A 115343-nucleotide genomic window follows, 5' to 3' on the forward strand; every position below is an offset into this window, starting at 1 on the left:
TTAAAAAAAATTGCCACAGAGGGAAGTTCATTAACAGGATGGAGCGTAAAGAAAATACCCTGCGGGTATTTTTAGCGAACAGGCCAGCTGGCGTGGAGGAAAGCCGGTAATTATGTGTATAAGAATGGCGCCCTAGAGTTTTTTAATCACCCAGAGGGTATTGTAGAGAAAGAAGCCGATGGATATAAGTATGTATACCAGTTTAAAGATCACCTTCAAAACTTAAGACTCTCGTATTCAGATAGAAACAAAGATAGGGTTATCACACAAGATGAAATCATACAGGAAAAAAACTATTATCCCTTCGGCATGACTCACTCTGGATATAATAGTACACTACGAGGAAGAAATCACAATTATGGGTTTAATGGAAAAGAAGAACAATCAGAACTAGGGTTAGAATGGCACGACTTTGGCGCTAGAAACTATGATGGAGCTATAGGACGTTGGATGTCACCAGATCCATTAAGCGAGGAGTTTTCAAGTTGGTCGCCATATAACTCAATGATGAATAATCCAATTAATCTTATAGATCCAGACGGTCGTGCTGCTTTTTCACCGATTTATGATACAGGAGGTAATTTCTTAGGTACAGATGATCAAGGGTTGCAAGGAAAAGCAATAGTTATGGAAGCAGAGAATTTTGAACAAGGGATGTCTCATGAAGATGCATTATCAAATAATTTAGGCACAGAAGGTTTAAAAGACGGAGCTGCTGGTGAAAAATTAATTAAAAATTATAATGGCTTAAAAGACCGACCTGATTATGATGGGAAAATAACATTATCAGAAGCAAACGACTGGTATAGAAATGGAGGAGGAAAACCTTTATTTGTAGATTTATCTAAAGTCGATTTGGGTTTTATTTCTTCAGAACAATTTAAAAGTGTAGGTTCTACTAAACCAATACAAACACTTTTTGATTCTGAAGATGGAGCTATTTACGGAAATGTTACTTTTACTTACGAAGGTGAAAATAAAGTTAGTGCAGCTCCTGACGTTTATGATTTTGGAAGGCATAATAGACGAAGTACAGCTAGTTCCCCTCTAACACGTATTAAAGAAAACGCTAAGAGAGGAATAAGGAATGCAGCAACCGTCGGGGGTAGAATAGTTGCAGATAGAAGTCCTTTTAATTTACACAATAAAGAGTTTAAAATAAATTTTTATGGTAAAGGAAATATATCAAATTAAAAAAGCTTTAGGATTACTATTTTTATGTATTCTTTTAACTTCTTGTCAACCTCCTAAAGAACAGGATTTACTAGATGAAGCAAGATTTAATTTTGAAAATACTACTTTTGATAGAGGTATTGATAAAGTACCTTTTAAAGGGCCAATTATTAAAGATAGGATTGAGAATTTTAAAGCAGATCCAGGGTACAAAGTATATGGGTGGTATTATGTTCATAGAAAAGATACTATATGGGTTTATGCCGAAGTAGATACTCTTTTAAAGAAAGAAACATCTATGCATTTTTCAAGAAATATTACTAAATATATTGAAGAACTAGACAGAAGAATGCAATAAAAATTAGAAATTCCCCTAGCTGCGCAAAGTCTCCTGACTTCGCGTGATGCTTAAAGCAGTATGACTAAACATAAAAAATCCACAGCATTAATGTTGTGGATTTTTTTATACAATATACTTACGAAGAAATTAGGTTCGTAAGATTATCTTTTAGTTTTTTCTTAGAGATAAGGGAATCAATTAGATTATAGATAGATACTTTTTCTACCCCGCTCCCGCTAGTGGCGTCAAAGATTGGTGGGTAAGAATACAAAAATTAGAAAAACCAGTTACATTATTGTAACTGGTTTTTTATTAGGATTACAATATTCTAGTTTCATTTTTTGAAACTGTAATATTATATTTTAGCAAGATGAACAGGAATTATAAATTTTATAATACATCTGGATTATATTTTGTTAGCTTCGCTATCGTGTATTGTAAATATAGTTACGCAAAAAATTATCAGGAGACTATGTAGACAGTATAGAGATTGATGTTTTTTGCGTTATCTAAACTGTAGTGCCACTAGCGAGACGCTAGCGGGAGCGGGGTAATAGAATTGCCTTACATCAACCATTAAATTGATGTGAGAAAAAAAGGCAACCTCTAATATTGTATAGATACCCACTTACACAAGTGGGGGTGGGTACTTATATAAGTGGTTTCTCCTCCCCCCTGCTCTAACGCTTCACTGCCTAAAATTGGAAATAAATAAAGGGCTGGAAATCGGCCGCATAGGTTTGATAACAGACAATTGCTACCGCTATCACAACTACAGCTTTAACAAGCATATTGCTTTTAATAAATACAGTTTCTATCCAACTTTTGGTACGATACGGTAACCAGTGAGTGATATATCCTAAAAGCATAACAATAAATACAATACGATACTCCCAGAGTACAGCCAGGGCATTCTGCCAATCCATATTGGTGACCACTTGCTGATAAAAACGATCAATGTGATCCATACTGTTTCCTCTAAAATAGATACGTGTAAAGGTGATAAATACAAAAGTCAGTGCAATTCTCCATAACAAGGCATACCAGGCCTTAGATTCTTCATACGGGCTTATCTTACGCCAATATTTGTATACTACAATTCCGATACCATTAAGTCCTCCCCAGATTGCAAATTTCCATGAGGCACCATGCCATAATCCACCGACTAACATGGTAATCATGATATTAACATTTCTATTAAAATGCCAGGCCAACCTAGGTGAGAAAAGTGTAATAATAAGTATAGCACCAATTCCCGAAGCAGCCAACAGTGCTATCGCATAATCAGAAACAGCAAAAACTCCTAAAAATGTAAAAATCAATATAAATGTGTAGGAAAAGATTGTTCCATTACGATTACCCCCAATAGGAATATATAAATAATCTTTAAGCCAGCTCGATAATGAAATATGCCAACGTCTCCAGAAATCACCGCAGTGAATGGCTTTATATGGCGAATTAAAATTAACCGGTAGTTTATAGCCCATAAGCAATGCTAATCCAATAGCAATATCGGTATACCCAGAAAAATCACCATAGATTTGTAAAGAATACCCAAACATAGCCATGATATTAGTGAAACCAGAAAACATCTCGGGAACATCAAATACCCGATCCATAAAATTGGCTGCAATATAATCGGCAAATAACATTTTTTTAATCAACCCTTTAAGGATCATAAAAGTTGCCTGGCCAAATTCTTGTTTGGTAATAGTAATCTCTTTTCTAATCTGAGGTACAAAATCAGCAGCTCTTACTATTGGCCCCGCAACTAACTGCGGGAAAAAACTAACAAAAAACCCAAAATCAATAATAGATTTTAAAGGTTTGATTTGTTTTCTATAAATATCTACACTGTAGCTAATCGTTTGAAATGTGTAAAAAGAAATTCCCACAGGAAGGATAATTTTATCTACTGTAAAGTAATCTACCGTACTCCATGTATTAGCCCATTGCGCCAAGTAATTAATAACCTCATAATCGGTTTGGAAAAGGAAATTATACGAATCTGTAAAGAAATAGGCATATTTAAAATAACAAAGTGTTCCCAGATTAATAATCACACTTATAGCAACCAATGTTTTCTGAAGTAAAACCGACCTACTATTATAAATAGCTTTACCCAAAAAGAAATCATTGACTGTACTAAATAGTAAAATCCCTATAAAAAGACCACTGGTTTTATAATAAAAAAGTAGACTTATGGCAAATAGATAAGCACTTCGTAGATTTTTTTTACTATATACTATAGCGTAAATAAAATATACTGCTGCAAAGAAAACCCAGAAGTTCGCTTGTGTAAAGATCAACGGAAAATCTTCTGAGAAAGAAAATATGTCAATAAGTCTATTCATTAATTACCTGATTCAAAATAGAGTCTGGCTCTAATTGCAATTCGTTTTCCCATGAATGCGCTAATGCTTGTAACAAAAGATCTGCTTTTATACGATATCCCATAACTGTAAAATGAATACGATCTCTAGGCATTAGTTTATTTGCATACCAATCTTTTGAGGAATTAAAACCTCCCATAATTTCATAAAAATCCCAAACCGCCATTTTTTGTTCTTTTGCCACTTCATAGATTATCTTTTGAGCAATTCTGGTTCTCGGATTTGGGAATTTCTTTTTGTAATACGAATCATTAGGCACAGTAAGTAATACTGCACAATTAGGATTTGCTTTTTGAACTAATTTTATTAAATCTGTGTAATATGCTTTATATGCGTCTGGATTAAAATCGGGGTGATATGCATCATTCGTACCAATCGATACTATAAATAAATCTGGTTTATAGAGCAATAACTGGTCATCAAAAAAGCGACATCTTTTATAATACGAAAAACTACCGCCATTTACTCCTATAGAAGTATATTGAATCCCTTTATTATCATTCATTAATTCGATACCCATCATCAAAAATTCGGCATTTTCTTCATCTTTAATTTTGCGAATACAAAACTCAATTTCTTCAACACTTTTATGTAATGTATATTCTATAAAATGTGCTTCTTTATTTTCTTTAACCACAGAAACTAGTGAATCTTGTTTAAAAGATATCTCATAGTCGGTACTCCAATTATCATAAAAGATTCTGATTTTATTAAAATCGTACATCTTTTCATGATAATTATTGCCATTCGCTATTATTTTCACATTTGATACGCTGTCCTTAAAAACTGCTGTTACTCCCGATAATCCCCAGGCCACACTGTCTTTTCGAACCGAACATCGGTATCCCGTCCACTCACCATCATACTTTACTCTATAGTTACCGGGGTTATTGGTTTTGGCAATACTAAATGGATAAATAAATCCTCGTTGTCCTTTTGCAGTAGGGCTCATCATCTGAAGGTAAGATCGTAAACGATTCGAATAAATATCTGCTTGAATATGAGATCCTCCGATATGAAAAACATGTAAATCTTCTTTTCCTCCTTTTGCAATTGTGTCTAATTTGCGAAAAAGTGTCTTAAATGCCGGTGAATTTTCTGCCATTTTTATGGTATTGGCTTTCCAATTCACAAAAGGGTATTTATTTTGTATGGTATCTATAACATAGGTTTGTGCCATCAAGGGCAATGTTAAAAGCCATACATAAAAGAATAATTTGTTACGTCTCATCATGGTTATCAGGTTCTTTGAGGTCAAGGTATAGGGCTATAAAAAATAGTTCTGAAATTATTTTGGTTCCTTTCCAGGTAAAATGCATATAATCTTTGGCGGTTAATTTTTCGTCTACCCATAACTTCATCGCTCCTTTTCCGCCCATAGCATCATACATACTCCAATACGCTACATTATTTTCCAGGCAAGTTTTCATTAATTCAGCATTAAGATACGGTAATAACGGGTAGGTTTCCATTTTACCGTTTACCGGAAGACACATATCTGTAGGCCCTATAAATACAATACTGGTATTTTTTGCCCGCCTTCTAATCCAATTTACCTGTCTGGTAATTCGTTTAGTATACTTGGTTATATCTGTAGAATCTTTGAGATATGGCATCGTATTACCTCCATATTGCATAATAACAATTTTTGGTTTTAATTGCCTCATCATCTGGCTGTAGATAGCTGCACTCGAATTTGCAAAAACCGTTCCCGAAGCTCCCCGCATCGCCACGTTATCAATTTGCACCCTAGATCCTCCATCCAATGTTAATCCATAAAAATCTGCACTAACTTTACCTTCCAGTTCAATTTTGAGATCTGTAGGTGTAGTTGCTGTTCTTATTTTATATTGATGATATTTACCATCTGCAATCAGATTATCTTGCTGAACCAAAACCCCATCATTATACACCGATACTTTGATCGGAAAGTTACAATTACCATAATGCAGTCCAATATTGGTAAAGTACCTGAATTTTGCATACGTTTTCCTAGACTTTCCTATTTTCACAGAGGCTTTGATAATTGGTAAAGAATCAACCATAGTGCTATCTGGAAGTTCTTTTTGATATGCTGTAAAACGAGAAGCGGAAAGATAGGCTCCATATTTTCGATGTGAAAACTTTTTTTGAGTAGGGTCAAAAAACGCAAAACGTTCCCAATTTTCACTTGGTTCTACAATAGCGCTTATTTGTCGATACACAGGTAGTACAGGAAGAAACCCAGGGCCACTACCTCCATACATACCCTGAAGTCTATTACGAAGATATCCTGTAATACGATCGCCTTCGATTTGAGAATCGCCATAATGTATAATTCTACATGCTCTAGAAGATAATTTTTCTCTCAGCTCACTTGCAAAATCAGGATTACCCTCAGGATACTTGATCCTAACAATACGAGTCGTATCTATTTCTGAGAAGTCAGGGAGTTTTTTTATTTCCTCGGTTAAAGCAATATCTTTTTTACTTTCATCGGTTTCAATATCCAGAGGAGTTACAATCTGAGTGACTTCTAGAATATCTTGTCTTGTAAGCGATGAATCTTTTTCTAATCCCAAAAATGTAGTATGCGTGGGATATTTAACCGAAATCCCTTCATACGAGAATCCATCATCTTGTGTTTGAGCTTTTTGAACCCCTCCTTTTTGACTCAAAAACATGAGTCCAAATAATACTCCCAATACGAATAGGATAAATAATGATATTTGAATAGGCCTGACTCTCAATGTTTCCCGGGGATATTTCTACTTTTTAGTAAAAATAGAAAGATTTTAGAAACTACCAAGGTGATAGATATATAAAGATGAATCTAATTGTATACATTTATGACAATAAAACGTTAAGAAAACTAAATATCTTATAACTTTTTATAATTACCTCAGCATGAAGAGCAGGCATCTTGTTTACATTATACTATTTTTTTCAGGTCAACTCATCTTTGCTCAATATGAAATTTCTGGTCAGTTATCAAATTATGATAAGCTTTGGCATGATAAAATTTATATGGCATACATAGAGCCAGGTGAAGACTACAATATTGCATCTTCTCGTCAAATTATTAATTCTACAACACTTGATATGGATGGGAATTTTATTTTTAAAGGAAATAATTTACCGCCAGGAAATAGCGTGGTAAGAATTTATCTGGTAGAAAATGAAAAAATTGATGTAATGTTATCTTACAAACCAAAAAATCATATTTTACTTATCCTTAACGACAAATCAAAAATACATATAGAATCTTCAGATTTTAGTACTAACCCTCTTGATTATATAATCACAGGGGATTTTGAAAAACAAAATAATAAAATTAAAGAGTTAGAATTATCGCTCTACAATTTAAACAATCAAGATTCTAGTCCTTATCTAAAATCAGAAAAAGGACAAAAGTTAATTGCAAAAAAGAGAAAAAATATTATTAAAGAGTTTTGTAAATCAAACACGTATCCACTTGTAATCATATTTGCAGTTCAAAAATTAAATATTGAAAAAGAGTATTCAAATGATTCTGATTTTTACAAAGAGCTTCTTTTCAAATTAAAGAAAAGTAACGAAGAAACATTTGCATATGTTGAAGCATTTAGTAAAAAAATAGATGTAATTGGATATAAGGTTAATAAGAATGAATCTAAAGTTGATAAGTACAATTTTTCCCTACTTAAGGATATTGCGATTATTCTTCTTTGCTTGTTTGTAATAATCCTAATTGTCTACATTTTTAGTCTGAAAAAGAAAATTACCTCAATATCATCTACTCATATTCAATCAGAAAAATATGAGTTCACAGATTATAATCAATTAATTAAATCACTTACCAGACGTGAAAAAGAAATCTTAGAGCTTATAATACAAGAGTATCAAAATAAAGAAATTGCCATCCAACTTCATTTAGAGGTTTCTACTATTAAATCTCACCTATCAAAGATTTACACCAAGCTTAATGTTAAAAACAGAAATGAACTTAAAATATTATTAGCTTCTTAATTATCAAAGGTTACTAGTACTTTTTTCATACTGGTATTAGTTCTTTTTTAGTCTTATTTAAATGTTTGAGCTATAGGTGAAACTATACTTTTGTTTCGACTTCAAAAAATAAGATTAATGAAAAAAATCACAATCCTTTTTAGCTTCATTATCACACTAAGCTTAAGCTGTACTAATGATAGCACTAAAACTTTGCCTCAAGATACTAGCAAAACCTCTACGAGAAAGGCTATCGAAATATCATTAAAAGACATTTATAACAAGCCTGATCTTGAAATACCTACAATTGCATCTCTTAAAGGAGAGGTTGTAATTTTAGACTTTTGGGCTACCTGGTGTAGTCCATGCATTGCAGAGTTTCCTAAGAACAATGTATTATACAATAAATACAAAGGCAAAGGAGTAAACATTATTGCCATTACAAATGATCCAAAAGAAAAGTTAGAGAATTTTCTAAAAAATATTGATCTTGATTTCTGGATCGGCCGAATAGAAGGCAAACAAACCCTTAAGGATTATGAGATTCAATCTTTCCCAAGTATTGTAATTATCAATAAAAAAGGTGAAATCGTTTACAGAGGTAATCGTCTTACTGAAAAATTAATAGAAGAGGTTTTAACAACTGATACAATCACTCTTAAAAAACTAGCCGAACCAGAAATGAAGAACGATTCTAAAGTGTCGGGAATACCATTTTCTGGTGGATATTATCCAGGTGAAGATCCTGTTTATATTGATTTAATGAAAAACATAAGCTCAAACAAACCTGAAGAATCCCGAAAATTAGTTGACAAAGCAAATATTAGAAGTTTTGTAATACGCAAATCACCATATCAAAAAAGTAACATTGCTGGATATGGCTCGCAGAATAATTCTGTTGGAATTACAATTATAGGTAATGAGTTAATTAATATTTTCAAAATAATTAATAAAATTCCTTCAGAAATACGAATAAAAAATAATTCCAAGGACACTTTTGCTTATGACATCATATATTCTAAAAACGAGAAAGGAAATGATTTAAAAAAAGCATTTAAAGAAATACACGAAGAGCTATTGAGTTATTTAGACATCAAATTTAAAAATGTTAAAAACGAACATTTAGTAAACAAATTATCCGTTACTCTTCCAAATAAATATATCATCGCAAGAAATGAATTAGAGGAAGGAACTTCAACACTTTATACTCCAATTAAAAGACTCATACCGCTTTTCGAAAATACATCTAAAGAATTTTTCACTTCTGATACTACCTTAAAAGATAAATTAGTGTACACGTACGGCATGAAATTAAACGAAATCAAAAAAGCTACCGATCCTATTCAAGAAATTAAACTACTTCTTCAAGAAAAAGGAATTATGATAACAAAAGTAAAAGAGCCTATTGAGACTTTTGAGATTATCGACTCGCAATAATTCATTTTTTCTTCAAAAGAAAATTTAAGAGAGCTTTCAAAAAGCAACTCGTAACACACTAGCCCCATTAGACTTTATAACCTCACAGGTTTTGAAAACCTGTGAGGTTATATATTTTTATAGTACAATCTAGAGTGTGTCTAAAGAGAAGAAGCTAATTTCTTTACATCATTTACTACTCCCTGATATTTACTTCGATTGGGTTTTGACATATGTTGAGATTCTGTCAAAATTTCGGATAGAATTTCTTTAGCTTCTTCATTTTTTCCTTTTTCTACCAAAAACTGAGCAAGTATATATCGTTCCTGATAATTAGAATATCGTTGATCAATCTGTCTCAAATTATCTTCTGCTTTTTCAGACTGTCCTATTTCTTCTAATGCCAAACCATATAAAAACTGACTTCTAGATCCTTTAAAATCAGGTTTAGCATTTATCTTCTCGGCACAAAAGATAACTTTATCATAGTTTTTGGTTTGATAATACCCTTCTATTAACTTCTTGACAACACCGGCATCCTCATCATAATTGGTACTAAGTGCCACTTCATATTCGTTTATAGCATTAGGATAATCTTTTATTTCTAATAAAGCATCTGCCAAATTCACCCGATTCTGAAATGTTTCAGCAAAATCTAGTTGTTTTTGTAAATCATCAATCTTCTTCGTAGGATTAATCACGTTCACAATCTCATCCTGAACCACATCCAGATCTTTTTTACTAAATACCTGAGTCAAAAGATAGATAACACTCCCTAACACCGGCAAAAATATAATTACAAAAAACCAATAGTAATTGTTTTTATTCTTGATAGCATGGTAAATACAAAAGCCTTGTAAGGCAATAATTAAAAAATATGGCATGATGTAAAAATAGACAAAACTATTTAAGCATGATCACCAAATCATCTGCATTTACCATCGTACCAGATTTAAGAATAATTTTCTTAATCACTGCATCCTCATTGGCTGTAATGGTAGTTTCCATTTTCATGGCTTCGATGATAAATAGTGGATCATTCTTTTTTACTTCCTGACCGGTTTTGACCAATACAGAGGATAATGATCCTTGTAAAGGGGCTCCTATCTGTTTAGCATCGGCCTTATCCACTTTTGCATGTATTACTTTATCTACTTTAATAGAATTATCTTGTATCTCTACATTTCTGGTTTGGCCATTTACTTTAAAGAATACAGTGACTTTACCATCATCATGAGGCTCTCCTACCGATATCAATTCTATTAACAGTATTTTTCCTTTATCAAGTTTTATAATGATCTCCTCTCCAGGTACCATTCCATAAAAAAAGTTTTTGGTTGGTATCGTCATCACATTACCATATTTTAAGTGATGATTATAGGCTCCTGTAAAAACTTTTGGATATAATTTATAAGAAAGAAAATCTGTAATATCCAGTTCTCTTCCCATACCTTTTTTGAATATCTTGACAAACTCTGTAAATTCGGTTTCAAAATCAACAGGTTCCAGATGTGCATTCGGCCTGTTTGTAAATGGTTTTTGATCCTTTAGTATTAATTTCTGAAGGTCTTTAGGGAATTCACCAACGGGCTGCCCTAATTCTCCTTTAAACAAACTAACCACCGATTGCGGATATGAAATGGTATCTCCACGCTCTTTTACATCTTCTATAGTTAGGTTATTACTCACCAGGTATTGTGCCATATCCCCCACTACTTTAGAGCTTGGTGTTACCTTTACAATATCTCCAAAAAGTTCATTTACCTCTCCATACATTTTAGTAATTTCATGAAAACGATCTGCTAACCCTAACCCTTGTGCTTGTGGTTTTAAGTTAGAGTATTGTCCTCCGGGGATTTCGTGTTGGTACACCTCTCCTGTTCCTGCTTTTAATCCAGACTCGAAAACATAATAGTATTCGCGTACAGCCTCCCAGTAATTAGAATACTCGTTTAGTTTAGAGATATCCATTACATTCTCACGCTCATGAAACCTCATCATTTCTGCTATTGCATTAAAATTGGGTTGTGCTGTTAATCCAGATAGCCCACCTAAAGCAACATCTACAACATCTACACCCGCTTCAATTGCTTTAAGATAAGTTGCCGATTGTACTGAAGAAGTATCATGTGTATGCAGGTGTATAGGAATATTAATTTCGGATTTTAATGCCGAAACCAATTCATAAGCAGCATATGGTTTTAGTAATCCTGCCATATCTTTGATTCCCAGAATATGTGCTCCTGCATTTTCGATATCTTTGGCCAGTTGAATATAATAATCGAGAGTATATTTAGTTCGATTAGGATCTAAAATATCTCCTGTATAGCATAAAGAACCTTCGGCAAGACCTTGTGTTCTTGTACGTACATGTTCGATACATGGGGCTATAGATTTCATCCAGTTTAGGGAATCAAAAATTCTAAATACATCTACCCCATTCTCCCAGGATTGTTCTACAAATTTTCCTATCAAGTTATCAGGATATGCTGTATACCCTACACCATTAGATCCACGAATTAACATTTGAAGCAGTAGATTGGGCATTGCTTCTCGTAGCGAGCGAAGTCTTTCCCATGGATTTTCTTTAAGGAAACGAAGGCAGACATCAAAAGTAGCTCCACCCCAAACTTCCATACTAAAGATTTCTGGATGGTTTTTAGCAAACCCTTCTGCAACTTTAAGCATATCATAGGTACGCATTCTGGTTGCTAATAGACTTTGATGCGCATCACGCATTGTAGTATCAGTAAAATGAACTTTCTTTTCATTCTTCAGCCATGTTGCGAACTTCTCTGGCCCTAATTCGGTAAGTAAATTTTTGGTTCCTTTTGCGTATCCCAGGGTTTCGTCAAATTTTGGAACTGTAGGTACTACAAAAGTTTTTGTATCGTCAATCTTTTTAACATCAGGATTACCATTTACAATAATATCTCCTAAGAAATTGGCCAATTTGGTTGCTCGATTACGAGGTTCTTTAATCGCAAATAACGATTTGGTATTCTGAATAAAATTAACGGTTACCTCTCCTTTTCTGAAGGTTTCGTGTCTTAAGATATTAGCCAAGAATGGCATATTAGTTTTTACACCACGTATTCTAAACTCAGACAGTGCTCTTAACATTTTTCTACATGCGCCATCAAGAGTTCTACTATTTGCCGAAACTTTAACCAACATCGAATCAAAGAACGGTGAAATAGTTACTCCCTGGTATACACTTCCTGCATCTAACCGAATCCCAAATCCCGATGCACTACGATAGGTTGTAATAGTTCCATAATCAGGTTTAAAATCATTCTCGGGATCTTCTGTTGTAATCCTACATTGTAGTGCAAATCCTGTTGTTTTTATACTCTCCTGGCTTTCTATTTTAATCTGCTTATCAGATAATTTATATCCTCCTGCAATAAATACCTGAGCTTTTATTAGATCTATTCCTGTTACAATCTCTGTCACCGTATGTTCTACCTGCACGCGTGGATTCACTTCAATAAAATAGATACTTTGGTCTTCATCAACCAAAAATTCTACAGTACCAATATTATTATAATCCACTGCTTTACAAATAGCAAGTGCATAATTGTATAAATCCTGTTTTATATCTTCGGATACTCCAAAAGAAGGAGCATACTCGATTACTTTTTGATACCGTCGTTGTACCGAACAATCACGTTCAAAAAGATGTACCATATTACCGTGATGATCTGCTACGATCTGTATTTCGATATGTTTTGGATTCTCCACAAACTTCTCCAGAAATACGGTATCATCTCCAAAAGCATTTAAGGCTTCTCTTCGTGATTCTGGGTATGCTTTTCCCAGTTCTTCATCATTTCGAATCACTCGCATCCCTCGGCCTCCACCTCCAGAAGCAGCTTTAAGCATTACCGGATATCCAATACGCTTAGCTTCTTTTAATGCTATTTTTACATCTGTAAGATCCTCTTTGTTACTCTCTATGATAGGAATATCATTCTCGATCGCTACCTTTTTAGCCGTGATCTTATCTCCCAGTGAACGTAAAACTGATACTTTAGGTCCAATGAATATGATATCATTTTCTAAACATTGTTGTGCAAACTCTGCATTCTCAGAAAGAAAACCATAGCCAGGATGAATAGCATCTACATTATTGTTTTTGGCAACTTTTATGATGGCCTCTATATTTAGATAAGGCTTCAATGGTTCATTATTTTCGCCAATCTGATATGCTTCATCTGCCTTGTATCTGTGTAAAGAATATCGATCTTCATAGGTATATACTCCTACTGTTTCTAATCCAATTTCTGTACAAGCTCTAAAAATACGGATTGCAATTTCCCCCCGATTAGCTACTAAAACTTTTTTGATTTGCATGATATAATTTATGAGTTAAAACCATTTTTAGCGAACATTCGCTACGAAGATATTGATAAGAAAAATGCTGTGCAACAGTAATGTTAAAATTGGTATAAATAAAATTAATCTGTGATATGTTTAACAATCTTCTGTCTCCAATTCAGCATCTTACAATAACATCTTATAACATAACCTTAACACAAATTAACTACACCTTTTATAAGATTCTGTAAGTTATAATCGTTTACTGATCATACGTCCCATAACATTTTTCAATTTATTAATTAAAGCTTTTAACAATGAAAAAAAGATTTTTTGCCTACACAGGCCTGTTATTCATAACCTGTAGCCTTTTACTAAGCTGTAGTAATGACGACGACGCAACACAGATACCAACTACTGCGGTTACGACTTCTAAACAATATAAAGACATCACATCTGCTAACAAAGAAATAAATTCTGTAGTAGAAAATGTTTTCAATGCCGAATCTAATATTGGTAATAAGTCTTTTTCTAAAGTAAAAACACCTGAGTGTGCAACGATCACTTCAGAAATAACAGATCAAACAAAAACTGTTACTATAGATTTTGGTGAAAATTGTGAGTTACCCAATGGAGAAGTAATTTCTGGTAGTATCCGTATGAGTTTTAGTCTTAAACTGGATACAGAAAGTAAAATTGAGATTAGTTATAGTCTTGACAAGATTGTTTATAAAGATATTACCGTGAGTGGAACTGCCACTACTATATTTTCTTTTCAAAGTGACACAGGAAATACTAAATTCACTACAAATTCTGATTTCACATTTGCATGGACAGACGGTGTTACTGCAACAAGTAAAACTAATTTTACAACAGAGTCTTTCTCAGGAAACACTAACCCAGATACACCGCCTAGCTTAATCTTTTATAGCTTAACAACCGGTAATAGTTTAACCGAATTTAGTAATGGTGATCGATTTGCTGTAGAGATTACAACTCCTCTACGTAATGAAAGTTCATGCCAATACACTGTGAGTGGTATTATAGCAACTACAGAAAATAGTGCCGTTATTACTTTGAACTATGGTGATGGAGAATGCGATAATATTGCAACTCAAACCGATGCAGATGGTAATGAAACTACCATAGAATTATAGTACGATATTTCAAAATAATTAAAACGTTTTAGAAAAAATTTCTGAAACGTTTTTTTTTGTTATACCATGAAAATAATCTAATAAACTTTAACAAAGGATTAGTACCTCCCATTGCATGTATTAGTTAAGTTTGCCGCCCAATACCCCGCAGTTAACTTATATATAAACCTTTATTTTTTAATTATTTTCTTATGAAAAACAGAATTATTGCTTTCGCAAGTATTTTGGTAGCTACTACTTTTTTGTTTAGTTGTAGCAGTGACGATGACAACACAAATGAAACAAATCCGATTACCGCCTCGGCCAAATATAAAGATGTGAGGTCCGCAAATCGAGAAATTAACGCTGCAGTACAAGGTTCTATGAATAACCCATCTAATGCTAGTCGTAGTTTAAAGAATAGTTCTAATGATTGTGTAACCCTTACTTCTGAATTAACAGATACCGGAGGAACTGCTACTATCACTTTTGGTGAAAATTGTAAGTCTCCTGATGGAAAAGCTATTTCGGGTACAATTTTATTAAGCTATAAGATGAAAGAAGCTTCTGGGGAGTTAGCATTCGATATAACATACACCTTAGAGAACTTTTCTTTTAATGGTATAACGGTAAGTGGAAGCTCTATTGCCACATACAATATACTAGACAAAAAATTTGTAACAAATTCTGACTTTAAGTTTACCTGGGATGATGGACTTTCTGTACTAAGTAAGAATACTACTTCAGTTGAAATCGTAATTAATGAAGCATCTGCCGAGTCATATACTCTTATTAACATGGACACCAAAGCAGAGTTTAGTAGTGGAGAATTATATACTTCTAAAACTACCACCCCTATGAGAGTAGAAAACGACTGTAAATATGTTGTAAGTGGTGTTCTTGTAACAAATGAAAATGCATCGACCATTACTTTAGATTACGGTGATGGAACTTGTGATAATGTTGCAACGCAAACTGATTCTGATGGAAATGTTACCACAATAGATTTGGATGTAGAAGAAAATTTCACGCTTTAACTTACCATCATAATTGATAAGAAAAACCGTTTCAGAAGAAATTTTCTCTGAAACGGTTTTTTTGATTACTTCTGTATTTTATTATAATAGGCTTTTTCTGTTACTTCGGACCATTTGGAGATCTTTTTCTGAAAGCTTGAATAGCTTTCATATACTTCTTTAGAAAGCGGATCATTTCCTATCATTTCCTGGATTGCTTCATCGGTAAATCCTCGCAGGGCATCCAGAGTTTCTTTAGAAAATTCACGAATTTCAACACCTTCTTCATGTATTAATTTATCCAGGTAAATACCATTTTGTCTATCAAACTCTGCCAAAACCCATACTTGTGCTCGTTTAGAAGCAGCTTCTAAAACTGCTTGTAGATGTCGAGGCAGACCGTCGTACAAATTTTTATTAATAAAAAACTCAAGTTGTGAACCCGTCTCATGCCATCCAGGTGTATAATAATATTTTGCAATTTTATGAAATCCCATTTTATAATCGTGATATGGGCCAATCCACTCGGTGGCATCAATAACTCCTCTTTCTAAACTTGTATACACTTCACTACCTGCAACCAAAACCGCTGCTCCTCCGGCTTTTTCTAATACTTTTCCTCCAATACCTGGTAAGCGCATTTTTAATCCTTTAAAATCTTCTACAGAGTTGATTTCCCGGTTAAACCACCCTCCCATCTGTACGCCTGTATTTCCCCCCATAAAGGGTACGAGGTTAAATTTAGCGTATGTCTTTTTCCATAATTCATATCCTCCTCCTGTTTCTAACCAAGAGGTAATTTGTTGACTATTCATCCCAAATGGTACAGCTGCAAAAAACTGTGCTGCCGGAGTTTTTCCTGCCCAATAATAAGCTGCTCCACATCCCATCTCTATAGTTCCCTGGGACACCACATCAAAAGCTTCTAACGGAGGTACTAATTCTCCACCACCATACACTTTTATTTTAATCTGCCCATTAGACAATTCATCTACCCATTCTGCGTATTTCTCTGCAACTTCACCCACCACAGGAAAGTTTGGTGGCCAGGTAGTCGTCATTTTCCAATAAAACACTTTATCGGGTTTGGTCACATCATATGAAGTAGTTCGCATACTTGCTGGTGGATCCCCCAAACAAGAAAGAAACAATACTACAGTAATTGCTAAGGTCAAACACCTTAAAATTTTATGTTTTTGGATTCTAACAAGTTTCATAAGGTTTACTAATATATTATTAATCATCTTTAGAAAAGTAAAAAGGATATTCTTTTATGGTTTCTAAAGGATACATTTTATTATCCTATTTTGATATAAAAATAATTTCAGGAAAAAATACGACTACACCAACAATAATTAATTGAATGATGATAAATGGTATAATCCCTTTATAAATTTGGCTGGTTTTTACATTATCTGGCGCAACACCCTTAAGATAAAACAAAGCAAAGCCAAATGGTGGTGTCAAAAACGACGTTTGCAGATTTAATGCTATCAAAATTCCAACCCACAACATATCCATATCAAAAGCATTAAAAATAGGAGTTACTACCGGCACTATAATAAAAACAATTTCAATAAAATCAATAAAAAAGCCTGCAATAAAAATCACAACCATGACCAATAACAAAAACATAAGAGGTGTCAAATTAGATGACATAATCAATTCTTGCAGATATGCATCTCCCCCCAACGTTCTGAATACTAAGGTAAATGTAGTTGCTCCTAAAAGAATAAAAAACACCATCGATGTTAATTTTGTAGTTTCTTGAGCTACTTCTTTTAGAATTTTAAACGAAAACTTTTTTTGAATTATGGTTAGTATTGTTGCGCCAATAGCTCCAATAGCAGAAGCTTCTGTAGGAGAAGCTATACCTGTAAAAATAGAGCCCAATACCAATACTATTAAAAGTATTGGCAAGAAAAGTGCTTTTAGAATTTTTGAAGTGAAATTAGCTCCTCTAAATTCTGCAATCTCTTCTGCAGGAATACTGGGAGCATCTTCTTTATGAACGAAAGATTTTATTAAAATATAGCCAATATATAATCCTACCAATATCAACCCTGGCAATAGCGCGGCAGAAAATAAAGCTCCTACATCTACAGAGGCTGATCCTCGTGATGAGCTATTAATTGTATCTGCTAATAATACTAATACAATAGATGGCGGAATGATTTGCCCTAATGTTCCTGACGATGCTATTACTCCTGTTGCAAGTTCTGTTTTATATCCTCGTTTAAGCATTGTAGGCAGGCTTATTAACCCCATTGTTACAACTGTTGCTCCAACAATCCCAGTAGATGCTGCAAGTAAAGCACCTACAATCACTACAGAAATTGCCAAACCACCACGTACACGTCCAAACATCATTGCCATAGTTTCTAATAAACTCTCTGCAAGACCAGATTTTTCTAGCATGATTCCCATAAAAATAAATAGAGGAACTGCCATTAACACATAGTTATTGACTACTCCCATAATTCTTGCCGGAAGTAAATAAAATGTAGACATCTGAAACACTTCTGGAGCAAAAATAGATACTCCAAAGGCAAAGGCTACCGAAATCCCTCCTAACGTAAAAGCAACCGGATACCCTCTTAGAATAAGAATGAAGATTATTACAAATAGTACTATTGCCAGATATTCCATTTCTAATCCTTATTAAAAATAATTTGAATTGATTTTAGTATATGGGATATTCCTTGAAGTAACAGAAAAACAAAACCCAGAGTAATACAAAATTTAAGTACGTATAAAGCAGGTAAACCTCCCGGTTGAGGAGAACTTTCTCCTATCATAAAAGAAGACAACCCATAATACCAAGAAGAAACAATAACTACATAACACCAGGGGATTAACAAAAAAGCACCTCCTAAAAGGTCCACCCAGGCTTTTCCTTTTCTTGAAAGTTTGGTATAAAAAACATCAACCCGTACATGTTTCTCGTATTTAAATGTATACCCAGACGCTAGTAGAAATATCATCCCGAAGAGATAAATCTCTATTTCGATCATCCAAACATATGTGAATTTAAAGACATAGCGAATAATTACATCAAGGCCAATGATTATTGCCAGTAGTGTTGCTACCCAACTAACCAATATTCCTATTTTCTCACCAACTCTGTCGAGAAAATTGATAATTTTTTGCATCTAGTGATTTGTGTTACTAATATCTGGGTTGAAGATACTAAAATTAGATGCATTTGAAAACGGAAGTTAGTAATTGTCAAAAGCGTATCGAAGATTTTCAATACCCACACATTAACAATTATCTTATTAAGTTATCTCACAAAAACCAATTCATTAGGCTTTGTAGTATATTCTTCACTAAACCCATATCCTTCGTAATTAAATCCTTTTAAATCTTCAATAGTTTCTGCACCAGTATCGATAATATAACGAGCCATCATACCTCTGGCTTTTTTGGCAAAGAAGCTTATCATTTTAAGTTTATCTCCTTTCCAATCTTTAAATTGTGGAGTAATCACAGGTACTTTTAATGCTTTTTTATCAATTACACTAAAATATTCATTACTCGCCAGATTGATAAATAATTCATCGTCTTGCAATTCATCATTTAAGTGCTGGGTAACTGTTTTTTTCCAAAACTCATATAAGTTATTTTTTCGCCCCATTTTTAATTTAGTTCCCATCTCAAGGCGGTAAGGCTGCATTAGGTCCAGAGGTTTAAGAACTCCATACAATCCAGAAAGTATTCTTAATTGATCTTGTAATGTGTCTAACTTTTTTTCGGGAATAGTATACGCATCTAATCCGATATATACATCTCCATTAAACGAATATACTGCAGGCCTTGCATTTTCCTTTGTAAACGGAAGGTGAAACTCCTGATTACGTTGCCAATTAAGTTGGGCTAACTTATCACTTATACTCATTAGCTCAGAAAGTTTTTTGGGTGTTTTTTTCTTCAATACACCATTCAACTTTTCGATTTCTGCAAGAAAAGCTGGAGTCGTATACTGCTGAGTTGGTAATGCTGTTTCAAAATCTAATGATTTAGCTGGAGATATTACAATTTTCATGTAGGTGACTTTTTTGTTATTCAAAAATACAATTGTCTACGGACAATTAAAATCTATACCTGTATTTATTCTCTATTTGGGTATTTGTAAAAGTTATTTTGATTTTAGGATATATTCTTCTATTTGTTTAGTGAAAGTTTCTTCATCTTTAAACGCTATCAAATTTCTATCGGGATCATAGAATTTTGCTACTTTTCCCCAATGGTGTTCCTGATAATCAACAGCTACTCCTTTTCTCTTTAAATCATTTGCCAGGTTTTGTACATTGTCTACATTCATTCGTATACAACTAAATGTCTTTGCATTCATTTCATCCATTATCAGATAATCCTCCCTATCTTCTTTTTCAACCATTAAATAAGTACCATACAAATCAAAACACGTTAATTCATCATTTTTAAATAAAATAGTTAATTCTAAAACAGTTTCATAAAACACAATAGATTCTTCATATTTTTTGACATATAAAATAAGCCCTGTTCTTTTAATTTTCATACTGAAAGGTTTGTGATTAAAGTACGATTGTATCTTAAAATCATAAATTAATTATGGTATTTCTTATCTATTAAATTATTGATTATCTCTATGTATCATTACGATTAATGATATCGAAGCATCAATAAGAGTCATTAATTCTTATTTGAAACAAATATAAATAATTGATTTTCAGATGATAAAGAATAAAAAAATAGCATATTCCTTTTTAGAAAAAAAGAAATTAACTAATTTTAGTGCAAATAACGTATTACAAAGAGGGGAAACCCTCATTTTCGTCACAAAAGCATGAATTCTGATGTATTAAACATTAGAACACATTGTCTGATTATTCACAAATTCTCTTCTAAACATAAAAACTCTTTAGACATTTTGTTTGACGTTTAATTTAATATTTGTGATATGTTACGATCTTCGAGTACGCTTATTTTTTTCCTATTTCTTTTTATTATTTTCTTTTATTCTTGTGAAAAAGAAGATATTATTTCAATTGAACAACAACAGGTTGAAGAACAATCTGCAGCAGAAGTTGTTCAGGACACAACATATACTGACGCCGAATTATTAAAAGTTCTGGAAGAAGAAATAGAATTTATAAAACTTGAGAAAGAAGGGTATATTGTTGATATTTCTGGTATGGATGTCGTTAAAGAAAATCCAAAAAAAGTATACGTACATTATTTACCCTGGTTTCAGAATAAAGATTTTGATGGATACTGGGGCCAGCATTGGATAATGAGTAATCAAGACCCTGAAATCAAAGACGAAAATGGTAAACGACAAATCGCTTCGTACTATTATCCTCTAATCGGCCCATACTCCTCTAGTGATCCGGATTTGCATGAATATCATTTTTTGATGATGAAACTCTCTGGAATTGATGGAGTAATTTTTGACTGGTATGGCAGTAGAGATGTACACGATTATGGATTAATAAAAAAATCAACAGAAACCTTTATTAGCGTCCTAGAAGATTTGGGGCTTGAATTTTCAATTATGTATGAGGATCGTGTAGCTGCCCAAGCTACAGAGCAATCTCTTACCACTGATATCATAGAAGCTGCGCAAGAGGATTTTACATACATTAATGACACCTATTTCTCTAGTCCTGAATACATGCAATATAATGGTAAAAACATGTTATTTGTATTTGGCCCACATCATATAACCACAGAAACCGAATGGAATCAGGTATTTGATGTACTACCTACAGAAAATCAGCCTAGCTTTTTAACACTATGGGCTGCAAGTGATCGTGTTGGAGTGAATGCCTCGGGAGAATTTTTATGGGTAGATAAAGATCATTTACTCGCTCATCAAAATTATTATGACACTTACCAAGCATCTAATACAATAACTGTGGGATCTTCTTATCCCGGTTTTAGGAGTTTTTATACAGAAGGTGGATGGTCTGATGGTAGTAATGATTGGAGTATTGACCTTAATTCTGGTCATACTTTTATAGAAACTCTTAATTATACTCATCATGAACTTTCAGACTTTATTCAAATCATTACCTGGAATGATTTTGGTGAAGGTACTATGATAGAACCCACACAAGAGTTTGGTTTTACCTACTTACAACTTTTACAACAATATACAGGAGTTTCTTTTTCTCCCAATGATCTACAGGTAGCCTTGGATCTGTATCATATCAGGAAACAATATAAAAAAAATGCGGAGGTACAGAATATCTTAAACCGATCCTATAGGTACATAAAAAAACTAAGGTTAGGACGTGCTGATAAGGTTTTAAAAGCTATTAAAAGATTTTATTGATCGATCACATTAAGTTTTAAAATAGAAAAAGCCTGTCTAATCGACAGGCTTGTGTTTTAAAAAAGTCAAATGTATATTATAATACTTTCACGTTTACCGCGTTCAATCCTTTTTTACCTTCTTGTAGATCAAATTCTACTTCATCACCTTCACGCACTTCGTCGATTAAACCTGAAATGTGTACAAAATGATCTTTGTTTGATCCTTCTTCTGTTATGAATCCAAATCCTTTGGAGTCATTAAAAAATTTTACTGTTCCTTTGTTCATTATAATTTATTAAAACGCAAAGGTACTATTATTTGATCAGTAATCCATATTTATTTCAAAATAATGTTTTTAATAACCTTTATTTAATATTCTCTAAATATGATGATAATGAACAAAATAGCTGCATTAGCCATTATTTATTAATTAAAATACAAGGAGTTACTTTTCTTTTCTCTTTTCAGATATATACTCATATTCTACTTCTTTCAGCATCATATTTAATTCATTTTTCATCAACCATTTCCCCTTAATCATCACACCTTCAATAGTTCTTGTATTTCGAATATCTTCGAATGGATTTTTATTAAGTAATACCAAATCTGCTAATTTACCTTCGGTAATTGTACCACTTACAGCAATTCGATTCAAATATCGAGCGGGATTCACTGTCGCTGTTTTTAAGGTTTCATAAGGCGATAGCCCGGCACTACAGATTAATTCTAATTCTCTATGCAATGAAAATCCAGGTAAAAAAAGGCCGTAAGTATCACTTCCGGCGAGCAAAAACACCTCTTCATCGTTTAATATTTTTGTGAATTCCTTCTGCCATTGTAATTCTTTATTGAGGCGAATAAGAGATTCTGGTGCGGTAAACCAAGTATTGGTTCGATAATGTATACTATCAGAAGTACAATATGCCACATATGACTTTGGAAGATATTTTAATTCATTGCTTTTTTTTAGCATTTCAAATTTTTCATCATCTGCATATCGACTAATCATTTCAAAAACCCCTAAAGTTGGAGACACATATACTCCACTTGTTTTGATCTCTATTGCTGCTTTTCTTAGATACACAGGATCAGCTTTTTGTGCAGTATTAAATATATTCATAAATTCTTCTATATGAGCAATAGATTTCATTCTAAGAGAATATTCTAATGGTAGTTTTCTTTGACCATGACCAATAACAGGGATATTATATTTTTGAGTTTCTTCTAGTAATTTCAAGTATACCTTTTTAGGGAGATTATCCGCTATTTTTAAAAAATCATACCCTTTTTCATGATGTTTTTTCACTATACTAATTACATCATCTATGTTTTGCAAATGATTGGCTTTTAGATAAGGCCCAGTAGTAACATAATAAGGTGCTAATATTTCATTATTATTTGCTTTTTTACGAATAGCAATTTGATTTTGTCCTTCATACTCTGCCATATTTCTAGCCGTCGTTACCCCATTCGCTATTAAAAGCTTAAACTCATTTTTTGCGTTATTTTCCAGGTGATAGTGCATTTCTGCTAAACCAGGAATTAAATATTTACCTTTAGCATTAATGGTTATATTGATGTTTTCTGAAGATTTTTGAGAAGCTGGTTCGATAACTGCTATTTTTCCATCTGCAATAATCACTCTTTGATTAAGTAATACAACTTCTTTATGCATTGGGATTACATTTACATTCTCAAAAGAGATAGTTTCGGTTTGGGCTTTGCCTATAGCAACAAAGAAAAAGCAACATAGTAAAGAAAATACTTTATGACTATTTGATTTACACATACTTATTTGTTTTAGTTTATATGTTGCAAACCTATCTAGATGGTATATTTCTAGTGTTCTATATTGTCAGAATATGAGAAATCCGAACCTATTGATTTTGTTTTTTAAACTCATTGGGGGATAGTCCTGTTTCCTTTTTAAAAGCCGTATAAAAAGTAGTTTTAGAATTAAATCCTGCCTCCAGACCAATGGCAAGAATACTATATTTATCAAACTCAGGATCCAGAATCATTTGTTGTATATCTTTTACCCGGTAACTATTTATAAATTCTGAAAAATTTTTATTACTTGATTTTTTGATTTGTTCTGAAAGATATCCGCTACTTATTCCTAGTTTTTGAGCTACGCTATCACGGTTAATATCTGGATGATGATGAATATTTTCGCGTTCTATCAATATCAGAAGTTGTTGCATATAAGAATTAACTTCGTCTTTAGGTATTTTTTTGTTGATTTTAGATCGTTTTAGATGATTTCTAATCTCATATTGATCATTAGATAGTTTAAACTGATAAAGTCCTTTATAAATAAGCCAATACATAAAAACAGAAACCCCTACCCATAAATAAGTCAATGGCATTTTATAATCATACATAAACCTATACACTTCTAAAATAACTCCATAAATTTCTAAAAGTGAAATAAAAATCCAAATTCTCTTTATCCATTTTATACTAAATTCTGTATTTGAATAGAATAAATATTTAAATGATATTGTCATAAAAACGATTGGAAAAACAACGGATAATATGCTTACCGCTTTATAAAAGAAAAAAATGACTTCTTCTTTATCAAGTATTGTGATTTCATAGAGGCCAAAAATCGTATCTAAAGATATGATACAGTTAAGTGCACTTAAGATAAAAAAGGGAGTGTATAGAAAAAAAGTTGTGTTTCTTTTTGCCAGAGGGTGCTTTATTTTTTTTATAAAAAACACAAATAAAGTAACTGGATATAAGAATTGCCATAAAAACAGATCCAATATTGAAATCAATACTGGGTTTTTTCCCAAATCCCAAAACCAATTATTTAGACCTATAACAGATAATATAATTAGGGTGTATGCTAAATACGTATTGTCTTCATTTTTAAAAAACCTAGAAAACAGAACTATTACTCCCAAGACAAAACCATGAATAACTCCTATAAGAATAAAGATTTCTAAAAAAGAAATTTCCATTAATTCGGTATTTTAAAAGCTAAATTTCTATTTGAATATATCTCAAATTTAGGCATTAAACCTTTATTCTTCTAACAATTGATTTTTAGCATATTTTCTCCAACGTTCTATACATTGTTGTATATCTTCTGGGATTTGAGTTTCAAAATGCATATGCTCTTTAGTCACAGGATGCTCAAAACCGAGGGTTCTGGCATGTAAAGCTTGTCGAGGTAAAATTTTAAAGCAGTTTTCTACAAATTGCTTGTATTTGGTAAACGTAGTTCCTTTTAATATTTTCTCTCCGCCATAGCGTTCGTCATTAAATAAGGTATGGCCAATATATTTCATATGTACCCGAATCTGATGCGTTCTTCCGGTTTCTAATCTGCAAGAAACCAAGGTAACATATCCTAATCGCTCTATAACTTTATAATGTGTGATTGCTGGCTTTCCTTTATCGGCTTCATCATCCTCAAAAACAGTGTTTTCTAATCTATTTTTAGGATGTCGTCCTATATTACCTTCTATTGTTCCTTCATCCTCATCCACATTCCCCCATACAATTGCTACATATTCACGTTGACTGGTTTTATCAAAAAATTGTTTTGCCAGATGAGTCATTGCTTCTTCGGTTTTGGCAATCACTAACAGTCCACTGGTATCCTTATCAATGCGATGTACTAATCCTGGTCGATCACTACTATTATTAGGAAGGTTATCAAAATGATAAATCAGAGCATTAATTAAGGTTCCCGAATAGTTACCATGGCCAGGATGTACCACCATCCCTGCTGGTTTATTAACAACTAGTAATACATCATCTTCATATACAATATCTAAAGGAATATTCTCTGGAGTTAGTAAGTTTTCATATGGAGGATGAGAGAACAATACCCGTACAATATCATTTGGTTTTACCTTATGATTTGATTTTACCGGAATATCATTTACAAAAACGCTTCCATTTTTTGCCGCCTGTTGTATTTTATTACGGGTTGCATTCTCTACAAAATTCATTAAAAACTTATCCACCCTTAAGGGTACCTGGCCAGCTCCGGCCACAAAACGATGATGTTCATAGAGGTCGCCCTCATTAGCATCATAATCTCCTGTATCTTCGTTTTCTTTCAAAATCAATTAGATAAGTTTATCGTTCCTCCTTCTCCATTCCCCAGAACCAAATCTATAACAGAAGTTTTCATTAATTTTGTTCCTGGTTTTAATCGTTTACCTTTATGTCTTAATTCTAATACCATATCTCTTGCAATATTGGGCTGATATGTAACAGAACCTATTTTAAATCCAAGAGCAACCAATTTTGGTTCTGCCTGTCTTCTGGTTCTCTGTACTACATTAGGAACTTCTATTTTACGGTAACCCGATGGATTTAAGGTTACATATATTTTACGATTTTCTTTTACCTCACTACCAGCAACAGGGTTCTGTTCTAATACAGAATACCTTGGATAATCAGGATTAAAGTTTGCAGAATCCTGAACTTCATATCTCAGCTCTTTTTCTTCTAGTACCTTCCCCACCTCATCCAATGTCTTTTTACTTAAGCTGGGTACTACAATACGTTGATGATGATTTGTTGTACTTTCTAACCATTCTAGTGCAACATAAGATAAGATAGCAAGCATTGCTACCGCTATAACCAATTGTATCAAAAATATTTTACTATAAATAAATTTGAATAGATCTCTGAAGAAATTTATAAATACACTCATCTGTTTTATACCTGTTATTTTTATAGTCAAACATAACCTTCTTGATTATGTAAACAAAATTAACCAATAATCATTCTAATTATTAGTACTAACTTTATTGTAATGGCTTATTTCATAATTTGGACAAATATATAAAAACGGAAAGTTTTAAGCTTTTCTTATAAGATAAATGATATTTTTGTTTTCAAAAGTCACTCTATGAAGAAAAACATTGCCATTTTAATGGGTGGGTATTCTAGCGAGTTTAAAATCTCGATTCAAAGTGGAAATGTAGTATATAAATATCTGGATAGAGATTTATATGTTCCATTTCGTGTTCATATTACTAAAGACGGCTGGTATTATGTAGATGATAACGACCAGAAGTATGGTATTGACAAAAACGATTTTTCATTAACATTAGAAAGCACTAAAATCACTTTTGATGCTGCTTTTAATACGGTGCATGGTACTCCTGGTGAAGATGGTTTGCTACAGGCCTATTTTGAATTGATCGAGATTCCTCAAACAGCTTGTGATTTTTATCCTGCAGCACTTACTTTTAATAAACGAGATTGTATTAGTACTTTAAAACCTTATGGCATCCCTACTGCCACCAACTATTTTTTAAATAAAGGTGATGCAATAGATAGCAACGCCATTGTGGATACGGTAGGATTACCCTGCTTTGTAAAAGCAAATAAAGCTGGTAGTAGTTATGGAGTTTCTAAAGTTAAAACTATAGAAGATCTTCTACCTGCAATAGAAGTAGCTTACAAAGAAGATGATGAAATTATTATTGAATCTTTTTTAAGCGGGACCGAAGTATCTGTAGGAGTTATCCAACATAATGGAAAAGATACAGTATTACCAATAACAGAAATTGTATCCGAAAATGAGTTTTTTGACTACGAAGCTAAATACATGGGAAAGTCGGAAGAAATCACTCCCGCCCGTTTATCTGATGAGGATACTCAAAAAGTCAAAAATCTGGCTTTAAAAGTATATCAGATTTTAAAAATGAAAGGATTTTCAAGAAGCGAATATATTTTTCATCATGGAGAGCCTTATTTTGTAGAAATGAACACTAATCCCGGATTAAGTGAAGCTAGTATCTTACCTCAACAAGCAGAAAAAGCTGGGATTAGCTTAAAAGAATTATTTTCTAATGCTATAGAATCTTGTATCCATTTACAAAAATAGAGGTTCAATCTATAAATTTATAATTTGAATTATCTTTGTAAATACAACAATTAATAATCACCAATGAGAAGAGCTGTTTTTCCTGGATCATTCGACCCAATTACATTAGGACATTATGACATTATCGAAAGAGGTCTTACCTTATTTGATGAAGTTATCCTTGCCATAGGCGTAAATTCTGAGAAGAAATATATGTTTTCTCTTGAAGAGCGAAAGCAATTTATCGAAGAAGCTTTTAAGAATGAGCCTAAAATTAAAGTAATGACTTACAAAGGGCTAACTGTTGATTTTTGTAAACAACAAAATGCCGAATTTATATTAAGAGGCCTTCGCAATCCAGGTGATTTTGAGTTTGAAAAAGCCATCGCACATACCAACAGAAAAATGTCGGATATCGAAACTGTGTTTTTATTAACCTCTTCTGGTAAAAGTTATATCTCTTCTTCTATTGTTCGTGATGTAATTCGTAATGGTGGAGATGTTTCAGGATTAGTCCCGGATACAGTTCGTGTAAAATAACACCTTACTATGAAAAGAAAAATAGGTGCTATTACCCTGGTTGTAAAGGATTATGATGAAGCTATTCAATTTTATATAGAAAAGCTTAATTTCAAACTTATAGAAGACACCAGACTTGATCACAAAAAACGATGGGTTCTCATTGCTCCTAATAACCAAACAGAAACTACCATTCTCCTGGCTCAAGCAGCCACTCCCGAACAGGAAAAAGCAATTGGAAATCAAACAGGTGGACGGGTTTTTCTATTTCTTCATACCGATGATTTTTGGAGAGATTACCATACCATGAAATCTAAAGGAGTATCATTTCTGGAACAACCACGAGAAGAATCCTACGGAACCGTTGTTGTTTTTGAAGATTTATATGGCACCAAATGGGACTTGCTCGAATTAAAATAATATAAATTACAAACCCTTCCTGACATACCTTTGTCACTACCTGTATTTAGTTTTGTCATACTATTAATTTCTAATATTAAAAATTATGATAAAAACAAAAATTGAACCTTTTTGGATCGTTGGAATTTCGGTACGTACAACTAAAAAAAACGAGCAATTTGCAAACGATATCCCTAATTTATGGAATACTTTTATGTCTGAAGGTACAATGCATAAAATCCCTAATAAGCTTGAAGATTCTATCTATGCTGTGTACACTGATTATGAAAGTGACCATACCGAAGGATATACTACAATCATAGGATGCAAAGTTGCAAACTTAGATAATATCCCGCCGGGAATGACCAGTGTAAAAATCGAAAGAAGTATCTACTCTCGATTTACCGCCAAAGGTGATATTACTAAAGGTGTAATCTATGATAAATGGGTCAATATATGGGAAATAGATCTAGACAGGACATATACTACCGATTTTGAAGTATACGGGGAAGACGCTGTAAATCCTACAAATGCCGAAGTGGATATTTTTGTAGCAATTGAATAAAATTACCATAAAAAAACCTCACAAGTTTAAACTTGTGAGGTTTTATAAAAGTAATATTATTTACATAAAAAAGCTTTTTAATTATAGTTGTGATACCACATCTTTCTTATATTTTTTCAAGAGTGCACGTGTCATTCCGAGATTTGCTTTTGTAGAATCAACAGCCAAATAAATAAAGTATTCACCGTTTTCAGAAACGTCAATAATATGAATTTGATTTGTAAGTGTAATTATAATATCCTGAACTGCTGATTTCAAACCTAATGCTTCGATAGCATTTTTCTTAGCTTTTACAACTTCCAAATTATAAGCAGAAGCAGTTTCAGGATCAAAATCTTTTTTATCAGAATTAGAGACATAACATACACCTGTGCTTACTTCTGTAACAGTAACCGCGATATAACCAGGCACATTAGATTTAACATCCTCAATGAATTGTTCTAAAAAATTTGACATAGTTTTAATTTGATTTTAATTATTAATAATATTGTTTATAAAATTATTTATCTAAAGAGCTCATATACTTAAGCAGTAGCCCCAGTTTTGACATTTTTTTAGATACAACCAATATGATTGAATCAGATTTGATCCTATTTGCAATAAGAAAACCTTTTGAAGATTTTGCCATCAATTGATCAAGGTCACCATTAAGTAAATCTTTAACCATATCATTACACATCGAAAATGCTGTTTCCATCATTAAGGCAACATTAGTATCATGCTGAGTATCTAATGCATCTATTACATTACCACTATTATCGGCAATAATTACGCTATCAACTTCGGTATCTTCTTTAATCTTTTTCAGATCAATCATATGTCTAAAATTTGGATATTTTTGTTCTTTGTTTTGTAAATATAGTAACAATAATTACTTAAAAAAATTCTTTCATCGTTTTTTTTTACTTTTAAACGATTATTACTATCTTGTGTGAAATTATTTTTGTAGAAAAATTCCTACAAAAATGAAATTGATTTAAAAGAAATTTAACAATAGAAACCATATCTAAACTATGACCCTAATTAATCTGCCAAACTCTGAGTTAAAAGCAATTTTAAAAACCCGAAAAGATAAATTTAATTCCTATAGGGTTGGAAAAGAACAAGTTTCTCTTAAAACTGAAGATGTTTCTGAGATAATAGAACGAATAACCCAAAAGGAGGCAGAAATTTCCTCTAAAAAGAAAAAGAAAAAGAAATCAGGCACAGATGATCTTATGAGTTCAAACGATACCACTAAAGCTACAAAAACATATACCGAAAAAATAAAAGGAGGTTATTTTGGAAAAAGAAGAAGTCGTTTTTAATATGATTTCTACCTTACAATAATAATGTCATTATGCTAATTCATAAAACTTCATTTATTATATCGATGTTTAGATTGTATTATAAAGGCATTAATAAAGATTGGTAAAACAACACAAAAACAAATCTTCTAATTCCTTTCTATTATGAATAGTATCTCTAAAGACAAAGCAATGTAGTATAATCAAGAAAATCCTTTTTTCTATAAGCAAACGTTAGTATCCACCGCAGAGGGTTCTGCAATACAATTATTTGTGACGGTTTTACTTTAAAATCCAGCCATAAGAGCTCCACAGATTCCTAATCCTACAACAAGGTATACCCCAGCAAGGATAAAGAAAATTTTTCCTGCTTTTCGGTTTTTAGTCTTGAATAAGATTAGACCAATAATCGAAAGAAATATTGGAGGTCCTAAGAGGATCAAAAGAATTAAATACACCAATCCATCGAGGTTCCCTACTTCCAAAAAAATGGTATTTGTTGCTATCATATCGTTTCTTTTCTTAATTGTTCTAAATACTCCTGCTTATCATCCCTATAAAATAAGTTCATCGTTTCAAAAGGAATGATTTTGTAATCTTTATTTACAATATGCACACAAGATTTTTTAATCGCTCGCACATCAAAATTATAAGCATCAATAAATTGCATAATTATAATTCTAAACAGATTATCATATCCTAAATCCGGAGCATCGATCTCTGGCAAACAGCACATTATAGATTTTAGATTTTCTGAAGCTGTTTCTACAGAATTTCCGGTACTAAATAATTCCAGGACTTTACCATGCAACTCTTCATCCTGTTCATATACAATCGTATTTTTACCATTATCCAAAAGATCTGCCGGATTAATATATCGGGTAAGAGGTAGAAGTCCATCTTCATTTTTTAGTGCATACCCCATAACCAAAGCATCTGGGTTACAAGGCACAGGGATAAGGTCATCAGATTCAAAAACAGGAAATTGTTCTAAAATTTTTCTTCGCACCTCGGTCAATGTTATTCTATCGGTTTGAGTATCAAAATCTTCTAGTCGCCCTGCTATTTGAGTAGGTTGAAATGTAACCCCTCTCACACATTTTTGTTGTGTTGCAAATGTTAATATATCACCAATTAGAGTATCATTTAATCCTTTTTCTAATGTAACAACCAGAGTAGTGGACAGGTTTACACTATTGAGATTCTCGATGGCTTGTTTTCTAATTTTGGTCAGATCCTCTCCTCTTAATTTTTGTAATACTTCGGCATCCAAAGCATCAAACTGAAGATAGATTTCAAAATCAGGCATATAGCCAGCCAACTGTTGGGTAAATTTAATATCCTTAGCAATACGAATTCCATTTGTATTTACCATTAAGTGCCTGATAGGTAATTGTTTTGCATAGTCCAGAATTTCAAAAAACTGAGGGTGTATTGTGGGTTCTCCTCCACTTATTTGTACTACATCTGGTTCTTTTTCATTTTTGACTATCGTATCCAGCATTTTCTTTATTTCATCTAATGATCGATGTCTGCCGTAATGAGGAGACGAAGAAGCATAACAGGTAGGACAAGTCAAATTACATCGGTCTGTTACCTCGATAATCGACAAACATGAATGCTGCTCATGATCCGGGCATAATCCACAATCATAAGGACATCCATAATCTGTAGCTGTATTAAATTGATAGGGAAACTCTGAAGGTTTATTATAATTTCTAATATTCTTATAATAGGCTATATCATCTGCAATCAAAACTTTAGACCTCCCATGCTCTGGGCATCTCTTGAGCATAAATACTTTATCTTCTTCAAAAACAATTTTGGCTTCAATCCTTTTTAGACAAGTAGGACATAAACTTAGTGTAAAATCGTAATACGTATAATTTCTAGTGGGCATTTATCTGTTATTTTTGAAATTCATATATCAAAACAAATGGATATTGAAGAATTATTTTAATTATCTGTATCATAATCAATCATTTTACCCGATAACTCCTCAATTTCTTTAATACGCTGCATTGTTGTTTCTAACATACACCCCAGATATATAATCCCAAGCATGTGACCTCTGTATCCTTCTGAAACAATTTCACTTTTCATTCTTCTATGATGTACCCAGGCATTTTGATAGGTTTTGATGGTGGTTTTGATCGTGTCATTAGTAATAGTATGCAACATCTTTTTGAGTTTCACATTCATAATAGAATCAGTCTGCTGAAACTTTAGATTTAAACAAATCCTGTCTTCAAGAGTGGTTCCCATAGTACTATTACAATCTGTTCTTTTAGCATATTTCATATATGATAGCTCTTTTAATCGCAAAGCATCAGATATATCCTGAGCAGATAGGTTTATAACATTTAGGCAGATTAAAAACCATATAATTATGATTATCCTGATTTTGCTCATTTGAAAACTAATTGTCGTAAAGTTTTTTGATAATAAATCATGCATAAGATACATAAATACTGAATACTACTAAGACCTAGTATAAAAAAAGTATTAGGTTTCAGAAATTCAATACAAAATCTAAATAGAAAATAAGAAATCATAAAATATTTGAATAGTAAACCACTTTCAATTTTGGATTTTATTTGAAAACGTTTCAAAATTCTCCATAAAACCAATAGAAAAACAACTTCAAATAATGCTATCGGATATCTATACAGACCATCTCCTAAATCCATTCCTAAAAATGAACTGGTTTGCCTACCATAAGTAAATTCTTTAACTCCAGCCAAAAAGCAGCCTATTCTTCCTATGATGATTCCTAATATAATAGGAAATGTAAATAAATCACCCGAAGAATGTTTCTCACCGATTATCTTCTTAGCCAACTCTACTCCGAGCAAACCTCCAAAAAGACCTCCCATTATGGTTTTTATACTTAATAATCGAACTATAAATTCTGGGGTAAAAGAAAAGATTGGGTTTTCTAAAAAACCAAAAAAACGAGAGCCAAAGAATGCTCCAAATACTGCACCAATAATTATGGATAACCTATTTGATGATGAAATAAGGTCTTGAGTATGTTTTTTAAGATATATATAATATCGAAACCCAATAAAGAAAGCTGCATACTCTAAAATCAAATGAATATTTACTTTATAGCCAAAGACGATAGGTTCAAAAGGGATATCCATGCAGTAATTAATTCGTTTTTATCACCGAAATATAAGTTTATTTATAGAATTCAAATAGCTAAAATCAATTCTAAACAATAAATTTAGTACAAGCAACAAAGTGATTTAGGAGAAATTTCCCCTGAATATATACTTCTAACGATTAATTTTGCACTTCATCAAACCTCATAAAAGTCACGTGTAAGAATAAACCTATTTATTTAGTTTTCAGTAAAATACAATAAAAATTCTATTTATTTATTTGTTTTTTTTTAGCATCAGAAATACACTTTTTTGTTAGTTTTGCCGCACTAATTAATTAAAACACTTTATATGAAAACAAATTACACATTGGGGTATTGGTTCATTGCCTTATTTTTAATTTTTTCTTCTTGTAGCAAAGACGAAAATGAAGTTATTGTTGAATCTGAAAAAACTGCTATTGAGCCAGATTTTATTAAAAATGACGGTTCTGAAGGTATAGAAGACGAGTTACAACTGGATGAAGAAGAACCTATCCTTACAACAGACACTAATTCAAAAAGCTACAGACATTGTAACTATACGTTACTTACACCATCTGACGTTGATGTTGAAGCTTGTGGTGACACTACAACTATGCCTCTATTAGTTGGGTCTAGAAAACTACAAGTTGGTAATGTTACTGTATCTAATGATGGTGAAAATCTATACTTAAACTTTGAGGCTATCAATCGTAATCTTATGAAGAAGGTATACCTTTATATTGGGGCAAAAGAAAATATCCCGTTTTACTCAAATGGGTTTCCTAATCTTCGTAAGTTTAACTACAAAGCTTTTCCTTATTACTACGGAGGAATGAAGAAAGCTACTTATGTTATTCCTTTATCTTCAATAGATCTTGATTGTTTCGAAATCGTAGCGTATTCTAAGGTATATAACAAAGACAGCCGTTGTTATTATACGTCCTTTGCTTACGATCAAACTTTAGATCAACAATATAGCTACCACGGATGGTGGAGTTGTGTTTATTATGGTGATTGGGTAAGATCTTTTGGATATTGCAAACAAGAGTGCAAAGTTGAGTGTATTCAAGCATATGGATTTCATGCCGCTTGTGGATTTTGCGAAAACAATGTTTTCACTACTTTCCTAGCTCATACTTTTATCAATAGTAAAGGTGACGAAGGAGTTGATATAGAACTTCTTATTAATCCTGATGGATGTGATATCACAAATAGTTCGGATGTAGGACACATAAATATTTCATCAATAAGTGATACGAAATTAAAAATAGAGTATCAATTAAATACAGGGTACGAGATGTGCGGATTAAGTTTTGGTTATGGAGCTTCTAAAACAAGCATTACTAGCGAGTATTCTAAACAATTTGATGCTTCTACTACAGCTCATAGTTTTGAAATTGACAAGCCTCTAAGTGCTAACATTTACATGATTAGCAAAGCAGAAATTACTCCAAGTAATTAAGAATAGCTATAAAAGTATCTACAAAGACACTTTTATATGAATAAAAAAAACAGGGTTATGATTTTTAAATCATAACCCTGTTTTCATTTATCAGTGTGTCTATTACCATTTCCTGGTATAAAACTAGGCTTTACTCCATTGCTTCAGCCATTACATGATATCTTGGATCATCAATATCGTGTTCTATAACACTGGCTAATCTAGGAGAAGCTTTAATCATAAGAGCTTGGCACTCCTCACTAAGGTGTTTAATTTTTACTTTTTTTCCTGCGTCTTCATATTTCCCAACAAGATTAAAAATAGCTTCTAATGCCGAGTGATCACTAACACGTGATTCTATAAAATCAATCTCTACATTCTCGGGATCATTTGCGACATCAAACTTATTATTGAATGCTTGAATACTTCCAAAGAAAAGCGGGCCCCATATTTCATAAACTTTGGTGCCATTTTCAAGAATATGTTTTCTTGCACGAATACGTCTTGCATTTTCCCAGGCAAATACCAAAGCAGACATAATAACACCTGCTATTACAGCTATTGCCAAATCAAAGAATACGGTTAATGAAGAAACTGCTATCAATACAATAGCATCTGCCAAAGGAATTTTATTGAGGATTCTAAAACTAGACCATGCAAAGGTTCCTATTACTACCATAAACATCACACCAACTAGTGCTGCGATAGGAACTTGTTCTATTAATCCAGAAGCAAATAAAATAAATAACAATAACGTTACTGCAGCAACAATACCCGAAAGTCGGGTTCGACCACCTCCTTTAATATTAATAATTGATTGACCGATCATTGCACAACCTCCCATTCCACCAAAAAACCCAGTAATGATATTAGCACCTCCCTGGGCCATACATTCTCTATTCGAGCTACCTCTGGTTTCGGTTAATTCATCAATCAGATTTAAAGTCATTAATGACTCTATCAATCCAATTGCTGCAAGAATTACCGAATATGGTGCTATAAATCGAAGTGTCTCCCAAGTAAACGGGATTTTTCTAAAAATATCAAGCTGAAACTGTGGTAAACCTCCTTTAAGACCTTCTCCTCCTCCATCTCTAATAAAACTACCCACTGTAGCGACATCCAACTTTCCTAAAATCACTATAGCAGAAACCACAATAATAGCCAATAATGCTTCTGGAAGCTTATTTGTTAATTTAGGTAATCCCCACATGATTAATATTGTAAGTAATACCAGTCCTAACATTAATAATAATTGATTTGTAGGTAGCCAGGATTTTGCTTTCCCTTTTTTGGCAATACTATAAATCACATTATCTTCATAATTAAAAACTACTTTTTTGGTATCCAGGTCAAAAACCTGTCCCTCATACACAATATATTTTCCTTCTTTAGAATCTACATCTGATAATCTATTGTTTTCAAAACTAAACAAAGCTTTATTTGTTGCTATATCATAAGCGATGTTATCTTCTCTAATTTCAAATTTTTTCTCTAGAGATTCTGTAACGTATTTGTTATTATTAAATACATCTTTCTTAGCTTCTTTAAACATTCCTAATTGCGAAAGAAAGATCACAATCGCCAAACCATTTACAAACCCCATCATTACAGGATGCGGAATCAAACGAACAAATTTACCCAGCTTAAAAGCTCCGGCAAACATTTGTATAATTCCCATAAGGATAACAGTTGCAAAAAGATAATATAGCCCTAATTCTTCTCCGGGGGCTCCCATTTCATTTCCCTCTGCGACAAGACTAACCATAACAACCGCTAATGCTCCTGTGGCACCAGAGATCATACCTGGGCGCCCTCCAAAAATAGAAGTGATCAATCCGATCATAAACGCAGCATATAATCCAACTAATGGATCTACCCCCGCCACAAAGGCAAAGGCAACCGCTTCGGGAACCAAAGCTAACGCTACCGTTAACCCGGATAAAATATCATTTTTAGCATTCGCTACTCTTTTTCTTACAAACTCAGTCATAGTTGTGATATTTTGAGGCTGCAAAAATACAGTTATTTTATAGCTCTACAAGTAAAACAAGGTTCTTATCTTATATCTCATAAAATTGTGCTAAATCCTTACACAGAATTTTAAAACTTGAAATCTTTAGTATATTTAGCCTCCTATATATAGTACAGATGCGAAAAATTACTCTCATTGTTAGCTTTCTAAGCATTATTTCTTGTAATACCACTGAAAAACAAAATTCTCAAAATTTTGATTTCACCACTACTTTTGAAAAAAGTAACGGAACCGAAACTCCTACATATTCAGAAGTTATTACATATTATAAAAATTTGGCAGAAACCTATTCCTCAATTCATATACAGGAAATCGGAATGACCGATAGTGGAAATCCACTACATATCGTGACATTAAACCCTGATGCTATTTTTGATTTTGAAAAAATAAGACAAACAAAACGTGTGCTTTTAATTAATAATGGAATTCATCCTGGTGAGAGTGATGGTATTGACGCGACAATGCTGTTATTTAGAGATATTGCTCAGGGTAAAATTAGTGTTCCTTCAACTACAGTTTTGGCTACCATTCCCGTATATAATATTGGTGGAGCCTTAAACCGAAATTCGGGAACGAGAACTAACCAGAATGGTCCTAAAGCATATGGTTTTAGAGGTAATGCACGTAATTACGATTTGAATCGGGATTTTATAAAAAACGACACCAAAAACGCACAGGCCTTTGCCAAAGTATTTCACTTAACAAAACCTGATGTTTTTATTGATAACCATGTAAGCAATGGCGCAGATTACCAATATACACTTACACATTTATTTACTCAGCATAATAAATTAGGTAACGAATTAGGAAATTATTTGCATAAAGAAATGCACCCACAACTAGAAGCATCGCTCCAAGCTAAAAAATGGGATATCACTCCTTATGTGAATGTATGGGGGACTACTCCCGAAAAAGGTTGGACTCAATTTATGGACTCTCCACGATATTCTACAGGATATACGACGCTTTGGAATACTCTGGGAATGATGGTAGAAACACATATGTTAAAACCTTACAAACCAAGAGTTGAAGGCACTTATGAGCTTATGAAATCTATGATTGAAATTACAGAAAAGGACGGTGCCAAAATTCGTTCAATACGAGAAAAAACCTTTGCCAAACAAGCCAAACAAGAAACATATCCAACACATTGGAAAGTTGATACTACCCAGGTCACTACTTTTAATTTTAAAGGGTATGAAGGAGAATTTATTGATAGCGAGATCACTGGAGCAAAACGACTAAAATACCACCAGAACAAGCCTTATACAAAAGAAGTAACTTATAAAAACTATTTTACCGCTACAACCAAAATTAGTATTCCGAAAGCCTATATTATCCCTCAGGGTCAGTGGAGAGTAGTTGAATTATTAACGCTTAATCAAGTAGAGTTTATGCACCTGGAAAAAGATTCTACAATTACTGCCGAAGTGTATCATATTAAAGATTATAAAACAAGAACATCACCTTATGAAGGGCATTATTTACACTACCGGGTTTCAATTAAAAAGAATACTGAGAAAATCACTCTAAAAAAAGGGGATATTATTGTTAAGACGGATCAAAAAGCATTTAGGTATCTTATGGAAACTTTAGAACCAGAAGCTCCGGATTCTTTCTTTAATTGGAATTTTTTTGATACTATTTTACAACAGAAAGAAGGGTTTTCTCCTTATGTATGGGAAGACAAAGCTGCAGAATTGTTAAGTAACAATAATGAGTTACGGATACAATTTCAAAATAAGAAAAAAGATACGGCTTTTGCTAATAATTGGTATGCGCAACTAGATTGGATACATAAACAATCAAATAATTATGAAAAGGCACATATGAGATATCCGATATATCGAATTTTGAAATAAAATATGAAAGGCTATTGTAGTCTATTGTTTTTGTCCAAATTTATTAGCCATGAGCTCCCATAATTCGGTATAACCATGATCATAGCCTAAAGCCCATATTCCTACTCCTGCTAGCTTTTTATGTTTAATCCAATCATATTTATAGGATAATGAAAGACTATCATCAAACCAAAGTTGTTTTGTCACTCCTTTTTCTTCATATATACCATACTGCGTAGAACTTAAGGTATCAAAACTAATTTTATATTTTTTTGTATCAAGTAATTCTCGAGTTGTGCTATACATATCGTGAGAAAGAAATTTTTCGGCTTTGCTTGGTATAGGAGTATCTTCTGTTTTCCATTTATCTCCATAATAGGGTAACCCTACTATTAGCTTACTTGGCTTAACACCCTCATTCATATAATAATCAACAGAAGACTCAACACTATGTATCCCCCATCGTTTACTGCTTTTTAAAGGAGAAACTGGTCCCGCATGTATACTAAATCCTCCATAATAATCATATCCCATTAGTGTATAAAAATCGATTGAAGAATCAATTGTTTTTATATCAAATATTTTATGATAATCAACTGAATATAAAGCTACTGAAACCATATAATCAGGATTCACCTTATGCAATCGATCTGATAATGTAACAATGAATTGATTAAATTCTTTTTTGTTTTTTGATGAAACTCCTTCAAAATCTATGTTTATACCATTTGCTTTTCTAAGGCCCAGCAACACACTTAAACTATCTGCAAGAGTTCTCTGGGCTTTTGGATTCTTTAAAAATTGAGCATTTCTTTTTTCACCAAAATTAGATACACTAAGAAATACTTTACAATTATTCACTTTTGCACTATCCACCATAGCGGTTGTTTTCCATTGATGAATATTATCATAGCTTCCTGTCTTAGCATTAACCATGTATGAAAAATATGAAACACCCCATAATAGTGAGAAATTATAACTTTTATAAGCAGATCCTTTAGAGAATATATGCCATCCAAAAGTTTTATAGTCTTTATGAATACTATATCTGGGTGCAGATTTAAAATGATGAGTCATATTATTTAGACTATCCCATTGTCCCTCTGTTGTAAAATTATAGTCAGAAAATTGTGTATAATGTGAATGATTAGGGCCCGTATATACTTTAGTAGAATCGAGATCACTAGAAATAGTTTTTTCTTTACTTTCTTTAGTATTACAGGCTGCCACAAAAAAAAGAATTAGAGAAAAAAGTGCGTATACATTAATTTTCATTTTGTTATCGAGTATCAAATTTTAAAACTAATTACTTATTATTATATAAAAAAGGGAGATATATTATCTCCCTTTTTCATTTTATACTATACCTGTATTATATTAACTCATTACAGGAATTCGTAATGTTTGTCCAGGGTAAATCTTATCAGGATGTTCCAACATTGGTTTGTTTGCTTCAAAAATAACGTTGTATTTCATAGGGTCTCCATAAACTTCCTTAGATATTTTTGAAAGTGTATCTCCGCTCTTAACCACATGAAATTTTGCTTCAGGCTCTGGATTAGTTACTGTAATATTATCTTCTACACAACCAATACAATCGATGTTACCCATTGCCAGAATAATCTTTTCTCTATCTGCATTAGTCTCTGTCTGCCCCGATACAGTTACCATTTCAGAAACAGAAACATCAAGACCAGAAACAGGTATCCCTAAGCGATCAATTTCGGCTTTTAATAAATCTGTCTTACTTTTTGGTGTTACTACTTCTTCTTTGACTGCTTCATCTTTAATACCGAATAGTTTTTTTCCCGCTCCCTTAATAAATGAAAATAAACCCATAATGTTTTGTTTTAGTTAGTAATTGATTAAGTAGTAAAAATATTTTTAATAAAATTAAAAAACAACATTATGACAAATAATCATGTGAAAATAATAGCTTAATATTCGAATAAGAATCCTGCAAAGCTTTTTTAGCTTTTTTAGTATTCTTCCACTTCGCTTTGGTAATTCCTTCGTTTTTTTGTGGTACTAACTCTCCTTCATAGTTGGTTTTCATCTCAAACCAATACGTAACCTTTAACCGAAACTCTCCATTTCTTTTAAAGATATGATAGCTTCGATATAAGAATTTGGTAATCTCTAATCCCGAAACCCCTGTCTCTTCCTCTACTTCTCTCATTGCAGCGGTTTCCATATCTTCCTTTTTTTCAACCTTACCCTTTGGCAAGTCCCATTTTCCATTACGGCGAATAAACAAGATTTCTTTATTCTCATTATATACCTTTCCTCCTCCAGCAACAACTACTGGCAATTTCGAATATAAATGTTCTATTAGTTTATCTTCTTTTTTATGATAGAGATGATATTTTGCTTCTTCATGTATTGCTTCCTTATCAAGAATATCTCTTATAATTACCGGAAAGCTAGCTTCTTTTATCGGGATCATTTCATAATCCTCAATCGACTTTTTTGTAGATAGAATAATAGGGGTATTATTCACAAAAACTTTATACATTTGCAACTATGATTTTTGATAAAGATACAGCAAAAAAAACTGCTGAACTACTACTGCAAATTAATGCAATTAAATTAAAACCGCAAGAACCATTTACTTGGGCATCTGGATGGAAATCTCCTATCTATTGTGATAATCGAATTACACTTTCTTATCCAGAAATTCGAAATTTCCTAAGTAAGCATCTTGCTGAGTTTATAGAAAAAGAGTATGGTAAACCCGATGTAATTGCTGGAGTTGCTACTGGTGCTATTGGTATAGGGATTCTCGTTGCAGAACAATTAGATCTTCCTTTTATTTATGTACGCCCCGAAGCAAAGAAGCACGGTAGAAAAAACCAAATTGAAGGTATCGTTCCAACCCATAAAAATGTTGTGGTTGTCGAAGATTTAATTAGCACAGGAAAAAGTAGTCTTAATGCTGTAAAAGCACTAAAAGAAGCTGATGCTAATGTAAAAGGAATGGTAGCTATATTTAATTATGGCTTTGATATTGCGATACAGAATTTTAAAGAAGCGGCATTGTCTTTGCACACGTTAAGTAATTATGAGAACCTTTTGGAACAGGCAGTTGATACTGAATATATTACAAAAGAACAACAACAAACATTACAAAGCTGGAAAACAAATCCTGCCGAGTGGAACATATAACAATTTGATAACATTATGAACTTAGAAAGCCCTACTGTTACTGTAAATAAAACGGCAGAAGATGTATTCGATTTTTTGACTAAGGTTGAAAACTTTGAGCAACTTATGCCAGAAAGCAAGCAAAAATTTGAAAAAATAAACGATTCCAGATTTCTTTTTCAATTAAAAGGAATGCCAGAATTAGTATTAGATCAAAAAGAAAATACGAGTCCAAGCCAAGTAGTTCTTGGAGCAGCAAGTGACAAGCTTCCTTTTACATTAACTGCTGATATTGTTGACTCTGGAGATGGAAAAAGCACAGCAAAACTTACTTTTGATGGTCAGTTTAATACTATGATGTCAATGATGATCAAAAATCCCATTCAGAATTTCATCAATACACTAATTGAAAATATTGGTAAACTATAATTAGTAAAGTAGTTTAATTTCTTTGAGATCAAAATCAGAGATAATTTCGTCTTCTATTAAAACTTGAAGTTTGCCTTCGTTGGTAATAGTTTGGATAATCCCAACAAAAGATTCACCCTCTGCATCTAAAAATGTTGAGGGTTTGTTTTTTCTAAAAAGTACTGCTTCGTATTCTTTTTTAAGTTTTACAAAACTAGAAACGCACAACTCAGAAAATCGTTTTTCTAATTGAATCAATAAGGATTGTAAAATTTCTTCAATGTTTAAATTATGACCTAAAACTTGTTTTAAAGACCCAGCTTGTGGTAGGTTATTAAACTCTGTCTGATTGATATTAATTCCAATCCCGATAATAGCTCCAATCATACTGCCATTCTTTACCACATTTTCTATCAAAATACCACACAATTTCTGTTTATCTGACAGAATGTCGTTAGGCCATTTTATAGATAATTTAGGAACTACAAGGCGCTTTAAAGTATCATAAACAGCCAACGATGTAGCTATAGAAACATAAAACTGATCCATTAGTGGTAACCCCTCAACAGGCATAAACACACTACACGTGAGGTTTTCTCCTGGATTGCTTTGCCAAGTTGTACCCATCTGCCCCTTACCCGACAGTTGCTTTCTTGCTATTACACAAACTGGAGCAGTAAAATGCTTTTCGCGATTCAGATCTCTTAGAAAAGTATTTGTCGAGTCAATGGCATCAACTTTGATTATATGCATGTATATGGTGTAAAAGTTTTACAAATGTCCGACTAATACAGACATTAAAATCATAAAAAGTAATAACTTTACACAAATTAAAAAAATGCATGACTAAAAAAGAAATCGGTAACGATCAATTAATTACTCAAATATTAAAAGGTATTGAAGAAGTAAAAGGTAAAGATATTAATATTTTAGATCTCAGAGATATCGAAAATACAGTATGTAACTACTTTGTAATCTGCAACGGAACTTCTAATACGCAAGTAAATGCAATTGTAAGCTCTATCCAAAAAACGGTAAGTAAAGAACTCAAAGACAAACCTTGGCATATAGAAGGTAGTGAAAATGCAGAATGGGTATTAATTGATTATGTTAATGTTGTTGTGCATGTTTTCCAAAAACACATCAGAGAATTCTATGACATAGAAGGACTTTGGGGGGATGCAAAAACTACAGTTATCGAAACAAATTATTAAAAGAAAACCGTAAATGGCGAAAGAAAATAAAAAAACAGAACCGAATAAAAAACCAAAGTTTAGTGCATATTGGATTTATGCAATTATTATCATTGGTTTTTTAGTATTGAATTTTATGGGTGGAAGTGGATTAGGATCTGCTCCCACTACTTCTCCTTCTGAATTTCAGGAGTTTTTAAGTAACGGAGAAGTAGAAAAAGTAGTGATTGTAAATCGCCGAAATGCTAAGGTATTTCTTACCGGTGAAGCTAAATCATTAGATAAACATCAAAAAAACAAAAGCAAATCTTTATTACCAGCAAGTCCAAATGATCCTGACTATCAATTTGAATTTGGTGACTTACAGAATTTTGAAAATAAAATTGCTACAATAAAAAAAGAGAATGGATTATCAACCCAGGTAAATTACGATACCGAAAGTAATGTCTGGGGAGAAATTTTTATTACTCTCTTACCATTCGCACTAATAATCGGAGTATGGATATTCATCATGCGAAGAATGAGTGGTGGTTCTGGTGGCGGTGCCGGAGGGCAAATATTTAATATCGGAAAATCTAAGGCTAAGCTTTTTGATCAAAATACTGAAGTTAAAGTTTCTTTTGAAAATGTAGCTGGATTAGAAGGTGCCAAAGAAGAAGTACAAGAAATTGTAGATTTTCTAAAAAATCCAGAAAAATACACCTCTTTAGGAGGTAAAATTCCTAAAGGAGCTTTACTAGTAGGACCTCCTGGAACCGGTAAAACTTTATTAGCAAAAGCAGTAGCTGGTGAAGCAAAAGTGCCATTCTTTTCTTTATCTGGATCAGATTTTGTAGAAATGTTTGTGGGTGTTGGAGCTTCTCGTGTTCGGGATCTATTTAAACAAGCAAAAGAGAAATCTCCTGCTATTATTTTTATTGATGAAATTGATGCTGTAGGTAGAGCCAGAGGTAAAAGTAATTTTTCGGGATCTAATGACGAAAGAGAAAACACACTAAATCAGCTACTTACAGAAATGGACGGTTTTGGCACAAACACTAATGTAATTGTTATTGCAGCTACCAACCGCGCAGATGTACTTGATAAAGCATTACTACGTGCTGGTCGTTTTGATCGCCAGATATATGTAGATCTCCCGGATATTCGTGAGCGTAAAGAGATATTTGATGTTCATTTAAAGCCGTTAAAGAAAGTTGAAAATGAATTAGATACCGAATTCATGGCAAAACAAACTCCAGGATTCTCTGGTGCTGATATTGCAAATGTATGTAACGAAGCTGCTTTGATTGCTGCAAGAAAAGGAAATAAAGCAGTAGGGAAACAAGATTTTCTTGACGCAGTAGATAGAATTGTTGGAGGATTAGAGAAAAAGAATAAAATTATTACCCCTGATGAAAAACGAGCTATCGCTTTTCATGAAGCAGGTCATGCAACTGTAAGTTGGATGTTAGAACATGCTGCTCCACTGGTAAAAGTTACTATTGTACCCAGAGGGCAATCTTTAGGTGCTGCTTGGTATTTACCAGAAGAAAGGCTAATTGTACGACCAAATCAAATGCTTGATGAAATGTGTGCTGCTTTAGGAGGTCGTGCTGCAGAAAAAGTTATATTTAATGAAATTTCTACAGGTGCTCTAAGTGACTTAGAAAAAGTAACTAAGCAAGCAAGAGCTATGGTTACAGTATATGGATTAAATGAGAAAGTAGGAAACCTTACCTATTACGATTCTTCGGGACAAAGTGAATATAATTTCACAAAACCATATAGTGAACAAACCAGTGAGCTTATTGATAAAGAAATTTCGAATATAATTGAAGAGCAGTATCAACGTGCAATTAAATTATTAGAAAAGAATAAAGACAAACTAACAGAATTAGCTGAAGTCTTATTAGAAAAAGAAGTAATTTTTAAAGATAACTTAGAGAAAATTTTTGGCGAAAGACCATTCGGCAAAAAAGAAGAAGAAATCATTAAAGAACCTTCTTAAAGATATTATTTTTACTTGTAAATTGAAAAATCTTAACCTAACGGAATATTAGGTTAAGATTTTTTTTATCTTTGGAGGTAATGTAAAACCGTAATTTCCCAATCTTAATCTAAAAAATGAGTCTATTTAGAAGAATATTTTCCTCAAAATCTAAATCAGACCAGAAGAGCAAGGAACGTCACTTAGATGATCGCAGTAAATATATGCCAGAAATCGATTTACCGATTGATGAAAGCTTTATGATAAATTTCAAAAGAAACGGTGGTAAGTTTCTTTATTGTGATGATGAAAATGAAGTTTCTGATTCTTTTGATAAGATTCTTTTGGAAAATGATTGGTATGAGAAAGATGTATGTTGTTTTGATATTGCTTTGGAACATAAATTCTCTGATTTCAATCTAAATTATGTTAAAAACTTTTCTGCCTCTTTCTTTTTTGCTACTTGTGAATATTTAATTGCAGATAACGGATCTATATTAGTGTCTTCAAACCAACTTAGAGAGAAAAAACTCACCGAACTTCCTGACAATTTTGTGATTTTAGCAGCTACCAGTCAGCTAGTTAAAAATATCGGCGAAGGATTGAAAGGCATAAAAAATAAAAACAAAAATTCTATTCCTTCTAACATTACTACAATTAAAGATTTTGAACCGCAAAAAGAAAAGGATTTCTTAAGCTATGGAAATAGTTCAAAAAATTTATATTTGCTGCTGCTGGAAGATTTATAATATGAAGGAACTGCTTACAAGATCTTTATCGGGGCTTTTATATGTCTCTATTTTACTATTATCAATATGTATCAATAGATATACTTTTATTGGGATATTTTTGGTTTTTGGAGTAATCACGATATATGAATTTCAAAAACTAGTCCATCTTAGAAATAAAAGATTGTATGTAATATTCATTATCCTCTTAGCGGTGTTAAACATATTTCAGGATAAACTTTATTTTTATCTAGTACTTCCTATTTTGGCCCTTACTATTATTACAGAATTGTTTTTAGTAAAAGATTTAGTTACGATTCGTATTATCCCAATGTTCGAGAAACGAAAATATCGTACCAGTATTTTTTATCTAATCACATCTATTGTGTTTTTAACTCTTGTGCCGTATTATACAGGAGAATATCAACCTTCTATTATTGCAGGAGCATTTTTAATCACTTGGGTTAATGATACTTTTGCATATTTGGTTGGGAAAAACTTTGGTAAGCGCAAACTATTAGAACGAATATCTCCAAAAAAGACTATTGAAGGATTCATTGGAGGGTTTATTTTCTCTATACTAGCAGGATATTTAATGGCCATATTCTCTGACACTTTATCAATAAACATTTGGTTGATTATAAGCATAATTATGAGTATTTTTGGAACGCTGGGAGATTTAATCCAATCTAAGTTCAAAAGACAGGCTGGAGTTAAAGACAGTGGTACTATAATGCCAGGCCATGGTGGCATATATGACAGATTAGATAGTGTTATATTTGCCAGCCCATTTTTATATGCATTTTTACAAATATTAAAGCATGTTTCATAAAGAAGGATATAAAATAATATCAGTAGCACTTGTATTATTTCTAGGCATTAATTTGGCCTCTTACGTAGCTATTCAGGTAGACGAATGGCAAATTGCTATATTTTCGGTCACATTAGTATTTCTGATTTTGATTTTACAGTTTTTCAGAAACCCTAAAAGAAACACAACAGTTAGTGATAGTACTGTGGTGGCACCCGTTGATGGAAAAGTAGTAGTTATCGAAGAAGTATACGAAAAAGAACATTTTAAAGATAATCGTTTACAGGTATCAATTTTTATGTCTCCGGTAAATGTTCATGTAACAAGACACCCTATAAACGGAAAAGTTACTTTTAGCAAATATCATCCTGGTAAATACCTTGTAGCTTGGCATCCAAAAGCCTCTGAAGAAAATGAAAGAACTACCGTTGTTGTAAAAAACAATAGCATAGAAGTACTTTATCGACAAATAGCAGGAGCTCTTGCAAAAAGAATTGTAAATTATGCTAAAGAAGGAGAAAAGGTAACTCAGGGCTCTGATAGTGGTTTCATTAAATTTGGATCCAGAGTAGACGTATATTTGCCTATAGGAACCGAAGTAAGTGTTACTTTAAACCAAAAAGTAAAAGGAGGAGAAAGTGTTATTGCCAATCTTTAATCATGACCGAAGAAGAATTAAATATTGCCTTCGATAACGCATATAAGCGTGCCTGCAATACTAAAATACAATTGCCACCCGATGTTATGCTTCATTTCTATGCATATTACAAAAGAGCAACGCATACAGAAGGTTTTTTCACTCCTTCAGGGGATAGCGAACTTAGAAATGCATTTAAACTAAATGCATTTTTTCAAGCAAAAAATCTTACCCCAAAAGAAGCCAAAGAAAAATATATCGAATTGGTAAATAAATATATAACCGATTAATAAAAAGGCCTTGATTTATATAAATCAAGGCCTTTTTATTAATTATTATACTACCTAATTACATCTAATTGCTCAAACTCTTAAGGCTTGACTTTATAGTAGCAATTTTAGCTTCGGCATCAGCTTGTTTCTTCTTTTCGTTAGCAATAACCTGGTCTGGTGCATTATTTACAAAACGTTCATTTTGTAATTTTTTCTGAACAGATTTCAAGAAACCTTCTGTATACGATAGTTCATCAGTTAATTTCTTAATTTCTTCTTCTACATTGATCGCTCCAGAAACCGGAATGAAATACTCATTAGATTTCACTCTAAAAGAAAGTGCTCCTTCAACCTTAGCATCTACATAGTTTAATGCCGACAAGTTTCCGAGCTTACTAATTACCGTATCAAAAGAGGCGCTATTATTTTCACTATTTAATACAGATAATTCGATAGTTTCTTTAAACGCTATATTTTTCTCTTTTCGTATTGTTCTAATTCCAGAAACTACTTCTGCCGCAATCTCGAATTCTGCAATCAAATTTTCATCAACTGCTTGTGGTTCTGGCCAACTGGCAATGATCAATGCTTCTTCTGGTGTTCTATCTGTGATCTGTTGCCATATTTCTTCAGAAATAAAAGGTACAAAAGGGTGTAAAACCTTTAAATTATCTTCTAAAATTTTGATTACCTCCTGGTATGTTTTACCATCAATGGGACTCCCATATGCAGGTTTAACCATTTCTAATAACCAACTACAGAAATCATCCCACACCAACTTATACGTAGTCATCAAAGCATCGCTAATACGATATTTTGCATAACTATCTTCGAGTTCCAAGAGTGTTTTCTGAAATTTTGAGGTATACCATGCTATCGCCATAGCAGAAGATTCTGGTTGATCTATAGTAGCATCAATCTCCCACCCTAGAATAAGTCTAGAGGCATTAAATATTTTATTAACAAAGGCACTACCCTGCTTACACAAGTCTTCATCAAACATTAAATCATTCCCTGCAGGAGAACTTAGTAACATTCCTACCCTAATACCATCTGCTCCATATTGATCTATTAAGTCCAAAGGATTTGGAGAGTTACCTAAAGATTTAGACATTTTACGGCGTTGCTTATCCCTTACAATACCTGTAAGATATACATTAGTAAAAGGTTTTTCTCCTCGATACTCATATCCAGCAATAATCATACGCGCTACCCAAAAGAATAAGATTTCTGGTGCAGTAACCAGGTCATTAGTTGGATAATAGTAATTGATCTCTTTATTATCTGGTTCTAAAATACCGTTAAAAACACTCATAGGCCATAACCAAGAAGAAAACCAGGTATCCAAAGCATCAGGATCCTGAGTAAGATCTGCATTGGTCAACTCGGTATTTCCTGTCTTTTCTTTAGCCAAAACCAAAGCCTCTTCTCTACTTTCTGCTACTACAAAATCTTCTTTGCCATCCCCATAGAAATATGCCGGTATTTGGTGCCCCCACCATAACTGGCGTGAAATGTTCCAATCTCTAACATTTTCCATCCAGTACCGATAGGTATTTATAAATTTTTCGGGAACCAGGTTTACCTCTTTATCTAAAACAGCATCTAATGCTGGCTGAGCAAGGTCTTTCATTTTTAAGAACCACTGATCACTTAATTTTGGTTCGATCACAGCTTTGGTACGCTCACTAGTCCCTACTTTATTAAGATGTGTTTCAGTTTTTGCAAGTACTCCAATACGCTCAAGTTCCTTTACAATCTCTTTACGAACCACAAAACGATCTTTTCCTTCATACTGCAATCCATAAGAATTCAATGTAGCATCATCATTAAAGATATCTATAACTTCTAGATTATGCCTATCTCCCAAAGTCTTATCGTTAAGATCATGAGCAGGTGTCACTTTAAGACACCCTGTACCAAACTCCATATCCACATATTCATCTTCGATTATAGGTATAATGCGGTTAGCGATAGGCACAATAGCTTTTTTACCCTTAAGATGTGTAAATCGATCATCATTTGGATTAATACATATTGCAGTGTCTCCCATAATTGTCTCTGGTCGAGTGGTTGCAATAGTTAGTGTATCTTCTGTTCCTTCTATTTTATAGTTCAGGTAATATAAATTCCCTTGTTTTTCTTCATAAATAACCTCTTCATCAGATAAAGTAGTCTTAGCCTGGGGATCCCAATTTACCATTCTATAGCCACGATAAATCAATCCTTTATTATAAAGATCTACAAAAACCTTAATTACAGACGAAGACAAGTTGTCATCCATTGTAAAAGCAGTACGCTCCCAATCACAAGATGCTCCTAATTTTTTTAATTGCTCCAGGATAATGCCACCATGTTTATGGGTCCACTCCCAGGCATGTTCTAAAAACTCTTCTCGGGTAAGATCGTTTTTATCAACTCCTTCTTCTTTTAACTTAGCAACGACTTTAGCCTCTGTTGCTATTGATGCATGATCAGTTCCCGGTACCCAGCATGCATTATACCCCTTTAGACGGGCTCTACGGATTAATACATCCTGAATTGTATTGTTAAGCATATGTCCCATATGCAAAACACCAGTAACATTTGGCGGCGGAATGACAATAGTATACGCTTCTCTTTCATCAACCTCTGAATGAAAATAGTTATTTTCCATCCAGTAGGCATACCACTTTTCTTCTACCGATTTTGCATCATATTTTCCTGCTAAAGACATACTTTGGTCTAATTTTTGAGTTTAGAAGTGCAAAAGTACTTATTAAAGTATGAAGTACGAAGTTAGAAATATGAAAATTTAAAAAAAACCGAGTAATGAAATTAAATAATGCACCTATAAAAATATAATAGTTTATAGCCTGCATTATATTAAAATTTCTAACCTCACACCTCTAGCTTTTGACCTTTTACTTTTAGGCTTCATTTTGCAGTTGAATAAAAAGTAAGTACTTTTACGTTTAATAAAAACCTACATCATGAAAAAAATAATGATAATTTTATTTATTGGTGTTCTTGGCACAACCTTAAATGCACAAGACACTAATAAAGCACAAATAAAATTTAAATCCGAAGTTGTTGATTATGGCGAAATCGCCAAAGGCAGTGACGGTGTACGCAAATTTGAATTTACAAATACAGGAAATGCTCCTTTAGTCATCTCCAGAGTATATTCAAGCTGTGGATGCACTATTCCTAAAAAACCAGAGCAACCAATTGCCCCAGGAGAATCTGGTGTTATCGAAGTTAAATATGATACCAAAAGAGTGGGACCAATTCGCAAAACTATCACAGTAACATCCAACGCAGGAGATACTCCTACAATGGCTATAAAAATTAAAGGAACTGTACTTGATAAAAGTGTTTTAGAAAAGAAAAACTAAGCACTTATACAATAAATAGCAACAAAAAAGGGTACTCCAGAGTATCCTTTTTTTGTTTTTAAATTACTTTTTTAAGAGAGAAATTGTAGATTATTTCTATCCCTAATCGCTCTATTTTCATCTTGATTTTCCTTCCCTCTTCAAAATAAAACATATCATTTAGATCAGAAAGTTTATACCTATATGCATTTCTACCATTTACTTGTAAAATAACATCTCCTTTTCTTAGGCCAACAAGATCGGCTGGCGAATTGGGTCTAACATCTAAAATTTCATACTTAGGCTGAAGAATAAAGTTATTTGTGAGCTCAATCGTTTTTTGGTTTATTAATTTATTTAACCCTAAATACACTCTATCTTCTTCTTTATAATTTCTTACTGCTGTAAAACCAGTATGCTGAATAGTAAGCCCGCTCATGTTATAATGAAAAGGTTTATTAAAAAAGGCATTCTTTTTAAAAGATATTTTCTTGCGAGTATAATCTAAAATAAGATTAAATCTTCTTAAGACATTTCCTCCTAAAGACCCTTGCCTATTATTTAAAGATATTCCTTGTATATATATAGAATCCGGAAATGAAGCTGTTACCTCCTTCATTTTAAAATCACCAATATGAAGTTCTTTAATCTTAGTTTTTTCTCCATATATATCTCCGCTAAAACCTTTACCCAAAAAATCTCTAAAGGAATTATCACCAGCATATATTCCTTTTTCTTTATTCTCAAATAACCATAACGAAGAGCCAGACCCCGAATCTAATAAAAGATTAATATCAATCAATCCATTAGCAGATTCATATTGAGCTGTAATAAATGGTCTTTTCTTTTTTTCTCTAAAATCAATTTTAGTTTGATAACATTTTTTGCACTTTTTATATGTATACGATCCTGGATTATACATTTTTATGTACTGTTTTGCATAATTAATGTCCAAAACAAAATTTTTAATAAAATCATGACCTATAATGCCATGTACAGGAAATCCCATTCTGGGAGAAAAGTTAATTGATTCATCTAAAACCAGGTAAATCTTATGATTAGTGCTAACCGCATCACCTATCCTTACCTCATTATTGATTGATTTTATGGCTTCTACCGGTTTATTGTCACCTAACCCTCTAAGGTAAATTTTCGAAGCATTCTTAAGCTCTAAGGAACTTTTATTATCTACACTAAAAATAATTGTTGATCCAACACCAGTATCTAAAATAAAGGAAAGTTCGACACCATTTACAATAACAGGAACTACAATAAGGTTATTTGCCAATTCAAATCTAATCTTATCACTTTTTTTCCCAATAGGCAACTGGAAGCTTTCTTGAGCAAAAAGAGCGGCATTAAAGATCAGAAATAGTACTAAAATCTTACTTTTAAGAAAATGACAAAAATCTAGTAGAAATACCTTCATTACTCTAAATATAAAAAATATAGTTGAAAAACCTACAAACTAAATAAGGATTTACAAATTCAAATAAGTTATTCTTTAATTAGATTATCTTTTTCAGATAGAATTCGCACTTTATTTCTACTCCCAATCGTTCTATTTTTATCTTAATTTTTTTACCTTCTTCAGAAGAAAACAGGTTATTAAGATCCGAGAGTTTATATCTATACGCATTTTTCCCATTCACCTGCAAAATAACATCTCCTTTTTTTAAACCTGCAAGATCTGCCGGTGAACCAAGTCTAATATTAGAAATCTCATATTTAGGCTTAAGTACAAAATTATTTGAAACCACTAACCTTTGTTCACTTACCATATTATCTACTCCCAGATAAGCTTCATTTTTTTCTACATAAGCTTCTTTTTTTATACCACTAACATTGTAATCATTTACAGCTGTATAACCTCTATGCTGAATAGTAAGCCCACTCATGTTGTAATAAAAAGGCTTATTATAGAAGTTATTCTTTTTAAAAGATATTTTCTGACGAGAATAATCTATAATAAGGTTAAATCTATGTAAAATATCACCTCCCAACGATCCTTCTCTATCATCGAGAGACATTCTCTGTATATAAATAGAATCTGGAAAAGAAGCTTTTACTTCTTTCAATATAAAATCACCAACATGAAACTCTTTGATTTTAGTTTTTTGGCCGTATACATTTCCGCTAAACCCTTTACCCAAAAAATCCCTAAACGAGTTTCTTGTTACTCTAATACCTTTTTTTACATCTTCAAACAACCAGAGAGAAGATCCAGAACCCGAATCCAGCAAAAGATTAACATCAATCAATTTTTCTTCAGATAGATATTTTGCAATTACAAATGGTTTTTTATTTTCATCTCTTAGATCAAGCTTAGCACGATAGCACTTTCTACATTTTTTATAAGCATAAGATTCTGGCCTATAAACTTTTATAAATTCTTTTGTATAATTAATATCAAAGACAAAATCTTTAAAAAAATCATAGCCAATAACCCCATGTATGACAGTTCCCATTCTAGGTGAAAAATTAATAGATTTATCCAAAACCTGATAAATGGTATGATTAATACTTAACGCTTCTCCAATCGTCATCACATTATTAACAGATCGTATTGCTTCTACCGGGTCATCATTACCCAATCCTCTAAGCTGAATCTTTGAAATATTTTTATGTTTCAAAGAAATTGTATCATCAACACTAAAAACAATTGTAGACCCAATACCAGTATCCAGGATAAAAGAAAGTTTAGCGCCATTTACAACAACAGGAATAACAATAAGGTTATTTATTAATTGGAATTTAACCTTAGTGTTGTTTTTTCTAAAAGGTAATCTGAAATCATTTTGCGCATGAAGAACAAAATTGAAAAGCAAAAGTATCATTAAAAGTCTACCTCTCATAAAAGAAAAAAATTAAGTCACAGAAGCTTGATCGCATTAAATATAAAAAAATAGCTAAAAAATAGTATCAAGTATGCCCCAATTTCTTAAAATATTTAAGAAATTTACCGCTATTTTATTTTTTTAAATCAGATCAGATGCCAATAATATCGCATAAAGGTAGAGCTATGCCCGAATCACCAATTCGAAAATTAGTTCCTTTTGCAGAAAAAGCTACAAAAGAAGGTAAACATATTTACCGTCTAAATATCGGTCAACCAGATATAAAAACACCGATTGAAGCCATGGATGCCGTACGAAACCATAAATTAGAAATTCTAGCTTATAGTCACTCTGCCGGATTTGAAAGTTTTAGAAATAAATTAGCTGGCTATTATGCAAAACATGATATTAATGTGTCCTCTGATGATATCTTAATCACTACCGGGGGCAGCGAAGCATTAATTTTTACCATGGGTAGTATTACAGACCCTGGTGATGAAATTATAGTTCCAGAACCTTTTTATGCAAATTATTATAGTTTTTCGACGCAATCTACTATTAAAGTAGTTCCTGTTATTTCTAAAATAGAAACTGGATTCGCCTTGCCGTCTATTGCAGAGTTCGAAAAATTAATTACAAAAAAAACCAAAGCTATACTAATTTGTAATCCTGGTAATCCAACGGGCTACCTTTACAGCAAAGAAGAAATAAAACAATTAGCAGAACTTGCTATCAAATATGACTTATTTTTGATCTCTGATGAGGTGTATCGAGAATTCGTATATGACGATTCAGAACATTACTCGATATTACAAGAAAAAGGTCTTGATGAACATGCCATTATTGTAGACTCTGTCTCTAAACGATATAGCATGTGTGGGGCACGTATAGGATGTATGATAAGTAAAAACAAAAGTGTAATGGAAACTGCTATGAAATTTGCACAAGCACGGCTAAGCCCTCCTACCCTTGCACAAATTGCTAGTGAAGCAGCATTAGAAGCTCCAGAATCATACTATACAGAAACTGTTGCAAAATATAAAGCCAGAAGAGATACCCTGGTAGCTGGTCTTAAAGAAATCCCAGGAGTAAAAGTAGGAATTCCTAAAGGTGCTTTTTACTGTATTGCAGAATTACCAATCGAAGATGCTGATCACTTTGCACAATGGCTTCTGGATGAATTTGACTTAGATAAGCAAACTATTATGGTGGCGCCAGCCTCTGGGTTTTATTCGGGTCCTGACAAAGGAAAAAACCAAGTACGAATAGCATATGTTCTAAATAGAAGAGATCTTAAAAAGGCAATTGAAATATTAAAAATAGCCCTTGAAAAATATAATGATCGATGAAACTAACATTAAAAAATGTCAAGTATATTTTCCTAAAAGGAAATGTTTAAAATTTTTAATGAGAGAGCGTAGTGATTATACATGTTCTCAATTTTATAATTAATTTATCATCAAATAATTACTAAAATTTAAACGTGTGAAAATTGAATATAATAAATCCTTAAAAAAGTACAACACTTTCGGAATTGATGTCATTGCCGCAGAATTTGCAGCTATTACATCAGAATCCGAACTTGATACTATGCTTTCAAAAAACAACAAAAACCCTCTTTTCATTTTGAGCGGCGGAAGCAATATGCTACTAACAAAAAATCTTGACATGTTAGTATTACATATTGCTATAAAAGGAATTACAGTTACAGAAGAATCAGACAATTATGTATCTGTATCTGTAAATGCTGGAGAAAACTGGCATGATTTTGTACAATACTGTATCAAAAACAACTACGGTGGGTTAGAAAATTTATCTCTAATTCCCGGGTATGTTGGCAGTGCTCCAATTCAAAATATTGGTGCCTATGGTGTAGAACTTAAAGATACAATGACGAGTTGCGAAGCGATTCATATTACTACCCGAAAGAAACATATATTTTTAAATAAAGATTGCAAATTTGGATATCGTAACTCTGTTTTTAAAAACGATGCAAAAGGTGAATATATAATTACAAAAGTTACCTTTAGATTGACCAAAAAAGAACATACTCTTAACACAAGCTATGGTGCTATAGAAAATGCTTTGATCGATCAGGGAATCTCCAAACCGACAATTAAAGATGTATCTGAAGCAGTGATCGCAATACGCAAAAGCAAACTCCCCGACCCTTCGCAAATCGGAAACAGTGGTAGTTTTTTTAAAAACCCAGTTGTTGATGTTAATCATTTTACCAGGCTTCAAAAAACATATCCTAACATTCCTTTTTATAAAATAGATGAAGAGCATATTAAAATTCCGGCAGGCTGGTTGATCGAGCAATCTGGTTTTAAAGGAAAGCGCTGGGGTGATGCAGGAGTGCATGAAAAACAAGCTTTGGTTTTGGTAAACTACGATAATGCCTCTGGAAATGAAATTTTGAATGTATCCAAAAGAATTTTAACCGACATAAAAGAAAAATTCGATATTCTTCTTGAAACTGAAGTTAATATTATATGAAATTAAAGCATTAAATGAGTATATCTAATCAAAAAAACTGATATCAATCAAGAATTAATACATTATTCTTAATTTTTTGTTTAATAGCTTCTTAGCCATACCATACATTCTTTGTATCTTTGTAACCAATTTTGATTTTTAATATTATTATGAAGCTTTTATTACTTACAATTGTTTTATTACTATTAGCATTTGGTGGTATCGCAATTAAATTATGGGCGAAAAAAGATGGTAAATTTGCTGGTACATGTGCAAGTCAAAGTCCATTTTTAAATAAGGATGGTGAATCATGTTCTCTTTGTGGTAAAACTCCAGATCAGTACTCAAACTGTAACGAAGAAAAACACGCTGAATAGCATTTTATCGATTATCTATTTCACTCAAAAACAATGCATTGAAAAAAGAAAATCTCATCCTCTTAGAAGATCATATAAAAAAAGCTAAAGAAGGGAAGCAAATATCTTTTAATTACCTTCTTGACACTTTTTGGAATGATGTTTACAATTTTCAGTTGAAAAAAACTCAAGATGAGTATGAAGCTGAAGACATAACTATACAAAGTTTTTCTCGAGCATTTGATAAAATTAACACGTTTAAAGAAGAATATAACTTTAAAACGTGGTTGATTCAGATTTCAAAAAACATCCATATAGACCTATTGCGAAAAAAAAATGCATCAATACAATCCAAAACTACAACACAAGTAGACGATGCTGTATATAAGATCATCGATCATAATCCAACTCCAGAAGACAAACTAATTACCGAGCAAAATTTAGCTCAGCTACTTCTCTACATTAAACAGTTAAAACCTAATTACCAAAAAGTAATTAACTTAAGGTATTTTCAGGAATTGAGTTATAAAGAAATTGCTGATCACCTCAACGAACCTATAAACAATGTCAAAGTAAAGTTATTGAGGGCCAGAAAACTACTTTCTGAAATAATTACTAATGCAAAGCACTAATTTTTAAACAAAAAACTATCTCAAGGTAAAAGAAGTAAACCTTTTGATAACACCATACAATGGATCAATCCATTTGTCGTTGATTTTTTTATCGTATTTCACAAACTTTTGTATCAATCCTTTTGGTGCAGAAATCTCTTTTTCTATAGCAGTGATATTAATATACCTCTGATTATTAAGCAACCATTTTTCTACACGCTTTCGATTGTTTTTTGTTTTTTTAAGACTTACCAATTCTTCGGGCATGATTTTTCTCTTTATCAAAAAAGATAACTGTCAAATTCAAAAAAAATTTTATGTTAACTTAATTTTAACCTGATGTTAAGACTTTGTATAGATATGGTTTTACTGTAAGAAGAAATATCTAGAAATTATAACCCCTATTTCCTTTAACATAACGTAGTTTAATAGCGTACTTCTTTTTTAAAATTTAAGATACCTCTTGTAATGATCTATTAACTTTATTCAAAACTTCATTTTAATCTAAGCTTTCTTTGTATTTTTGCTAAAAATATTGCTTGTATGAATAACAATGTTGCTAGCGTAGCACCTCCTAAAGGAAAACCAAAATGGTTACGTGTTAAACTTCCTACGGGAAAGAAATACACAGAACTTCGGGGATTAGTAGATAAGTATAACCTACATACCATCTGTACTTCGGGTAGTTGTCCTAATATGGGAGAATGCTGGAGTGAAGGAACTGCTACTTTTATGATATTAGGTAATATATGTACACGTTCCTGTGGTTTTTGCGGTGTTAAAACCGGAAGACCAGAAACTGTAGATTGGGAAGAACCCGAAAAAGTAGCGCGATCTATAAAATTGATGAATATAAAGCATGCTGTTGTTACATCTGTAGATAGAGATGATTTGTTAGATGGTGGGTCAATTATCTGGGCAGAAACTATTCAAGCTATTCGTAGAATGAATCCAGAAACTACATTAGAAACATTAATTCCAGATTTTCAAGGGAAAACAAAAAATATAGATAGAATTATTACAGTAAAACCAGAAGTGGTTTCTCATAATATGGAAACTGTAAAGAGGTTGACTCGAGAAGTTCGCATCCAGGCCAAATATGAACAAAGCCTGCAAGTATTGAAATATCTTAAAGAAAATGGTATTGAACGTACAAAAAGCGGAATCATGCTGGGGCTTGGAGAAAAAGAAGATGAAGTTATACAAACACTAAGTGATCTTAGAACAGTAGGTTTAGACATTGTTACTATAGGGCAATATCTACAACCAAGTAAAAAACATCTTCCTGTAAAAGAATTTATAACTCCGGATCAGTTTAAAAAATATGAAGAAATAGGTTTAGAAATGGGATTCAGGCATGTAGAAAGTAGTGCCTTGGTAAGATCTTCATATAAAGCTCAAAAGCATTTAACTTAATCCAAAAAAACAGTAGTAAGGATTTAATGAATACACCTATTAGAATTGCTATCAACGGTTTTGGAAGAATAGGCCGTAACTTGTTTAGATTATTAATCAATCATCCTAGCATACAAGTTGTAGCAATAAACGACCTCGCCGATTCAAAAACATTAAGTCACCTTCTTAAATATGATAGTATACATGGTATTTTATCTTTTGAGGTATCTCATACCAAAGATCATATTATAGTACAAGGCACATCAATCCCATTACTTAATGAAAAAGATCCAGAACATTGCAACTGGAAAAAATATGATGTAGACATTGTTATCGAATCAACAGGGAAATTTAAAACCAAACCCGATGCAGAAAAACACTTAAAGGCTGGTGCAAAAAGAGTTATTTTATCTGCTCCATCTGTAGAAGATAGTATAAAAACTATTGTTATGGGTGTAAATGACCATGTCCTTGATGGGTCAGAAACTATCTTATCTAATGCTTCTTGCACCACAAACAATGCAGCACCTATGATCAAGGTGATCAATGATTTATGTGGCATCGAACAAGCCTATATCACTACTGTACACAGCTACACTACTGATCAAAGTTTACACGATCAACCTCATAGAGATTTAAGACGGGCACGAGCTGCCAGTCAATCTATAGTTCCCACAACAACCGGTGCAGCAAAAGCATTAACAAAAATTTTCCCCGAGCTAAGCGATGTAATAGGAGGATGTGGTATAAGGGTTCCTGTTCCTAATGGATCACTCACAGATATTACCTTTAATGTTAAAAGGCAAACTTCTATTCAAGAAATCAACAACGAATTTAAAAAAGCTTCTCAAACTAGCCTAAAAGGTATTTTATCATACACAGAAGACCCAATCGTATCTGTTGATATACTTGGTAATCCATACTCTTGCACATTTGATTCTCTAATGACTTCTGTGATAGGAAAAATGGTAAAAATCATAGGTTGGTATGACAATGAAATAGGATATAGTAATAGAATAATTGATTTAATTATTAACATTTGTAAGAAATAACTATCTTAGTTGAGATATTTCAGAGGAAAAATGCCAACCCAAATCAAATACTTTATAGCGCAATTTTTACTTATTTGTTGTTTTTTTAGTTATGCACAGACGTCTGAGCTCTCAGAAAACAATCAAATGAATGACTCTATTGAGAGTTATTTGGAAAATGCTTCTCAATCTATTGATCAAACTAGATTAGAACCTGCACTTTCTAATATTATCAACGCAAAAGAACTTGCATTACAACAACAAGACAAAATTTATATAGCAAAAACCAATATGGTACTTGCTAAGCTATATCGGGAATTGGGAGATCTAAAAAAAGCTGAAGAGCAAATTCTTGATGCTATTGCTTTTCAGAATGAAACCAATGATGAATTTATGCTTGTTTCTTCATATACCATATATGGATCAATTGCTACAAAGCTTGAAAAATATAAAACAGCATTAAAATTTCTTGAAGACGCATTTATAATAGCCAAAAAAAAAGATTTCAAAAGTCAGGAAGGACCTATAAAATTAAACCTTGGACTTTTAGCACTTGCTCAAGAAAATCCCGAATTGGCTATAAAACACTTTAATAGTGGACTTCCTATTATAAATTCATTTGATCAGCATTATTTTAAAGCAAAACTCTACACCAATAAAGCTAGAGCACAATTATCAATAAACCAGCCCGATGAAGCCATGAAAACCAATGATTTGGCTATGAAGATTGGTGAAGATATGGAGTATGCAGAAATACGATCAGAATGTTTCGAACTGTATAGCCAGATCTATGAACGAAAAGAAGATTATCCCGCTTCTCTTGAAAACCTTAGAGCACACGAAAAAATAAAAGATGCTCTATTCAATACCAACAAAGAAATCATAGCTCAAGAAGCAGGTGCAAAATTAAACCTAAACGAAAACAATGTTCTAATAGAAGAATTGACAGAAGAAAATATACAACAGCAAAGATCTTTAAAATTAGGACGCCTTACCACAATACTAAGTATTGCTTTAATAACAATATTATCTCTTTTAACTCTTTCTCTTTATAAAAATAATAATCTCAGAGCGAGAGCAAATGAATTATTACAAAATAAAAATACAGAACTTATACTAGCAAAAGAGAATGCAGAAAGAGCTAGTGAAGCCAAAGTTCAATTCCTCTCTACAATAACACACGAATTAAGAACACCATTATATGCTGTTACAGGATTAACTCATCTGTTACTTGAAGAAAGCCCTACACCTAACCAAAAAGAACATCTTAATTCTCTCAAATTTTCTGGAGAATATCTCTTGTCATTAATTAATAATATTCTGGATCTCAATAAACTTGAGGCTAACAAGGTAGAATTAGAGAACACATCATTTAATTTGAAAAAACGAATAAACGATGTATTAATAGCTCTAGGTAAATCTGCAAAAGACAGAAACAATAATTTACATTACGAGTTTGACGAGTCTATCCCGACTAAACTTAAAGGAGATCCTCTTAAAGTTTCTCAAGTCTTAATCAATCTTATCGGAAATTCTATAAAATTTACGCAAAACGGGGATATTTGGATACGAGTAAAACCCATTAGTCAAATTGAAAACAAAGTCTCACTTAGTTTTGAAATTGAAGATAATGGAGTAGGAATATCAGAAAAGAAACAACTTAGTATTTTCGAAAACTTTACTCAAGGTTCTGTACAAATTAATAGAAAATTTGGTGGTACAGGTCTAGGGTTATCGATAGTGAAAAATTTGTTATCCTTAATGGATAGTGAAATCAAACTAGAAAGTGAATTGGGCAAGGGATCTAAATTTTTATTTGATCTTAAATTCGATATTTTTGAAGACAAAAGCACTAATTATACCGAAGAGGCTAAGAAAATTGATTACAGTATAATGATTGATAAACGCATATTGGTGGTAGAAGACAATAAAATCAATCAATTAATTACAAGAAAAATCTTAGAAAAGAATGAGATAAAATGTGATGTTGCCGATAATGGTGATATTGCAGTAAATAAAACAAAAGAAAACACCTTCGACCTCATTCTTATGGATATTCATATGCCAGGAATCAGTGGAATTGAAGCTACAAAACAAATTAGAAAATTCAACAAAGAAATTCCAATTATAGCATTAACAGCAGTTACTCTGGATGATAATCTAGATGAATTCTATGATAATGGGTTTAATGATATTATACCAAAACCATATAAAACCGAAGAGTTCTTTACAAAACTTCACAAAGCATTGGTAAAAAAACAGGCCACAGCCTCGTGATTTGGCACAGCTTTTGAAAAAGGTTAACCGAGTTTATAAATATAAACTTTATTTGAGTTAGCCAGAATTAAAAAATAAGACCCTTTAAAAGGGTCTTATTTTTTTTCAATAAACTTTAATATTTTATCATCAAAAGAAGTAGCTCCTTCTATAAACCTTACTTCTATTGGCTGATACCATAGTTTCTTTTCAGAAATATCCGGAGCCAATCTCACATAATCTTTTTCTGTAGTAATAATAAATTCTAGAGTATTCAATTTTTTTAATTCAGTATCTGTAAAATTATGATGATCAGGAAAATTAATATGATCAAATTTCAACCCTAAAGAAGTATAATGATCTAACAAAGGAGTAGGGTTAGCAATACCGGTTACCAATGTAAAGTGGATATTTTGCAAGGAGTTGATTGGTTTTGTTTCAGAAATATTTACGATATTATTTCCGTAATCAATAGTGGTAAAAAACAAATCCTGATTGGAATTTATTGCTAGTTTATCCGTAATCCTTTTCCTTTCTTCAAAAGATAATGGATTGGGGCATTTTGTAACTACAATAATATCAGCCCGGTCAGCTCCCTTTTTCGGTTCTCTTAAATTTCCTGTAGGTAAGACAATATCATTACAGTAGAGATCATAATAAGCAGTAAGCAAAATATAGAACCCTGCTTTTACCTTACGATGTTGATAAGCATCATCTAGTAAAATTACTTCTGGCTTGGGTGTTAATGATCTTAAATTAGAAATTCCACTACATCTATCAGCATCCACCGCCACTACAACATCTGTAAATTTTCTTTTAAACTGAAGCGGCTCATCTCCTACTTGTTTTGCAGTAAAAGACGTATCAACCAGTTTAAACCCTTTGGTTTCTCTTTTATATCCCCGACTAAGTGTTGCTAATGGTATCTTATCTTTAAGCAAAGTCACTAAATATTCTATCATCGGCGATTTACCTGTTCCTCCTACACTTAGATTTCCTACTACTATTAACGGAAAGTCATATGTTGTAGATTTTTTAATCCCCAGATCATATAATTTATTTCTCAACCAGGTAGCCAGAAAATAAAAAGGAACAAATGGTAAAAGTATTTTTCGCAGTAAATTCACACGTTAAAAATTTTCAATGTATCACTGCAACAAAAGTATAAAACGAAACTTTGATTATTGATAAAAGTTTTTTTACATTCAATTTTTATTCAAAAACATATTATAATGCAAATAAAAGAGGTTATACAGCATCTTGAAACTTTAGCTCCAATCGCATACGCAGAAGACTTTGATAATGTTGGCTTATTGGTTGGTAGTCCCGAAACTGTGGCAACAGGAATTATGGTAACTCTGGATACTCTGGAAAACATAGTAGATGAAGCTATAGAAAACAAGTGTAATTTGATTATAAGCTTTCACCCAATCGTATTTAAGGGACTCAAAAAGTTTAATGGTAGCAACTATGTAGAGCGAGTAATAATGAAAGCTATCAAAAATGATATTGCCATTTTTGCCATTCATACTGCGCTAGACAATTCGATATATGGTGTAAACGATATGATGTGTGAGCAATTAGGACTTGTGAATCGTAAAATTCTTATCCCACAAAGCGGAAATATTAAAAAACTAGTCACCTTCGCTCCTATTGCTGAAGCTGAAATACTCCGCAGCAAACTATTTGAAGCAGGAGCTGGAACCATTGGCAATTATGACAATTGTAGTTTTTCTTCTGAAGGAACAGGAACATTTAGAGCTTTAGATACTGCAAAGCCTTCAATTGGTGAAATCGGAAAAACACATCGCGAAAAAGAAACTCAGATTCAGGTAACATACCCCAAACATTGTGAAAGTAAAATCCTTAAAACGCTTTTTGAGAATCATTCTTATGAAGAAGTCGCCTATGAAATTACTACTCTCGAAAATAAAAATCAAAATATTGGAATGGGCATGATTGGAGAACTACCAAATCCAATAGAAGAGCTTGATTTTTTAAAACATATCAAAAATGTTTTCAAAACAGGATGTGTCCGGCACTCGGCATTACTAAACAAACCCATCAAAAAAGTAGCTGTTTTAGGAGGCAGCGGTAGTTTTGCAATTACTAATGCACATCACGCAGGTGCAGATATTTTTATCACCGCAGATTTAAAATATCATCAATTCTATGAAGCCGAAGGTAGATTAATATTGGCCGATATTGGTCATTATGAAAGCGAACAATACACAAAAAACCTAATTGTTAGTTATCTTAGAAAAAAAATCAGTAATTTTGCAATCATTTTATCGGATAAAAATACCAATCCAATTCAATACATATAAAATATGGCAAAGAAAGAAGTTACTGTTGAGCAAAAATTAAGAGCTTTATATGACTTGCAATTAATAGACTCTAGAGTTGATGAGATTAGAAACGTACGCGGAGAATTACCATTAGAAGTTGAAGATCTTGAAGATGAAGTAGCCGGATTAAATAAAAGATTAGAAAAGCTAAACAATGATCTTGAGACTATCGCCGAAGGTATTAGTAGCAAGAAAAATTTAATTGAAGAAGCTAAAGCGCTGATCAAAAAATACGGAGAGCAACAAAAAAACGTTCGTAATAATCGTGAATACAATTCACTTAGTAAAGAAATTGAATTTCAGGAGTTAGAAATTCAATTAGCAGAAAAGCATATCAAAGAGCACAAAGCTCAGATTATTCAAAAAAACGAGATTATCGACCAAACCAAAGGAAAACTTGGTGAACGTGACTCACACCTTTCTCATAAAAAAGGAGAACTTGATGCTATTTTAGCTGAAACTGAAAAAGAAGAGCAAGCTTTAATTTCTAAATCTGAAGATTACCAAAAAGAAATCGAAGATCGCTTAATCAGTGCTTATAAAAGAATACGTAGCAATGTAAAAAATGGACTTGCTGTTGTACCAATAGAACGTGGTGCTTCTGGAGGATCATTTTTCACTATTCCGCCTCAGGTACAGATGGAAATCGCTTCTCGCAAGAAAATCATTACAGACGAACACAGTGGTCGAATTTTAGTTGATCAAGAACTTGCAAAGGAAGAAAAAGAAAAAATGAACGCGCTTTTTGCAAAATTATAGCAAAAAGATAGTTAAATAATATATAGCCTCAGTTTTACTGAGGCTTTTTTGATTGTACAAACAATGAACCACATCCTCATTATAGGCTTTGTTTGGCCAGAACCCAATTCTTCGGCAGCAGGGAGCAGAATGATGCAACTTATAGCACTATTCAAGACTCAAGACTGGAAAATTACATTTGCCAGTCCTGCAGCAGAAACAGAGCACATGATTAGTCTCGAAAACATAGACATCTCTAAAACAACTATAGAACTCAATAACTCCAGTTTTGATGATTTTATCATAGAACAACAACCCAATATAGTGCTGTTTGATCGATTTATGACAGAAGAACAATTTGGATGGAGGGTTTCAAAACATTGTCCCGACGCATTAAAAATATTAAATACAGAAGACCTACATAGCCTTAGAAAAACACGGCAAGAATCATTTAAAAGCAATACGGTTTTTAACAGTAATCAACTTTTACAAAACGACATTACAAAACGAGAGATCGCAAGCATCTATCGATGCGACCTTTCTTTAATTATTTCTGATTTTGAAATAAAACTTCTTAAAGAAACCTTTAAAATAGACAAGGATTTATTATTCTATTTACCATTTCTGTTTAAACCTATCACTACAGAAACAAAAAAAGAATGGCCTGGGTACAAAAACAGGAAACATTTTGTTACGATAGGAAACTTTCGTCATGAACCTAACTGGAACAGCGTACTACACCTTAAAGAGACCATTTGGCCATTAATCAGAAAAGAGCTTCCAGAATCAGAATTACATATTTATGGGGCATACCCCCCTCCAAAGGCAACACAGCTGCACAATCCCAAAGAAGGATTTTACATCAAAGGGTGGGCAAAAAATGCAAAAGAAATAATGTCACAAGCACGTGTTTGCCTTGCTCCATTGCGATTTGGAGCAGGAATTAAAGGAAAGCTTGCAGAAGCCATGCTTTGTGGCACACCAAGCATAACAACCTCTATAGGAGCAGAAGGAATGCTCGATGAGGAATCTGACTGGAACGGTTTTATAACCGATGATCCCTCAGAATTTACCAAAGCAGCCGTAAGATTATACAATAACGAAACCCTTTGGCAGCAATCACAACAAAACGGAATAGAGATTACAAACACACGATTTCAGGAAGAAATCTTCTGCAACCCATTTCTGGATCAGGTTTCTAAACTTCAAAAAAACCTTAATAAACATCGTGCCAAAAATTTCATAGGCAATTTATTACAGTATCACACACTACGAAGCACAGAATTCATGTCTCGATGGATAGAAGAAAAAAACAAAAGTAAATAAAATAAGAATTCAGCATTAATAACCAGTACCCCCTACATCATCTATATTTTCGTTTTATTTAGAAAACAAAAAAAAGCCTTTCCATATTATGGAAAAGCTTATATATTATATAAAAAACGTACTACTTAAAGCGCAGCTACGTGTTTTGCTAATTGTGATTTTAAGTTAGCAGCTTTATTCTTATGAATAACATTATTCTTAGCTAACTTATCAAGCATAGAAACAACAGTAGGAAACAAAGTCTCCGCTTCTTTCTTATCAGACTCACGTAACTTTTTTATAGCATTACGTGTAGTTTTATGCTGATATCTGTTTCTAAGACGCTTTGTCTCATTACTTCTTATTCTCTTTAATGCTGACTTATGATTTGCCATCTCTCTTCTATTAAATTTCTTACTATAAAATTTGTAGCCCGTAGGGGAATCGAACCCCTCTTACCAGGATGAAAACCTGGCGTCCTAGCCGATAGACGAACGGGCCATTTCCCTTTTCAAGGATTGCAAATTTATAGCTTTCACTTTAAATTTGCAATTAATTTCATTATTGTAGCCCGTAGGGGAATCGAACCCCTCTTACCAGGATGAAAACCTGGCGTCCTAGCCGATAGACGAACGGGCCATGTTGTCTAATTGCGGATGCAAAAATACAACTATTTTTTAATGCTGCAAGTGTTATTTTATTTTTTTCTAAAACCTTAATAAGCCTTAGCAAATAACACTCTGATTTTCGATGGCTTACCACTATACACACAGTCCCCATCTTCTTCTTTTGCATCAAAAGGAATACATCGTATCGTAGCCTTAGTAAGCTCCTTTATCTTTTGTTCTGTTTCTGCAGAACCATCCCAATGTGCCGAGATGAATCCTCCTTTATTCTCTAAAACATCTTTAAATTCATCAAAAGAATTTACTTCTGTAATATGTTCATCTCTATATTGAGCTGCTTTTTGATGCAAACTTTCCTGAATTTCTACAAGTAATGATTCTATAGTTACAACAACCTCATCTTTAGAAACAAACTGTTTTGTTAATGTATCTCGTCGAGCAAGCTCTACAGTCCCTTTTTCTAAATCCTTAGGCCCAATTGCAATCCTAAGAGGAACTCCTTGTAGTTCGTATTGAGCAAATTTGGCTCCAGGCCTGTGCGTATCTCTATTATCAAACTTAACAGAAACTCCTTTAGATCTTAAATCAGCAACCAATTCATTCGCAACTTCAGAAATTTGCTGTAATTGCTCTTCTCCTTTATATATAGGAACAATTACTACCTGAATAGGAGCCAAATTAGGTGGTAACACCAAACCATTATCATCACTATGAGTCATAATTAAAGCTCCCATCAAACGAGTAGAAACTCCCCACGAAGTCGCCCAAACATAATCTAGCTTACCTTCTTTTGAAGTAAATTTCACATCAAAAGCCTTTGCAAAATTCTGCCCAAGAAAGTGTGAAGTACCTGCTTGTAACGCTTTCCCATCCTGCATTAGTGCCTCGATACAATACGTATCTTCTGCTCCTGCAAAACGCTCACTCTCTGTTTTTCTTCCTCTTATCACCGGAATAGCCATAAATTGCTCTGCAAAATCTGCATATATATTATTCATCTGTTCTGTTTCAGCAATTGCCTCTTGCCTTGTGGCATGAGCTGTATGTCCTTCTTGCCATAAAAACTCTGCCGTTCTAAGAAACAACCTGGTACGCATTTCCCATCGCACCACATTAGCCCATTGATTAATTAATAGCGGTAAATCTCTATATGATTGTATCCATCCTCTATATGTATTCCAAATAATAGCTTCAGAAGTTGGACGTACAATCAACTCTTCTTCTAGCTTAGCTTTAGGATCTACAACCAGTTTAGAACTGTCTTCAGGATCAGTTTTTAATCTATAATGAGTAACTACAGCGCATTCTTTAGCAAATCCTTCTGCATTTTTTTCTTCTGCTTCAAACAAACTTTTAGGCACAAATAATGGGAAATAAGCATTTTGATGCCCTGTTTCTTTAAATTTTTTATCTAATTCTGCTTGCATTTTTTCCCAAATAGCATAACCATACGGCTTAATCACCATACACCCTCTTACTGCCGAATTCTCGGCCAGATCAGCCTTGACAACCAATTCGTTATACCATTTTGAATAATCTTCACTACGCTTTGTTAAATTCTTGCTCATAAACTTCTATTTGGCACAAATGTTGTGGCTCTGTTAAATATAATTTAGTTAGCGCAAAACTAACTAAATTTGTAATGTTCAACAATAAAATAAGAAGATATGCGACTTAAAAATTATTTTCAGAGAAGTGGAGCTATAGGTTTTTTACTTTTGGCTGCCATCATTATGTTGACGTCTTGTGGTTCTTATGAATATACTCCTTATAGAGATGGTATTTATAGTGACGCAGGAAGCCAAAAAAATCTTGAGACTCAACCTAATAATACAGATGAAAAATCTAATTATTATTCTAGTTATTTTTCTGAAAAATCTGCACAAATCGATACAGCAATTGAGCAAGATGTAATTTTTACCGACATTGATTCTTATTCTAGCGAAGGATATGATGTAGCAGATACTACTGCTACTGCATTAAACTATGAAGTTGGACAACCAGCATGGGGCAGTAATCCTACTGAAATCAGCGTTAATCTTTACAATACCGGCTGGAATAACTGGGGCCCTGGATGGGGATGGAATGGCTGGTACGGCAATGGATGGGGATGGAACGCCGGATGGGGATGGAATGGCCCTGGATGGGGAATTGGCTGGAACAATCCATACTGGTATGGCGGATACTATTGCCCTCCTTACTATTATGGAGGTTATGCCGGTTACTACAGAGGTTATTATCGCCCTTATTACAACAGATATCCATATTATGGAAGAAGTAGGTATGTAGCCTATAACAGAGGTTCAAGAAATGTATATTCTACTAGAAGTCGCAGAGCATACAATTCAAGTTATAGTACTAGATCACGAAAAGCATCAAACTATAGCAGAAGCAGACAAGGGTATGCTAACAGAAGAGTTAATGCTGCCAGAAGAACACGATCTTCAACAAATAACTATTATAACAGATCCAGGTCTTCAAATAATACATATTCTCGTTCACGATCATCTTCTGTAGGAAGAAATAATTCTACAAGATACTCTAGCCCTACAACTACGACAAGATCCAGAAGTAATTCTTCAACCAGAAGCAGAGGATATTCTCCTTCATCGAACAATTCTTCAAGAAGTCGAAGTTCTGGGTACTCAAGAAGTAGCGCTCCTCGTAGTAGTGGTTCTTCAGTCAGAAGCAGCAGCAGGTCTAGAAGCAGTGGAAGTCGTGGTGGTGGCAGCAGAAGCAGAAGTCGCGGAAGAAACTAAAAATCTTAATTCTAACCTAAAAAAACAATTGTTAGATAACTTTCCCGAATATCTTATTTATTTTTGGGGTATTCTGTAATTCAAAATTTAAAAAATTGATGAAAAAGCTATTCTTATTCATAGGTATACTGTCTATGTCTTTTTTGAGTGCTCAAGACATTACTGATGCATTACGTTATTCACAACAAGATATCCTTGGTACAGCGCGTTATAGAGCTATGAGTGGTGCTTTTGGTGCGCTAGGCGGCGATTTATCTGCATTGCAAATTAACCCGGCAGGATCAGCAGTTTTTTTAAATCCTCATGGCTCAGTCACTCTTTCTACAAGCCATACAGATAACGACGCAAACTATTCTGACCGTTTAACTAATCGTGATTCTAGAAATTTAAATTTTAATCAAGTAGGAGCCGTTTTTGTTTTCGATCATTACAATGATGAATCAATTATTAATAAGCTTTCATTAGGACTAGCTTATGATCAAACTGCAAATAACGCTAATGAATTTGTAGCTCTAGGAAGAAGTTCTAATTCAATCGATAACTTTTTCCTTTCGGAAGCACAAGGACTCCCTCTGGATTTGATTTCAAGAAGAGCAGGAGAATCTGTAGATCAACTTTATAGTTTTCTTGGAGAATCTGAAGGATATGCTACTCAGCAAGCTTTCTTAGGCCGTGAAGCCTTTGTCATAGAAGCAACCGATGTTAATAACCCTGACAACACTTCTTATTTTTCGAATATTGCACCTGGCGTTTTTGACCAGGAATATTATCATGAAAGCACTGGTCTAAATGGAAAATTCACTTTAAATGGAGGCGCACAAATTAATCAAACTTTTTATGTAGGACTCAATATAAACTCGCACTTTATTAATTATGATAGAGTTACCGAGTTCTTTGAAGGAAATAACAATGCCGGCAGTAATGTTAATGAAGTAACATTTACCAATAAATTATCCACTACCGGTGGAGGGTTTTCTGCTCAAGTTGGTGGAATTGCCAAAGTTTCTGAAATGATTCGTTTAGGAGCTTCTTTTGAATCACCTACCTGGTATTATATCGAAGAAGAGACCACTCAACGCCTAGAAACATTTAGCGATGCAGACGGAAGATCCATTGTAGATCCTGATGTTATCAATGTTTTTCCTGAATATAAATTACGTACACCAGCAAAAGCGATAGGTAGTATTGCTATATTATTCAAACAACATGGCTTAATCAGTCTGGATTATTCTTACAAAGATTATTCTACAACAAAACTAAGCTCTGATGAAAATATTAGCTTCTCTAATCTTAATCGAGAGATTAATGACAATTTACAAGCCGTCTCTACCATAAGACTTGGTACCGAATGGAGGGTTGAAAACTGGAGCATTAGAGGCGGATATCGTTTTGAAGAGAGTCCTTATAAAAATGATTTGATTCTTGGAGAAAAAACAGGATATTCTTTTGGAGCAGGGTATTCTTTTGGAAAATTTAAAATTGATATTGCTTATGATTACAGTGAACAAGAACGTACCGAGCAATTTTATCCTAATTCTGGTTTTAATAACACTACTCTTGTAGATAGTCATACCCAAAACCTTACATTTACTTTTGGTATGAATTTTTAGAATAATATTTACCTTATACAACAACAAAAAACCGAGATACTATAATCTCGGTTTTTTTATATAAAAGTATTTTATCGTATTAATGAAAAATTACCAGCAAAAACTCTCCGACGCATATTCGGATCTCTGGGTTCATTAAACTCTACTCTAAACCAATAATCTGAAGAAGGCATATTTTTTCCGTTATAAGTACCATCCCATCCCGGACCTCCGACTCTTAGTTGTTTTAGCAACTTACCATATCTATCAAATATATAAATCTGTGCTGTAGGCTGGCCTTCGATATTAATCAGACTCCAGGTATCGTGAAAACCATCACCATTTGGTGTAAAATATTTAGGATATCCTAAAATCATAATAACATCAGATATTTCTTCACTGGCAGGGCAGTTTGCATATCTGGCCGTAACAAAATAATCTCCTGGAGGAACATTAGAAAATACGGGAGAAGGTTGAAAAGGTCTATATTCTAAAAAACCATTCCCTATATCTCGGTCAAGTCTATACTCAAAATCATCAAACCCTGCAGCTTCTACATCAGGAGCAGCTACTACTTCTGCTGTAATCGTATACCCACCTGCAAAAGATTCTTCTGCGATAGAATACCCTACAGAAACAACAGCATCTGAAACATCCAGAACCACCAAATCATCTGGAGAATCCGGAACTTCGGTTCCCGTTTCATCAAAACCTCTCAATTGGTACACTCCTTCTGTAGTAACTTCTAAAAATGGTATTACTCCAGGAGGACCCGGAACATTTACAAAATTAGTAGTCCCTACATCTGCTCTAGCCCATTGATAGGTTACAGCTCTAGGAAATCTTCCTTCTATAGTAATCGGAAATTCACCACATGTAGCAATATCAGGTCCTACACCTGGTTCTAAAATACTACAATCTGTAGTTCCTGCATTATCTTCATTAAGATTGGTTTGCTGAAGTTGAATAACTCCTGCCTCATCTGCAAAATTAGTAATTAGAATAATATAGTACTCATCAGATTGAGCATTAGGTATCGTTAGTGTCTCTATATAAATATCATCATCTGGTGTTCTTGCATAACTACAATCCACAATATTAGTATTGTCCATATTATTAATATAATAATCTGGATCATCGACATTATTTACACATTCTGCTGGACGTATATTATCTCCGTCCCCATTATTATCACATCCCTGAGAGAGAATATCACAATTCACAAATGAGGTGGTAAAAGGTCCCCAGGCAATAAAATCTACATCAAGTTGCCTTTCTCCTCTATCTAAATTACTATTATCATTACCATCAACCCATTGCTGGATATCAAAAATCAATTCTCCTGGTTGATCAATACGAATAAAGTACCATGCTGGATTAGGAGTCGTATTTAAACAACCTACTTCACCAAGGCCATCCATATCACCAGTTACATTAGGGAAGGTCAATTCTAAAGAAGCATCAGAACAAAAAGGTTGAGCAGCTCTACAAGCTACATCAAAGTCCTGAGCATAAAAAAAAGTACTTTTAAAAACAAGAATGCTAAAAAGCAACAAAATTTGAGGTAATCCTTTTGCCATTTTCATATAACGTTAAAACTTTATTTTTCGTGTGTTACAGTTCAATTTGGGACTTAAATATACAGAACTTCTCCAAGAAAACTAATATCTACAATTGTTTAACATAGCTTTTACTAAGTAAAACAACAAAATCGTATCTTTGCACACCATAATATAGAAGGTATTACTTAATACTGTTCTATTTATGTTACAAAAAAAACAAAAAAGTAAGAATTGGCTAAGAAATACTTCTATGCATGACTTTTTTTGCTTTACTATTTTTTTGTGAGAATTTTGATAAATTATAAAATTTTGAAGTGTGAAAATTGACAAGGCCCTTGAAGCTATTGAAGCGCTAGGTGATAATCATGTAGCTACTAGCGCTACCACTCCTCTTAGAGAAGATGCCTTTAAACTTAGTGATACCGAAAAAATTGCTTTGATTAAAGAAGATGTAAAACATATTATGGAAACTTTGGGACTAGATCTAACCGATGATAGTCTTAAAGGTACTCCTCAACGTGTAGCAAAAATGTTTGTAAATGAAATTTTTTCAGGCCTTCATCCTCAAAGAAAACCTGATGCCTCTACATTTGACAATCATTACAAATATGGAGAGATGCTGGTAGAGAAAAATATTACTGTATATTCTACTTGCGAACATCATTTACTTCCTATAGTTGGTCGAGCTCATGTGGCGTATATATCTAATGGCACTGTCGTTGGGTTATCCAAAATGAATCGTATTGTTGATTATTATGCAAAACGCCCACAAGTACAGGAACGCCTGACTATGCAAATTGTTCAAGATTTACAAGTAGTCCTGGGAACAAAGGATGTAGCTTGTGTTATCGATGCAAAGCATTTATGTGTAAATTCACGAGGAATCAGAGACATAGAAAGCAGTACCGTTACTAGTGAGTTCGGTGGTAAATTTAAAGAGCAATCTGTAAAAAGAGAATTTTTAGATTATATCAAATTAGACACTACCTTTTAATTTTATTTTCAACAAAATCATAAGCATCACTCTACATTATGGCAGCAACTTCGTTGTATAAAACTCAGGAATTAAAAATTTATAATTCTATTTCAGGTCAAAAAGAAACATTTAAATCTATTACAGAAGGTAATATAGGTATGTATGTATGTGGCCCTACGGTTTATAGCAATGTACATTTAGGAAACTGTCGTACATTTATTTCTTTCGACTTAGTATTTAGATACCTAAGACATTTGGAGTATAAAGTTCGCTATGTTAGAAATATTACGGATGCTGGTCATCTTGAAAATGATGCAGATGAAGGTGAAGATAAAGTCGCAAAAAAAGCACGATTAGAACAGTTAGAGCCCATGGAAATCGTTCAGCGATATACATTAGATTTTCATAATGTTATGTCTAAATTTAATGCAATATCGCCGAGTATAGAACCTACAGCAACGGGGCATATCGTAGAACAAATTGAGATTATCAAAACCATCATTGGTAATGGTTTTGCATATGAATCCAATGGTTCTGTATATTTTGATGTTCAAAAATTTAATGAAACTAACGATTACGGGAAGTTAAGTGGGCGTAATCTCGAGGATATGATTGCAAATACCCGGGAGTTATCTGCTCAAAGTGACAAAAAAAATCCTCAGGATTTTGCACTTTGGAAAAAAGCAGAACCTCAACACATTATGCGTTGGCCATCGCCATGGAGTGATGGTTTCCCAGGTTGGCACTTAGAATGTACTGTAATGAGCACCAAATATCTAGGTGAACGATTTGATATTCATGGAGGAGGAATGGATTTAAAATTCCCTCATCACGAATGTGAAATTGCACAGGGCGAAGCCGCTTGTGGTCAAACCCCTGTTAATTATTGGATGCATGCCAATATGCTTACTCTTAATGGCAAAAAAATGTCTAAATCAACTGGAAATACTATCTCTCCGGGAGAATTGTTTTCGGGAAACAATGATTTTTTAGATAAGCCATTTGACCCTACTATTGTTCGGTTTTTTATGCTTCAGGCACATTACAGAAGTATCCTGGATTTTTCTAATGATGCATTAGAAGCTTCAGAAAAGGGATTTTACAGATTAATAGATGCCATACAAGCTATCGATTCACTATCAGTTAGTTCTGCTACCAAAGGATTTAATATACAAGCCTGGAGACAGGAATGCTATGATGCGATGAACGATGATTTTAACAGTCCTATCCTAATTGCTAAGTTATTTGATGCTGTTAAGTTTATTAATACAATTAAAGAACAAAAGGCTACAATTTCTGCAGCAGATCTTGAATTATTGCGTAAAACCATACATGGTTTTGTATTTGATGTTCTTGGATTAGTGAATATAAATGAAACTGCTTCAGATATAAGTGATAAGCTTTCTGGAACTGTAGAATTATTGATTAACCTAAGAGCAGAAGCAAGAGCCAATAAAGATTTTGCTACTAGTGATAAAATAAGGGATGAACTTATAGAAATTGGTATTCAACTTAAGGATGGCCGAGATGGCACTAGTTTTTCATTAAATTAAATCGTTTTGGCTTTTAAGACGACTATAAAACAAATTTTAATATTTCCATTTGTGGTATTGGTTAAGCTATATCAAAACCTGATATCACCATTAACTCCGGCTACCTGTCGTTATCAACCTACTTGTTCGCATTATACCCTCGAAGCATTACAAAAACATGGGCTTTTTAAAGGAGGAATGCTTTCAATTAAACGTATTTTTAGCTGTCACCCCTGGGGAGGCAGTGGCTATGATCCGGTTCCTGATGTTGAGAACGAATCAATTAAAAAATGAATGAAAAAAATACGTTCATAATGATTGTATTCATAAAACGTTCGGTCATTTTCTCAATATATAAATGTGTAATACGTTTCTCATATAAATACTTATATTTACTTTTAAAAAATAAAACTCACGCATGATATTTACAAAAATTACCTGGAATCCAGTTGAAGGAATAGATCTCGGCTTTTTTGTTATTCGTTTTTACAGCTTAATGTTTGTAATTGCCTTTACATTAGGCTGGTATCTAATGAAGAAAATCTATATCCGAGAGAATGTCTCTATGGAAAAGCTAGATTCTGTATTTATATATGCTGTTATTGGTACATTATTAGGTGCCCGATTAGGACATGTGTTTTTTTATGACTGGGATTATTACAAGAACAATCTTTTAGAAATTCTTTTGCCTTTCAGGTTTAAGCCGGCATTTGAATTTATAGGTTTTCAAGGATTAGCGAGTCATGGAGCCGCTATTGCTTTTATAATTGCAATGTATTATTATTCTAAAAAAATCCTACATAAACATCCGCTTTGGGTTCTAGACAGAGTTACTATTCCGGCTGCATTTGGAGGTATTTTTGTTCGATTAGGTAATTTTTTTAACTCTGAGATTATTGGAAAAGAATCTGGCGATTCTTTTTTTGGAGTAAAGTTTATACGCGATGGTTTAAGCAAAAGAGAAGCTTTGAAAGAGACGGGAATGGATAGCGTTAATAAAGCGTATTCTGCAATCGTAGAAAACCCTAAATTCTCTAATCTACTAGAAGCTATTCCATATCGTCATCCGGCTCAATTATATGAAGCTTTTGGATATATATTTGTATCCATTATCTTATGGTTGATCTACTGGAAAACAGATAAACGAAATAATAGTGGGTTTCTTTTCGGAATGTATTTAATTCTAATATTTACAGTACGCTTTATTGTAGAATACGTTAAATCAAGCCAAGGAGGTTTTGAAAACGCTTTAGGTCTACTATCAACAGGTCAATGGTTAAGCATTCCTTTTATTATTGTTGGTTTGTATTTTGTAATACGATCAAGAAATAGAACCGGAATTAATTAAACAGATGAAATAACATAAAAAAAGCCGATGTAAAATACATCGGCTTTTTTTATACATTCAATTTTATTTTTAAAAAATCTCGTTAGATTCTTTTAGTTTTTCTGTATTCGCTACCAACTGAAGTTCATCGATGATTTTCTGAATATCTCCATCTATAATATTACCTAAATCATATAGTGTTAGACCAATACGGTGATCAGTAACTCTTCCTTGTGGATAGTTATAAGTTCTAATTTTTGCAGAACGATCTCCAGATGACACCATACTTTTTCGTTTCTCAGAATCAGCAGCTTGCTTCTTCTCCAATTCCATATCATACAATCGAGAACGCAATACTTTTAATGCTTTTTCGAGATTTTTATGTGATGATTTCTGATCCTGGCAACTTACAATCATTCCTGTAGGCTCATGATGTAATTTAATTGCCGAATACGTCGTATTCACAGACTGTCCTCCTGGTCCTGTAGAAGTAGTACGTTCAATACGTACTTCTTGCATATCCAACTCGATATCAAATTCTTCAGCTTCAGGCAGAACCATTACGGTTGCAGCACTGGTATGTACTCGACCTTGTGTTTCGGTCTGGGGAACCCGTTGTACACGATGCACACCTGCTTCAAACTTTAATACCCCATAAACATCTTCACCATTGACTTCAAAAATAATTTCTTTGTAACCACCACTGGTTCCTTCATTAAGGTCAACCACACTAGTACTCCATCCCCTACCTTCACAATATTTAGTATACATTCTAAATAAATCTCCTGCAAAAATACTCGCTTCATCCCCTCCCGTTCCTGCGCGAATTTCTACCACACAGTTCTTAGCATCTTCTGGATCTTTTGGCACAAGCATAAAACGAATTTTTTCTTCCAAACCAGGTAATTCTTCTTTAGCTTCTTCTAACTGCATTTTGGCCATTTCTACCATCTCTGCATCACTGCCATCAGCAATAATTTCCTCGGCTTCCTTTTGATTGTCAGTGAGCTCTATATATCGCTCTCTTTCATCCATAAGGGCCCTAAGATCTTTGTATTCTTTATTAAGCTGTACGTATTTTTTTTGATCTGCAATAATATCTGGTTGAATGATTAAATCACTCACTTCATCAAATCGTTGCTTTACAATATTTAATTTATCAATCATAGTGTATTCTTCCTAATCTGTAGAATTTACAAAAGTAAGCTTTTTTGTCAAAAGCTCATACAGCATGATAAGATTACAAATCAATTTTATATACAAACTTAATTTGAAGTTGTTTGAGCCGACAACACCCATGATTCCTGGTTTTTTATTTTCTTTCAAAAATTACCTCTCCATCAAATACAGTCATATCCACTTTGGTAGTAGCAATTCTATTAGGATCTACAGAAAAAATATTCTGATTTAGCACTACAAAATCCGCTTTCTTTCCTACTTCAATAGACCCTACTTCTGTCTCCTGTCGCATAACATAAGCCCCATTAAAGGTATATGCTTTTACAGCTTCTTCTATGGTTATATTTTGCGGAAAACGGGTTACCGCATTTTGCATTCCTACAAATGGGTTTATACTACTCACATCCCAATCACTACTTAATGTAATTCTGGCATCGGCTTCTTTTAAACTCTTTATAGGAATCAGATTTTTCGAACTCTCCTTTCCTATAAGTTCTACATTCTCATCCCATTGATCTGGTTGTGTAAAATCACCTGCAACCTGACAATCTGCTGTTACATTTAATTGAGAAAAACGTGTTAAATCTGATGGGGTTACTATTTCAACATGTGTAATTCTATGTCTTCCTGAGCCATTACTTGCTGTTTCTATTGCATTTAAAGATTCCTTGACTCCCCTATTTCCAATAGCATGAATATGAAAATCAAACCCTACATTTTCTAATTGCTGAATATAACTTGTTATTCGGTTTTGAGTAAAATAACTCAACCCGTTATTCTTCGATTCCTGAAAAAGATCTATTCGGTACTCTTCTTGCATTGCCGCCGTTGTATTATGAACTATTCCATCACTGTATAGCTTGATTTGGTTTATTTTTAAAAGACTATTACTATCATTTTCATATAATGATTTTAGTGATGATATTTGTGACTCATCATCCTGCATAGGGTACCCCCATAGTCCTAAATTAACTCGAGCAGAAAGTTTTCCTTCTTTTTCTACTCGTTTCCATATGGTATGATGATCTCTTTTCCAATAGGTTCGTGCATCGCAAATAGAGGTTATTCCATTTTTAGCTAACTCTGGTAATGCAAAATTTACTAAACCGTTATAATCATTTTCTTTAGTTTGACTTGTAGGAGTCAGGGCCATATCTAAAATAAGATTTCCTGCATTATCTATCAGAATTCCATTAAGCTTATCATTTTCGTCTCTCATATAAATTCCTCCTGTTGGGTTTTCTGAATTAATATCTATTCCTGCTATTTCTAATGCTTTAGAATTTACCCAAATAGAATGAGAAGTACGCTCCATAATTGCAATAGGCCTGGTGCTACTTATATCATCCAAAATATCTATAGGAGAACGTTTGGCTTCAAGAAGAGTATACAAATCTACTCCCCAGCCCAAAAGCCATTCTTCATCAGGAAAATCAAGTAATGCTTTACGAATTGCGGGCGCATAATTTTCGGGATCATTACCTTCTTTTAAAATAAACTTAAAATTTTCTGATGAAGCTTCTAATGGATGCATATGTACATCATGTATTCCTGGTATTACTGTAGCTCTTTTAAGGTCTATTACTTCTGTATCTTTACTTATCTGTGCTAAAGCTTTATCAGTATTTCCCACATAGATTATCTTATTTCCTTCAACAATTATAGCCTCTGCCCATACCCGTTCGGGGTTTACAGTAAAAATAGTTCCGTTGATATAGGCGACTGTAATTTCCTGCTTTTGATTTGACATAGAATTATCATCTTTATTACAAGAATTTGCACTTACCATTAATGTTATAATAAAGGTTATAAGTTTCATTTGATTGCTTTTAATATTTGGTACTATCATTTTACGGGGATATATATTTCTGTTACATAATCCTTGGGATCATCGCTATGCATGCTATTTATTTTATACAATTCTAAAAAAGGGGATTCAGACACTTCATACTTTGTACTTAATATCCAATTTCCAAAAATCTTATCATAAGTCTTTTGCAGTGAGGCATAAGATCCGTAATGTGTAAAAACTGCATATGTTTGTTCTGGCAAAATTTTTATACTAAATTTATTCTTAAAATCACAGTCTTGAGGTAATGTAAAGCAAGCATCATAATTACATCGAATTGCTTCTGATATTAATGGTTCGTCCCAAATAATCCCAATACTTTCTGATTCAGATATATTCATCTCTAACCTTATAGCTTCATCATGTAATTCATCCCAAACATTTTCAATTTTATCACTATAATAGTCTGCCATGATCGTTTTATAAAAAACCTTTTGTTCTGACAAGTTGATTATTCTCTCTTCATAAAAACTCATTGCTACTTTAGTATTCTTTACTATCGACGTTAGGATGTCTTCTTTTTTGCTTTTATACTCCTGTGGAGAAATTCCAAAGTGCTTTTTAAAAGCTTTACTAAACGCTTGTAAATCAGAATATCCTACTTCTATTGCAATTTGTGATATTGTCTGGTTTTGATATAAAAGCATTTTTGCTCCACTTTCTATTTTAAGCCTGGTAATATAGGCTCCAATAGTTTCTTTATAGTATCCTTTAAAGATGCGTTGTAAGTTTCGATATGAGAAATTAGAGACCTCTTCGAGTTTTTTAATCTCAAAATTTTTATTGAAATTCTCTCGAAGATACAAGGCTGTGCTTTGCATCCTCTTTACATATTCATCTTTCTTATTCACAGTACAAATTTATGAAATATAGCAGGTTATAGTATTGTCCTATATTGACAACTATATATAATCATCATTGTAATATCATATCATCTTATCCTGGTTAAAAAATCGTAAATTTGTATTGATATGCAAAATCGCACAGGTACATATTTAAGTTTTCTTACTCTTAAATGGTTAGGGGTATTTATTCTTTTAACACATATTGGAGGGTATTCTAATTATACCCAGCCTGTTGATTTTAAAGAAACTATTGAATTACTGGTTTCACCAGAAGGGTCTGCTTCGCCTCAAAACATTATTTTTTTTAGCAATGTTATTGATCCAGAAAAAAGCAGTGATTCTCCATATATCGAATACAAATACCTGACTCTCTTATCAATAAACCACACTAAGCTTAACAGGGTTATTAAAAAAAATCAATCTTTTTTTATTCGTTTGTTTCACAAACATAAAATAATCAACACTCAATACAATTCTTCTTACAACGATAAAGAAGATGTTTTTCATTTCAATTTTATAGGATAACATCTTATCCACCTATCACCTATACGGTTTACAAATAATCTACTAACAACTTGTTTATTTCTTACAAAAAGAAACGAATAGGTATTATTAATTCCCAGAAATGAAAAAGTTCAAAAAAACGTTGAGACGCTTAGCCTTGGTCTTACTTATTATAATGGCTTCTTTACTTCCTGTTCCTGTGTTTATTCTGAAAAAAGATGGAAAATTTGATGATGATCACATCATTGAACTTGTAGATGCAAAAGAAGATGATACAGAGACCGAAACAAAAATCACCACCAAATTTAAATCATAATTACTTATGTTTCTATAATGAAACAGGCCTTCAGGATCATGATCCTGAAGGCCTTTGTATTTTCAACACAACAACTTCTGCGAGTTTTATTTTAAAAATTCAACTTTAATCCGGTTTATGTATTAGTGTATACCTACCATTAATTTTTTAATAAGTGGTGAGATCATAATTGCTACCACTCCTATTCCCATTGTAATAACACCAAAATTGGCATATACAGACACATAAGAATATAATTGCTGAAAAGCTTCTGTATTATTACCCTCTACCAATGTATTAGATAATCCTGTAATAGTCTCACTTATGGTTCCCGAGAGGCCTTCTGAAAAAATACTGGCTTCTCCCTCTTTTACAGTGGTAAGTTTTGCTATTTTTCCTGCAAAAAAATGTCCATAGAAATTTGCCGAAAACCAAACCCCCATAATGAAGGTAACATATTTTACTGGTGATAATTCGGTTATTTTAGAAAGTCCAATTGGGGATAAGAATAATTCTCCGACGGTTAGCACAAGGTATCCAAAAATCAAATAAAACATTGGTGTTCTTGCGTATTCATCAACTTCTTGAGCAGACATTCCAAAAATTAGAAACCCTAATCCCAGAAATAGCATTCCTAAACCAAATTTGATAGCCGAATTAGGGTTTGCTTTTTTCTTACTCAAAAATGTCCATAGTAGTGCAAAAGGGATTGCTAATACTACTATCCAGGTAGAGTTAATACTATTAGTTTGCGCTGCATTAATACCAACAAGATTTACATTTCTGTCTGCAAATAATGTAAGTGAGCTACCGGCTTGTTCAAATACTGCTGCAAACAAAGCATACAGACTTGTAAAATATACTGCAACCAATAATCTTTTTCGTTCTTTGATTGATACTTTTGTTAAAATATAGGATATATATCCTATCAAAAAGAAAGTCGCAATCCAGACCAGGTAATGCTCAAATTCATTAAATCTTACAATTAACGCAAATACAGGAACCGATAACCATGCCAAAAACCATATTCGGTCTCCTTTGTTAAGCCCATATATTTTCTTTTCATAATTCTTGATATCGGGCACTAGTCCCTTATCTCCGAAAACAGCTAGTTGTGTTCCTCGTTTAAAAACTACAAGCCCAACCAACATTCCTATTCCTGCTAATAAAAACCCATAATGCCATCCATATAATTCGGCAAGCCAAGCACACATTAAAGGAGCTATTGCTCCTCCCAAATTAATTCCCAGATAAAAAATCGTAAATCCAGAATCTCTTCTCCCATCTCCTTCTTTATACAATGTACCCACCATTGTTGAAATATTGGGTTTAAAGAAACCATTCCCAACGATTATTAAGGCCAGTGAACCGTAGAAAAATACAGGGGTCTCTATAGTTAGGAAAAAATGTCCTGCTGCCATCAAAACTCCTCCAAGTATGATGGATTTTCTATATCCAATATACCTATCTGCTATAATACCACCAATCATAGGGGTGACATATACTAATGACATATATGCAGCCATTACTCCAAATGATTTATCGTCAGAATATAAAAGATGTTTGGTCATATATAGCACCAAAAGTGCTTTCATACCGTAAAAAGAGAATCGTTCCCATAATTCTGCAAAAAACAGATACAATAACCCTTTGGGGTGTCCGAATACTTCCTGCCTATTTACTTCAGTTTGATCTGAATTCATGTTATGTGTTTAAATTATTCTAAACACAAAGCATCAATACTTTATGATTAACTAAAAGGAAAGTTCTAAAAAATAGTAATTTATATTAAATTGTTATTCTCTTACAAGTAGTTACAAATAATCACAATCTATGTTTTATGAAGTTTTATTGAACTCTTCTAATAGTGTTTGATCAATGCTAATATTTTCTGGAATAACTCGAAGTCTGTATTTTCCCTGTCCCATAAATGTGAACAAATCTTTTCTTTCCAATTGTGATATAGGTTGTAACTGAAGTATTGTATTGATATTTTCTATAATTCTGCTTAAATAGGTCTGGCTCTTTATTTCTCCTCCAGAATTCACTAATAAATACTGTCCATCTCCTGCCTCATATTTTCGTTTTATGGCAAATTTTAATAAGTTTTTGTATTGCGTTGTTTTGGAACCAAAATCTATGGTTTTATCATAAATTTCTTTAGATGGAATTGTTATTTTTACCAATGACCAATCCATAAATTTAATTGTCATTTCGCTAGGCTTAGGTGTCAATGCCAATTGAATAACCCAACTTGTTGCTAACACCAGGAAAACTGAAATAAATGTTGTTTTAGCAATAATCTTTATCAAATGCCCATACAATTCATTGCTCATTACCACAAAAACATCTGGCATTTGTGATACTAGCATTAAAAAAAAGGCCACTACCGAAATTACTGCTACTAATTTTAATCCTCGATTCATAAATGTCCTATAGAACGAAACAATAAGTAACCAAGTAAGTAGACAAGAAAACATCAAATCCGGGACACTACTAATTCGTATTCCATTTACTACAGGTGTATCTTTAAATGTTTGGATTAAAACAAAAGTTACAATAGACACTACCACTGCAATACCTATAAGGATAAGGGTGTTTCTTTTATTTTTTGACAAAAACTGAGGTGCAAAATCAAAATAAAATAGTGCCATAATTAAAACCAGAGTATTCAGCACCGAGAAAAAACTATATCCTATATCGTAGATAATCGTATCTGTAAATAAGAAGAGGTTACCCATATAAATCCAACCTCCAGAAAACACCCATACAAAAAGGGCTAGACTTAAATACAACAAGCCTTTATCTATTCTTTTTTGAGAATCATCTTCTTCTAAAAACTGTCTAAAACGTTTCCTTATATTATACCATATAGCCAATAACAATATCCCTCCTATCAAGGCGATACATATATGTGCCAGGCTATAAAACTTAGTAATATCTGACATATAAATTATGTGTAATATCATTTCTCACCTGAAATTTAGAGTAATTTCAAAAAATAAGATCGATAATTATCCTCGACCAATTTACATATATCTTTAAAAAGAAACACATTCAAATTTTGAAATCTTATTGGATCATGAAACTGGCCCTTATGTATTACTGTATAGTATTTTTCTATTGAAAGATATACGGTAATAGTTTTTAATGTATGAGTTTGAATATTTTTACGACTTTTATAAAGTGATTACAAATTTTCAAAAAATAGGATTAGGTGGTGGATGTCATTGGTGCACCGAAGCAGTTTTTCAATCTTTAAAAGGAGTGGTAAAAGTTGAGCAAGGGTATATTAAAGGCTGTAAAGAAAATTCTTATTTTTCTGAAGCAATACTTGTGTATTTTGATCCAGAAATAATTCTACTTAAAGATCTTATCGAAATTCATCTACACACTCACAAAAGCACATCTAATCATAGTTTTAGAGAAAAATACAGAAGTGCGGTATACTATTTTGAAGAATCTGATAAGCAAATCATACAGATTATTCTTAATACACTTCAAAAAGATTTTGACAATGAGGTTATTACCCAGGTTTTAGCATTTCGGGAATTTAAGTCTTCAAGGGTTGAGCTTCTCGATTATTATTCGCGTAATCCCGAAAAGCCTTTTTGCAGAAAATATATTCATCCAAAATTGGAGATATTACGAAAAAAATACACAGAATTAACAACTCTTTCTTAATGGCTTAATTTATAGTATTAGCAATAAGGGTATTTGAAATATTACTTATAAAAGCTATCTCGGGCATTATGATCGCTCTGCATAAATTCAGTCGAAAGTATCATTTAGGAATTCTATCCTCATACAAAATTTTTATAATCTTCTCTTACCGGACTAAACGTATCTAAGACCCTGCAATCTGTCAATGCAGTTCCACTATGAGCTACATTCGGGGGTATTACGGCAACAAATCCTTTTTCATAAATATTTGTTTCTTCACTGATCGTTAGCTCTAATTTACCTTCTAAAACCTGTGTTGTCTGTTCATGAATATGAGAGTGCAATGGTAAAACCGCTCCTTTCTTTATTTCCCAAAAAGCGAGAGTTGAATTTTCGGTATGGATAAATTTACCTTTGAAACCTTCCATTATCTCTTTCTCTTCGATTTTTGAAATCTCTATCATAGGTAAAACAATTTAATAGATATAAGTTCCAAACTCACTTTTGATTGTAAGTTTTTTCTCTTCAGAAGCCTCGACACGGCCAACTATTTGGGCATCTACGTTAAAGCTTTTTGAAATCGATATGATTTCTTCTGCTATTTCTGGAGAAACATAGAGCTCCATACGATGTCCCATATTAAATACCTGGTACATTTCTTTCCAATCTGTTCCAGAATTTTCCTGAATCAATTTAAATAGTGGAGGAACATCAAATAAGTTATCTTTTACGATATGCAGATTATCTATAAAATGTAGAATCTTAGTTTGAGCACCACCACTGCAATGCACCATTCCGTGAATGGTTTCTTTATCAAACTTTGCTAATATTTTTTTAATAATAGGAGCATATGTTCTGGTAGGTGATAATACTAATTTACCGGCATCGATCGGTGCATTTTCCACAGCATCGGTTAAATTTGTTTTACCAGAGTACACCAAGTCTGAAGGTACAGAGGGATCAAAACTTTCTGGGTATTTTTCTGCAAGAATTTTACTAAACACATCATGTCGAGCAGATGTTAAGCCATTGCTTCCCATACCACCATTATATTCTTTTTCATAGCTTGCCTGCCCAAAAGAAGCCAATCCTACAATTACATCACCTGCCTTTATATTCGCATTATCAATTACATCTTTACGTTTCATACGAGCAGTTACTGTAGAATCTACAATAATCGTTCGTACCAGATCTCCAACATCGGCAGTTTCTCCACCTGTAGAATGGATTTCAACTCCAAAATCTTTAAGTTCTTTAAGTAATTCTTCGGTTCCGTTAATGATTGCAGATATCACTTCGCCCGGGATCAGGTTTTTATTTCTTCCGATAGTAGAAGACAACATTATATTATCGGTTGCTCCCACACATAATAAATCATCGATATTCATGATTAGTGCATCTTGAGCAATTCCTTTCCATACAGACACATCTCCGGTTTCTTTCCAATACATATATGCCAGAGAAGATTTGGTTCCTGCTCCATCGGCATGCATAATCAAACAATATTCTTGATCACCGGTTAAATGATCTGGTACAATTTTGCAAAATGCCTTTGAAAAAAGTCCTTTATCAATATTTTTAATTGCATTATGCACATCTTCTTTGGACGCAGAAACTCCACGTTGCGCATAGCGTTTACTTACTTCTTGACTCATTATATTAGGAATTAAGGCGCAAAGATAATTTAATTAATTACGAATTGCGAATTACGATGCACGAATTATAAAGTCTAAATTACTAAACTTAACATCATACAAGCATCATAATTCGCAAGTCAAAAATTAGAAATAAGCTATTCCCAATCGGGCATTGCTGCTTTTTGTAATATTGTTATCCTTCCATCTAAATCTGCAATGGGTACAGTCAGGATATTTTTTTCAGAAATACCATCATTCGAAGTGTTTACAAAAATTATACTGGCTTCGTTTGGTGAAAATCGAGCATCCAGATCATTAGTTCCTGCTGTTTTATCTGTAGACAGATCTGTACTTACCATAGTACCAAAATCATAGATAAACACACGAGAATCTAATTGACGATAATTTGGGTTTTCTGCTCCAGACATATCTCTGCTGTATAATAGTTTAGTTCCATCTACAGACAAATTGATACTACCAGCAGCACCATTTTGGCCCGTAAGCACCGTATTTTGTACCACTCCAGCTCCATCAATTGTAAAAATCTGTACCGAATACCCATCTAAATTATTCGTTTTTATGACAGTTATACCTGTGTTTTCATTTTTATCTACTTCGGTAATCAAATCACCAGTAGTTTGATATTCTAAGTTCAAGCCGCTTCCATCTATATTAATAGAATATAGTTTATTCTGATTAGGAAATAACAATTTTGCTCCATTGGCATCCCATGAAAAATCCACTTCTTCAAGGTTAAACCCAGATACTCCAACCGTAGAAGTAATTTGTTTTATTTGTGAACCATCCTGGTTCATTGTAAATAAATGAGTCTGAGAGCCGACGGATTGTAAAAAAGCAATTTTTTTGGTAGTAGCATTTCTTCTAGGTCTAAAACTATTTTTTGATACTGAAGTAAGCGATATTTCTGTTCCCCCACTCTCATCTGCAGAATAAATAACACTGTTACCGCCAACTAGTTTTGTATATACAATTCTATTGTTTGGTGGTCCCGCAGTCGTAAAGGCAAAAGTTGTACTATTAACCGGATCATTGATATCATCACTAGAGCTTACTTGCCAGAAATACTTCGTACTAAAAGAAAGTCCGGATACGGTATATGTTGTATCTGTAATATTTTCAAAAACTTCTACATTAGAATTTTCTTCGTTCCTTAAACTCACCTTGTAGGTAAGTTTATCTTTATCAGGATCCTTGGCGCTCCATACCAATTTAACTTCTAACGGAAGATCAACTGCATTATCTGCAGGTGTTGCTAAAATTGCTGCTTCCGGTGGGCGGTTGGTAGCTGTTGCTATATCCATTTCAAGAACTATTTCAAGCTCTTTATCTGCTAACACAGTAATTGCTTCAAAAACCGCTAACAATCCTTCTCGTTGACCCGAAAGAGAATAATCTCCCGAGGGCACATTTTTTAAATGATAGACACCTTCTTTATCTGTAAAAACAGTACTCGAGGCAGGATTCGTTGATATTTTTACATTTTCTAAAGGTTCGTTAGTTCCTTTTTTAACTACTTTTCCTTTAACAGATCCTAAACCTTCAGAATCAATAGTATCCTCACTACAAGAAGCTGCAGCTATAATTACAAAAACACTTATTATTCTTATGATAATTTTTCTCACAACCTATTTGTTTTTATCTTCTAGGATTATACCTTCTTTTCTAATTTTTCTATTTCTTTTTCTTAACTCACGCAGTTCTACATTTTTCTCTTGTTTCTTTAATCTTGATTTTTTATTCGCCTTCACAGGGTTTCCAAGATACCAATTAAGTCCAAAAGAAAAATTAAAATATTGATCATCTCGTTTTCCTTGAACTACATCATCCAATTCGTCACTAAGGACCAGATTATGAGTAGCTCCAACAGAAATACCTATTTTATCAGAAATTAAATATTCTACACCACCACCATATTGAAACTTAAACAATGTAGTATCAAAATCATCATCATTCACAATTCCGACTCCTCCAAATAAGAAGGGTGATAATTTATCAAAGGGTAAAAGATTTAATTCTGTATTAAGATCAAAAGCATTAAACCCCTTAGAGAATGAGTTTTGATTAGTGAGTTCAAATTTATTAATACTCACATTAACATTAAGGTATGGATTAAAATACCATCGAGCTCCAATCTTTGCAGAATAGGTAAGCTCTGGATTATTATAATCCCCACTAACTAAAGCGGTTCCTCCTTTTAAAAATGCAGAGATCTTGGCTCTTCTTTCTTTAAAGTATCGATCATACAAGGCAGTATTTTGGGCTTCATATTTTTCTGCTTTGTATTTTTCTATTAATGTATTTACAGCTTCTGACTCTGCATTAACAGCCCATAATTTATCTTCAATTCCTTCTACAATTAAAGATTCTACTGCTTTCTCTATTGCCTCTGACACTGCCATTTGAGCTGGTTCATTCTTGGTAAAACCAGTTTCAGCTTCAAGCAGTCTCTTAAATTTTATATATCTAAAGAAATTTGCGTCTAATGCTTGTGATAAAATAGTTTTAGACACATATACTGTTTTTAAGATTTTACCGCTAGAAGTAGAAACTGCTCTTAAGTATATTGTAATTCTGTCTTGTCTATATTGAGTAGAAGCTCCTACCCCAAAATACCTTGCTCCCAATCCACCTGTAATGATATTAGAATCATAAGACACAATACCTCCTTCGAGGATAATCCCCGCATATAATAATGGTGGTAATTGTGGTTCGTTGGTATTTTTGGTTTTTCTATATTCTTTTCTTGTAGAACGTATAATATTACGTTCGTTAAGCAAGTTGCTTAGGTTTTCTCTTTCGATAGGCACAAACCACTTAGAATCTTCGAGTGCTTTGATCAAAATTGTTGTTGCTCCCTGAGTAACAGCTGTACTAAAAGTACTTCCATTCTCTGTGGGTTTATATTGCCCCGTCTGATCTCTAAATTTATACACCCCGACAACAACAGGTTCTACCGGTGGCGGAAAATCCCTTAATGTTTTTGTAACTTCTGTATCTTCTCCTATTCTGGCATTTTCGATAGTTATGGGTTGATTAAAATACGTCCCACATCCGTGTAATAAAAATGCGCAAGAAATTACTGCGATTACTTTATAAAACTTATGATACATTAAAAATTAATTAGGAATTATTACTTGGGATTGATCTCCAGTGCTTGTATCTAAAATATTGATTACTAACCCTTCTCCGGAAGGAAAGATTTCTATGAATAATGATCCAAAATTATACGTCCCTTCGGTAAGACCTCCTTCTCCAAATTGTTCGGTAAATAGTGTTCTTGATATTTGACTTAATAACTGGTTATTCAGATTTTCTGTAAATCTTTCTACATCCGATCTTTGATCTCTTGAATCAGTAGGGTCTGTAAATTTATTCTGAGCTTCGGCAGAACTAAGGAGCCATTGATAATTAAAGGTATCTCCTCCAAAAGCAGGGTTTACAGGCTTATATACCAAGTCTTGTCCAAAAGAAAAGCTACATATCGAGAAAACAAGAAAAAGCGTTATTAAAATTGGTTTCACATGTTTAAATTTTAGTAATTATCTATAAAGCTTTATTAAGATGAAGAACATCTGTGTAATCACTATGTTCTCTCATTAAGGGGTTTTAAATATTTCCTTTACGGAAGGGTTTTAAAATTTCTTAATGTTTGTTTCATCTTAACTGTTTTAATACTGAAAAATATCGTTCTTCTGTTTTTTTAGATCCTTAAAATATTTATATACTTTTCGAATTGCAATTTTCGACATTTGTTCTAAATATTCCAAATCTGGTTTTCCTATAAATTCATGAATAACGTTATCTACTATTTTCACCTGAATAATAGTGCTACGACCAAAGCTTAATTTCTCATATACTCCAACAACCTTATTACCATTTATTTGGTTTAATGCATATGAAGCATAGAAAAACTCATAAAAGTCTCTTCCAGGTTTGGTTTTAGTCTCCTCTATTACTATTCCTTTTAATTCAATTCCATCATCAGATGAAATATCATCTTCTGTTGTTTCAGACTCCTGATTAACTTTTTCATTAAAAGCGAGCCTATCTTTACCTATAATCTTATCTTCTTCATAGATCAACAAAAGCAATACTATTTTATCACTCTCCTCTACACTAATTGATCCTTGTGAAAGCTCTTTACTTTCATTTGCCTCTAAAGTAAACCTTCCTTCCTGATCATTTTTAGATACATTATTATCTGCATCTGTTCTAAAGACAGTAATAGTATATTGTAAACTTTTATATACTTCTGTAGTATTAGTAGCAGTAGCAACCACAGAAATTGCATTATCAATAGTCACTGTTTTAATTTTGGCTACTACATCAGTATTTGTAAACTGGGCAAATGAAACCTGAAAAAACAAAGTCGCAAGTATGACAAGTTTAAACTTCATACTTTTATGTATCTGTTATTAAAAACTTCTAACAATTATAGTTCTGGCATCACCAGACATTTTAAATTTTAAATTCTTTGACAGTTCATTACTCCCAAATCGTTCAAAAATCAAATTATTACCTTCTTGTATGAGTTCTAAATTGGTTGATATATCAGGATTAAAAGAAAAATCAGTCACAGAATTGTTATTTCCTGTTTGTATAATTGATTTCTCTATTTCTCTGGCAGATTCCTTTATCTCTACTAAGTTTTGATCTCCTTTCTGTATTATTTTAATATCTGAAGATTCTGCAATAATAGAAGAAAGCACAACATTACTTGTTCCTATTTGTTGAATAAAAACCGCATTCACTCCATTAGAAAGTGATGACGATTCTGCTCCTACTGATAGCACATCATTAACCTGAGACAGGGCAATAAATTTATCTTGATCAGTAATCAAAAGTTGGCTTTCATCCTTTATATCTTGACCATATCCATTAGAAAAAGTAAAGAAAGTAAAAAACACTAATGCCTGTATAAAAATGGTTTTGTTCATCTTTTTCAGAATTTAAAAAATCAAGATAAGAGTTATACTCAATTTGAGTATAACTCTTAATAAAGATATTAGTTTAGTCAAATCTAATTAATTCGAACCAAGTTGGCCTACTGTAGCGGCATTGTTCACTCCTGTTTGAAGAATTGTGCTAATGTTCATATCTCCTATCTGAGTTACATAAGTATTATTACCAGTCCCAAACTGAGTATCTTTTGCGATATTACCATTTCCAAATTGCACGATATCACTTATGTTTTTTACTCCGTTTTGAGATGAAGTCACTCTGTTCTCGTCACCAAATTGAAGTTGGGAAATACGGTTATTTTCCCCAGCCAAATTTAAATCTAAATTTCCTTCCTGAGAAGCTTCAGCAGTATTACCATTCCCCATTTGAAGTTGTGTTGTACTGTTTTCTCCTCCAAAGTTTATAAGGTTCTGAGTAGCAGAAGCATTGTTTCTATCTCCTAACTGAGCTTGTAATATAACGTTATTATCTTCTTCGTGTCTTGCAAATGCTTCGTTGCCATTACCAGATTGAAATTGACTTACAAGACCGCTTCTAGAAGTAAAGAACAATCCTCCTTGTACAGAAGTCGCATTGTTACCAACTCCTGTTTGACTTTGGGCTGCTGTATTGTTTGCTCCTGATTGTGTTGTTGAAGCAACATTTTCATCACCAGATTGTGATTGATCAGAAATATTAGTACTTCCGTTTTGAGATGCTGTAGCTGCATTACTATTACCTTCTTGTACTTGAGTAGCTAAGTTGTCTCCTCCAAAAGATCCTAAGTTTTGCTCTGCACTTGCATCATTAGAGTCTCCTGTCTGACTTTGAAGAATAGTATTATTATCTTCTTCGTGATTAGCAAACGCATTATTTTCATCACCTGCTTGTATTTGCTCTACTCTTCCTCCTCTAGAATCAAAAAGAGTACTACCTTGAACAGAATTTGCAGTGTTACCCCCACCTTCTTGGTCTTGACTCACAGAGTTATTATTCCCCCACTGTCCTGCAGTAGCGATATTAGCGTCTCCTATTTGTGACTGTGAAGAAAGATTGTTCTGTCCTACTTGTGTGATAGATGCTACGTTAAAGCTTCCTTCTTGATTAAGTTCACTAAAGTTATCTATTCCTTCTTGACTTGAAGATCCTGAATTGCCATCTCCAAATTGAACCTGAATAGCAGTATTGGTTAATCCTTTCTGAGATACTGTAGCTTCGTTTCTATCTCCTTCTTGAAGTTGATTAGCTACATTGCCTCCTCCTTCAAATGCTAAGTTTTGAGTAGCTCTAGCAGAATTACCATTACCTACCTGTACTTGATACACCTGATTATCAGCTTCCTCATGATGAGCAAAAGCCGAGTTCTTATCTCCTGTTTGAGATTGTTCTACAACTCCGTTACTTGAATTAAATGCGGCAGTACCTTGGATGGCCTCTGCATTATTAGCCTTTCCTTCTTGAGTTGTTAAAGAAGAATTAGTTGCCCCTACCTGAGAAATATTAGCAATATTATCGTCCCCGGTTTGAGTAACATTACTATTGTTTGACTGTGCGATCATTGCCGTAGCGCTTAATAAAGCTGCTAAGCTAAAAACTAATTTTTTCATACGTAATATATATTAAAAGTGATTAAATTGAGTTACTTCCTTTAAAATTTTACAGCACAAGAACAATAAAGATCAGAAAAATCTAATCTCCACTATTATTCAGTAAAACAAATATATTTTGGGACCTGGGGGGTATAATCAAAAGTATGACGACCATTTTGATATTATCAAATTTAGGAAAATATTAAAGCTATTATTATCAATTCCCCAACTATTCGATGAAATACATGTAAAAAAACCACAGAAAAATAGATTTCTATGGTTTTTAGAGGGTTTATCAAATATCATTTTTTCACTAAAATTTACTTGAAAAAAAAATCGTAGGTTAATTCTTACCTATCTTGTAAAGAGCAGTTCTCTATATTTTGTTAATGGCCACAATTCATCATCTACAAGTAATTCTAATTTATCACAACTATATCTGATTTCATCAAATAGAGGTTTTACTTTATCACAATAACTAGAAGCTTTTTTCTCTAGATCTTCAAGTTTATTTGCTTTTTTACGTGCTTCGGTCATTTCATTAACCTTGGTATTAATTTTTCCGATATGCCCCGAAATCTCTTCTATGATTTCCATTTGCTCCTTAGCATACTTTTTGAAATCTTTATCATATAGTTCTTTTAGTCCAGACACATTATTTATTAACATATTTTGATACCGTATTGCAGTAGGAATCACATGGTTTCGAGCAATATCTCCCAGAACTCTACCCTCTATCTGAATTCTTAACACATATTCTTCGACTTCAATTTCATAACGAGCTTCGGCTTCGACCTTATTCATAACACCCATTTCTTCAAAAAGCTTCAGGTTTTTCTTAGAAACCTTAGCTTTTAATGCTTCTGGAGTAGTTTTATTGTTACTTAACCCTCTCTTCTTAGCTTCTTTTTCCCATTCATCGCCATACCCATTTCCTTCAAAAAGTATATTTTTAGATTGTTTTATATACTCTCTTAGCACATTAAATATCGCTTCGTCTTTTTTGAGTTCTTTTTTATCAATTAATGTATCAACTTCTTTCTTAAAATCTACTAGCTGTTTAGCCACAATAGTATTAAGAATTGTCATTGGATTTGCACAATTTGCTTTGGATCCTACAGCTCTAAATTCAAATTTATTTCCAGTAAAAGCAAAAGGAGAGGTTCTATTACGGTCTGTATTGTCTAATAAAATCTCTGGTATTTTTCCTACGACGTTTAATTTAAGATCTGTTTTTTCTTGTGGAGATAATTTCCCATTGGTAACTCCTTCTAATTCTTTAAGCACAGCTGTTAATTGTTCTCCTATAAATACAGACATAATAGCTGGTGGCGCCTCATTAGCTCCAAGGCGGTGATCATTACTAGCCGAAGCTATACCTGCTCTCATTAATTCCTCATTTTCATTAATAGCTTTAATAGTATTGATGAAAAAAGTCAAAAACTGAAGGTTACTCATCGGCGTTTTTCCTGGGCCTAATAAATTTACACCAGTATTTGTTGCCAAAGACCAATTATTATGCTTTCCCGAACCATTTACTCCTGCAAACGGCTTCTCATGTAATAACACTTTTAAGTCATGTCTCGCTGCCACTTTATCCATAACATCCATTAATAAAGAGTTATGATCAACAGCCAGGTTCGTTTCTTCATATATAGGAGCTAACTCAAATTGATTAGGAGCTACCTCATTGTGCCGTGTTTTAACAGGAATACCAAGCAGCATACATTCTGTTTCTAAATCCCTCATATAATCCAAAGCTCTGATAGGGATGCTTCCAAAATAGTGATCGTCTAATTGTTGTCCCTTTGCAGAAGAGTGACCAAGTAGTGTTCTACCCGTCATAACGATATCGGGTCTGGAGAATGCCAATGCACTATCAATCAAAAAATACTCTTGTTCCCAACCCAAAGAAGCATTAACTTTCTTTACATTCTTGTCAAAATATTTAGCAACTCCTGTTGCGGCATTATCCACGGCTTGTAAAGCTCTTAATAATGGCGTTTTATAATCAAGTGCCTCCCCTGTATAGGCAACAAAAACAGTTGGAATACATAATGTGGTACCATAAATAAAAGCAGGAGAAGTAGGATCCCACGCTGTATATCCTCTAGCTTCAAAAGTATTACGAATACCTCCATTAGGGAAAGAAGATGCGTCTGGTTCTTGTTGTACCAATTGCCCCCCTCCAAATTTTTCGATTGCTTGCCCATTACCTGTGGTTTCAAAAAAGGCATCATGTTTTTCTGCCGTAGCCCCTGTTAATGGCTGAAACCAATGTGTATAATGTGTCACACCTTTAGAAAGTGCCCATTCTTTCATCGCCGATGAAATCTGATCAGCAATCTTGCGATCAATTTTAGAACCATGCTCTATGGCATCCATTACACTACTATACGCATCTTTGGTAAGATACTGCAGCATTGTTGTTTGATTAAATACATTGTTACCAAATAATACAGATCGACGTTCTGTTTCTGTAACTATAACAGGTTTACGATGTAACGTTTCTTTTAGTGCTTGAAATCTGAGTGTTGACATAATTAAGTGAGTTTTATACAAAGATATAAGAAGTTTCTATTGATAATATAAAAAATATTTTCTTTCAAAATTAATAATTATTAAAAACACCCCCTAAAAAAATAGGGTATCAATAAAAATTAGTACAAATATAATTATATACCCCCTAATTTTTTGGTAATACCAAAATATAAATTAATTTTACCCCTTGTAACAATTCAATTTATAAAGTATTAATTATGAGTAAAGCTAAATTAGAATACATTTGGCTAGATGGTTATAAACCAACTGCTAACTTAAGAAGTAAAACAAAAATTGAAGAAAACTTTAGCGGAAAGCTAGAAGATTGCCCAATGTGGTCTTTTGATGGTAGTTCTACAAGACAAGCAGTAGGTGGTTCTTCTGATTGTTTATTAAAACCTGTTGCTATATATCCTGATCCTGCAAGAAAAAATGGATATCTGGTAATGACAGAAGTTTTAAATTCTGATGGAACACAACACGAATCTAACGCAAGAGCAACAATCGATGATGATGATAATGATTTTTGGTTTGGTTTTGAGCAAGAATACTTTATTATGGATTCTAAAACACAATTGCCATTAGGATTTCCTGTTGGCGGTTACCCAGGTCCACAAGGTATGTATTACTGCTCTGTAGGAGGTAGAAACACACATGGAAGAGATTTTGTTGAAGAACATGCTGATTTGTGTATTGCTGCCGGACTTAACTTTGAAGGAATCAACCAAGAAGTTGCCAGTGGGCAATGGGAATTTCAACTGTTTGCTAAAGGAGCTAAAAAAGCCGGAGATGAAATATGGATAGCTCGATATTTATTAGATCGTCTTACTGAGCATTACGGATATTATATAGAATATCACCCTAAACCTATTAAAGGGGATTGGAATGGTTCTGGTATGCATGCAAACTTTTCTAACGAAGTATTAAGAACTTGTGGTTCTAAAGAAGTTTATGAAACTATTTGTGAAGCATTCAGACCTCTTACCAAAGAACATATTGCTGTGTACGGTGAGTTTAACGACCAACGATTAACAGGTGAACATGAAACACAGTCTATACATGAATTCTCTTATGGAATATCAGACAGAGGAGCATCTATAAGAATTCCTATTATTACCGTAGAAAAAGGATGGAAAGGTTGGCTAGAAGATCGTCGACCTGCTTCTAACGGTGATCCATATAAAATTGCTGCTAGAATTGTAACCACTGTTAAAACAGCAGATCTTGCAGCTGTAATGGTATAACAATTTATTGTATGTAATTTAACTAACTAAGTTGATTAACCACCAAAAACACCTTTAGAAATTTCCTAAAGGTGTTTTTTTATTGCATTTATATAAATTACAATCCTAATTGCTCTCTAAATTTGATAGATTGTCTTCTGGATATTTCTATTTCTAAATCTGAACCCATATTAACTTTTAACTTACCATTAAACCAAGGAACAACCTTTTCTATAAAGTTAAGATTAATGATTTGTTGTCTGTTGGCTCTGAAAAAAGTTTTTGCAGGAAGTTTTTGCTCTATTTGGTTTAGAGATTTATAAATTAATGGAGCTTCTTGATCAACGTACACCCTCGTATAATTCCCGACTACTTCAAAAAGTTTTATCTCTGATATAGTTACCAACCAACATTTTTCTCCTTCTTTAATAAAAATTTGACTGGTTTCTGATAGCTTTTCTTTTGATTCTGAAGCTTTCCTTTCTTCTATAGTTTTTTGTATTTTTTCTATCGTCCTAGAAAACCTTTCTTCATTAATTGGTTTCAACAAATAATCAAACGCATTATACTCAAACGACTTAATTGCATATTCATCATAAGCAGTTGTAAAAACAACCAGAGGTACCTGATCTAGCATTTCTAATAAGTCAAAACCATTTTTTTCTGGCATATTAATATCCAGGAATAAAATATCTGGATTTGTACTTGTTATAAGTTCATACCCTTGATCCACATTTTCGGCTTCGCCAATGACCTCTACAAAAGGATACTTTTTAAGCAACTCTTTTAATTCATTACGTGCTAAACGTGAATCTTCGACAATAACAGCAGTATTACTCATCTAATGGTATTTTTATTCTGGCAACTACTTCATTACCTTCTTCTTTCAATTCAAAAAAAGATGTTGCACCATACAACAACCGTAGTCTTTCTGATATATTTTGAAGCCCAATTCTTGTAGTAGACCCACTTTCTTTTAGCTCTCCTGTATTATGTACCTCAATTTGCAAGTTATTATTTTCTGTCCTTATTTTTAAAGACACTACCCCTCCTCCAATTTGATTAGAAACCCCGTGTTTTATAGCATTTTCTACTAACATCTGAATCAACATAGGAGGAATCTCTATATCTAATATACCTTCCTCAATTTCTTCATGATACCGCAATCGCTTTTCTAATTGAATCTTTGACAATTCGATATAATTATTAACGATCTCAATTTCTTCTTCAAGAGTTATTTTATCTACTTTGTTACTATTTAATGAATACCTTAATAATTCTGATAATTTAGTAATCATTTCTCGGGATTTATGCACATCTTCTAGCATTAACGCCCTAATATTATTAAGGCTATTGAACATAAAATGAGGGTTAATTTGACCTTTAAGCGTATTAAGTTGGGATTCTCTTAATGTACTCTTTAATTGCAAGCCTTCTACTTTTCCTTTTTGAGCTCTTAGAATTGAATTTATTGAGAAATAAAGAATCAGCCAAAAAAATAGAATCACAGAGATATTGATAAAATTGAGAATATAATCATTTAAAGATCTATCTAATTCTTTGTTTTCGATATTTACATATAATAAATAAACCAAAGCTTCTACAAATATTGTCATTGACAAACATATAAGCATGTAGATCAGAAGTATTCTAACAATTACTCTAACACTTATAATTTCTATGAGAATTTTATTTCTTATTAACAACCATAGCAACGAAGAGAACAATATTCCTGCACCGGTAAATAAGATTGCTTCAGAAACAATATAGGTTTGAGATAATGTTTTTTCATAGTTAAACTTTGTATACATAATAAGACAACCAGGAATCCCCCAACCTAAAAGTTGTAAAATCCAAAACCAGTTCTTTTTTGAAATTTTTGATGTATTCAAACTGTAATATAGTTTATCATAATTGCATAAAAATCCAGGGGTTATCTAACTTTAAAAAATTAAAATCGCTTCAGAATCCATTCACTAATCATTTTCATTGCTTCTGGAGCAAAAGTTTCTTCAATATTGGGATACTCAGATTCTGAACCTGTTTTTGCCGTCTGAAATAAATGATTCAAACCTTCAATCTCATGTATCGTTACATCCTTATTTCCCGATTTTTTCAGGATAGCTTCAATTCTGGACAAGTTAAGTCCAGTTATTACCTGGCAATCTTTACTACCGTTAATCGCTAATATAGGAGTTTTTACATTTGATAAAAACTGCTTTGGATCTGTTCTAACAAAATAACGCATCCAGGGATCTTTAATGAATTCGAAAAGTTGTTGCTCTAACATTGCCAAAGGATAAGCATTCTTCATGCTATCGCCTAAAGTATTGTGATATGCAGTCATCTTTTCTCTAGACAAAGCCTTCATCACCTCTATATCCTTTTCTTTTTGAATTGATGTTAGTACAATCTCGGTAAATTTGTTATTGATTTGTATTATTTCTGGAGAAATACCTTCTAATTCGGCACTAAGTTTCATTTGTGATAATAACACGTCTTTGCCGTCAACACCAGTTCCTGCCAAAAGCACGACAAACGACACCCCTATATTTTTAGAAGCTACCATTGGCGCAATAAAACCTCCTTCACTATGACCTACAAGACCAATCTTATTTACATCAACATCATCTCTGGTTCTAAGAAATCTAATTGCAGCTTCTACATCAGACGCAAAATCAACAGAAGTTGCTCCTTTAAAAACACCTTCACTTTTTGCCACACCTCTTTCATCATATCGCAATACTGCAATTCCCTGACGAGTTAAGAAGTCTGAAAGTACTAAAAAAGGTCTATGATTAGCTGCCTTAATTTCCTCATTTCTGTTCTGAGGTCCAGATCCCGAAATTAAAACAACAACTGGCGGTTTTTTTTTATCTTTTGGTAAAGTTAGCGTTCCCGCTAGTTTAATACCACCAGCCTCTATATTCTTAAAAATAACATCAACCGACCTGTAGGGATATGGTTTTTTAGGGTCTTGTGGCCTATCTTTAGCTACAACATCACCTTTCTTTAGGTCTAAAGGGAATTTATTCCCTGCCTGATCAAAGACTCCTTTTATTTCCTGATTTTCTAACACCCCTTCGTAGACAACCTTAAATGCGCTAGCTTCGATAATAAGTTTTTGATCTACAAATGTTGTTTTATCTGCCGGAATCTCTTGATCTGATTGTTTTGGACTTTTTAAGGTAGACACATACACATCTCCTTCTTTTTTAATCTTAAAAACCATAGGAAGCTCGGTTCCCTGAACTTTAATTGCTCCATTCCAAATCCCGGTAATTTCCTGTGCATTTATTATCTGGGAAAGAAAAGCTATTAATAATCCTATTATCCATTTAACTAATGACATCATAATTAGTTTCTTTTTGATTTACAATCAAAAATATATGAACATCTACAGATGATAGTTCAAATTATGATGAATGGTAAATATGCAATGATAGATGGTAATACTATTATTATTTATCTTCTTTCTTAACAAGTAAACATGTATAACATCAATCTATGTGCGTGTTTTATTTTATAAAAACCATGGCAATAAAAATACAATATGCTCCAAAAATCAATAGCCCTTTTGGGCGTCCCAGGGTCATCTTTTTAGGCACAAAAGCCAATGGAAGTAAAATCATGGCAAAACCAAGCATCCAATAAATATTTACACTCATTAGTGTTCCATCTTTTACGGCTATAGGCTGAATTAATGAAGTTATCCCTAATACCGAAGCTATATTGAAAATATTGGATCCTATAAGATTACCGAGTGAGATTGCTTTCTCCTGTTTTAACGCTGCAATAACAGAAGCAGCTAACTCTGGCACACTAGTTCCCACTGCAATAAGAGTGACTGCTATTACGCCTTCACTAACTCCCATTCTTTTGGCAATAGTTTCTGCTCCACTCACCAATAATTCTGAACCAAAATATAATGCAACCCCACCTATGAGTAGCCAAATTATAATTTTAAAATTAGATGTTTTCTGAAGAGAATCATCTACTTCTTCTGCCGTTGCATCAGAAGATTTTCTAGCTCTTCGAATCAATATGAACAGGTATACTATTAGAGACAATAACAATACAAGTCCTTCAAACTGAGTTAAAATTGCATCATTTTCTAAAAAGAGATATAAAACAAACGATAACAGTACCATTACCGGCCAATTAAATTTATAAAAGTCCTTATCAATAGCCAAAGGACTTATTATTGCAGTAATACCCAATACCAAACCAATATTGGCTATGTTTGACCCTACTACATTACCTAAAGATATATCTGACAATCCATCCATTGCTGCTTGAATACTCACTAGCAATTCTGGAGCAGAGGTAGCAAAAGAAACTACAGTTAACCCAATAACCATACGAGACAATTTAAGTCTAAAAGACAAGGCAACAGAGGATCTTACCAAAAATTCTCCTCCCACCACAAGAAGTATAAGTCCTATAATAACGTACAATATACTGGCAACCATAAATTCTAATTTTGTCTGCGAATATACTATTATATAAAAACTTTTTTCAAAAAAACAGCATCCATATTTTAGGATGCTATTTTATATAAATTACCAAAAGTACCAGGGGTAAAAAGAAATTCTATTATTTCTTACATATCTATTTAAAAAAAGCAGGGTATTAACCTAAACTCAAAAAACATACCCTGCTTTTTAAAATCAAACTATACATATTAAAAACAGAATGCTATTAATACAGATAATTTAATACTACTCTATCATAATACTCCACTAACCATTGTACCATTTGAGCAACATTCATTTATTGTAGAACCAATGTCACATCCTGCAATTGGTATTACGAGCATATAAACTATTCTATATCCTTCATTTAAAGTTTTTTATCCATGATTTTAGTCTTCCAATAAGTGTCTACCCCAACACCACCTTACCTCATGAACACATAACTGTTCTGATTGTTGACACTCTGCCTACTGTTAGTACAATTATGATCTGCATCAAGTTATATGACCTTCTATTACTATGAAAATCTTCACATCCTCTTGACCCGTTCCCTAAATTATTATTTATAGTGACATTAAAATATATCTATATACCATAGCATGTAGCAAAACATAAATTCATCCAAAAACTAAGGTCAAATCTATATATAGTTATCATAAGTCAAATGTAGGATCAACGCTTCTAAAAATTGATCTTTAATACATGAACTGTCATTTTCATTACACAAATCGACACTATTTAACAACAAACCCTCAAAATAGATATCAGAATTAACATTAAATTGATATTAAATTCATGTTTTGTAGTTTTGCATATCAAATTATCAAAATAATGAACCCAGAAAAGATTAGATTATTTTCTCTCCCAATATTTATGTTATGGGTTGTTCTTTCTCTGGGACAAAACACCAGTAATACTACACAAAAAACAGATCAGGATTCTACATTAACCACTTTACACAAAAAATTAGCACTCTTAAAAACGACAACCAATAAAGATAGTATTGCAAAAAAAAGCTTGCGCCTTATAACAAAACATACTCGCAAAGACAGGAAGGGCACTTATACCGATGTCTTATTTGATTTAATCAGTTACTGTGAAGACATCAATAATCTTGAATGTCTAATAGAGGCATATATTTTGGTTGGAATACAATACAGAAGAAAGAATCTTTATTTAGAATCTTTAGCATATTATAACAAAGCTGAAGAATTATCTTCTAGCAATGAAAAAAGAGGTTTAAAATGGCGCATTTACACAAACAAAGGGATTTTACTTCATGAGATATTAGAAGCAAATCTTTCTAGAGAAAATTTTAAAAAGTCGTTATCCTATATTGATTCTACAAATAGTTTTAGGGAGGGTACTTCTTTTTTAAATATGTCTTCATCATTTGAGGATGTAAAAGATCACGATTCTATGATTTATTACGGAAAAAAGGCTTTTAATATATTAAAAGAGTATCCCCACAGAAAATCCCATTTTATAGCTGCAGTAAACAATCTGGCATATGGACATATTAAACAAAATGAACTGGACAAAGCTTCTGAGCTTATAACAAATCATATCGATTTAAATAAAGACAAAAAAAGTACAGATAATACTCTTCCTTCTTATTTCTATAATACTTTAGGAGAACTTAACTACAAACTTAAAAAATATAATACTGCTATTTATTATTATAAAAAATCTCTGGATACTATACACAATGAAAGCCCGCCATCAAACCTCAAAAACCTTAATAGTTTATCAGAAATTCACGAAATCAAAGGAGACCTAAAACAAGCCATCAAATACCTAAGGGCAAAAGAAAAATATTTAGAAAAGTTCGATCAAATTAGATTAAAAAGAGAAATTGCAAAATCGCAGTTTAATCCCGTTTTGCACAAAAAAAATATAATAATTACCAAACTAAAAGAAGAAAACTTAGTTACTAACAAGGAGGCATACAATACTAAGCTTATTACTCTAGGAGTTGGTGTAACAAGTCTTTTTATCATTCTAATATTTTTAGCAATTCATCAAAAAAGCAGGTTAAAAATATCATACTTAAATGAAGAGATAAGTCTAACGAGATTAAAATCTTTAAAATCAATAATGAACCCTCATTTTTTGTTTAATTCATTTAATACTCTCCAAAGTTTTATACTACAAAAAAACAAGTTCGAGGCTAGTGAGCACATGAGACAACTTTCTCAATTAATACGAAAAGTATTATCTAACTCTGAGAGTCTTTACATTAACTTTAATGACGAATTAGAGATTATAGAAACCTATGTTGAATTAGAAAATAAAAGATTTGATAATCAATTCGAATTAGAAAAAATAATTGACGAAGATCTAATAAAATTAAACCCAAGAATTCCTTCTATGATTATTCAACCTCATATAGAAAATGCTGTTATACACGGATTAGAGTGCAAAAAAATTAAAAAATTAAAGTTATCTTTTCAGAAAAAAAACAACATAATACAATGTATCATTGAGGATAATGGTATTGGAAGAAGAAAATCTGAAGAATTAAAAAAAATCGAAAAAAGAAAACACCTTTCTATTGCTTCTAAAAATACAACAGAAAGAATAAGTATACTTCGAAAGATTGGATATCAGAAAACTTCTTTACAAATAAAAGATCTTTTTGATGATCAAAATCAACCTAACGGAACAAAAATTATTATTAACCTTCCAATCATAAGTTAATGAATACTAGAACCCCACTAACATCTATTATCATTGATGATGAAAAAATGGCAAGAAATAGTTTAAAAGTTTTATTGCATAACTATTGCCCGGAAATAAAAATAATTGGAGAGGGAGAGAATTTGGCCTCTTTAAAAAAATTATTAAGTACTCATAACCCGGATCTTATTTTTTTAGATATTCAACTAAGAAATACCACTATTTTTGATCTTATTTCTAACATAGAATTATCAGATTTTAAAATTATTTTTATTTCTGCGCATGATCAATATGCTTTAAAAGGGTATAAATATGATGCAGTCGACTATCTTTTAAAGCCTGTAGACCCAGTTAAATTAAAAGAGGCTGTTATTAAGGCAAAAGGTCAAATTGAAAAAGAACGGGAGTCAGAACACAAAAGAGCAGATATATATTCTTTGCGGGATTCTCCACAGATTGTATTATCAGACACCAAAGGATCTCACATCATTAAAACCAAAGATATTATGTATTGTATCGCAGAGGGTAACTATACTTCTATTGTCTTACACGATCAACCCCAAATTGTAGTTTCTAAAAATCTGAAGTTTTTTGAAGAAAAATTAAATTCCATAAACTTTTATAGAATTCATAAGTCCAACTTAATAAATCTTAATTATTTAAAATTATTAAGTAATGATGATGGTGGACATATTGTAATGAGTGATGGGAAAATACTATCCATCTCCAGAGATAAAAAACGCAAACTTCTTAAACACATCTAGAAATCTTCAGGTGATATCTCTGTTTACTATAAAACAATAAAAGACTGCCATAAGACAGTCTTTTATCAATGTTTATATATTTAATTTATTATCAATACCGGACTAGTAAAGGTAGTTTAATGCTACTCTATCTAGGTTACTCCATTCTCCATCAGTATTTGCAGGATAGCAAGCATTCATGATAGAATTAGCATCTCCTCCAGGACCAGCTGTTCCCGGGATATATACAAGACCATCATTACCTACTCCTTCATTACTATTTTCATTACATGTTTTTCTGGTATCCCAATCTGTATGTCTAAACCCAACACAGTGGCCAATTTCGTGAGCTAATAAATGCTCTAGTTGCTGATTTGTTTGTGTTAAATTAGCTCCGTTATTAATTCTAACTCTTGTAAAAGGGTATCCATTACTAGGAAAACCTGCAATACCTGCTGATCTGTTTGGATCTGTATTTATGCTATTATCTACATATACTAAGATATCGTTAGCTCCCCAGGATGTCCCAAAAGACAATACAAATCTAATACTAAGATTTTCATTATTATAATTGTTAACAGCATATTGCAGACCTGTCTGGGCAGTAGAACTTAATCCATATTGATTGTTACCCGTATATCCCACTACACGAATAACATTAGTTGCTGTTACCAAATTATTAGTTCTGTACTGCTTGTTTTGAATTCCCCCATGAAGTCCCATATCCATTATTTGGGATTTTGATAACAGTACATCACCTTCAATAAGATACGCTGCTTTTTTTGTGCCATCAATATCACTTACCATTACCTTCTCTACTCCATTTGGATTAAAATGTAATGCTGTGATTTTGTTTAAAACATCTTTTTCAACTTCTAAAGAGGTTTCTTCTGTTGGACTATTTACCTGATCTTTTTCGCAAGACACAAAGGTTACCGAAGCGACTATTGCAGTAGCCGCAAATAAAAAATTAATTTTTTTCATTCTAAAATGTGTTAAGTTTGTATTAATTTATTGTGATAAATTTAACTTTTTATTTACGGGAAACAAATTTTTTCGATCAAAAAATAATGTTATCCCTCATTTTAGATACTGTAAAACAGTAGTTTACATAAAACAAAAAGTCGATCAAAAAGGGATTACAGTACTTCACAAGCATAAAAGCATCATCTCTTTTTTTCTTAATAACTATATAAATAGTTAAATAACTACAAAAATAGTTGTTAAACTAGAATCATAGTTATACATTTGATTATTATTAATACTCTCTTATGGAAAAACTTACTAATAAAGAAGAAGAAATCATGCAGACATTATGGAAGCTAAAAAAAGCTTTTGCAAAAGAGGTTCAGGCCGAACTAAACAATGCTGTACATTATAACACTGTATCTACAATCATACGTAATCTCGAGGATAAAAAGTATGTAGGTCATCAAGCTTATGGAAAAACACATCAGTACTTCCCTATTATTACAAAAGAAGAATATCGCAGCAATTTTGTAAGTACAGCTATGAAACAATATTTTAACGATTCTTATAAAAATATGGTTTCTTTTTTTGCCAAAGAAGAAAAGATAACTGCAGATGAATTAAGAGAAATTTTAAAAGTAATAGAACAAGAAAAATAAGCTATGGAAACCTTCTTAATTTATCTTTTAAAAGCCAGTATTTTACTTTCGTTATTTTACGGAGTTTATTTTTTATTGCTTAGAAAAGATACCTTCTTTACTATAAACAGGCACTTTTTGTTGGTCAGTATTATCACTTCTTTACTATTGCCATTTATAGAGTTTACAACTATTAAGTTTATTGAAAACCCAACTTTTTACATAACAGAAACAAATCAATCTCCTTCAAAAAATATAATTCCCGAGACTATTAACTGGTGGGTAATTGGATCTGTTCTTTATGGTTTGGGAGCTCTTATATTTTTATCTCGTTTTTGCCTTCAATTGTTATCCTTAAAAAAATTACTAACTCATCATCAAAGCAGGAAAGAAGATGGCTTCAACTTTATTGAAGTTACTCAAGACATTGCTCCTTTTTCTTTTTTTAATACGATCGTATACAATCCGGTATTACATTCTCGAGAAGAATTAGATATGATTCTAAAACATGAAAAAATACATGTTCAGCAATTACATACTCTAGATTTAATACTAATGAATCTTCTTCTCATATTTCAATGGGTAAATCCTTTTGCCTGGTTATACAAAAAAAATCTGGAACAAAATCTTGAGTTTATCGCTGATCGGGAGGCTATAAACCAAATGACATCCAGAAAAGAGTATCAATTAACTTTACTAAAAGTATCATCAAATAATTACTCTACCATTACTAATAATTTTTATCAATCATTAATCAAAAAACGAATTGTTATGCTAAACAAACAAAGTTCTCAAAGTAAGAAGTTATGGAAGGTCACCGTTATTCTTCCTTTGTTAAGTCTATTTTTATGGAGTTTTAATACCCAGGAAGTTATTAAAATCAAACAGGATACAAAAATTAATCAAAAAGCTTCTGATAATATCTTCTTTCAGGAAAAAGGAAAAAAAATTATTGAATTTATAGTCGACAAAAGCTCTTCAAAAGAAGACCTTAATAAAGTAAAATACACTTTAAAAGATGACTACAGTCTTGAGGTTAAATTCTCTGGCATCAAACGAAATGATGCTAATGAAATTACGAGCATTAAAGTTGATATCTCTTCTAAAAAAGGAACAACCAACTATGCTATATCAAATGACACTCCTATTAATTCTTTTGCAATTATATACGATAGTGAAACCGGTAAAATCGAAATAGGCCAATCTGGAAATAGCTCAAGTCACGTATGGTTTATTGATAAGGATGGTAATCACAAAAAAGGGAAAACAATGAAAATCCATTCCGGAGATAAGAAAAATGAGTTCATTTTTAGTGATGGAGATCACAAAGATATTTATGAGATACACACCAATGACAACAAAACTTTTGCTTACATTACTGGTGATAGAGACGGTGAGCCATTAATTTATATAGATGGAAAAAAAACGACCAAAAAAGAAATGGAAAAATTAGATTCTGATACCATAGAACAGATGAATGTCTATAAAGGAAAAACAGCTATAAAAAAATATGGTGATAAGGCAAAAAATGGAGTGATTGAAATTACTACTAAAAAGAAGTAACTCAATCCAGATATAAATCTTTAAAAAACTCACTTCCTTCAAGTGAGTTTTTTGTATTTTTGACCATGCAAAAACATTTCTTTTCGTTTATCGCCAAACTTAATAAAGTAATTCTACCGAGTTTTACCAAAAAACGTTTGGATCTTGCTAAAGCATCCAAATTACAACTCCTCATATTTGGTTGGCGGTTATATGTTACTAAAAAAGCTCTAGGTTAATACTATAGCACATCTTTTTCTATAAAAATATACTTCTTTTTGCAACACTAGTAACTCTTTTTCGTAATTAAAGAAGAAGCAATAACATCTATAAATAACCAAAAATATGTAGTATGAAAAAATGTATCATATTGGGAATCAGCATTCTAGGTATGCTTTCCCTAACCTCATTTACAACAAATTCTGCTAAGGATTTGATAATTGATAACATTCAACCTAACGAAATAACTGCGGTTATAAACAAAGACACCTCAGAAAAAGAATTAGAGGATTTAAAAGCATTCTTTCTAGAAAATGGTATTGAACTGCTTATCAAAAAAATAGAATTCAACGATAAAAAAGAGATTACCAGCCTAAGTATAGTTCTTAAAAAAGGAAATTCGAAAAGCCAATACTCTTCTTCTTCTCAGGTTCCTATTTCTAAAATAGAATTAGGATACAAAGATGGCAATTTGTATATCTCAAACTCTGGTATGTTTGACATTGCTGCCTGGAAAAATCAGTCTGGATTTAATCATGTGCAAATCGATATGGATAGCATTATGAAGAAACATAATTTTGTTTTTGATTTTGATGAAGAGAATGATTCTTTATTTTTCAAAGGTAATTTTAATGCACATAAGCTAAAAGATCAGATCATGAAATCTTTTACCCTTGAAGAAGATGAAGACGGAAACTTCTTTTTTAACGGTCAGCAAATGCCACATTTTCAAAATTTCAAATCCAAAAAATTTAATTTTGTTGACAATCCTGATATCGAAAAATTAATTATTGTTGACGGAAAGGAAGTTGATTTTGACACTCTGGATACTCTTGCAAAGTCAGACAAGTTAGCAGAAGTAGATTTTCTTAAACCAGAAACCGCCATTAGTATTTATGGTGACAAGGCCAAAGATGGTGCTATAATAGCAACTACAAAAAAATAAAATTCTTATAAAAAATGAGATAAGCCTTCATCTTTTTGAAGGTTTTTTTTATTATCAATATTTTAAAAGAGCAGATTTAGGAACATCAAGTTTATCTTTTCCGTTAAGGAATTCCAGCTCCATAATAAAATTACATTGTACTACTACTCCACCCAGTTCTTTAACCAAATCACATACTGCTTTTGCTGTTCCTCCTGTAGCCAGCACATCATCATGAATCAGAACATTTTCTCCCGCTTTGATAGCATCGATATGTATTTCTAATGTATCTTCTCCATATTCTAAACCATAATTCTTTGATTTTACATCATAGGGTAGCTTGCCTTTTTTTCGAACAGGTATAAATCCTGCTTGCAAACGTTCTGCAATCATAGTTCCTATAATAAAACCCCTGGCTTCTATACCAATCACCTTATCAATCTTAATATCACTTGGGCATAAACCAGCTAATTGATCTGCACAGCTTACCAGAGCTTTGTGATTTGCTAATAACGGAGTAATGTCTTTAAATAAAATTCCAGGTTTGGGAAAGTCAGCAATATCCCTGATATAATCTTGTATGTTCATTCGCCGAAAATAATGAAAATAAAAAAAAGAGGCTAAAAAAAGATGAAAATCGCCTACAAAATGAAAAGGTCACACAAAACACTCCTTCAAAAGTTACATTTTACAATTCAAATCAACACATATGATTACATTTATAAATCAATATTAAGATAATATAGTTACACTCTAAAACATTTATCATCTTTTTAGTTATAAATTCATAATCACCTTTACAGATTTCAGCTTAAATATTTTGCGCTTAATTTTCTTTCAGATATATTAAAAAGACAATGTATAAATACAATTATTTTTAACTATAAAAATCTAGAAATCATGTAAACAGAACTACTTTCTTCAGTGACTAAAAATTAAATCAATTAATCATTTTTTAAAACCATCTAATATGCTAACATTTATAGGAATCGTAATGATTCTGACGGGAATCATAATGCTCATTATCAAACCTTTTTTTTCAACTTTAAAAGCTCTAAACTGGTTTACCAAATCACGTAATTTTAAATTGATTGGGTTTGGTTTTGTGCTAAGTGTGATCTCTAATATGTTTTTTTATGCAGAACCTGGTACTGCCTACGCTGTACAGTATCCATGGGGTAGCCAAAAGGCTGTAGTACATCAAGGTATCAATACCAAAATGTGGGGACGCTTGATCCCAATACAATTCGAGCTACCTATCAAATATGTAATTCCAGATAAAGATAATGGTGAACTTGGAGAACAAAGCAAGTATGCAAATGTGGATGTAGCAAAATACTGGGCATTTAGCGATGCGGTAAAAGCCAGAATTGCAACTTCTGTAGTTGTTAGTATCAACACTGCAGATGAAACACAATTTTTATCTGTCGCAGATCGTAATAAAACCGAGAAAAACCTTATTCGATCGCGTATCATTCCAAATATTGATCAATCTATTAAGAATACGTGTAAGTTAATGGATGCTCAGGATTATATCTCTGGACAAGCCTCTGATTTTGACCGATATTTTAAAGATCAGTTAGAGAACGGAATGTATGTACTAGAAGAGTATTTTGCCAATGAAAACAGAGAAATCATTGGTGATAGTACTATAATAAGAACTATCACTAATAAAGAGTCGAAACAGAAACGTTTTAGAATTAAATACGTAAACGGAGAACCTGTACGAGAAAAAGGAAATTCTTTAAAAGCTTATGGTCTTACAGTTGTACAAGCTGTTGTTACAGAAATTGATTGGGAAACTACCTTTGACAAACGATTACAATTACAAAAAGAAGAGGTAGCACAAACACAGTTAGAAAAACAACAAGCAGAGCGTCAATTCTACCGTGCACAGAAAGAAACGGCAAAGGGTGAAGCAGAGAAAGCAACAGAACGTGCTCGATTAGAAAAAGAGCAAATTCAAAAAACTATCGAAGCCGAAACAAAAGCCAAAGTAGCAGAGTTTAACCTTATCGAGGAACGTAAGAATTATGAAGTTGCACAGTTTAAGGCTAAAACGCAAAAAACAATGGCAGACGCACAGTCTTATGAAAATGCTAAACTGGTAAGTGCCGGTCTTACTCCCCAGGAACGTGCCGAATGGGAATATAAGACCTCTGTAAATATAGCCAGAGAGCTTAAAGAGTTGAAACTACCAGAGATCTATATACAGGATGGTGGTAAACAAGATGCTAACGGAAACTTATTACAATCATTAATTGGCGCAGATCTGGCTAAAAAAATGATGACTAGAAAAAGCCAATAAATCAACTTGCTTCTAGTATAGTATTTCTTTAACACACATACTATCAGGCTACTTGAATCGTGTTTTTGGGTATTGTTTACCTGAAACATATCGAGTAGCTTTTTTCTGTCTGTGAAAAAGTCTACATAAATTTTGCCAGCAATATAAAAAACAACTATATTTGCACCCGCAAAAAGGCCTCGTAGCATAACTGAATAGTGCACTTGATTACGGCTCAAGAGGTTGCAGGTTTGAATCCTGCCGAGGTCACAAAGCCGAAGCCCCAGTATTACTGGGGTTTTTTGATTTTTAACAGTTTTTTCATCTCCCAATATTTAGCTAAAAACAGCAAAAAATAGTACATTTACTGTAAGAAGTTTACGAAAAGTTTACGGAAAATTACAGCCTTTTTAAAGAATGTAACTATGAAAGCTACAGTAAAACTATATAAAAATGACGGAAAGTCTAAAGGCTTGTATCCTGTTAAGTTAATTATTACTCATCAAAAGAAAATTAAACGTAAAACAATAGGATATTCATTAGCTGAAGACTGGAATACTCTTCATGAATTACCCAAAACTTCTCATGATGACTATGAAGACTTATATGGTTTAATCATGGAATATCGAAAAAAAGCTTTACCCCTAAAATTCAAAGAGTTAGTGTATAATCCATTGATGTTGACCCACCCAATCCGAGTCATCGTGACCCGTCTAATCCAGGTGATGTTGACCCGTCTAATCCAGATTAATCTGACCCACTTGATTTAAGGTTTAGAGTTGAGTTATTGAAAGCTGTATTATGCTACTTAAAATCGTAGCAATTATGGCAGGAACTTCAATAACTATGAATAAATTAAGAACAGTAATACGTCTTCATACAGAAGGTAAGAGTAAACGCTTTATCAGTGATTACTTACGGTTATCTCGTAATACCGTAAAGAAGTATATCAATCGTTTTATATCGATTCGACTGAGCTTCGAAGAGCTAGAAGAATTAAGTGATACCGAGTTAGAATCTCTACTGGTTAAATTTCAAAAAAAGGTAGTTAGTCCCCGAGAAGAGGCCTTACATACTTATTTTAAATATGCAGAAAAAGAGCTTAAACGCACCGGTGTTACCAGATTCCAGTTATGGTATGAGTATTATCAGAAATACCCTAACGCTGTAGGTAGATCTACCTTTTATGAAAAGTTCAAAAATTGGCAATTACAGTCTTGTGTACAGCCTACTATGCACATGGACCATAAGGCTGGGGACAAGCTATATATTGATTACGCTGGTAAAACTCTTCAAATTGTTGACCTGGAAACAGGAGAAGTACAAGAAGTTCAGTTTTTTGTAGCTGTTTTAGGAGCGAGTCAATTTACCTATGCAGAAGCTACTTTGAGTCAAAAGAAGCATGATTTCATACAATCTATTGAGAATTCATTACACTATTTTGGAGGTGTGCCAAGAGCAATCGTTCCTGATAATTTAAAATCGGCAGTCACTAAAAGCGATCGTTATGAGCCTCAAATAAATGCTACTCTTTTAGATTTTTCTGAACATTATGACACTACAGTTCTACCTGCACGCTCAAGAAAACCAAGAGACAAATCGTTGGCTGAAATAACTGTAAAAATCCTCTATACTCGTATCTATAGTCCATTACGAAATGAAGTATTCCATACTCTTAAAGAATTGAATCAAGCTATTAAAGAGCAATTAGACCTTCATAACCGTACTTGCTTTAGTAGGAGAGCTTATTCAAGAAGACTTCTTTTTGAAGAAATCGAAGCACATACCCTTGGTATTTTGCCTCAGCAGCGCTTTGAGATCAAAAAACAAACTGTTGTCAAAGTAATCATGAACGGGCATGTTTGTCTTGGGGAAGACAAGCACTATTACAGTGTTCCTTATCAATATATAGGCAAAAAAGTCAAGATTGTTTACTCGACCAAATCTATAGAAATCTTTTATAAATACAATCGTATTGCCGTTCACCCTAGAGTGAAAAGCCAGTTTAATTATTCTACCATTAAAGAACATCTGGCTTCTGCACATCAGTTTATGACAGATTGGACACCGCAACGCTTTATGAGTTGGGCTGCTTCTATTGATCGTATTGTAGAAATATACATCTCTAAAGTATTAGAAAAGAAGAAACATCCGGAACAAGCTTATAAAGTGTGTATGGGAATCCTCTCTTTACAAAAGAAAGTAGGTAAAGAACGTTTGGTTGGAGCTTGTCAAAGAGCCCTTGATTATGAATTATATGGATATAGGCCCATTCTAAATATACTGGAAAAAGGTTTAGATCGATTAGATAACGATGGGCAACAAGAAAAACTCCCGTCACATGAAAATATCAGAGGAAAAGATTATTATCAATAAATTATATTAATTATGAATAGTATTACATTACAAAAGTTAAAGCATCTTAGGTTTTATGGTATGCATGATGCTTTTAAAAGTATTATAGAAACAGGAAAATTAGATAATTATAGTTTAGATCAACTGGTAAGTCACCTAATTGAATCTGAATGGGACGATCGACAGAATAGAAGAATAGAAAGAACCATTAAGTATGCTAGATTCAAATATAAAGCACAGATAGAAAATATCGTCTTCTCTGACCAAAGAGAACTTAATCGGGATCAAATTCATCGATTAACTGAATTTGAGTTTATTAAAAAATCAGAAAATATACTCATTACTGGAAGTACAGGTGTAGGAAAAAGTTATTTGGCTACTGCTATAGGGCATCAAGCCTGCATTGAAGGATATAGAGTATTTTACTTTAATACTAATAAAATGTTAGCTAAATTAAAAATGGCAAAAGCTGATGGATCATATCTTAAGGAAATGTCACGAATAGAAAAGCATCCCCTTATTATATTAGATGATTTTGGACTGCAAGTTCTCGATAAGCAAAATAGAATGACATTGCTTGAAATCATTGAAGACAGACACGAAAAAGGAGCAATAATTTTAACTTCTCAACTACCCGTAAATCAATGGTACGAAGTAATCGGTGAAAAAACTGTAGCTGATGCTATCATGGATAGGCTTGTTCATAATGCACATAGGCTCGAATTAAAAGGTGAATCTATGAGAAGAAAAAGAAATAAATAATAATGTAAAAATTAATCCATATGTTTAACAAAAAATAACTCAAATCTGCACCTTAAAAACACTGCTCAGCTTGAGCTGGATTTAGTGGGTCAATATAGCTGG

General features: G+C 32.8%; 106 protein-coding genes and 3 tRNA genes. 53 read left to right on the plus strand and 56 right to left on the minus strand.

The window, feature by feature from the left end; translation table 11 throughout:
* Positions 1-114: 114 nt before the first annotated feature.
* Both Z054_RS0114190 and Z054_RS0114195 read left to right on the plus strand, forming a co-directional pair.
* Positions 115-1194, plus strand: a complete 1080-nt coding sequence (locus tag Z054_RS0114190; RefSeq protein WP_024770720.1) for an RHS repeat domain-containing protein — start codon at positions 115-117, stop codon at positions 1192-1194.
* Complete coding sequence (locus Z054_RS0114195; RefSeq protein ID WP_024770721.1) at positions 1169-1531, plus strand: hypothetical protein; 363 nt, start codon at positions 1169-1171, stop codon at positions 1529-1531. Before Z054_RS0114190 ends, Z054_RS0114195 begins: the two co-directional genes overlap by 26 nt.
* A 677-nt stretch (positions 1532-2208) precedes the next feature.
* Here Z054_RS0114195 and Z054_RS0114200 read toward each other — a convergent pair.
* The 3 genes from Z054_RS0114200 to Z054_RS0114210 are packed head-to-tail and all read right to left on the minus strand — an operon-like array spanning position 2209 to position 6590.
* On the minus strand, positions 2209-3867 hold the full coding sequence (locus Z054_RS0114200; RefSeq protein ID WP_024770722.1) for an MBOAT family O-acyltransferase: 1659 nt from the start codon (positions 3865-3867) through the stop codon (positions 2209-2211).
* Positions 3860-5140, minus strand: a complete 1281-nt coding sequence (locus Z054_RS0114205) for a GDSL-type esterase/lipase family protein (protein WP_084050364.1) — start codon at positions 5138-5140, stop codon at positions 3860-3862. Before Z054_RS0114205 ends, Z054_RS0114200 begins: the two co-directional genes overlap by 8 nt.
* A complete protein-coding gene (locus tag Z054_RS0114210; RefSeq protein WP_152538563.1) occupies positions 5127-6590 on the minus strand; it encodes a GDSL-type esterase/lipase family protein in 1464 nt (487 codons plus the stop codon). The genes Z054_RS0114205 and Z054_RS0114210 overlap by 14 nt, the downstream gene beginning before the upstream one ends.
* 202 nt (positions 6591-6792) lie before the next feature.
* Here Z054_RS0114210 and Z054_RS30265 point away from each other — a divergent pair, with 202 nt between their 5' ends.
* Positions 6793-7893: a response regulator transcription factor gene (locus tag Z054_RS30265; protein WP_024770725.1), complete on the plus strand. Its 1101-nt coding sequence runs from the start codon at positions 6793-6795 to the stop codon at positions 7891-7893.
* A 117-nt stretch (positions 7894-8010) separates the two neighbouring features.
* Complete coding sequence (locus Z054_RS30270) at positions 8011-9309, plus strand: TlpA family protein disulfide reductase (protein ID WP_024770726.1); 1299 nt, start codon at positions 8011-8013, stop codon at positions 9307-9309.
* 140 nt (positions 9310-9449) lie between these two features.
* Here the strand turns inward: Z054_RS30270 and Z054_RS0114225 are convergent, their stop codons facing one another.
* Together Z054_RS0114225 and Z054_RS0114230 are read right to left on the minus strand one after the other, a co-directional pair.
* Positions 9450-10172, minus strand: coding sequence for a tetratricopeptide repeat protein (locus Z054_RS0114225; protein ID WP_024770727.1), 723 nt, complete (start codon positions 10170-10172; stop codon positions 9450-9452).
* 19 nt (positions 10173-10191) lie between these two features.
* Positions 10192-13644, minus strand: coding sequence for a pyruvate carboxylase (locus Z054_RS0114230; RefSeq protein ID WP_024770728.1), 3453 nt, complete (start codon positions 13642-13644; stop codon positions 10192-10194).
* A 281-nt stretch (positions 13645-13925) separates the two neighbouring features.
* On the opposite strand from Z054_RS0114230, the gene Z054_RS0114235 reads away from it, so the two are divergent.
* Together Z054_RS0114235 and Z054_RS0114240 are read left to right on the plus strand one after the other, a co-directional pair.
* Positions 13926-14765, plus strand: a complete 840-nt coding sequence (locus tag Z054_RS0114235; RefSeq protein WP_024770729.1) for a hypothetical protein — start codon at positions 13926-13928, stop codon at positions 14763-14765.
* A 191-nt stretch (positions 14766-14956) separates the two neighbouring features.
* The gene (locus Z054_RS0114240; RefSeq protein ID WP_024770730.1) at positions 14957-15781 is read left to right on the plus strand and encodes a hypothetical protein; all 825 of its coding nucleotides are present in this window, start codon (positions 14957-14959) and stop codon (positions 15779-15781) included.
* 65 nt (positions 15782-15846) lie between these two features.
* Here the strand turns inward: Z054_RS0114240 and Z054_RS0114245 are convergent, their stop codons facing one another.
* From Z054_RS0114245 to Z054_RS0114265, 5 genes are all read right to left on the minus strand, one after another.
* Positions 15847-16935: a TRAP transporter substrate-binding protein gene (locus Z054_RS0114245; protein ID WP_241461416.1), complete on the minus strand. Its 1089-nt coding sequence runs from the start codon at positions 16933-16935 to the stop codon at positions 15847-15849.
* Positions 16936-17062: 127 nt separating this feature from the next.
* Positions 17063-18409 carry a TRAP transporter large permease gene (locus Z054_RS0114250; protein ID WP_024770732.1) on the minus strand — a complete coding sequence of 449 codons (1347 nt, stop codon included), beginning with the start codon at positions 18407-18409 and terminating at the stop codon, positions 17063-17065.
* A gap of 2 nt (positions 18410-18411) precedes the next feature.
* Complete coding sequence (locus tag Z054_RS0114255) at positions 18412-18912, minus strand: TRAP transporter small permease subunit (RefSeq protein WP_024770733.1); 501 nt, start codon at positions 18910-18912, stop codon at positions 18412-18414.
* A gap of 131 nt (positions 18913-19043) precedes the next feature.
* The gene (gene yaaA, locus Z054_RS0114260; protein ID WP_024770734.1) at positions 19044-19805 is read right to left on the minus strand and encodes a peroxide stress protein YaaA; all 762 of its coding nucleotides are present in this window, start codon (positions 19803-19805) and stop codon (positions 19044-19046) included.
* Between the two features lie 93 nt (positions 19806-19898).
* On the minus strand, positions 19899-20300 hold the full coding sequence (locus tag Z054_RS0114265; protein ID WP_024770735.1) for a VOC family protein: 402 nt from the start codon (positions 20298-20300) through the stop codon (positions 19899-19901).
* A 402-nt stretch (positions 20301-20702) separates the two neighbouring features.
* Here Z054_RS0114265 and Z054_RS28570 point away from each other — a divergent pair, with 402 nt between their 5' ends.
* Positions 20703-22079: a glycoside hydrolase family 71/99-like protein gene (locus Z054_RS28570; protein ID WP_024770736.1), complete on the plus strand. Its 1377-nt coding sequence runs from the start codon at positions 20703-20705 to the stop codon at positions 22077-22079.
* A 76-nt stretch (positions 22080-22155) separates the two neighbouring features.
* Here the strand turns inward: Z054_RS28570 and Z054_RS0114280 are convergent, their stop codons facing one another.
* From Z054_RS0114280 to Z054_RS28575, 5 genes are all read right to left on the minus strand, one after another.
* Positions 22156-22347 (minus strand): cold-shock protein, encoded by a 192-nt coding sequence (locus tag Z054_RS0114280; protein WP_024770737.1) that lies wholly within the window; start codon positions 22345-22347, stop codon positions 22156-22158.
* A 159-nt stretch (positions 22348-22506) separates the two neighbouring features.
* Entirely contained in the window at positions 22507-23850 is a 1344-nt protein-coding gene (locus tag Z054_RS0114285) for an amidohydrolase family protein (protein WP_024770738.1), read from the minus strand.
* 88 nt (positions 23851-23938) lie between these two features.
* Complete coding sequence (locus Z054_RS0114290; protein WP_024770739.1) at positions 23939-25030, minus strand: helix-turn-helix domain-containing protein; 1092 nt, start codon at positions 25028-25030, stop codon at positions 23939-23941.
* 63 nt (positions 25031-25093) lie between these two features.
* Positions 25094-26143 (minus strand): RluA family pseudouridine synthase, encoded by a 1050-nt coding sequence (locus Z054_RS0114295; protein ID WP_024770740.1) that lies wholly within the window; start codon positions 26141-26143, stop codon positions 25094-25096.
* Between the two features lie 2 nt (positions 26144-26145).
* Positions 26146-26742 carry a PASTA domain-containing protein gene (locus Z054_RS28575; RefSeq protein ID WP_035092124.1) on the minus strand — a complete coding sequence of 199 codons (597 nt, stop codon included), beginning with the start codon at positions 26740-26742 and terminating at the stop codon, positions 26146-26148.
* 198 nt (positions 26743-26940) lie between these two features.
* On the opposite strand from Z054_RS28575, the gene Z054_RS0114305 reads away from it, so the two are divergent.
* The 4 genes from Z054_RS0114305 (at position 26941) to Z054_RS0114320 (ending at position 29386) form a co-directional block, all read left to right on the plus strand.
* Positions 26941-27924: a D-alanine--D-alanine ligase gene (locus tag Z054_RS0114305; RefSeq protein WP_024770741.1), complete on the plus strand. Its 984-nt coding sequence runs from the start codon at positions 26941-26943 to the stop codon at positions 27922-27924.
* Positions 27925-27987: 63 nt separating this feature from the next.
* Entirely contained in the window at positions 27988-28443 is a 456-nt protein-coding gene (coaD, locus tag Z054_RS0114310) for a pantetheine-phosphate adenylyltransferase (RefSeq protein ID WP_024770742.1), read from the plus strand.
* Positions 28444-28452: 9 nt separating this feature from the next.
* Positions 28453-28842, plus strand: a complete 390-nt coding sequence (locus tag Z054_RS0114315; protein WP_024770743.1) for a VOC family protein — start codon at positions 28453-28455, stop codon at positions 28840-28842.
* Between the two features lie 85 nt (positions 28843-28927).
* Positions 28928-29386, plus strand: coding sequence for a GyrI-like domain-containing protein (locus Z054_RS0114320; RefSeq protein WP_024770744.1), 459 nt, complete (start codon positions 28928-28930; stop codon positions 29384-29386).
* Between the two features lie 81 nt (positions 29387-29467).
* Here Z054_RS0114320 and Z054_RS0114325 read toward each other — a convergent pair whose 3' ends face one another.
* Both Z054_RS0114325 and Z054_RS0114330 read right to left on the minus strand, forming a co-directional pair.
* Entirely contained in the window at positions 29468-29842 is a 375-nt protein-coding gene (locus tag Z054_RS0114325; protein ID WP_024770745.1) for a hypothetical protein, read from the minus strand.
* Between the two features lie 43 nt (positions 29843-29885).
* A complete protein-coding gene (locus tag Z054_RS0114330; protein ID WP_035092063.1) occupies positions 29886-30203 on the minus strand; it encodes a roadblock/LC7 domain-containing protein in 318 nt (105 codons plus the stop codon).
* A 196-nt stretch (positions 30204-30399) separates the two neighbouring features.
* On the opposite strand from Z054_RS0114330, the gene Z054_RS0114335 reads away from it, so the two are divergent.
* Positions 30400-30693, plus strand: a complete 294-nt coding sequence (locus Z054_RS0114335) for a hypothetical protein (RefSeq protein WP_024770747.1) — start codon at positions 30400-30402, stop codon at positions 30691-30693.
* Between the two features lie 266 nt (positions 30694-30959).
* Here the strand turns inward: Z054_RS0114335 and Z054_RS0114340 are convergent, their stop codons facing one another.
* Genes Z054_RS0114340 through Z054_RS0114355 form a run of 4 tightly spaced genes read right to left on the minus strand, consistent with a single transcriptional unit; the run spans position 30960 to position 33818 of the window.
* Positions 30960-31181 carry a hypothetical protein gene (locus tag Z054_RS0114340; protein ID WP_024770748.1) on the minus strand — a complete coding sequence of 74 codons (222 nt, stop codon included), beginning with the start codon at positions 31179-31181 and terminating at the stop codon, positions 30960-30962.
* The gene (locus tag Z054_RS0114345) at positions 31178-32572 is read right to left on the minus strand and encodes a radical SAM protein (RefSeq protein WP_024770749.1); all 1395 of its coding nucleotides are present in this window, start codon (positions 32570-32572) and stop codon (positions 31178-31180) included. The genes Z054_RS0114340 and Z054_RS0114345 overlap by 4 nt, the downstream gene beginning before the upstream one ends.
* Before the next feature lie 56 nt (positions 32573-32628).
* Positions 32629-33084 (minus strand): lysozyme inhibitor LprI family protein, encoded by a 456-nt coding sequence (locus Z054_RS0114350; RefSeq protein WP_024770750.1) that lies wholly within the window; start codon positions 33082-33084, stop codon positions 32629-32631.
* Positions 33081-33818, minus strand: a complete 738-nt coding sequence (locus Z054_RS0114355; protein ID WP_024770751.1) for a prolipoprotein diacylglyceryl transferase family protein — start codon at positions 33816-33818, stop codon at positions 33081-33083. Before Z054_RS0114355 ends, Z054_RS0114350 begins: the two co-directional genes overlap by 4 nt.
* A 312-nt stretch (positions 33819-34130) precedes the next feature.
* Here Z054_RS0114355 and Z054_RS0114360 point away from each other — a divergent pair, with 312 nt between their 5' ends.
* On the plus strand, positions 34131-35264 hold the full coding sequence (locus Z054_RS0114360; RefSeq protein WP_024770752.1) for a hypothetical protein: 1134 nt from the start codon (positions 34131-34133) through the stop codon (positions 35262-35264).
* 130 nt (positions 35265-35394) lie between these two features.
* Here the strand turns inward: Z054_RS0114360 and Z054_RS0114365 are convergent, their stop codons facing one another.
* A complete protein-coding gene (locus Z054_RS0114365) occupies positions 35395-37236 on the minus strand; it encodes a SulP family inorganic anion transporter (RefSeq protein ID WP_024770753.1) in 1842 nt (613 codons plus the stop codon).
* 158 nt (positions 37237-37394) lie between these two features.
* Here Z054_RS0114365 and Z054_RS0114370 point away from each other — a divergent pair, with 158 nt between their 5' ends.
* Positions 37395-39140: a M14 family metallopeptidase gene (locus Z054_RS0114370; protein ID WP_024770754.1), complete on the plus strand. Its 1746-nt coding sequence runs from the start codon at positions 37395-37397 to the stop codon at positions 39138-39140.
* A gap of 21 nt (positions 39141-39161) precedes the next feature.
* Here Z054_RS0114370 and Z054_RS0114375 read toward each other — a convergent pair whose 3' ends face one another.
* The 3 genes from Z054_RS0114375 to Z054_RS0114385 form a co-directional block, all read right to left on the minus strand.
* On the minus strand, positions 39162-40394 hold the full coding sequence (locus Z054_RS0114375; RefSeq protein ID WP_024770755.1) for a glycosyl hydrolase family 18 protein: 1233 nt from the start codon (positions 40392-40394) through the stop codon (positions 39162-39164).
* Between the two features lie 102 nt (positions 40395-40496).
* Positions 40497-40958, minus strand: a complete 462-nt coding sequence (gene lysM / locus Z054_RS0114380; RefSeq protein ID WP_024770756.1) for a peptidoglycan-binding protein LysM — start codon at positions 40956-40958, stop codon at positions 40497-40499.
* A 67-nt stretch (positions 40959-41025) separates the two neighbouring features.
* A complete protein-coding gene (locus tag Z054_RS0114385) occupies positions 41026-41634 on the minus strand; it encodes an NUDIX hydrolase (protein ID WP_024770757.1) in 609 nt (202 codons plus the stop codon).
* An 8-nt stretch (positions 41635-41642) separates the two neighbouring features.
* Between Z054_RS0114385 and pyrE the strand changes: the two genes are divergently transcribed.
* Both pyrE and Z054_RS0114395 read left to right on the plus strand, forming a co-directional pair.
* Positions 41643-42284: an orotate phosphoribosyltransferase gene (pyrE, locus tag Z054_RS0114390; protein ID WP_024770758.1), complete on the plus strand. Its 642-nt coding sequence runs from the start codon at positions 41643-41645 to the stop codon at positions 42282-42284.
* 15 nt (positions 42285-42299) lie between these two features.
* Positions 42300-42692, plus strand: coding sequence for an SRPBCC family protein (locus tag Z054_RS0114395; RefSeq protein ID WP_024770759.1), 393 nt, complete (start codon positions 42300-42302; stop codon positions 42690-42692).
* Here the strand turns inward: Z054_RS0114395 and Z054_RS0114400 are convergent, their stop codons facing one another.
* A complete protein-coding gene (locus Z054_RS0114400) occupies positions 42693-43424 on the minus strand; it encodes a biotin--[acetyl-CoA-carboxylase] ligase (RefSeq protein ID WP_024770760.1) in 732 nt (243 codons plus the stop codon).
* Positions 43425-43513: 89 nt separating this feature from the next.
* Here Z054_RS0114400 and rsfS point away from each other — a divergent pair, with 89 nt between their 5' ends.
* The 6 genes from rsfS to Z054_RS0114430 all read left to right on the plus strand — a co-directional run bounded on the left by rsfS (position 43514) and on the right by Z054_RS0114430 (position 48296).
* Positions 43514-43885: a ribosome silencing factor gene (gene rsfS / locus Z054_RS0114405; protein WP_024770761.1), complete on the plus strand. Its 372-nt coding sequence runs from the start codon at positions 43514-43516 to the stop codon at positions 43883-43885.
* A gap of 13 nt (positions 43886-43898) precedes the next feature.
* Complete coding sequence (gene ftsH / locus Z054_RS0114410; protein WP_024770762.1) at positions 43899-45851, plus strand: ATP-dependent zinc metalloprotease FtsH; 1953 nt, start codon at positions 43899-43901, stop codon at positions 45849-45851.
* 116 nt (positions 45852-45967) lie between these two features.
* Entirely contained in the window at positions 45968-46579 is a 612-nt protein-coding gene (locus Z054_RS0114415) for an LUD domain-containing protein (RefSeq protein WP_024770763.1), read from the plus strand.
* Between the two features lies 1 nt (position 46580).
* The gene (locus Z054_RS0114420) at positions 46581-47390 is read left to right on the plus strand and encodes a phosphatidate cytidylyltransferase (protein ID WP_024770764.1); all 810 of its coding nucleotides are present in this window, start codon (positions 46581-46583) and stop codon (positions 47388-47390) included.
* Positions 47380-48027, plus strand: a complete 648-nt coding sequence (locus Z054_RS0114425) for a phosphatidylserine decarboxylase family protein (RefSeq protein ID WP_024770765.1) — start codon at positions 47380-47382, stop codon at positions 48025-48027. The genes Z054_RS0114420 and Z054_RS0114425 overlap by 11 nt, the downstream gene beginning before the upstream one ends.
* Positions 48028-48029: 2 nt before the next feature.
* Entirely contained in the window at positions 48030-48296 is a 267-nt protein-coding gene (locus Z054_RS0114430) for an acyl-CoA-binding protein (protein ID WP_024770766.1), read from the plus strand.
* 64 nt (positions 48297-48360) lie between these two features.
* Here Z054_RS0114430 and Z054_RS0114435 read toward each other — a convergent pair whose 3' ends face one another.
* Positions 48361-50994, minus strand: coding sequence for a valine--tRNA ligase (locus tag Z054_RS0114435; RefSeq protein WP_024770767.1), 2634 nt, complete (start codon positions 50992-50994; stop codon positions 48361-48363).
* Between the two features lie 256 nt (positions 50995-51250).
* Here Z054_RS0114435 and Z054_RS28580 point away from each other — a divergent pair, with 256 nt between their 5' ends.
* A complete protein-coding gene (locus Z054_RS28580) occupies positions 51251-51655 on the plus strand; it encodes a DUF1573 domain-containing protein (RefSeq protein WP_035092068.1) in 405 nt (134 codons plus the stop codon).
* A 58-nt stretch (positions 51656-51713) separates the two neighbouring features.
* Here Z054_RS28580 and Z054_RS0114445 read toward each other — a convergent pair whose 3' ends face one another.
* Together Z054_RS0114445 and Z054_RS0114450 are read right to left on the minus strand one after the other, a co-directional pair.
* Complete coding sequence (locus Z054_RS0114445; protein ID WP_024770768.1) at positions 51714-53063, minus strand: aspartyl protease family protein; 1350 nt, start codon at positions 53061-53063, stop codon at positions 51714-51716.
* A 79-nt stretch (positions 53064-53142) separates the two neighbouring features.
* A complete protein-coding gene (locus Z054_RS0114450) occupies positions 53143-54489 on the minus strand; it encodes an aspartyl protease family protein (RefSeq protein WP_084050370.1) in 1347 nt (448 codons plus the stop codon).
* A 137-nt stretch (positions 54490-54626) separates the two neighbouring features.
* Here Z054_RS0114450 and Z054_RS0114455 point away from each other — a divergent pair, with 137 nt between their 5' ends.
* From Z054_RS0114455 to Z054_RS0114470, 4 genes are all read left to right on the plus strand, one after another.
* Positions 54627-55820, plus strand: coding sequence for a pyridoxal phosphate-dependent aminotransferase (locus tag Z054_RS0114455; RefSeq protein WP_024770770.1), 1194 nt, complete (start codon positions 54627-54629; stop codon positions 55818-55820).
* 136 nt (positions 55821-55956) lie between these two features.
* Complete coding sequence (murB, locus tag Z054_RS0114460) at positions 55957-56970, plus strand: UDP-N-acetylmuramate dehydrogenase (RefSeq protein WP_024770771.1); 1014 nt, start codon at positions 55957-55959, stop codon at positions 56968-56970.
* 149 nt (positions 56971-57119) lie between these two features.
* A complete protein-coding gene (locus tag Z054_RS0114465; protein ID WP_024770772.1) occupies positions 57120-57326 on the plus strand; it encodes a hypothetical protein in 207 nt (68 codons plus the stop codon).
* A gap of 38 nt (positions 57327-57364) precedes the next feature.
* Positions 57365-57937: an RNA polymerase sigma factor gene (locus Z054_RS0114470; protein ID WP_024770773.1), complete on the plus strand. Its 573-nt coding sequence runs from the start codon at positions 57365-57367 to the stop codon at positions 57935-57937.
* Positions 57938-57952: 15 nt separating this feature from the next.
* Here Z054_RS0114470 and Z054_RS0114475 read toward each other — a convergent pair whose 3' ends face one another.
* Positions 57953-58183 (minus strand): hypothetical protein, encoded by a 231-nt coding sequence (locus Z054_RS0114475; protein ID WP_024770774.1) that lies wholly within the window; start codon positions 58181-58183, stop codon positions 57953-57955.
* A gap of 276 nt (positions 58184-58459) precedes the next feature.
* Here Z054_RS0114475 and lipA point away from each other — a divergent pair, with 276 nt between their 5' ends.
* From lipA to Z054_RS0114490, 3 genes are all read left to right on the plus strand, one after another.
* On the plus strand, positions 58460-59332 hold the full coding sequence (lipA, locus tag Z054_RS0114480; protein WP_024770775.1) for a lipoyl synthase: 873 nt from the start codon (positions 58460-58462) through the stop codon (positions 59330-59332).
* Between the two features lie 26 nt (positions 59333-59358).
* Positions 59359-60363, plus strand: a complete 1005-nt coding sequence (gap, locus tag Z054_RS0114485; protein WP_024770776.1) for a type I glyceraldehyde-3-phosphate dehydrogenase — start codon at positions 59359-59361, stop codon at positions 60361-60363.
* Positions 60364-60489: 126 nt separating this feature from the next.
* Positions 60490-62619 carry a response regulator gene (locus Z054_RS0114490; protein ID WP_084050378.1) on the plus strand — a complete coding sequence of 710 codons (2130 nt, stop codon included), beginning with the start codon at positions 60490-60492 and terminating at the stop codon, positions 62617-62619.
* A gap of 95 nt (positions 62620-62714) precedes the next feature.
* Here the strand turns inward: Z054_RS0114490 and lpxK are convergent, their stop codons facing one another.
* Positions 62715-63725, minus strand: coding sequence for a tetraacyldisaccharide 4'-kinase (gene lpxK, locus Z054_RS0114495; protein WP_024770778.1), 1011 nt, complete (start codon positions 63723-63725; stop codon positions 62715-62717).
* A gap of 105 nt (positions 63726-63830) precedes the next feature.
* On the opposite strand from lpxK, the gene Z054_RS0114500 reads away from it, so the two are divergent.
* The 3 genes from Z054_RS0114500 to Z054_RS0114510 all read left to right on the plus strand — a co-directional run bounded on the left by Z054_RS0114500 (position 63831) and on the right by Z054_RS0114510 (position 67010).
* Positions 63831-64925 (plus strand): Nif3-like dinuclear metal center hexameric protein, encoded by a 1095-nt coding sequence (locus tag Z054_RS0114500; protein ID WP_024770779.1) that lies wholly within the window; start codon positions 63831-63833, stop codon positions 64923-64925.
* Between the two features lie 3 nt (positions 64926-64928).
* On the plus strand, positions 64929-65705 hold the full coding sequence (locus Z054_RS0114505; RefSeq protein ID WP_024770780.1) for a zinc ribbon domain-containing protein: 777 nt from the start codon (positions 64929-64931) through the stop codon (positions 65703-65705).
* 63 nt (positions 65706-65768) lie between these two features.
* A complete protein-coding gene (locus tag Z054_RS0114510) occupies positions 65769-67010 on the plus strand; it encodes a glycosyltransferase (RefSeq protein WP_024770781.1) in 1242 nt (413 codons plus the stop codon).
* 125 nt (positions 67011-67135) lie between these two features.
* Here Z054_RS0114510 and rpsT read toward each other — a convergent pair whose 3' ends face one another.
* The 4 genes from rpsT to proS form a co-directional block, all read right to left on the minus strand.
* On the minus strand, positions 67136-67384 hold the full coding sequence (rpsT, locus tag Z054_RS0114515) for a 30S ribosomal protein S20 (protein ID WP_024770782.1): 249 nt from the start codon (positions 67382-67384) through the stop codon (positions 67136-67138).
* Positions 67385-67418: 34 nt separating this feature from the next.
* Positions 67419-67490: transfer RNA gene (locus tag Z054_RS0114520), tRNA-Glu, on the minus strand.
* Positions 67491-67556: 66 nt separating this feature from the next.
* Positions 67557-67628 (minus strand) — tRNA-Glu (locus Z054_RS0114525).
* Between the two features lie 76 nt (positions 67629-67704).
* Positions 67705-69183, minus strand: a complete 1479-nt coding sequence (gene proS, locus Z054_RS0114530; RefSeq protein WP_024770783.1) for a proline--tRNA ligase — start codon at positions 69181-69183, stop codon at positions 67705-67707.
* A gap of 99 nt (positions 69184-69282) precedes the next feature.
* On the opposite strand from proS, the gene Z054_RS0114535 reads away from it, so the two are divergent.
* On the plus strand, positions 69283-70374 hold the full coding sequence (locus Z054_RS0114535; RefSeq protein ID WP_024770784.1) for a hypothetical protein: 1092 nt from the start codon (positions 69283-69285) through the stop codon (positions 70372-70374).
* 98 nt (positions 70375-70472) lie between these two features.
* The gene (locus tag Z054_RS0114540) at positions 70473-71984 is read left to right on the plus strand and encodes an OmpP1/FadL family transporter (protein WP_024770785.1); all 1512 of its coding nucleotides are present in this window, start codon (positions 70473-70475) and stop codon (positions 71982-71984) included.
* 71 nt (positions 71985-72055) lie between these two features.
* Here the strand turns inward: Z054_RS0114540 and Z054_RS0114545 are convergent, their stop codons facing one another.
* Positions 72056-73543 carry a T9SS type B sorting domain-containing protein gene (locus tag Z054_RS0114545; protein WP_161635294.1) on the minus strand — a complete coding sequence of 496 codons (1488 nt, stop codon included), beginning with the start codon at positions 73541-73543 and terminating at the stop codon, positions 72056-72058.
* A 298-nt stretch (positions 73544-73841) separates the two neighbouring features.
* On the opposite strand from Z054_RS0114545, the gene folE reads away from it, so the two are divergent.
* The 4 genes from folE to lgt all read left to right on the plus strand — a co-directional run bounded on the left by folE (position 73842) and on the right by lgt (position 77381).
* Positions 73842-74519, plus strand: coding sequence for a GTP cyclohydrolase I FolE (folE, locus tag Z054_RS0114550; RefSeq protein ID WP_024770787.1), 678 nt, complete (start codon positions 73842-73844; stop codon positions 74517-74519).
* Positions 74520-74557: 38 nt separating this feature from the next.
* Complete coding sequence (cysS, locus tag Z054_RS0114555) at positions 74558-76054, plus strand: cysteine--tRNA ligase (RefSeq protein WP_024770788.1); 1497 nt, start codon at positions 74558-74560, stop codon at positions 76052-76054.
* A 24-nt stretch (positions 76055-76078) separates the two neighbouring features.
* Complete coding sequence (yidD, locus tag Z054_RS0114560) at positions 76079-76327, plus strand: membrane protein insertion efficiency factor YidD (RefSeq protein ID WP_024770789.1); 249 nt, start codon at positions 76079-76081, stop codon at positions 76325-76327.
* A gap of 124 nt (positions 76328-76451) precedes the next feature.
* Positions 76452-77381, plus strand: coding sequence for a prolipoprotein diacylglyceryl transferase (gene lgt / locus Z054_RS0114565; protein WP_024770790.1), 930 nt, complete (start codon positions 76452-76454; stop codon positions 77379-77381).
* Positions 77382-77450: 69 nt separating this feature from the next.
* On the opposite strand, the gene prfA is transcribed toward lgt, so the two are convergent.
* The 3 genes from prfA to Z054_RS0114585 all read right to left on the minus strand — a co-directional run bounded on the left by prfA (position 77451) and on the right by Z054_RS0114585 (position 81239).
* Entirely contained in the window at positions 77451-78527 is a 1077-nt protein-coding gene (gene prfA, locus Z054_RS0114570) for a peptide chain release factor 1 (RefSeq protein WP_024770791.1), read from the minus strand.
* Between the two features lie 145 nt (positions 78528-78672).
* Entirely contained in the window at positions 78673-80358 is a 1686-nt protein-coding gene (locus tag Z054_RS0114580) for an amidohydrolase (RefSeq protein ID WP_024770792.1), read from the minus strand.
* A 26-nt stretch (positions 80359-80384) separates the two neighbouring features.
* On the minus strand, positions 80385-81239 hold the full coding sequence (locus tag Z054_RS0114585) for an AraC family transcriptional regulator (protein WP_152538565.1): 855 nt from the start codon (positions 81237-81239) through the stop codon (positions 80385-80387).
* A gap of 120 nt (positions 81240-81359) precedes the next feature.
* Between Z054_RS0114585 and Z054_RS0114590 the strand changes: the two genes are divergently transcribed.
* Positions 81360-81758: a hypothetical protein gene (locus tag Z054_RS0114590; protein ID WP_024770794.1), complete on the plus strand. Its 399-nt coding sequence runs from the start codon at positions 81360-81362 to the stop codon at positions 81756-81758.
* A gap of 100 nt (positions 81759-81858) precedes the next feature.
* The gene (locus tag Z054_RS31350) at positions 81859-82053 is read left to right on the plus strand and encodes a hypothetical protein (RefSeq protein ID WP_152538566.1); all 195 of its coding nucleotides are present in this window, start codon (positions 81859-81861) and stop codon (positions 82051-82053) included.
* A gap of 122 nt (positions 82054-82175) precedes the next feature.
* Here Z054_RS31350 and Z054_RS0114600 read toward each other — a convergent pair whose 3' ends face one another.
* Together Z054_RS0114600 and Z054_RS28585 are read right to left on the minus strand one after the other, a co-directional pair.
* Positions 82176-83735, minus strand: coding sequence for a peptide MFS transporter (locus Z054_RS0114600; protein ID WP_024770795.1), 1560 nt, complete (start codon positions 83733-83735; stop codon positions 82176-82178).
* Positions 83736-83870: 135 nt separating this feature from the next.
* On the minus strand, positions 83871-84980 hold the full coding sequence (locus Z054_RS28585; protein ID WP_035092132.1) for a hypothetical protein: 1110 nt from the start codon (positions 84978-84980) through the stop codon (positions 83871-83873).
* Positions 84981-85218: 238 nt separating this feature from the next.
* On the opposite strand from Z054_RS28585, the gene Z054_RS0114610 reads away from it, so the two are divergent.
* Positions 85219-85716: a peptide-methionine (S)-S-oxide reductase gene (locus tag Z054_RS0114610; protein WP_035092135.1), complete on the plus strand. Its 498-nt coding sequence runs from the start codon at positions 85219-85221 to the stop codon at positions 85714-85716.
* A gap of 119 nt (positions 85717-85835) precedes the next feature.
* On the opposite strand, the gene Z054_RS0114615 is transcribed toward Z054_RS0114610, so the two are convergent.
* The 9 genes from Z054_RS0114615 to Z054_RS0114660 form a co-directional block, all read right to left on the minus strand.
* A complete protein-coding gene (locus tag Z054_RS0114615) occupies positions 85836-86159 on the minus strand; it encodes a cupin domain-containing protein (RefSeq protein WP_035092074.1) in 324 nt (107 codons plus the stop codon).
* Between the two features lie 12 nt (positions 86160-86171).
* Complete coding sequence (locus Z054_RS0114620) at positions 86172-87350, minus strand: AIR synthase related protein (protein ID WP_024770798.1); 1179 nt, start codon at positions 87348-87350, stop codon at positions 86172-86174.
* A 137-nt stretch (positions 87351-87487) separates the two neighbouring features.
* Positions 87488-88975 (minus strand): carboxypeptidase regulatory-like domain-containing protein, encoded by a 1488-nt coding sequence (locus Z054_RS0114625; protein WP_051473765.1) that lies wholly within the window; start codon positions 88973-88975, stop codon positions 87488-87490.
* Between the two features lie 3 nt (positions 88976-88978).
* Positions 88979-90463 (minus strand): CsgG/HfaB family protein, encoded by a 1485-nt coding sequence (locus Z054_RS0114630; RefSeq protein WP_024770800.1) that lies wholly within the window; start codon positions 90461-90463, stop codon positions 88979-88981.
* 6 nt (positions 90464-90469) lie between these two features.
* Entirely contained in the window at positions 90470-90874 is a 405-nt protein-coding gene (locus tag Z054_RS0114635; RefSeq protein ID WP_024770801.1) for a curli production assembly/transport component CsgF, read from the minus strand.
* Positions 90875-91021: 147 nt separating this feature from the next.
* Positions 91022-91750, minus strand: a complete 729-nt coding sequence (locus Z054_RS30275) for a CsgE family curli-type amyloid fiber assembly protein (RefSeq protein WP_024770802.1) — start codon at positions 91748-91750, stop codon at positions 91022-91024.
* Between the two features lie 18 nt (positions 91751-91768).
* Positions 91769-92290, minus strand: coding sequence for a hypothetical protein (locus tag Z054_RS0114645; protein WP_024770803.1), 522 nt, complete (start codon positions 92288-92290; stop codon positions 91769-91771).
* A gap of 87 nt (positions 92291-92377) precedes the next feature.
* Complete coding sequence (locus Z054_RS0114650) at positions 92378-93901, minus strand: hypothetical protein (RefSeq protein WP_024770804.1); 1524 nt, start codon at positions 93899-93901, stop codon at positions 92378-92380.
* A gap of 336 nt (positions 93902-94237) precedes the next feature.
* Positions 94238-96424 carry a glutamine synthetase III family protein gene (locus Z054_RS0114660; RefSeq protein ID WP_024770806.1) on the minus strand — a complete coding sequence of 729 codons (2187 nt, stop codon included), beginning with the start codon at positions 96422-96424 and terminating at the stop codon, positions 94238-94240.
* Positions 96425-96642: 218 nt separating this feature from the next.
* On the opposite strand from Z054_RS0114660, the gene Z054_RS0114665 reads away from it, so the two are divergent.
* On the plus strand, positions 96643-97668 hold the full coding sequence (locus tag Z054_RS0114665; RefSeq protein WP_024770807.1) for a glutamine synthetase beta-grasp domain-containing protein: 1026 nt from the start codon (positions 96643-96645) through the stop codon (positions 97666-97668).
* A gap of 97 nt (positions 97669-97765) precedes the next feature.
* Here the strand turns inward: Z054_RS0114665 and Z054_RS0114670 are convergent, their stop codons facing one another.
* From Z054_RS0114670 to Z054_RS0114685, 4 genes are all read right to left on the minus strand, one after another.
* The gene (locus tag Z054_RS0114670) at positions 97766-98488 is read right to left on the minus strand and encodes a LytR/AlgR family response regulator transcription factor (protein WP_024770808.1); all 723 of its coding nucleotides are present in this window, start codon (positions 98486-98488) and stop codon (positions 97766-97768) included.
* A complete protein-coding gene (locus tag Z054_RS0114675; protein WP_024770809.1) occupies positions 98481-99539 on the minus strand; it encodes a sensor histidine kinase in 1059 nt (352 codons plus the stop codon). Before Z054_RS0114675 ends, Z054_RS0114670 begins: the two co-directional genes overlap by 8 nt.
* Positions 99540-99598: 59 nt before the next feature.
* On the minus strand, positions 99599-101002 hold the full coding sequence (locus Z054_RS0114680; protein WP_024770810.1) for an alpha/beta hydrolase family protein: 1404 nt from the start codon (positions 101000-101002) through the stop codon (positions 99599-99601).
* A gap of 163 nt (positions 101003-101165) precedes the next feature.
* Positions 101166-102119 carry a calcium/sodium antiporter gene (locus Z054_RS0114685; RefSeq protein ID WP_024770811.1) on the minus strand — a complete coding sequence of 318 codons (954 nt, stop codon included), beginning with the start codon at positions 102117-102119 and terminating at the stop codon, positions 101166-101168.
* 834 nt (positions 102120-102953) lie between these two features.
* Between Z054_RS0114685 and Z054_RS0114690 the strand changes: the two genes are divergently transcribed.
* Entirely contained in the window at positions 102954-104822 is a 1869-nt protein-coding gene (locus tag Z054_RS0114690; RefSeq protein ID WP_024770812.1) for a tetratricopeptide repeat-containing sensor histidine kinase, read from the plus strand.
* Positions 104822-105565, plus strand: a complete 744-nt coding sequence (locus tag Z054_RS0114695; protein ID WP_024770813.1) for a LytR/AlgR family response regulator transcription factor — start codon at positions 104822-104824, stop codon at positions 105563-105565. Before Z054_RS0114690 ends, Z054_RS0114695 begins: the two co-directional genes overlap by 1 nt.
* A gap of 102 nt (positions 105566-105667) precedes the next feature.
* On the opposite strand, the gene Z054_RS0114700 is transcribed toward Z054_RS0114695, so the two are convergent.
* Entirely contained in the window at positions 105668-106528 is an 861-nt protein-coding gene (locus Z054_RS0114700) for a M57 family metalloprotease (RefSeq protein ID WP_024770814.1), read from the minus strand.
* 287 nt (positions 106529-106815) lie between these two features.
* Between Z054_RS0114700 and Z054_RS0114705 the strand changes: the two genes are divergently transcribed.
* The 3 genes from Z054_RS0114705 (at position 106816) to Z054_RS0114720 (ending at position 109858) form a co-directional block, all read left to right on the plus strand.
* On the plus strand, positions 106816-107172 hold the full coding sequence (locus Z054_RS0114705) for a BlaI/MecI/CopY family transcriptional regulator (protein WP_024770815.1): 357 nt from the start codon (positions 106816-106818) through the stop codon (positions 107170-107172).
* Between the two features lie 3 nt (positions 107173-107175).
* Complete coding sequence (locus Z054_RS0114710) at positions 107176-108714, plus strand: M56 family metallopeptidase (RefSeq protein ID WP_024770816.1); 1539 nt, start codon at positions 107176-107178, stop codon at positions 108712-108714.
* 331 nt (positions 108715-109045) lie between these two features.
* The gene (locus Z054_RS0114720; RefSeq protein WP_035092076.1) at positions 109046-109858 is read left to right on the plus strand and encodes a hypothetical protein; all 813 of its coding nucleotides are present in this window, start codon (positions 109046-109048) and stop codon (positions 109856-109858) included.
* Positions 109859-109912: 54 nt separating this feature from the next.
* Here Z054_RS0114720 and Z054_RS0114725 read toward each other — a convergent pair whose 3' ends face one another.
* Complete coding sequence (locus tag Z054_RS0114725) at positions 109913-110425, minus strand: adenine phosphoribosyltransferase (RefSeq protein ID WP_024770819.1); 513 nt, start codon at positions 110423-110425, stop codon at positions 109913-109915.
* Between the two features lie 382 nt (positions 110426-110807).
* Here Z054_RS0114725 and Z054_RS0114730 point away from each other — a divergent pair, with 382 nt between their 5' ends.
* From Z054_RS0114730 to istB, 5 genes are all read left to right on the plus strand, one after another.
* Positions 110808-112145 (plus strand): cell envelope integrity protein TolA, encoded by a 1338-nt coding sequence (locus Z054_RS0114730; RefSeq protein ID WP_024770820.1) that lies wholly within the window; start codon positions 110808-110810, stop codon positions 112143-112145.
* 175 nt (positions 112146-112320) lie between these two features.
* Positions 112321-112394 (plus strand) — tRNA-Arg (locus tag Z054_RS0114735).
* Between the two features lie 155 nt (positions 112395-112549).
* The gene (locus Z054_RS0114740) at positions 112550-112894 is read left to right on the plus strand and encodes an Arm DNA-binding domain-containing protein (RefSeq protein ID WP_024770821.1); all 345 of its coding nucleotides are present in this window, start codon (positions 112550-112552) and stop codon (positions 112892-112894) included.
* 31 nt (positions 112895-112925) lie between these two features.
* Entirely contained in the window at positions 112926-114500 is a 1575-nt protein-coding gene (gene istA, locus Z054_RS0114745) for an IS21 family transposase (RefSeq protein WP_241461417.1), read from the plus strand.
* Between the two features lie 12 nt (positions 114501-114512).
* A complete protein-coding gene (gene istB, locus Z054_RS0114750) occupies positions 114513-115241 on the plus strand; it encodes an IS21-like element helper ATPase IstB (protein ID WP_024770823.1) in 729 nt (242 codons plus the stop codon).
* Positions 115242-115343 lie beyond the last annotated feature (102 nt).

Source organism: Aquimarina macrocephali JAMB N27 (assembly GCF_000520995.1).
Classification (GTDB): Bacteria; Bacteroidota; Bacteroidia; order Flavobacteriales; family Flavobacteriaceae; genus Aquimarina; species Aquimarina macrocephali.

Bases quoted from the DNA above. Each gene is read 5' to 3' on its own strand.
- prfA (WP_024770791.1), bottom strand. From the start codon at position 78,527: ATGATTGATAAATTAAATATTGTAAAGCAACGATTTGATGAAGTGAGT.
- lipA (WP_024770775.1), top strand. From the start codon at position 58,460: ATGAATAACAATGTTGCTAGCGTAGCACCTCCTAAAGGAAAACCAAAA.
- Z054_RS0114700 (WP_024770814.1), bottom strand. From the start codon at position 106,528: ATGAAAAAAATTAATTTTTTATTTGCGGCTACTGCAATAGTCGCTTCG.
- Z054_RS28570 (WP_024770736.1), top strand. From the start codon at position 20,703: ATGTTACGATCTTCGAGTACGCTTATTTTTTTCCTATTTCTTTTTATT.
- Z054_RS0114710 (WP_024770816.1), top strand. From the start codon at position 107,176: ATGGAAACCTTCTTAATTTATCTTTTAAAAGCCAGTATTTTACTTTCG.
- Z054_RS0114425 (WP_024770765.1), top strand. From the start codon at position 47,380: ATGTTTCATAAAGAAGGATATAAAATAATATCAGTAGCACTTGTATTA.
- Z054_RS0114690 (WP_024770812.1), top strand. From the start codon at position 102,954: ATGAACCCAGAAAAGATTAGATTATTTTCTCTCCCAATATTTATGTTA.
- Z054_RS0114450 (WP_084050370.1), bottom strand. From the start codon at position 54,489: ATGAGAGGTAGACTTTTAATGATACTTTTGCTTTTCAATTTTGTTCTT.
- Z054_RS30275 (WP_024770802.1), bottom strand. From the start codon at position 91,750: ATGAAGTTTAAACTTGTCATACTTGCGACTTTGTTTTTTCAGGTTTCA.
- rsfS (WP_024770761.1), top strand. From the start codon at position 43,514: ATGACTAAAAAAGAAATCGGTAACGATCAATTAATTACTCAAATATTA.
- Z054_RS0114305 (WP_024770741.1), top strand. From the start codon at position 26,941: ATGAAGAAAAACATTGCCATTTTAATGGGTGGGTATTCTAGCGAGTTT.
- Z054_RS0114395 (WP_024770759.1), top strand. From the start codon at position 42,300: ATGAACTTAGAAAGCCCTACTGTTACTGTAAATAAAACGGCAGAAGAT.
- Z054_RS0114545 (WP_161635294.1), bottom strand. From the start codon at position 73,543: ATGGCAAAAGGATTACCTCAAATTTTGTTGCTTTTTAGCATTCTTGTT.
- lysM (WP_024770756.1), bottom strand. From the start codon at position 40,958: ATGGGTTTATTTTCATTTATTAAGGGAGCGGGAAAAAAACTATTCGGT.
- Z054_RS0114365 (WP_024770753.1), bottom strand. From the start codon at position 37,236: ATGACTGAGTTTGTAAGAAAAAGAGTAGCGAATGCTAAAAATGATATT.
- Z054_RS0114340 (WP_024770748.1), bottom strand. From the start codon at position 31,181: ATGATAGCAACAAATACCATTTTTTTGGAAGTAGGGAACCTCGATGGA.
- Z054_RS0114285 (WP_024770738.1), bottom strand. From the start codon at position 23,850: ATGTGTAAATCAAATAGTCATAAAGTATTTTCTTTACTATGTTGCTTT.
- Z054_RS0114290 (WP_024770739.1), bottom strand. From the start codon at position 25,030: ATGGAAATTTCTTTTTTAGAAATCTTTATTCTTATAGGAGTTATTCAT.
- Z054_RS0114225 (WP_024770727.1), bottom strand. From the start codon at position 10,172: ATGCCATATTTTTTAATTATTGCCTTACAAGGCTTTTGTATTTACCAT.
- Z054_RS0114535 (WP_024770784.1), top strand. From the start codon at position 69,283: ATGCGACTTAAAAATTATTTTCAGAGAAGTGGAGCTATAGGTTTTTTA.
- pyrE (WP_024770758.1), top strand. From the start codon at position 41,643: ATGATTTTTGATAAAGATACAGCAAAAAAAACTGCTGAACTACTACTG.
- istA (WP_241461417.1), top strand. From the start codon at position 112,926: ATGCTACTTAAAATCGTAGCAATTATGGCAGGAACTTCAATAACTATG.
- Z054_RS0114350 (WP_024770750.1), bottom strand. From the start codon at position 33,084: ATGAGCAAAATCAGGATAATCATAATTATATGGTTTTTAATCTGCCTA.
- Z054_RS30265 (WP_024770725.1), top strand. From the start codon at position 6,793: ATGAAGAGCAGGCATCTTGTTTACATTATACTATTTTTTTCAGGTCAA.
- Z054_RS0114630 (WP_024770800.1), bottom strand. From the start codon at position 90,463: ATGTATCATAAGTTTTATAAAGTAATCGCAGTAATTTCTTGCGCATTT.
- istB (WP_024770823.1), top strand. From the start codon at position 114,513: ATGAATAGTATTACATTACAAAAGTTAAAGCATCTTAGGTTTTATGGT.
- Z054_RS0114645 (WP_024770803.1), bottom strand. From the start codon at position 92,290: ATGAACAAAACCATTTTTATACAGGCATTAGTGTTTTTTACTTTCTTT.
- Z054_RS0114685 (WP_024770811.1), bottom strand. From the start codon at position 102,119: ATGGTTGCCAGTATATTGTACGTTATTATAGGACTTATACTTCTTGTG.
- Z054_RS0114280 (WP_024770737.1), bottom strand. From the start codon at position 22,347: ATGAACAAAGGAACAGTAAAATTTTTTAATGACTCCAAAGGATTTGGA.
- Z054_RS0114445 (WP_024770768.1), bottom strand. From the start codon at position 53,063: ATGAAGGTATTTCTACTAGATTTTTGTCATTTTCTTAAAAGTAAGATT.
- Z054_RS0114620 (WP_024770798.1), bottom strand. From the start codon at position 87,350: ATGAGTCAAGAAGTAAGTAAACGCTATGCGCAACGTGGAGTTTCTGCG.
- Z054_RS0114205 (WP_084050364.1), bottom strand. From the start codon at position 5,140: ATGATGAGACGTAACAAATTATTCTTTTATGTATGGCTTTTAACATTG.
- coaD (WP_024770742.1), top strand. From the start codon at position 27,988: ATGAGAAGAGCTGTTTTTCCTGGATCATTCGACCCAATTACATTAGGA.
- Z054_RS0114600 (WP_024770795.1), bottom strand. From the start codon at position 83,735: ATGAATTCAGATCAAACTGAAGTAAATAGGCAGGAAGTATTCGGACAC.
- Z054_RS0114590 (WP_024770794.1), top strand. From the start codon at position 81,360: ATGCAAAATCGCACAGGTACATATTTAAGTTTTCTTACTCTTAAATGG.
- Z054_RS0114650 (WP_024770804.1), bottom strand. From the start codon at position 93,901: ATGAAAAAATTAGTTTTTAGCTTAGCAGCTTTATTAAGCGCTACGGCA.
- Z054_RS0114430 (WP_024770766.1), top strand. From the start codon at position 48,030: ATGACCGAAGAAGAATTAAATATTGCCTTCGATAACGCATATAAGCGT.
- Z054_RS31350 (WP_152538566.1), top strand. From the start codon at position 81,859: ATGAAAAAGTTCAAAAAAACGTTGAGACGCTTAGCCTTGGTCTTACTT.
- Z054_RS0114505 (WP_024770780.1), top strand. From the start codon at position 64,929: ATGGCAAAGAAAGAAGTTACTGTTGAGCAAAAATTAAGAGCTTTATAT.
- Z054_RS0114315 (WP_024770743.1), top strand. From the start codon at position 28,453: ATGAAAAGAAAAATAGGTGCTATTACCCTGGTTGTAAAGGATTATGAT.
- cysS (WP_024770788.1), top strand. From the start codon at position 74,558: ATGGCAGCAACTTCGTTGTATAAAACTCAGGAATTAAAAATTTATAAT.
- Z054_RS0114510 (WP_024770781.1), top strand. From the start codon at position 65,769: ATGAACCACATCCTCATTATAGGCTTTGTTTGGCCAGAACCCAATTCT.
- Z054_RS0114455 (WP_024770770.1), top strand. From the start codon at position 54,627: ATGCCAATAATATCGCATAAAGGTAGAGCTATGCCCGAATCACCAATT.
- Z054_RS0114370 (WP_024770754.1), top strand. From the start codon at position 37,395: ATGCGAAAAATTACTCTCATTGTTAGCTTTCTAAGCATTATTTCTTGT.
- Z054_RS0114580 (WP_024770792.1), bottom strand. From the start codon at position 80,358: ATGAAACTTATAACCTTTATTATAACATTAATGGTAAGTGCAAATTCT.
- Z054_RS0114195 (WP_024770721.1), top strand. From the start codon at position 1,169: ATGGTAAAGGAAATATATCAAATTAAAAAAGCTTTAGGATTACTATTT.
- Z054_RS0114420 (WP_024770764.1), top strand. From the start codon at position 46,581: ATGAAGGAACTGCTTACAAGATCTTTATCGGGGCTTTTATATGTCTCT.
- Z054_RS0114400 (WP_024770760.1), bottom strand. From the start codon at position 43,424: ATGCATATAATCAAAGTTGATGCCATTGACTCGACAAATACTTTTCTA.
- Z054_RS28580 (WP_035092068.1), top strand. From the start codon at position 51,251: ATGAAAAAAATAATGATAATTTTATTTATTGGTGTTCTTGGCACAACC.
- Z054_RS0114330 (WP_035092063.1), bottom strand. From the start codon at position 30,203: ATGATTGATCTGAAAAAGATTAAAGAAGATACCGAAGTTGATAGCGTA.
- Z054_RS0114415 (WP_024770763.1), top strand. From the start codon at position 45,968: ATGAGTCTATTTAGAAGAATATTTTCCTCAAAATCTAAATCAGACCAG.
- gap (WP_024770776.1), top strand. From the start codon at position 59,359: ATGAATACACCTATTAGAATTGCTATCAACGGTTTTGGAAGAATAGGC.
- Z054_RS0114730 (WP_024770820.1), top strand. From the start codon at position 110,808: ATGCTAACATTTATAGGAATCGTAATGATTCTGACGGGAATCATAATG.
- Z054_RS0114240 (WP_024770730.1), top strand. From the start codon at position 14,957: ATGAAAAACAGAATTATTGCTTTCGCAAGTATTTTGGTAGCTACTACT.
- Z054_RS0114475 (WP_024770774.1), bottom strand. From the start codon at position 58,183: ATGCCCGAAGAATTGGTAAGTCTTAAAAAAACAAAAAACAATCGAAAG.
- Z054_RS28575 (WP_035092124.1), bottom strand. From the start codon at position 26,742: ATGAGTGTATTTATAAATTTCTTCAGAGATCTATTCAAATTTATTTAT.
- Z054_RS0114335 (WP_024770747.1), top strand. From the start codon at position 30,400: ATGACCCTAATTAATCTGCCAAACTCTGAGTTAAAAGCAATTTTAAAA.
- Z054_RS28585 (WP_035092132.1), bottom strand. From the start codon at position 84,980: ATGTCAGATATTACTAAGTTTTATAGCCTGGCACATATATGTATCGCC.
- rpsT (WP_024770782.1), bottom strand. From the start codon at position 67,384: ATGGCAAATCATAAGTCAGCATTAAAGAGAATAAGAAGTAATGAGACA.
- Z054_RS0114255 (WP_024770733.1), bottom strand. From the start codon at position 18,912: ATGCAAAAAATTATCAATTTTCTCGACAGAGTTGGTGAGAAAATAGGA.
- Z054_RS0114355 (WP_024770751.1), bottom strand. From the start codon at position 33,818: ATGGATATCCCTTTTGAACCTATCGTCTTTGGCTATAAAGTAAATATT.
- Z054_RS0114435 (WP_024770767.1), bottom strand. From the start codon at position 50,994: ATGTCTTTAGCAGGAAAATATGATGCAAAATCGGTAGAAGAAAAGTGG.
- Z054_RS0114665 (WP_024770807.1), top strand. From the start codon at position 96,643: ATGAGTAAAGCTAAATTAGAATACATTTGGCTAGATGGTTATAAACCA.
- Z054_RS0114250 (WP_024770732.1), bottom strand. From the start codon at position 18,409: ATGGAATATCTGGCAATAGTACTATTTGTAATAATCTTCATTCTTATT.
- Z054_RS0114740 (WP_024770821.1), top strand. From the start codon at position 112,550: ATGAAAGCTACAGTAAAACTATATAAAAATGACGGAAAGTCTAAAGGC.
- Z054_RS0114725 (WP_024770819.1), bottom strand. From the start codon at position 110,425: ATGAACATACAAGATTATATCAGGGATATTGCTGACTTTCCCAAACCT.
- ftsH (WP_024770762.1), top strand. From the start codon at position 43,899: ATGGCGAAAGAAAATAAAAAAACAGAACCGAATAAAAAACCAAAGTTT.
- Z054_RS0114490 (WP_084050378.1), top strand. From the start codon at position 60,490: ATGAATGACTCTATTGAGAGTTATTTGGAAAATGCTTCTCAATCTATT.
- Z054_RS0114230 (WP_024770728.1), bottom strand. From the start codon at position 13,644: ATGCAAATCAAAAAAGTTTTAGTAGCTAATCGGGGGGAAATTGCAATC.
- Z054_RS0114465 (WP_024770772.1), top strand. From the start codon at position 57,120: ATGAAGCTTTTATTACTTACAATTGTTTTATTACTATTAGCATTTGGT.
- Z054_RS0114265 (WP_024770735.1), bottom strand. From the start codon at position 20,300: ATGAAAATTAAAAGAACAGGGCTTATTTTATATGTCAAAAAATATGAA.
- Z054_RS0114320 (WP_024770744.1), top strand. From the start codon at position 28,928: ATGATAAAAACAAAAATTGAACCTTTTTGGATCGTTGGAATTTCGGTA.
- Z054_RS0114720 (WP_035092076.1), top strand. From the start codon at position 109,046: ATGAAAAAATGTATCATATTGGGAATCAGCATTCTAGGTATGCTTTCC.
- Z054_RS0114235 (WP_024770729.1), top strand. From the start codon at position 13,926: ATGAAAAAAAGATTTTTTGCCTACACAGGCCTGTTATTCATAACCTGT.
- Z054_RS0114670 (WP_024770808.1), bottom strand. From the start codon at position 98,488: ATGAGTAATACTGCTGTTATTGTCGAAGATTCACGTTTAGCACGTAAT.
- Z054_RS30270 (WP_024770726.1), top strand. From the start codon at position 8,011: ATGAAAAAAATCACAATCCTTTTTAGCTTCATTATCACACTAAGCTTA.
- Z054_RS0114660 (WP_024770806.1), bottom strand. From the start codon at position 96,424: ATGTCAACACTCAGATTTCAAGCACTAAAAGAAACGTTACATCGTAAA.
- Z054_RS0114680 (WP_024770810.1), bottom strand. From the start codon at position 101,002: ATGATGTCATTAGTTAAATGGATAATAGGATTATTAATAGCTTTTCTT.
- Z054_RS0114540 (WP_024770785.1), top strand. From the start codon at position 70,473: ATGAAAAAGCTATTCTTATTCATAGGTATACTGTCTATGTCTTTTTTG.
- lgt (WP_024770790.1), top strand. From the start codon at position 76,452: ATGATATTTACAAAAATTACCTGGAATCCAGTTGAAGGAATAGATCTC.
- yaaA (WP_024770734.1), bottom strand. From the start codon at position 19,805: ATGAAAATTGTAATATCTCCAGCTAAATCATTAGATTTTGAAACAGCA.
- Z054_RS0114325 (WP_024770745.1), bottom strand. From the start codon at position 29,842: ATGTCAAATTTTTTAGAACAATTCATTGAGGATGTTAAATCTAATGTG.
- Z054_RS0114375 (WP_024770755.1), bottom strand. From the start codon at position 40,394: ATGAAAATTAATGTATACGCACTTTTTTCTCTAATTCTTTTTTTTGTG.
- Z054_RS0114385 (WP_024770757.1), bottom strand. From the start codon at position 41,634: ATGTATAAAGTTTTTGTGAATAATACCCCTATTATTCTATCTACAAAA.
- Z054_RS0114615 (WP_035092074.1), bottom strand. From the start codon at position 86,159: ATGATAGAGATTTCAAAAATCGAAGAGAAAGAGATAATGGAAGGTTTC.
- Z054_RS0114360 (WP_024770752.1), top strand. From the start codon at position 34,131: ATGAAAACAAATTACACATTGGGGTATTGGTTCATTGCCTTATTTTTA.
- proS (WP_024770783.1), bottom strand. From the start codon at position 69,183: ATGAGCAAGAATTTAACAAAGCGTAGTGAAGATTATTCAAAATGGTAT.
- Z054_RS0114200 (WP_024770722.1), bottom strand. From the start codon at position 3,867: ATGAATAGACTTATTGACATATTTTCTTTCTCAGAAGATTTTCCGTTG.
- Z054_RS0114695 (WP_024770813.1), top strand. From the start codon at position 104,822: ATGAATACTAGAACCCCACTAACATCTATTATCATTGATGATGAAAAA.
- Z054_RS0114345 (WP_024770749.1), bottom strand. From the start codon at position 32,572: ATGCCCACTAGAAATTATACGTATTACGATTTTACACTAAGTTTATGT.
- Z054_RS0114705 (WP_024770815.1), top strand. From the start codon at position 106,816: ATGGAAAAACTTACTAATAAAGAAGAAGAAATCATGCAGACATTATGG.
- Z054_RS0114500 (WP_024770779.1), top strand. From the start codon at position 63,831: ATGCAAATAAAAGAGGTTATACAGCATCTTGAAACTTTAGCTCCAATC.